This window comes from Cupriavidus sp. MEYA8 (assembly GCF_059278825.1).
This window is the reverse complement of record NZ_CM181221.1, coordinates 953484-1066046: the sequence shown is the minus strand read 5'-3', so window position 1 is coordinate 1066046 and position 112563 is coordinate 953484. Positions and strand designations below refer to the sequence as shown.

Here is a 112563-nt window from a genome sequence, read left to right as displayed (position 1 = left end):
AGGAAGTGCATCCGGCACGCCTGCCCCGCCGCGCCCTGCAGGCGGAAATGGAACCACTGCCGGAAGTCGGCGTGCGAATCGGCGCGGATGCGCAGGCGGATATCGTCGGCACGGTCGAGCGCCTCGACCTCGATGGCACCCGAATCGAAATGCGAGGAAATATGCAGGGCGGAAGGCATGGCTGGCGGTCTCGTTTCGTTAGGGTTCGGTCTTCCGGGGTTCAGTCTTCCAGGCGGCGGCGGAACACCCAGCGGCCGGCGTCGGAAGCGGAGGCGTCGAAGGCATAGCCGTCCCCGGCGAAGCGCTTGAGCTTTTCCGGCTCGGTGATGCGGTGCGTGACCGCGTAGCGCGCCATCGTGCCGCGCGCGCGCTTGGCGTGGAACGAGATGATCTTGTAGCGCCCGCCCTTCCAGTCCTCGAACACCGGCGTGACGATGCGTGCCTGCAGCACCTTGGGCCGCACCACCTTGAAATACTCTTCCGAGGCCAGGTTGACCAGCACTGGCGAGCCTTCCTGCTTCAGCGCAGCCATGTCGCCGTTGATCGTCTGCGTGACCTCGTCGCCCCAGAATGCATACAGGTCCTTGCCGGCTGCGTTGTCGAGGCGCGTCCCCATTTCCAGCCGGTAGGGCTGCATCCAGTCCAGCGGACGCAGCACGCCGTACAGGCCGGACAGGATGCGCAGGTGCTTCTGCGCGAAGCCGAGGTCCTCGGCGCTCAGCGTCTTCGCGTCGAGACCGTCGTAGACGTCGCCGTTGAAGGCCAGCACCGCCTGCTTGCTGTTGGCGGCGGTGAACTCGGGCGACCACTCGGCATAGCGCGTGACGTTGAGCACGGCAAGCTTGTCGGAGATGTCCATCAGCGTGCCCACGTCCTGCGGCGCGAGCTTGCGCAGGCGCTCGATCAGCGTGGCGGAACGGTCGATGAAACGCGGCAGCGTATGGGTCTTGATGCGCGGGGGTGTCTCGTAGTCCAGGGACTTGGCGGGAGACAAAACGATGAGCATGGCAAAATCGCGGCTATAGCCAAGGACAAACCAGCCAAGATTGTAGCGAATGCGCCTCGACAGTACCGGAACCGACCATCCCGCCAGCCCCGCCGGCATCACATCCGCGCCAGCGGGCGCACCCTGCGTGGTGCTCGACTCCAATATCTGGGTCGACCTGCTGGTGTTTCGCGACCCGCATGTCGAGCCGATCCGGCACGCGCTCGAAGCCGGCGCCATCGCCCCGGTGATCCGCGCCGATTGCCGTGAAGAACTGCGCCGGGTGCTGGCTTATCCGCAATTTGCCCGCTTCGAGGTGGATATCGACGCCGCGCTGGCCACCGTCGACCGCCTGGCCCGCCTCGAACCGCTGCCGCCGCAGGACGAGGCCGACGCCATCAGGCTGCCCCGCTGCAAGGACACCGACGACCAGAAGTTTGTCGAACTGGCCCACTTTGCCGGCGCGGCGTGCCTGGTGTCGAAGGACAAGGCGGTGCTCAAGCTGCGCAGCCGGCTGCGCCGCTCCAGCGGCGTCGAGGTGCTGACGCCGCCGGGCTTCGGCGCCTGGCTGGCCGCGCGGGTCGACACCGCCGCCAGCACCGCCGACATCACAGCCAACACCACGGCCGATCCGCTTTAGAATTGCCGGATCGCGCGCGCGGCCGGTCCGGCACGCGCGCCCTCCCCTTACCGCATCGATACGCCCGCAACATGTCCGCAGACACCACGCTCGCCCCGCTGACCCCGCCACCCTCGCGCCTGCCCGGCGTCGGCACCACCATCTTTACCGTGATGTCGGCCCTGGCCATCGAGAAGAACGCCGTCAACCTGGGCCAGGGTTTCCCGGACTTTGATTGCGACCCGAAGATCGTCGATGCCGTCGCAGGGGCCATGCGCGCCGGTCATAACCAGTACCCGCCGATGGCGGGCGTGCCGCGCCTGCGCCAGGCCATCGCCGACAAGATCGCCGCGCTGTACGGCCACCAGTACAGCTGGGAGTCGGAAATCACCGTCACCGCCGGCGCCACGCAGGGCATCCTGACCGCGATCCTGTGCGCCGTGCACCCGGGCGACGAAGTGATCGTGCTCGAGCCCTGCTACGACAGCTACCTGCCCGCGATCGAACTGGCCGGCGCCACCGCCGTGCCGGTCACGCTGGAGGCGCCCGAGTTCCGCGTGCCCTTCGACAAGCTCGCCGCCGCGATCACGCCGCGCACGCGCATGATCCTCATCAACACGCCGCACAACCCCACCGGCACGATCTGGCGCGCGGGCGACATGGACAAGCTGGCGCAGATCCTGGCCGGCACCGACATCCTGCTGCTCTCCGACGAGGTTTACGAGCACATGGTCTACGACGGCCAGCGGCATGAATCGGTCTCGCGCCATCCCGAGCTGGCGCGGCGCAGCTTCGTGATCTCGAGCTTTGGCAAGACTTATCACGTGACGGGCTGGAAGGTCGGCTACGTGGCCGCGCCGGCCGCGCTGATGGCCGAGTTCCGCAAGGTGCACCAGTTCAACGTCTTCACCGTCAATACGCCGGTGCAGCATGGCCTGGCCGACTATATGGCCGATCCCGCGCCGTACCTGGAGCTGTCGGCCTTCTACCAGGCCAAGCGCGATTTCTTCCGGGCGGGACTGGCCGGTTCGCGCTTCAAGCTGCTGCCCTCGGATGGCACCTACTTCCAGTGCGTCGACTACTCGGCCATTTCCGACCTGAGCGAGGCGGACTTCGCCATGTGGCTGACGCGCGAGATCGGCGTGGCGGCGATTCCGGTGTCGGCGTTCTATACGCAGCCGCGCGAGTCGGGCGTGGTGCGATTCTGTTTTGCCAAGAAGGAAGAGACGCTGGCGCTGGCGCTGGAACGGCTCGCCAGGCTCTGAGCAGGCCCGCGGACCCTGCCCCCAAAACATAAACGCCCACGATGTCATCGCGGGCGTTTTGCTTTGTCGCGAGGATGCGCCGACGCTTACTTGCTCCGGCTCATCATCAGTTCCGTATTCGCCTTCCGGTCCGCATTGACCTTCTGCACCGACTCGCGCTGCGACAGCGTCTTCAGGTAATCCTTGACCGGCAGGTCAGCCAGCATGTCCGTGCCATAGATGATCTTGGTGCACGACGACACCAGCGGCAGGTGCACCGCCGCCGCGCAATCGGCCAGCGTGAAGCTCTCGCCCGCGATATACGGCGAGAATTTCGCCAGCCTGGCAAACGCCGGGATATAGCGCGTCAGCAGCTTGTGCTGGCGCTCCTTGACGTTGTCGCTGACCTTGCCGCCGAAGAACGCTTCCGGATACAGCTCGCGCGCCGTCAGCTCCAGGTACAGCTCCAGGAAGGTGACGATCTCGCGCACCTTGCCGGCCTGCAGCGGGTCCTTCGGCAGCAGCGGCGTCTGCGGGAAAGCCGCCTCCAGGTATTCGACGATGACTTCCGACTCGCACAGCGAGCCGGATTCGGTGATCATGTAGGGCACCTTGCCTGCGGGCGAAGCAGCCGGGTCGATCTCGCCGATCCAGGCGAGCACCTCTTCGAACGGCACGTTCTTTTCCAGCAGCGCCAGCTTCACTTTGTTGTAGTAGTTGCTGGCGGCAAAACCGCAGAGCTTCAGCATGCGTCTCTCTCCATTGTTGGAATGATCGCCCGCGCGAGCACGGGTCTGAGGGGGATTGTGGACCATCCGTAGCCTGCCGTGTCCGGCCTGGCCGATCAGCGCACGCCGCCTGCCCTTCCGGTCTGTTCGGAAAGATGCAAAAAACGTACGATCGTGCTAATTTAACCACAACTTTTGGGACGAATGATGAGCACTTTCACCATCGACACGCTGGGTGTCGTCGGCACCGGCGCCATGGGACGCGGCATTGCGCAGATCGCCGCCCAGGCTGGCCTGACCGTGAACCTGTACGACGCCAACCCGCAAGCTGTGGCCGCCGCCCGCCAGTACCTGCAGGACACGCTGGCCAAGCTCGCCGACAAGGGCAAGATCAGCGCCGCCGACGCCCAGGCCACGCTGGCCCGCGTCAAGCCCTGCGGCGCGCTGGAAGACCTGGCCGGCTGCGACATGGTGCTGGAAGCCATTGTCGAGAAGCTCGAAGTCAAGCGCGACCTGATCGCCAGGCTGGAAGCGATCCTGCGCGAGGACGCCATCATCGCCTCTAACACCTCGTCGCTGTCGATCACCGCGATTGCCGTCGGCGCGAAGCACCCGGGCCGCATCGCCGGCTACCACTTCTTCAACCCGGTGCCGCTGATGAAGGTGGTCGAAGTCATCGACGGCCTGTCGGGCGACCCCGCGGTGGGCGACGCGCTGATGGCGCTGTCGCGCCGCATGGGCCATACGCCGGTGCGCTGCAAGGACATGCCGGGCTTCATCGTCAACCATGCCGGCCGCGGCATGAACATCGAAGGCCTGAAGGTCGCGCAGGAAGGCGTGGCCGAGTTTGCCGACATCGACAACATCATGCGCGAGCAGGCCGGCTTCCGCATGGGCCCCTTCGAGCTGATGGACCTGACCGGGCTGGACGTGTCGCACCCGGTGATGGAGTCGATCTACAACCAGTTCTACCAGGAGCCGCGCTACCGTCCGTCGCCGATCACCGCGATCCGCGCGGTCGGCGGGCTGATCGGCCGCAAGGCCGGCGCCGGCTTCTACCGCTACGCCGATGGCCAGAAGCAGGTGCCGGCGGCCGCCGCTGTGCCGGGCGCGCGCCCGTCGAGCGTCTGGGTCAGCCATGACAGCGAGCGCGGCCACGCCATGGTGACCAAGCTGCTGGGCGCGCTGGGCGTGACCCCGGAAGGCGGCAACAAGCCGTCGGCCGACGCGCTGATCATCGTCACGCCGCTGGGCCTGGATGCCACCACCAGCGCGCTGCAGCAGGGCCTGGACCCGGCCCGCACCGTCGCCATCGACACGCTGCTGCCGTTCGAGGCCACCAAGCGCCGCACGCTGATGACCACGCCCGCCACCAGCGCCGCCGCGCGTGACGCCGCGCATGGCCTTTTTGGCAGCGACGGCGTGCCGGTCACGCTGATCCGCGATTCTGCCGGCTTTGTTGCCCAGCGCGTGCTCTGCTGCATCATCAATATCGCCAGCGATATCGCGCAGCAGCGCATCGCCACGCCGGCGGACATCGACCTTGCCGTGAACCTCGGCCTCGGCTACCCGAAGGGCCCGCTGGCCCTGGGCGACGCGGTCGGCCCGCAACTGGTGCTCGAGACGCTGCGCAACATGGAAGCGCTGACCGGCGACATGCGTTACCGCCCGAGCCCGTGGCTGTGGCGCCGTGCCGGCCTCGGCCTGTCGCTGCTGGCCGAAGAGCAGTAAGCCCGTTCCTTATCGTTTTAAGAGCCCGGTTTTCCAGAGTCCGCCCCCATGCCCGCACAACTGCTATCCGAACGCGTCGACTCGACGCTGGTCCTGACCATCTCGAACCCGGAGGCGCGCAACGCGCTGCACCCGGACATTTATGCGGGCTCCAAGGCGGCGCTGGACGCGGCCGCCGCCGACGATACGATCCGCGCGGTGATCTTCACCGGCGCCGACGGCATGTTCTGCGCCGGCGGCAACCTGAACCGGCTGCTGGGCAACCGCAGCCAGCCGCCCGAGGTGCAGGCCGCCAGCATCGAGGTGCTGAACGGCTTTATCCGCTCGCTGCACGCCTTTCCCAAGCCGATCATCGCGGCGGTGGAAGGCGCGGCCGCGGGCGCGGGCCTGTCGCTGGTGCTGGCGTGCGACTTCGTGGTCGCGGCCAGCGACGCCAAGTTCGTGATGGCCTACGTCTCGGTCGGCCTCACGCCCGACGGCGGCGGCTCGTACGAACTGGCGCGCGCCCTGCCGCGCCAGCTCGCCAGCGAGATGATGATGGAAGGCAAGCCCGTCAGCGGCGAGCGGCTGGCCCAGTTCGGTCTCGTCAACCGCGTCACGCCGCCGGGCGAGGCGCTGGCCGAGTCGCTGCGCCTTGCCGCAGGGCTGGCCAGGCAATCGCCACATGCGGTCGGCCGCATCAAGGGCCTGATCAACTATGCGGCCACGGCTTCGCTCGACGAACACTTGCTGGCCGAGCGCGACAACTTTGTAGCCGCGCTGCATCACCCGGATGGCGGCGAAGGCATCAGCGCCTTCCTTGAAAAGCGCAAGCCGCAGTACCGCTGACGGACCCGGACGGGCGGCTGCCCGTCTTCATGGCAATCCCGCGGCAGACGGGCAGGCCAGCTACAACACAAGGAGACAACGCATGGAATTGCCGCCGTCCTCGCGTCGCCGCATCTACCTGATGCGGCACGGTGCCGTCTCGTATTTCGATGAAGCCGGGCGCCCTGCCCTGCCGGAGATGGTGCCGCTCAACGAAACCGGCCGCATGCAGGCCACGGCCGCCGGACGCGCCTTTGCCGCGGAGCACATCCGCTTCGACCGCGTCATCGTCAGCGGCCTGCCGCGCACCGTGGAGACCGCCGAGCGCGTGCTGGCCGAACTGCCCGACATGGACGGCGTGGTGCCCGAAGTCTGGCCCGAATTCCAGGAGATCCGCGGCGGCGATCTGTCCGCGATCGCCGACGCCGACCTGCGCGACGCCTTCGTCGGCGCCTTCGAAGGCGAAGTGCCGGAAGACAAGCGCTTCCTCAACGGCGAGACCATCGGCGCCTTTCTCGACCGCGTGCTGCCCGGGCTGGATCGCCTGCGCGAAGACCCGGAATGGGATACCGTGCTGATGGTGCTGCACGGCGGCACCAACCGCGCCATCCTGTCGCAGGCCATCACCTGCGGGCGGCGCGTGCTGTTCGGCTCGCTGCTGCAGACGGCGGGCTGCATCAATGTGCTCGACATGGGCGACGGCCCGCTCGACTGGGTGGTCCGCATGACCAACTACTCGCCGCCCACGCCCGTCCACAGCGGCTCGCGCCACACCACCATGGAAGTGCTGCTGCACCAGTATTTGCGCGGACGCCAGCCGGCCGCCTGAGTCACCCCAGCCATCCAACCGAACCCGAACACAAAACCAACGGAGACAGCATGACGAGCAACGTATCGCACTTCGAGGGCACGCGCCCGGTGGCAGACCAGCAACGCTTCGACACCGGCGCGCTGGAAGCCTGGATGCGCCAGCACGTGGAGGGCTTTGCCGGCCCGCTGACCGTCGAGCAATTCAAGGGCGGACAGTCCAACCCGACCTTCAAGCTGGTCACGCCGGGCCAGACCTATGTGATGCGCGCCAAGCCCGGCCCCAAGAGCAAGCTGCTGCCGTCAGCGCATGCCATCGAGCGCGAATACCGCGTGATGGCCGCCCTCGCCGGCACCGACGTGCCGGTGGCGCGCATGTACGCGCTGTGCGAAGACGAATCGGTAATTGGCCGGGCCTTCTACATCATGGAATTCGTCGCCGGCCGGGTGCTGTGGGACCAGTCGTTGCCCGGCATGGACAATGCCGAGCGCAGTGCCATCTATGACGAGATGAATCGCGTCATCGCCGCGCTGCATACCGTCGACTACAACGCCATCGGGTTGGGGGACTACGGCAAGCCCGGCAACTACTTCCAGCGCCAGATCGAGCGCTGGACCAAGCAATACAAGCTGTCGGAGACCGAGTCGATCCCGGCCATGGATGCGCTGATGGACTGGCTGCCGCAGCATATTCCCCAGGAAGACGCGGACCTGACGTCGATCGTGCATGGCGACTACCGGCTCGACAACCTGATGTTCCACCCCACCGAGCCGCGCGTGCTGGCGGTGCTGGATTGGGAACTGTCCACGCTGGGGCATCCGATGGCGGATTTCAGCTACCACTGCATGAGCTGGCATATCGCACCGGGGCAGTTCCGCGGGATTGCGGGGCTGGACTATGCGGGGCTGGGGATTCCTGACGAGGCGACGTATCGCCGCATGTACGAGCAGCGCACCGGGCGTGCGATCACTGGTGACTGGAATTTCTATCTTGCCTTCAGCATGTTCCGTATTGCCGGGATTCTGCAGGGGATCATGAAGCGCGTGGTGGATGGAACGGCTTCGTCGGCGCAGGCTACAGATGCGGGTAAGCGGGCGCGGCCGATGGCGGAGATGGGGTGGGAGTATGCGAGGAAGGCTGGGGGGTAAGGAAATAGCTATGCTCGGGCATCTTGGTCGCTAGCCGTTGAACCGCTGTTGTCGCTGATGGTGACATGTTATCGGCCGTTGCTGCGTCGCTGTCGCTGTTGGTGACATGCTGTCGGCCGTTGATGCGTCGCTGTCGCTGATGGTGACATGTTATCGGCCGTTGCTGCGTCGCTGTCGCTGTTGGTGACATGCTGTCGGCCGTTGAACCGCCTGGTTCCGCCCTCCTGGGCGGGTCACTTTTTGGCCGAGCGCCAAAAAGTAACCAAAAAACGCGTCGCCTGAGCGGCTGGCTATCAAGTTGGCGGCGTGGGTGGTTCGGCCGGCGGTGATTTCCGTTTGGGCTTCGTCGCCGTTCGAGCCTGCTAACGCCAGGTGAGTTAGGGATAGTGCCTGGCGTTAATCGACTATTGAACGATCCCCATGCCGGGCGTAGGCAACCTGCTGCATGCCATATCGGTGGGACGCCTTCGGCTGCGCTGCGCGCGGACCCTAATGTGGCAGAGCGCCGATCTCGCCCTGGCCATTGCCGTCGCCGCCCAGCGAGCGCAGCGATGCGGGTTCGGGCCAGGACACCTCACCCGCGAGACTGAGCCGCGCGCAGCGCAGCCGTAGGCGATGATGCGATACCGCAGGGAGCAGGCGGCCTACACCCGTCCTGGGGATAGTTCAAAAGTGGGGATTCGTCAGGCACCCACACTCACTCACCTGGCGTAGCAGGCGGGCATCGCGACCACGCTTCACTGAGACCAACGCCGCCCATATAGCCAGAAGCGCCAAATTGGCTCAGCCAGCCGCAGGCGACGCGCTTTTTGGTTACTTTTTGGCGCTCGGCCAAAAAGTGACCCGCCCAGGAGGGCGGAACCAGGCGGTTCAACGGCCGACAGCATGTCACCAACAGCGACCACGATAGCACGCTGAAAACCGCCCCCTTAATCCCCCACCGCCACCCCCTCCCTCCGCGGATCCGCCCCACCCGCCCAAACGACCTTCCCATCTGGCCCCTGCCGACGCACGATAGCCTGCGTGCCGCTGGTCATCTCAATCTCGGCAACCTGATGCCCGCGCTGCTGCAGCGCCTGCACCAGCCCCGGCGACACCAGCCCCTTCTCCACTTCAGTAGGCCCATTGCGGCTGCCGAAGTTACCCATGCCGATCGCAGCCTGCGGATCCATATTCCAGTCCAGCATCCCGACCAGCGTCTTGGACACATACTCGATGATCTGTGAGCCGCCGGGCGAACCCACCGTGGCCACGAGCTGCCCGGTCTGGCGGTCAAACACCAGCGTTGGCGCCATCGACGAACGCGGCCGCTTGCCCGGCTCGACACGGTTGGCCACCGGCTTGCCATTCTCGCTCGGCAAGAACGAGAAGTCGGTCAGCTGGTTGTTCAGCATGAACCCACGCACCATCAGATGCGAGCCGAAGTACGACTCGATCGTAGTGGTCATCGAGATCGCGCCGCCGCGGTCATCGACCGCGACGATCTGCGAGGTGGACATGCGCGGCGGCGAGCGGTCCGGGGCATACGCCACCGCAGGGCCCGGCGGCACGCCCGGCTGCGCCTTGCCCATGCTCTTGTCGCCGATCAGCTCGGCGCGCGACGCGAGGTAGTTCGGGTTGACCAGGCCGGCCACGTCGATCTGCACGAAATCGGCATCCGCCACGTAGAGGCCGCGGTCGGCATAGGCCAGGCGGTCGGCTTCGGAAATAGCGTGGACCGCGTCCGGATTGGCTTCCACCTGCGCGGGCGTGTTGACGTTTTGCGGCTTGAGCGCTGCCAGCGCGTACTTGGGATTCTTGGTCTCCAGCGCCTGCAGCGTGCCCAGGATCTGCGCAATCGCGATACCGCCCGATGACGGCGGCGGCATGCCGCAGATCTTCCAGCGCTTGTAGTCGGTGCAGACCGGCACGCGCTGCTTGGCCCGGTAATCGCGCAGGTCAGCCATCGACAGCGAGCCCCGGTTGGCGCTGCCGTTGACCTTGGCGACGATGTCCTGCGCGATCGGGCCACCGTACAGCACGCCCGCGCCGCGCCGAGCGATATCGCGCAGCGTCTGTGCGAGCCTGGGGTTCTTCAGCACCGTGCCGGCCGGCTTGGGCTTGCCCTGCGCATCGAGGAAATACGCGGCCATCTCCGGCGAGTTGGCCAGGAACTTGTCGGCCGCCACCTGCGTGTACAGGCGCTGCGAGATCGGAAAGCCCTTCTCCGCCAGCGAGATCGCCGGCTCGAACAGCTTGGCCCAAGGCAGGCGCCCGTGCTGCCGGTGCGCCATCTCCAGCGCGCGCATCACGCCCGGCGTGCCGACCGAACGCCCGCCGATCTGTGCCTCGCTGAATTCCATCGGCTTGCCGTCGGTGCGCATGAACAGGTTTTCGGTGGCACCCGCGGGTGCGGTCTCGCGGCCGTCAAAAGCCTGCACGCGCTTGCCGTCCCAGTACATGATGAAGGCGCCGCCACCGATGCCGGTGGCTTGCGGCTCGACCAGCGTCAGCACGGCCTGCATGGCGATGGCGGCATCGATCGCCGAGCCGCCCTGGCGCAGCATGGCGCGCCCGGCCTCGCTGGCCAGCGGATTGGCCGCTGCCGCCATATGGCGCTGCGCATAGACCGTCGACATGCCGGCGCGGTAGCCGGAAGCAACCTCCGGGGCAGGCGGCATGGGTGCCGCGGGCGCCGCCGCGGCCGGCGCGGCAGCTGGCTCAGCCGTTGCGGCGGGCGTCCCTGTCCCTCCGCCCTGCGTTCCACACGCGCCAAGCAGCGCGGCCGTAGTCAGGGCCAGCGTGCTGCGCCACACCATCGAACCGAGGTCAAAGCGGGCCATGCGATGTCTCCTGGGGAAGGAATCAGGCGATTGTAGTGGCGATCGCCGCATGCGGGGGTGGGGCGAAGTCTGATTTCCGTCACCTGACAGAGCGTGCAGCGAAAAAAACCGGAGGGTTTAACCCCGCCGGCTACCGTGCGCCGTTTCATGGACAGGCCTCCACGGCGTCCCGCCAGCGGCCCACCAGGAGAACAACATGCAACTTCACGCTCCGGTCGTGACCACCGTTGGCGCCCGGCGGACCCGGGCCGCAGCTGCCTGCTGCGCAACCGCGCTGGCACTGGCGCTGTCGGCCTGCGGCGGGCATTCGCCTGCGCTGACGCAGGCGCCGCAATCCGCTCCGCCGGTCCCGACCCCGGCCCCGGCGCCCGCGCCGGTCCTGGACCACGCCGCCGAAGTGGCCAAGGCCGCAAATGCCGCGCCCGCGGCCGAAATGCGCGCCGTCGCACCCCATGCACCGCTGGCCATGCCGCGACCCTACCACCTGCCGCCACCCCAGGCCGCGGACCGCGAGCGCTACGGCCAGATCGAAGAGAACGGCGTCAAACTGGTCGCGCAGGCCCCGGTATCCACCTTCAGCATCGATGTCGACACCGGCAGCTACAGCAATATGCGCCGCCTGCTCAATGCCGGCCGCCTGCCTCCCGCCGATGCCGTGCGCGTGGAGGAATTGCTGAACTACTTCCCGTACGACTACGCCCAGCCCGCCGACGGCCGGCCCTTCGCCGTGCATACCGCGCTCGCGCCCGCGCCCTGGCATCCGTCCAACGTGCTGCTGCGCATCGGCATCAAGGGCAAGGACATCGCCAGCGGCGCGCTGCCGCCGGCCAACCTGGTATTCCTGGTCGACGTGTCGGGGTCGATGGACTCGCCCGACAAGCTGCCGCTGCTCAAGTCGTCGCTGAAGCTGCTGGTGAACAAGCTGCGCGCGCAGGACCGCATCACGCTGGTCACCTATGCCAGCGGCACCCGCGTGGCGCTGCCGCCTACGCCGGGCAGCGACAAGGCCGCAATCAGCGCCGCCATCGACCAGTTGGTGGCCGGCGGCAGCACCGCTGGCGCCAGCGGCATCGCGCTGGCCTACCAGGCCGCGCAGCAGGGCTTTATTGCGGGCGGGATCAACCGGGTGCTGCTGGCCACCGACGGCGATTTCAATGTCGGCGTCACCGACTTCCGGCAGCTCAAGGGCATGGTCGAGGAAAAGCGCAAGTCCGGCGTGTCGCTGTCGACGCTGGGCTTCGGCACCGGCAACTACAACGAGCAGTTGATGGAGCAGCTGGCCGATGCCGGCGACGGTGCGTACTCGTATATCGACAACCTGATGGAAGGCAACAAGGTGCTGGCCAACGAGATGAGCTCGACACTGGCCACCATCGCGCGCGACGTGAAGATCCAGGTGGAATTCAACCCGGCGACGGTGAAGGAATACCGGCTGATCGGCTACGAAAACCGCATGCTGGCGCGCGAGGATTTCAACAACGACAAGGTCGACGCCGGCGACATCGGCGCGGGCCATACGGTGACCGCGCTGTACGAGCTGACGCTGGCCGGCCAGCCCGGGCTGGTCGATCCGCTGCGCTACCAGCCCACCGCGCCCACCACGCCCACCGGGCCCGCATCCGGCCGCGACGGCGAACTGGCGCATGTGAAGCTGCGCTACAAGCTGCCTGCGGCCAGCACCAGCCAGCTGATGGATATCGCCGTGGCGCGGCAGGCGATCCGGCCCCTGGCCCAGGGCGACGACGACTTCCGCTTCGCCGCCGCCGTCGCCGGCTTCGGCCAGGCGCTGCGCGGCGGCAAGCACACCGGCCACTGGGGCTACGCCGAGGCGCACGCGCTGGCGCAGGGCGCGCGCGGCGCCGACCGCTTCGGCTACCGCGGCGAATTCCTCAAGCTGGTCGACCTGGCGCAAAGCCTGGCCACCAGCAAGCCGGGAGATGCGGCTGGCGCGGTTCCCGAGCGTGCGGCGCGCTGACAACGTCCCGGCGCAGGGCAGCGCAGCGCTTGGCTGCCCCGCCCTGCGTTCTCCTATACTCGGGCGCATGCAGGCTCCAGACCCCGTCCCCCCTCGCCCAGTGGCCTCATTGGCCCCGTTGGCCCCGTTGGCCCCGTTGGCCGCGCTGCCGGACCAAGACCTGATGCTGCTGGTCGCTTCGGGCATCATCGAGCAACCCATCGCTGAACTGTTCCGCCGCCATAATGCCGGCCTCTACAACTACGTGGCGTGGCTGTGCCAGGGCAACACCGGCGAGGCCGAGGACATCGCGCAGAAGGCCTGGATCAAGCTGATGACGCGCTGCGGCGACTACCAGCCAGCCGCGGCGTTCCGCACCTTCCTGTACCAGATCGCGCGCAATGCCTGGCTCGACCAGATGCGCAGCGCGGATGTGCGCCAGCGCCACGACACGGACGACGGCGAGCCGCCGGAGCTGCCCGCCGATGACCTGTCGCCGGAAGCCGAGCTGCAGTTGCGGCAGCATGCGCACCACGTCCACCGCGCACTGCTGCAACTGCCGGCGGCACAGCGCGAGGTGGTGGTGCTGCGCTTCTTCAGCGACATGAGCGTCGAGGATATCGCGCAGATGCTGGGCGAGAAGTTCGAAACGGTGAAGAGCCGGCTGCGCTACGCCTTCGCGCGGTTGCGTGCCGAGCTGGCGGGCGGCGTCCCGGGCGCGCGGGAGCGTGGGCCATGAGCGCCGCCGACCGCTTCATCGACGGGCAGGACCGGCTTGCCGCGTTGCTGAAGGAATTGCCCGCCTACATGCCACCGGAGCGGCTGGCCGCCGCCGTGCAAGCGGCGGCGCACGCGGCCCAGCAGGAAGCGGACGCGCGCCGCGCCGGCACCCTGCCATTCGGCCTGCCATTTGCCGCGCCGCCGGGGCTGGCGTCCGCGGTGCTGGAAGAAGCCGCGCGGCTGCAGGCAGCGCAGGCGGGCCGGCGCGATGCGGTGCTGGCCGGCATCGCTGCGGGCCAGCCGGCGGCGCAGGCGCTGGGTGCGCCTGTCAGCGATGCCACGCGCGACTGGCTGGCGGCGCAGGCGCGCAGCGCTGCCGCCGCGCAGGCAGTCGAAGGGGCGAAGCACGCCGGACGAACAGAACAGGCACGAACGGCACGCGCACGCCGCTGGTGGCGCTCACTCGGTGCGGTAGCCAGCGTAGCGGCCGTGGCCGGGCTGACCACCAGCATCGTGCTGCGGCAGATCGACGAAGGCGCCTTGCAACCGGCCACCGGCGTCGCAGTCGGCGAGGCTGCGGCACCGGCGGGCGGGGACGCTCCTGCGTCAACGCATGAAGCACCCGTCGCCGCTCCGGCGAACCCCGCCCCGCCAGTGCCCAAGGCCTCTTCGTCGGTATCGCGGGAGCAACGGCAGGAACGCGAAGCCACCCCGCGCCAGCGCGCGCAGCCGCCCGCCGAGCGCAAGGCGACGCCACGCGGCGAAACGCGGGCCATGCCCGCCCCAGCCCCAGCCCCAGCCCCAGCCCCAGCCCCAGCCACCGACAGCTTGCCGCCACAGGCTCCCGCCGTCGCAGCGGCTCCGCCAATGCCCGCGTACTCCGCCATGGCGGAATCCGCGCCTGCTCCGGCGGCACCACCCTCACCGCCCTCACCGCCGGCGGCAGCCGCCCCGCGTGCCGATTTCGCGCGCAAAGCCGCCCCGCCGCTGGCAGCGGCGCGCGCACCCGCTGCCGCCGCGGCGATGGTCGTGTCGGTACAGGAGGATCCCGCGGCGATCGCGGCGCGCATGCAGGCAACCATGCCGCTCGGCGTATGGGCAGCGGAACCGGACAACGCGGAAATCAGGGAATGGGTGGAACGGCTGTGGCAGTCGCTGCCGGCGGGGCAGCGCCCACCGTTGCCGTACGCGGTGCAGCCTGACCGCACGCTGGCGCCGGGCCAGGTACGCATCGGGCTGCAGCACCGCGCGCCGCAGTGAGCGCGGCGGTGCCTGGTTGGTCGGGGAAGATCAGCGCGTGGTGAACGACCAGGCCAGGTCCACCGGCTGCGAACCCAGCCGGCCGGTCACGCGCACGTTGTAGCGCTGGCCGCTCGCCAGCGGTGCCACCGGCGTGCAGATCGCCAACCCGCGCGCGGCGCTGGACAGGCCCGACGAACGGCTGTCGACCTTCAGGCAATTGACGCTGGCGCCTTGCGCGTCGGTGATGGCGAAGTTGTCGGCATCGAACTGCAGCGAGGTGTTGATCGCCTGCAGCGAGACCGGGTAGCCCACGGTCTTGCCTTCGTAGCCCGGCGCCGGGTTGGGGCTTTCGGAGTTGACCCAGCTCGCCGGCACATCGGCCTGGCCGTTGAACGGGTAAGCCACCATCTGGTTGTCGCTGCCGCCCTTGGACGCATCCGCCAGGTCGATGGTCTGGTAGTAGCTCGCCGAGGTGCCGCTGCCGTTCGGGCCCACGCTTTCGGCAAAGCCGCTGCCGGCCGAGCCGTAGCTGCCGAGCAGCGCGGCGCGATGGAACGGTGCGTTGATCAGGTCGGAGACAAGCGCATCCTTGGGCGTCATCGACAGGTTGGCGTTGGCCACCGAGGTCCAGCGATTGGCACCGGCCACCACTTCCGCGGTGGCATTGGTCGGATAGGCAGCCTGGATGCGCTCGTTCGGCGTGGCACCGGTATAGCCAGGCTTGCCGCTGACTTCGTCGTGCGTCAGCGTGGCGTTGGCCAGCATGTATGCCGTGTGGTTCTGCGCCACGGTGTTGAGCGGGTCGCGCGCGGCCAGCGGCGGCAGGCCGACCTGCTCGCGGCGGTAGTTGGCGTAGCACAGGCCCGCACTGCGCGGTTCGTCGAGCACGCGGTAGTTGCTGACCGCGCTGCCGCGCGGCGGCAACAGCGTGATGCCGCTGCCTGCCGCGGGCGCCGGTGCCGCACCGCTGACGGTGTAGCAGCCGCCGGCCGTGGTCGGCGTGGAAGACGTCGAGCCAGGCGTCGAGCCAGGGCTCGTGCTGGACTGGGTGCCGGATTGCGAGGAGCCCTGCGGCGTGCCGGCGGACGTGCCGCCGCTGCCGCCGTCCCCACCGCCGCCACAAGCGGACAGGGCCAGCACGGCAGCGGCGCAGAGGCCGGTCAGGGTGAACGTGGTGTGCCGCGCGCGTCGCGGCAGCGTCGGTTGGCAATCAGCAAGCAAGCGTGTCCCGGTCATCGGTCTGGATGTGTCGTAGTCGTGGAATAAGGCATCTGCCTGAGGGATCCGCACGCGCGGACGACCGACGCGTGAGGCGCCGGAGGCAGAAAGACCGGTCGATGGTATGAGCGTGACCCGGCAGGGTCTAGCGTGCGAACAAATGCTTACGTGTGAACCGCGCGCGGAGCACGGGGGCGGCGTCCGGCGCACGTTGAGGCAACCGGCATGCGGCGCGCACTCCGCTTAGTCAGCAGGCGTCACATCGGCAGTACCGCCACCGAGCGATGTCATCACCGCCATCAATTGCTCGCGCAGCCACCTGTTGGCGCCATCGTTCTCGCCGCCCGCGTGCCAGTACAGGTGCAGTTCCAGCGTCGGCACCTTGAACGGCAGGGACAGCAACCGGTTGGCGTAAGGCTCGTTAGCGATGCGCGCATAGCGCAGCGGCAGCGTGGCCAGCAGATCGGTGCAGCTGACCACGCGGCATGCGGCGGCATAGTGCTGGCAGCGCAGCCTCACGCGCCGCGTCAAACCCATGCGGTGCAGCGCCTGGTCTTCCAGCCCCGCGCCGCGGCGGCGCGATGACACGTGCACGTGCTCGGCCGCCAGGTAGCGCTCCAGCGTCAGCTCCTTCTTCACCAGCGGATGATCGCGGCGTGCCAGCACCACCATCGGGTCGTTCATGAACGGCGCGTGGTGGATGGCCGGCGACACCGGCAGCAGGATATCGATCGCGGTGTCGATGGTCCCCGCCAGCAGCTCGGACTCCATCTCGCGCCGGTCAAAGCGGATCGCGGCGATTTCCACGTGTGGCGCCATCGCCGTCACCCGCGCCATCAGCGGCGGCAGCAGCGTCGATTCGAGCGCGTCGCGCATGCCGATGGTGAAGCGCCGCACCGTATTGGTGGGATCGAAGTGCGGCGTATCCTGCAGCGTCCGGGCAAACGACTGCAGCGCGCCGCGCACCTCGCCGGCCAGCGAACGGGCCAGCGGCGTGGGCGCCATGCCCTGCCCGCGCCGCTCGAACAGCGGGTCGTCGAACAGCGTGCGCAGCCGCCCCAGCGCATGGCTGACAGCCGGCTGCGTCAGATTGAGCTGGCGCGCGGCCGCGGTGATGCTGCCTTCGCTGTAGATGGCGTCGAACACCACGAAGAGATTGAGGTCGATGCGGGAGAGCTGCATGGCAGCGATTCTGTCATGGAATGCAGGGAATTGATACTGCCAAATCCAGAAAATTCATTTTTCTAATTACCAGCTTTCAGATAGAGTGCATTGCATCGGCGAAGTCTGCCCGAACGACGAAGCCAACCAGCGCCGTTGCCCGCCGTTGCCAATGCGCGGCGCCCATCGATCCGTAGCGAGGAGACCACATGGATTTCGAGTACAGCCCGAAGGTCAAGGAAATGCAGGCCAAGCTGCTGGCCTTCTTCGACAAGCACATCTATCCGAACGAGAAGCGCTTCGCCGAGGAGATCGACGCGAACCGCCGCGCCGGCAACGCCTGGGTCCCGACCAAGGTGATCGAGGAGCTCAAGCCGCTGGCGCGCGAAGCCGGCCTGTGGAACCTGTTCCTGCCGCGCTCGCCGCGTGCGCCGCAGGGCCTGTCCAACCTGGAATACGCCACGCTGTGCGAGATCATGGGCCGGGTGCCCTGGTCCGCCGAGGTCTTCAACTGCGCCGCGCCCGACACCGGCAACATGGAGACGCTGGAGCGCTATGCCTCCGAGGAACTGAAGGACAAGTGGCTGGAGCCGCTGCTCGCCGGCGAGATCCGCTCGGCCTTCCTGATGACCGAGCCGGCGGTGGCCTCGTCGGACGCCACCAACATCGAATGCCGCATCGAGCGCGATGGCGACCACTACGTCATCAACGGCACCAAGTGGTGGTCCTCGGGCGCCGGCGACCCGCGCTGCAAGGTCTACATCGTGATGGGCAAGACCAATCCCGACGCCGGCCGCCATGAGCAGCAGTCGATGGTCGTGGTGCCGGCCGACACCCCGGGCATCACCATCAAGCGCTTCCTGCCGGTGTTCGGCTACGACGACGCGCCGCACGGCCACATGGAGATCGAGCTGAAGAACGTGCGCGTGCCGGTCTCGAACATCCTGCTGGGCGAAGGCCGCGGCTTCGAGATCGCGCAGGGCCGCCTCGGCCCGGGCCGCATCCACCACTGCATGCGCAGCATCGGCGTCGCCGAGCGCGCGCTGGAACTGCTGTGCAAGCGTGCGCTGTCGCGCGTGGCGTTCGGCAAGCCGGTGGCCAGCCAGGGCGTGACCCAGGAACGCATCGCCGAAGCGCGCTGCGAGATCGAGATGGCGCGCCTGCTGACGCTCAAGGCCGCGTACATGATGGACACTGTCGGCAACAAGGTGGCCAAGGCCGAGATCGCGATGATCAAGGTGGTGGCACCGAACGTGGCGCTGAAGGTAATCGACTGGGCCATCCAGGTGCATGGCGCCGCCGGTGTTTCCAGCGACTTCCCGCTGGCCAACTGGTGGGCGCACCAGCGCACGCTGCGCCTGGCCGACGGCCCGGACGAGGTGCACCGCAACGCCATCGCCAAGCTGGAACTGGCCAAGCACATGAACGTGAACCCGGACAGCATCAAGATGCCGGTGGCGCGCGGCTTCTGAGCGCCCGGCCGGGCGCTGGCGCTTCGTGCGCCGGCCCCGGGAATGCTCGCCCCTGACGCCAGTATGGAAACGCGCAGCCAGCCTGCGCGTTTTTTTCTTCTGTGCTTAAATCGCCCGGTTCGCCACGTCAGTGGTTGGCGTGGCAGTCACCACGATCGCAGCCAGGGGAGCCATTGCGATGATCGACGTCTATACCTGGGCAACGCCCAACGGCCACAAAGTCCACATCATGCTTGAGGAATGCGGCCTGGAATACAAGGTCCATCCGATCAACATCGGCGCCGGCGACCAGTTCGGCGACGACTTCCTGAAGATCAGCCCCAACAACAAGATTCCCGCCATCGTCGATCCCGTCGGTCCGGACGGCAAGCCGATCTCGCTGTTCGAATCGGGCGCGATCCTGCTGTACCTGGCCGGCAAGACCGGCAAGTTCCTGCCCGAGGACGTGCGCGGCAAGTACGACGCGCTGCAGTGGCTGATGTTCCAGATGGGCGGCGTCGGCCCGATGCTGGGCCAGGCGCACCACTTCCGCATCTACGCGCCGGAGCAGATCGAATACGCGGTCAACCGCTACACCAACGAAGCCAGGCGCCTGTACGGGGTGATCGACACGCAGCTGTCGAAGCACGAATGGCTGGCCGGAGACCAGTACACCATCGCCGACATCGCCACCTTCCCGTGGCTGCGCAGCTGGCAGAACCAGGGCGTCGAGCTGGACGAATACCCGAACCTGAAGCGCTGGTTCAACGAGATCGCCGAGCGTCCCGCGGTCAAGCGCGGGGTCGAGGTGCTGGCCAGCGCGCGCAGGGCGCTGCAGGACGACAAGGCGCGCGAGGTCCTGTTCGGCGCCACTCAGTACAAGCGGCACTGAGTGCCGGCCCGGGCATGGCCCCGGGCCGCCGCGGTGTTCAGGCCGCCACCAGTGCCGGCATGCTGGCATGCCCCCTGGCCAGCCCGCCGGTGCACCGCGCGGCCTGGCCGTTCCCGTCTTCGGTTTCGTTTCCGCCTGCGCGGTCGTTCCCGCCTTCGCTCTGGTTCCCGCGCCCGGCCGGCGGTCCAAAGCAGCACAGCAGGCCAGTGCCAGGCATGAGCACGTGGAGACGACAGGTTTCATTCGCATCCGGCGCGTAAAGCGCGCCGGGCTGCAGGAACGCCGCCTCGTCCGCCTCGTCCGCCGCCGCAGACTCCGTCCCGCGCCAGTACAACCCCGCAGCACCGCGATAGCACAGCGCCCAGCGCAAGCCGCTCGCGCGCAGCCGCTGCGCCCAGTCGCCACTCGTGTCATCGAGCTGGACGAACCCAGGCCGCATGCCTGACGGGCCTTGCAGCGCGCCTCCGCCCCGGGCTGCGCCGGCCATGCCGTCAGGGTCGTCCGCACCCACCTCCCCCAGCTTGCAGCCACGCGCGCCAGCGGACAGCGACACCGGCGCCGCGGCGGCGTCCTGCGCCACCGCGCGCACCAGGATCGTATCGACCGTCGCGCGGACCTGCATCGGCACGCCGGTGGCAGGCGCGAACAACTCGCCGCCGCCCGTCAGCAGGCTGCCGCGCCCGGGCGCCGACACGCGCAGCCCGCCGCGCAGGCAGGCCCACCACTCGGGCCGCTGCGCTATGAATTCGGGCTGGGCCTCTCCAGCGCGGAGAAAGACGTAGTCGCAGGTTTCGCCAAGCCCCGCCGTGGCAGGCAGCAAGCGCGACTGGAAACCGATGGTCAGGTCCGCCACCGCATGGTGGCCGGATGGGAAGGCGCGCATCCGCGCCTCGAACAGCATGAAGATCTGCATGGTAATTCCCTGAGCGGGGCGACAGGATGCGGTCATCCTGTCCGCGCAATGCGGCGCCCGCGCGAAAGCGTCGCGCCGGCATCGCACATTGGTCCCGTCTGGCACGGCCATGCAAGCCGCCCGGTGTCATGCCATCGTGCCGCGCCATATGCACTGGCGCATCCCTTATTCCGCGGATCGGGCATCGATAGTGAGGGGGAGAATAAGTTGTCGTGGCCTCAAGGTCAAACCCTTAGCCTCAGAACACTCTGAACTTCCTACGATCCCATGACTACTCGAAATCTCAGACTTTTCGGATTGCATCTCGCCTGGCTGCGCAAGCAGCGCGGCTGGTCCCAGGAAACGCTGTCGCTCGAAAGCGGTCTGGCGCGCTCCTACCTGAGCGGCATCGAAGGGGGCAAGCGCAACCTGGCGCTGATCAACATCTGCACGCTGGCCGAGACCCTTGCGGTCCCGCCATCCGAAATGCTGGACTTCGCCCGCCACGATGTCAGCGAGTTGCAGGTGGAGCAGCCGCCGATGCCCTACGGCAACCGGCAGCAGGCAGCCATCGAAGCCACCGTCCGCCATATGGCCGAACTCAACGAGCCCGAGTTGAACCTGGTGGCGGCGGTTGCGCGGGCGCTGGCGGGCAAGGGCAGCTTCCGCCCGCCGGTGAGCTATGTCAAACCCGGCGCCAGGGCCGCCGCGGGCGACGTCGAGTCCTAGACGCCGAGCATGCCCTGCCGTTCGATGAAGCGGATCACTTCGTCCAGGCCCTGTCCGGACTTGACGCTGCCCATCACGAATGGCCGGGCGCCGCGCATCTTGCGGGCATCGCTCTCCATCACTTCCAGGGACGCGCCGACGTACGGCGCGAGGTCTGTCTTGTTGATCACCAGCAGGTCGGACTTGGTAATGCCAGGGCCGCCCTTTCTCGGAATTTTCTCACCGCCGGCTACGTCGATCACGTAGATCGTCAGATCAGAAAGTTCTGGGCTGAAAGTTGCTGCGAGGTTGTCGCCGCCGGACTCGATGAACACCACGTCGGCATCCGGGAATCTCGCCAGCATGCGGTCCACCGCTTCCAGGTTGATCGACGCATCCTCGCGGATGGCGGTGTGCGGGCAGCCGCCGGTTTCCACGCCCATGATGCGTTCGGCTGGCAACGCGCCGGAGATCGTCAGCAGGCGCTGGTCTTCCTTGGTGTAGATGTCGTTGGTGATCGCGACCAGGTCATAGCGGTCGCGCATGGCCTTGCACAGCATCTCCAGCAGCGTGGTCTTGCCGGAGCCAACCGGGCCGCCGACGCCGACGCGCAGCGGAGGGTTCTTCTTGGTACGGGCCTGGGTCATGGTGGTTGTGGAATCAGGAACGGAACAGCCGGGAGTACTGCGTTTCGTGTCGTGCGGAAAGCAGGCCCAGCATCGGGGAAAAGGTCGACAGTTGCGGTGGCGTGGAATCGGCACGGCGCGTCGCTTCGTCCACGGTTTCCAGCACCGCCGCGTGAAGACGGCGCAGCATGTGTTGCCCCGCGACCTGGCCGAGCGGCACCGCCTTGATCGCGGCGGCAACCTGGTTCTCGGCCCAGTTGAAGCAATAGGCTGCCAGGCCGTCGCGGGCGTCGACGTCCAGTGCAACGCACGCTGCCGTGAAGGCGGTTGGCAGGCAGACCGGCGATAGCGATGCCAGCGCCTCGCGCAATGCTGGCGTGCCCCACTCCATCTGGCCGATCAGCTTCGACAGCGACCAGCCCATCTGCTCGGTCTCGAGGCGAAGCTCCGAGGTTTCACGGGTGGCGTGGAACCAGTCGTTCCAGGCCTGCACCGCAGCCGTGTCGCCGGCACGCCAGCAGCGATGCAACAACAGCCACAGCGGCGCTTCGCATTGGGCCTGGACGTGCAGCAGGTTGTCGCGGACCCAGCGCTCGGCCGTCCGGGCATCGTGGATGCTGCCGGCTTCAATCGCGGCTTCAAGGCCTTGCGAATAGCTGAAGCCGCCGATGGGCAAGGCAGGCGATGCGAGATGCAGCAGGGAGATGAGTTGGTGGAGGTTGGTCATCACCGGATCACTGGCTTACCGCCCTACGTCTCAATGCTTATGCCTGCAATTCGCATCGTGAACATGATCCGCCTCGCCATGCTCGTGATCATGACCATGTCCGTGCGAGTGCGAGTGCGAGTGCGAGTGCGAGTGCGAGTGCGAGTGCGAGTGCCCATGATGCTCATGAAACACCGCCTGCGCCGCCGCATAGTCCTCGGCAAACGTAGCATCGTGCCCATGCTTGTGCCCGCCGCCATACGCCCCGGCTTCCGGCTCGAACGGCAGTTGCGCGCGCCCGGCGCGCACGCCCAGTCGCTGCAGCATGTCGGCCAGCACCGGGTCGTACTCGAGCCGCAGATAGTCGCGCCCGATCTCCACCGGCGTGTGCCGGTTGCCAAGATGATACGCCGCGCGCATCAGCGCGTGCGGATCCTCCGAACGCACATCCAGCACGGCCTCCGCCGCGGCCTGCACTTCGACAAAGCTGCCATCCTCGGCCACCAGCAGATCGCCACCCCGCAGCACCGTGCCGCGCGGCAGGAACAGCGCGGCCTCGGTGCCGTTGTCGAGCATCGCGCGCAGGCGGCTCTTGCTTCGTTCGTTGAAAGGCAGGACCAGCTTGGGAGCGCGGCGCACCAGCACCGGCGCGATGCCGTGCGGGGCGCTCAGGAACTTGTCGATCTTCAGCATGCGCGATGCGGGGCGCGGGCCCCGGCGGTTCAGAACAGGAAATAGCGCTGCGCCATGGGCAGCTCGGTGGCGGGCTCGCAGGTCAGCAACTGGCCGTCGGCGACGACCTGGTAGGTCTCCGGATCGACCGTGACATGCGGTTGCCAGTCATTGTGCACCATGTCGCGCTTGCTGACCGTGCGCGTGCCGCGCACCGCCGACAGCGTCTTGGCGAGCCCATAGCGCTCGCCGATATCGGCCGCCAGTGCCGCCTGCGAGACAAAGGTCAGCGAAGACCGGTGCAGCGCCCCGCCCGCCGACGCGAACATCGGCCGGTAATGCACCGGCTGCGGTGTCGGGATCGACGCATTGGGATCGCCCATCGCCGCGGCGGCGATCATGCCGCCCTTCAGGATCAGGCTCGGCTTGACGCCAAAGAACGCCGGACGCCACAGCACCAGGTCGGCCCATTTGCCGACCTCGACCGAGCCAACCTCATGCGCGATGCCATGCGTCAGCGCCGGGTTGATGGTGTACTTGGCGACATAGCGCTTGACGCGGAAGTTGTCGTGCCCGCCGCGCGCATCGTGCGGGTCGCCGGGCAGCTTGCCGCGCTGCAGCGCCATCTTGTGCGCGGTCTGCCAGGTGCGGATGATGACCTCGCCGACGCGGCCCATGGCCTGCGAGTCGCTGGAGATCATCGAGAACGCGCCGAGGTCGTGCAGGATATCCTCCGCGGCGATGGTTTCGCGGCGGATGCGGCTTTCGGCGAAGGCGATATCCTCGGCGATCGACGGATCGAGGTGGTGGCACACCATCAGCATGTCGAGGTGCTCGTCCAGCGTGTTCACCGTGTAGGGCCGCGTCGGGTTGGTCGACGACGGCAGCACGTTGGCCTCGCCGCACACCTTGATGATGTCCGGCGCATGGCCGCCGCCGGCGCCTTCGGTGTGGTACGTATGGATGGTACGGCCCTTGAATGCGGCGATGGTGGCCTCGACAAAGCCGGCCTCGTTCAGCGTATCGGTGTGGATCGCCACCTGCGTATCGGTCGCGTCCGCCACCGACAGGCAGGTGTCGATCGCCGCCGGCGTGGTGCCCCAGTCCTCATGCAGCTTCAGCCCGATCGCACCAGCCTCGACCTGCTCCAGGAGCGGCGCCTGCTGGCTGGCGTTGCCCTTGCCGAGCAGGCCGATATTCATCGGGTAGGCGTCCGCCGCCTGCAGCATCCGTTCCATGAACCACGGCCCCGGCGTCACGGTGGTGGCGAAGGTGCCCGTCGCCGGGCCGGTGCCGCCGCCGATCATGGTGGTGACGCCGCTCATCAGCGCCTCTTCGATCTGCTGCGGGCAGATGAAGTGGATATGGCTGTCGATGCCGCCCGCCGTGACGATCATGCCCTCGCCGGCGATCACCTCCGTACCAGACCCCACCACGATGGTCACGCCCGGCTGGATATCCGGGTTGCCGGCCTTGCCGATCGACGCGATGCGCCCGTCCTTCAGCCCGATGTCGGCCTTGACGATACCCCAGTGGTCGACGATCAATGCATTGGTGATGACCGTGTCGACGCAGTCCTTCGCCATGCGCTGGCTCTGGCCCATGCCGTCGCGGATCACCTTGCCGCCGCCGAACTTCACTTCCTCGCCGTAGATGGTGAAGTCCTTTTCGACTTCGACGATGAGCCCGGTATCGGCCAGCCGCACGCGGTCGCCGGTGGTGGGTCCGAACATCTCGGCATAGGCCTGCCTGGAGATCCTTGCCATCACAGCGCTCCCATGATCTTGCCGTTGAAGCCGTAGACGATGCGGTCGCCGTCCAGCGCCACCAGTTCGACGGTGCGGGTCTGGCCGGGCTCGAAACGCACCGCCGTACCGGCCGCGATATTCAGCCGGAAGCCGCGCGTGGCTTCGCGGTCGAACGACAGCGCGGTATTGGTCTCGTAGAAATGGAAGTGCGAGCCGACCTGGATCGGCCGGTCGCCGGTATTGGCCACCGTCACGCTGACCGTGGCGCGGCCGGCGTTGAGTTCGATCTCGCCATCGGCGGGTATCAGTTCACCGGGGATCATGGTGTGTCTCCTCAGGCCACCAGCAGGCCGGCGCCGTACAGCGCCACGCCGGCACCGGCCAGGCGGGCGAGCCAGCTGGCATGGCGGCGCAGCAGCATGCCGGCGCCGATGCCGAGCAGGTGCAGCGCCATGGTCGCGACGGCAAATCCGCCGACATAGGCCAGCACCGCGGGCAGCGCCTCGGCAGTGGCCGGCAGCTCCGCGCCATGCGCATAACCGTGGAACACCGCAAAGCCGCCAACCAGCAACGCGCTGGCCCAGGCCGGCAGTTTGGCGCGCAGCGCCAGCAGCAGACCGACCACCAGCAACGACACGGCAATCATCGGTTCCACCGCGGGCAGCGCCATGCCGGCCAACCCAAGCGCGGCACCGGCCAGCATCAGCGCGACGAAGACCAGCGGCAGGCGCAGCGTATCGGCGGCCGAGCGGGCCACCAGCGCGCTCCATACGCCCACCGCCGCCATCGCCAGCAGGTGGTCGGCACCGGTGAACGGGTGCGCCAGGCCGGCCCACAGGCTGGCGCCGACGGTGGCGGCGTCATGGCCGGGGTGCGCCAGCGCGGCGGTGGCGGCAACGGTCAGGGTGGTGCCCAGGGCAAGGCGCAGGCAGGCGGAACGGTTCATGTCGGCTCTCGGTTTGATTTGTTGTTCGAAGCGGTCGAAATCGGACGTCAAGGCGAAGGCTCAGACGATGGGGTGGTGCACGGTCACCAGCTTGGTGCCGTCCGGGAACGTCGCCTCGACCTGAATCTCGGGGATCATCTCGGCGATGCCATCCATCACGTCGTCGCGCGTCAGCACGGTGGTGCCTTCGTGCATCAGCTCGGCCACGGTGCGGCCGTCGCGCGCGCCTTCCATGATGGCGGCGCTGATCAGCGCCACCGCTTCCGGATAGTTGAGCTTGAGCCCGCGCGCCTTGCGCCGTTCGGCCAGCAGCGCGGCGGTGAAGATCAGCAGCTTGTCCTTCTCTCTCGGCGTCAGTTCCATCTCTTGTTCCTTGTCTGTCTTGTTGTCCGGTCGTGGCCTAAGTTGCCCACAGCCGCAGCGGCCGCGCCGCCACGCCGTGCATCGGCTCGCGCAGCGCGCTCCAGCCGTCGACCATCACGTGGCGCACGGCTTCCATCTGCCGGCCGAGCACGCGCACCAGCAGCATCGACTGGCCATGGGCTGCCAGGCAGGTCACGCCTGCGCGCAGTTCCGGGCCATAGGGCAACTGCTCCGCCAACGCTTCCGCCAGTTGCTGCGTGGCGCCCTCGCCCACCGCCCACAGCGTGCCCTGCACATTGAGTCCGTCGAGTCCCGCCACCGCGGTGCGCAGCGGCGAACCCGCATCGAGATGCGACTGTTCGATCCACAACGCGCGCTCGCCGGCGCCGACGCGGGTATCGAGCCACAGCGCGCCACGCGCCCATTGCTCGCCCGATGCCTGCCGGCCCAGCACCACGGCATCCCAGCCGATCGCGCTGCCGCCCGGCGCAACGTCGAGCACTGTCGAGATACGTGCGCGCGCATCGTCGAACACGATGTTCTCCTGCGGCAGCCAGTCCAGCCGCGCCCCCGCGCCGACCGACAGCCGCACCTGCTGCGCCGCGTCGCGGCCGAGCGACTTGTACCACTTGGTGGCGCCGGGCGTGGCCAGCACCGCGTGGGCACCGGCCTCGACCGTCACCTCGATATCCAGGCTGTCGCCGCCCGCCACGCCGGCCGGCGGATGCAGCATGACGGCATGGCAGATGCCGCCTTCGGGATACAGCGGTTTCTGCACCAGCAGCGGCCCCTGGTGGCGGCGCTCGACCAGCGCGGTGCGTTCGCCGCGTTGCGCAAAGCGCAGCCGCAGGCTGGCCTGCCATGCGGCGGGCACGGCGAGTGATGAAGGAAAATCGGGATGACGCATGGCGTGGCAAAGCCGGCGGCGGGCGCGCGATGGCGGGGTTGCAGATAATCATAGCGCGCCGCCTGCCTGGGCGGAAAGCGGCGTGCGATGCGCATTCCCCGTTCCACGCCTACACGGCAATCAGCTCCCGTACGCCGTCCTGCTCCATGCTGGCCCCGGCACCCCGCGCGACCACCTCGCCCCGGCTCATCACCACATAGTGGTCGGCGATATGGCGCGCGAATTCGTAGTACTGCTCGACCAGCAGCACCGTCATGCCGAACTCGTCCACCAGCAGCCGCAGCGCGCGGCCAATGTCCTGGATGATCGATGGCTGGATGCCCTCGGTCGGCTCGTCGAGGATCAGCAGCTGCGGTTCGCTCATCAGCGCCCGGCCGATCGCCAGTTGCTGCTGCTGGCCGCCGGACAGGTCGCCGCCGCGGCGCTGGCGCATGGTGCGCAGTACCGGGAACAGCTGATAGATGCGATCCGGCACACCCGCTGGACGCGCGCGGCTGGCGGCACCGATCAGCAGGTTCTCCTCGACCGTCAGCCGCGGAAAAATTTCGCGCCCCTGCGGCACATAGGCCAGCCCGGCGGAAACGCGCTCGTACGGCGCCTTCTTCTCCAGCGGCTTGCCGTCCCAGTGGATGCTGCCGCTGCGCGTCGGCACCACGCCCATCAGGCATTTCAGGAGCGTGCTCTTGCCCACGCCGTTGCGGCCGAGCAGCGTGGTCAGCCTGCCCGCCGGCACGTCGAAGGAGACGTTGCGCAGGATATGGCTGCCGCCGTAGAACTGGTTCAGTGCGTTGACCTGCAGCATGCCTATCTCCCCAGGTAGGATTCGATCACGCGTTCGTCGCGCTTGACGCTGTCGAGCGTGCCTTCTGCCAGCACGCTGCCTTCGGCCAGCACCGTGACCTTGCCGGCAGCGCCGGCCAGCGCGGCGACGAACTCCATGTCGTGTTCCACCACCATCATCGAGCAGCTGCCGCGCAGGCCGTTGAGCAGGCTGGCCAGCTGCATGGTCTCTTCATCGGTCATGCCGGCCACGGGCTCGTCGAGCAGCAACAGCTGCGGCTGCTGCATCAGCAGCATGCCGATCTCCAGCCGCTGCTTCTGCCCGTGCGACAGCAGGCCCGCGGGCCGGTAAGCCTCGTCCTCCAGGCCGGTCAGCGCCAGCGTCTCCTCGATGCGGCGATGCCCCTCGCCGGTCAGCCGCGCGCGCAGCGACGACCACCAGCGCTTGTCGGCCTTCATCGCCAGCTCCAGGTTCTCCCACACCGCGTGCTGCTCGAACACGGTCGGCTTCTGGAACTTGCGGCCGATGCCGACCTGCGCGATGCGCGGCTCGGTCATCCGCATCAGGTCGATGGTCTGGCCCAGGAACACGCGCCCGCTGACATTGGCATTGCGCGGCCCGGTCTTGCCGGTGATGACATCCATCATCGTGGTCTTGCCCGCGCCGTTGGGACCGATCACGCAGCGCAGTTCGCCATGGTCGATCGACAGGTTCAGCTTGTTGAGCGCGCGGAAGCCGTCGAACCGCACGGTGACGTCGTCCAGGTACAGGATCGGGCCGTGCGACACATCGATGGTGCCCGGCTCCAGCACGCGGCCCAGCCCGGTGGCATCGCCGCTTTCGGCCTGGCCGTGTTCGAGTGCGGCGTTCATGCTTCACCTCCGGTGCGGCCCGCCACCGCGGGCGTGGAAACGGGCTCAGGCTCGGACGGCACCGCGGCGGCAGCGCGGCGCTCGCGCAGGCGCTTCCACAGGCCAATCACGCCATCGGGCAGGTACAGCGTCACCAGCACGAACATCGCGCCCAGCAGGAACAGCCAGTATTCGGCGAAGTGGGCGGTGAAGAGCGTCTTGGCACCGTTGACCAGGAACGCGCCGATGACCGGCCCGATCAGCGTGCCGCGCCCGCCCACGGCAACCCACACCGCCATTTCGATCGAGTTGCCGGGCGACATCTCGCCCGGGTTGATGATGCCGACCTGCGGCACGTACAGCGCGCCGGCGATGCCGCACAGCACGGCCGAGAAGGTCCACACGAACAGCTTGTAGCCGAGCGGGTTGTAGCCGGAGAACATGACGCGCATCTCCGCATCGCGCACGGCCGTGACCACGCGGCCCAGCTTGGACGTGACAATGTAGCGGCAGGCAACGAAGCCCCCGAGCAGCGCCACGAAGGTCAGCACAAAAAGCGCCGTGCGCGTCTGCGGCGCGGCGATGGCGAACCCCGCGATGCGCTTGAAATCCGTGAAGCCGTTGTTGCCGCCGAAGCCGGTCTCGTTGCGGAAGAACAGCAGCATTGCCGCATACGTCATCGCCTGCGTGATGATGGACAGGTACACGCCCTTGATGCGCGAGCGGAAGGCAAAGAAGCCGAACAGCCATGCCAGCACGCCCGGCACCAGCACCACCAGCAGCAGCGCATAGCCAAGATGGTCCGTGCCGTGCCAGAACCACGGCAGCTCCTTCCAGTCGAGGAACACCATGAAATCCGGCAGGTCGCTCTTGTACACGCCTTCGCGCCCGATCGAACGCATCAGGTACATGCCCATGGCATAGCCGCCCAGCGCGAAGAACAGGCCATGGCCGAGGCTCAGGATGCCGCAGTAGCCCCACACCAGGTCGAGCGCGATCGCCGCCAGCGCAAAGCACATGATCTTGCCGACCAGCGTCAGCGCATATGCCGACAGGTGCAGCGGATGGCCTTCCGGCACCAGCAGCGCGCACACCGGCACGCCGATGCCGACGACCACGGTCAGTACCGCCAGCGCCATCCAGCCGCGCGGCGAGAACAGCGACTGGCGTTCCGGCACGGCAAGCCGGAAAGGTGCCGCGGAAGAATCAGGTTGGAATCGCTGCATCATGCCTCCGCGCTGCGCCCCTTGAGCGCGAAAAGTCCCTGCGGCCGTTTCTGGATGAAGAGCACGATCAGCACCAGGACAAAGATCTTGGCCAGCACCGCGCCATAGAACGGCTCGATGAACTTGTTGATGATGCCCAGCCCGAATGCGCCCACGATGGTGCCGGCCAGCTGCCCCACCCCGCCCAGCACCACCACCATGAACGAATCGATGATGTAGGCCTGGCCCAGGTCGGGACCGACATTGCCGATCTGCGACAGCGCACATCCGCCGAGCCCGGCGATGCCGGCACCGAAGGCGAAGGCGTAGCTGTCGACCTTCCACGTGCGCACGCCCACGCACGCCGCCATGGTGCGGTTCTGCGTGGTGGCACGCACGAACAGCCCCAGCCGCGTGCGGTTGAGCACCGCCCACGCCACCGCCACCACCGCCAGCGCGAACAGGATGATGACCACGCGGTTGTACGGGATCACCAGTCCCGGCATCCATTCGAAGCCGCCGCTCATCCAGCCGGGATTGGCCACTTCCACGTTCTGCGCGCCGAACAGCGTTCGCACCGCCTGCATCAGCAGCAGGCTGATGCCGAAGGTGGCCAGCAGCGTTTCGAGCGGGCGGCCGTACAGGTGGCGCAGCACCAGCCGCTCCAGCACGAAGCCGACTGCCGCCGCCGCCAGGAACGATGCCGGCAGCGCCGCGGGCAGGTACCACGCGAACGCATCCGGCGCATAGGCGCGGAACAGCGACTGCACCACGTAGGTCGCGTAGGCGCCGATCATCAGGAACTCGCCGTGCGCCATGTTGATGACGCCGATCAGGCCATAGGTGATGGCGAGGCCCAGCGCTGCCAGCAGCAGCACGCTGCCCAGGCTCAGGCCGGCGAACAGGTTGCCGATCAGCTCGGCGCGGCGCTGGTCGCTGCGCAGCTGGTCCAGCGCCTGCTGCGCGGCCAGGCGCACGTCCGCATCCGCTTCGCGGTAGTTGCCGGCGCTGTCGCGCTCGACCAGCGGCGCAAGCTTCTGGCGGCTCTGCGGGTTGCTGTCCGTGGCGAGGATGCGGATCGCTTCGAGCCGCGCATCGTGCGCGCCTGGATCCGCGGGCTCTGCCAGCACCAGGTTGGCCCAGATCACGTCCAGGCTGGCGCGCAGGCCGGCATCGGCCTCGGCCTTGCGCGCGGCTTCCACGGCGGCAAGCGACGCGCTTTCCGGCTGTTCGCGCAAGGTGCCGATTGCCTGCGCGCGCACCGCGATGTCGGGCGATTGCAGCAGCAGGCTGCTGGCGGCGCTGTCGACCAGTGCGCGCAGGCTGTTGTTCAGGGTCAGGGATTCAAGTTCGTCCGGCTTGACCGTGACGGACTTGCCGGTAATGGCATCGACCACCTTGTCGCCGTCCTGGCGCACCATGCCGATCGACGGCGCATATTGCAGGGTGTCCTCCTGCAGGGCTTTCAGGATCGGTGCAGCTTCAGCGGGCGATGCCTTGGCCAGCGCGGACAGCGCGGCGGTCTTGGCGTCGAAGTCGTCTTCGGCCAGCGGCTTCAGGTCGGCCTGCGTCAGCGCGGCGGCCCACGGCGCCGAGGCCAGCAGCAGCGCTGCCAGCAGGGCGCGCAGCCAGGGCACGACTCGAACGGATAAGGGATTGCGCATAGGAGCTTGCGATTGGCAGGAATGAAGCGAGCTGTTTGTTTGCTCCCCTCTCCCGCGCGCGGGAGAGGGGTCGGGGGAGGGGGCCGGCATCTATGACGAAGTGAGCGCCGTCGCATTTGCCAGCGCCCGCCCTCTCCCCCAGCCCCTCTCCCGCAAGCGGGAGAGGGGAGCCGGATGGTGGCAAGCAAACGAGGCTTACATCACCTTGTCCGGCTTCCCTTCATTCCCGGCGATAAACGGGCTCCACGGCTGCGCGCGCACCGCCTTCGGCGTCTTCCACACCACCGAGAACTGGCCATCGCCCTTCACCTCGCCGATCATCACCGGCTTGTACAGGTGGTGGTTCTCGCCCATGGTCAGCGTGAAGCCGTCCGGCGCCTTGAAGGTCTGGCCGTACATCGCCGCGCGCACCTTGTCGGTATCGGTGGTGCCGGCCTTCTTCACGGCCTGCGCCCACATATGGATGCCGACGTAGGTGGCTTCCATCGGGTCGTTGGTCACGCGCTTGTCGCCGCCCGGCAGGTTGTTGGCCTTGACCCAGGCCGCCCACTGCTTCTTGAAGGCGTCGTTCTGTGCGTTCTTGACCGACATGAAGTAGTTCCACGCCGCCAGGTGGCCGACCAGCGGCTTGGTGTCGATGCCGCGCAGTTCTTCCTCGCCCACCGAGAACGCCACCACCGGCACGTCCTTGGCCTTCAGGCCGGCGTTGCCCAGTTCCTTGTAGAAGGGCACGTTGGAATCGCCGTTGATGGTCGAGATCACCGCGGTCTTGCCACCCTGGGCGAACTTCTTGATGTTGGCGACGATGGTCTGGTAGTCGCTGTGGCCGAACGGGGTGTAGACCTCTTCGATGTCCTTGTCGGCAACGCCCTTGCTCTTCAGGAAGGCGCGCAGGATCTTGTTGGTGGTGCGCGGGTAGACGTAGTCGGTGCCGAGCAGGAAGAAGCGCTTGGCGCCGCCGCCCTCCTTGCTCATCAGGTATTCCACCGCCGGGATCGCCTGCTGGTTGGGCGCGGCGCCGGTGTAGAAGACGTTCTTGGACATCTCCTCGCCTTCGTATTGCACCGGGTAAAACAGCAGCGAATTCAGCTCTTCATAGACCGGCAGCACCGACTTGCGCGACACCGAGGTCCAGCAGCCGAAGGTCACCGCGACCTTGTCCTTGCTGACCAGCTGGCGCGCCTTCTCGGCGAACAGCGGCCAGTTGGAGGCCGGGTCCACCACCACCGGCTCCAGCTTGCGGCCGAGCACGCCGCCGCTCTTGTTGATCTCGTCGATGGTCATCAGGGCAACGTCCTTCAGCGACGTTTCCGAGATGGCCATGGTGCCGGACAGCGAGTGCAGGATTCCGACCTTGATCGGTTCCTTGGACTGCGCCATGGCCAGCGGGCTGGCACCGATCATTGCCGCGGCGGCGATGGCCGACAGCTTCAGCATGTCACGTCGTTGCATTTGCAGCTCCCGTTTGTGGTGTTGGTTAGGGACTACGCTCCCCGGGGTGATGCATCTGCAACTAACGTGCCACTGCGATAAACGAGCTGGTGCCCACCGTGCCGGCGGCAGACGGCGTACTGGCGCGCCCCGCGGGTGGTGCCGCGATCCGTGGCCGCCCCCGTGCACCAGAGCTGTGCGGGCGGCGCACGCACCACTCCCGTGCAGCGACGCAATTCTGTGCGGACCGCTTGCAGAAGACGCCAGCCGGTGCGCACCGCCGCACCAGGGCCGGGCACCACGCCGACGGCCGGCGGCGCAAATAAAAACGGGGCCCCTCGCGGGGCCCCGTTTTCCGATGCCAGGACGCCAGTCCTTACATCACCATCATGTTGGTGTTCAGGTTGTGCATGATCCACAGCGAACCCGCCACGACGATCACCAGGATCAGCGCCGTGAACAGCAGCGCGATCACGTTGCTGCGCTGGTCGGACGACGTGTCCAGGTGCAGGAAGTACTTCAGGTGGACCAGGATCTGGACCGCGGCCATGCCGAGGATGATCCACAGGATCGTGCCCTTGTCCATGCTGCCGTCCATCACCAGCTTGAACGGGATCACGGTCAGGATCACCGCGAGGATGAAGCCGATCGCGTAGCCCTTGAAGCTGGCGTGGGTGCTGTGCGAGTCGTGCGCGGCATGCGCGCCATGCGAATCACGAGTGGCGTGCGCCGCCGGTGCGTTGTGTTGTGCCATCACAGATGTCCCATCAGGTAGACCACGGTAAACACGCCGATCCAGACCACGTCCAGAAAGTGCCAGAACAGCGACAGGCACATCAGGCGCTTGCTGAGCGTCGGGGTGATGCCCTTCTTGCCCAGCTGCCACATCAGCACGATCATCCACAGCATGCCGCTGGCGACGTGCAGGCCGTGGGTGCCGACCAGCGTGAAGAACGACGACAGGAACGCGCTGCGGCCCGGGCCGGCGCCTTCGGCGATCAGGTGGTGGAACTCGTTGATTTCCATCGCCATGAACGCCGCGCCCAGCAGGAACGTCACGCCGAGCCAGGTCTGCACGTGCTTGAGGCTGCGGTTCTGCAGCGAGATCATCGCCATGCCGTACGTGATCGAGGAGAACAGCAGGATGAAGGTCTCCACCAGCACGTAGTTGAGCTCGAACAGCTCCTTCGCCGACGGCCCGCCCGCCAGCTCGCCGCGCAGCACGGCGAAGGTGGCGAACAGCCCGGCGAAGATGATGCAGTCGCTCATCAGGTAGATCCAGAAGCCATACACCGTATTGGCACTGGTATCGTGGTGCGCATGGTCATGCGCGTCGGCGTGGGCCGAGGCTCCGGCCTGCGCGGGGATGCGGTCTAGGACTTGAGTCGACATGGTTCTTAGGCCTGCGAAGCAATGCGCTGCAGATGGCGCGTTTCGATCTGCTCGACCTCGGTGGCCGGCACGTAGTAGTCGATATGGTCGTCGTTGCTGCGGTGGATAAACGCCCACACCATGCCCACCAGGCCAACGATGGCCATCCACCAGATATGCCAGGTCAGGGCAAAGCCGAACACCAGGCTGAAGGCGCCGATGATGAAGCCCGCGCCCGTGTTCTTGGGCATGTGGATCTTCTCGTAGCCTTCGGTCGGCAGGGTCTCGCCGCGGGCCTTCATGTCGGCGAACGCGTCCAGGTCACGCACCACCGGTGTGTGCGCGAAGTTGTAGAACGGCGGCGGCGACGAAGTGGCCCACTCCAGGGTACGGCCGCCCCACGGATCGCCGGTCACGTCTGCCAGCTTCTTGCGGTCGCGGATCGACACGACGATCTGCAGCACCTGGAAGAAGATGCCCAGCGCCACGAACACCACGCCCACCACGGCCAGGTACAGCCACGGCGTCCAGGCCGGGTTGTCGGTGTGGTTCAGTCGGCGGGTCATGCCCATCAGGCCCAGCACGTACAGCGGCATGAAGGCGAAGTAGAAGCCGACCAGCCAGCACCAGAAGGCGCACTTGCCCAGGCGCTCGTTCAGCGTGAAGCCGAACGCCTTCGGCCACCAGTAGGTGATGCCGGCCAGGTAGCCGAACAGCACGCCGCCGATGATCACGTTGTGGAAGTGGGCGATCAGGAACAGGCTGTTGTGCAGCACGAAGTCTGCAGCCGGCACGGCCATCAGCACGCCGGTCATGCCACCGATCACGAAGGTGATCATGAAGCCCAGCGTCCACAGCACCGGCGAGGTCATCTGGACCCGGCCGCGGTACATGGTGAACAGCCAGTTGAAGATCTTCACCCCGGTCGGGATGGAGATGATCATGGTCGTGATGCCGAAGAACGCGTTGACGTTGGCGCCCGAGCCCATCGTGAAGAAGTGGTGCAGCCACACGATGAACGACAGCACCATGATCGCGGCGGTCGCGTACACCATGCCCTTGTAGCCGAACAGCTTCTTGCCCGAGAACGTGGAGATGACTTCAGAGAAGATACCGAACGCCGGCAGGATCAGGATGTACACCTCGGGGTGGCCCCAGATCCAGATCAGGTTCACGTACATCATGGCGTTGCCGCCACCGTCGTTCGTGAAGAAGTGGGTGCCGATGTAGCGGTCCAGGCCCAGCAGCGCCAGCGTCACGGTCAGCACCGGGAAGGCGGCCACGATCAGCACGTTGGTGCACAGCGCGGTCCAGGTGAACACCGGCATGCGCATCAGGGTCATGCCCGGGGCGCGCATGCGCAGGATCGTCACCAGGAAGTTCACGCCGGTCAGCAGCGTGCCCAGGCCCGAGATCTGCAAGCTCCAGAGGTAATAGTCCACCCCCACGCCAGGGCTGTAATCCAGGCCCGACAGCGGCGGGTAGGCCAGCCAGCCGGTCTTGGCGAATTCACCGACGCCCAGCGAGACGTTGACCAGCATGGCGCCCGCCACGAACAGCCAGAACGACAGCGTGTTCAGGAACGGGAAGGCCACGTCGCGCGCGCCGATCTGCAGCGGCACGACCAGGTTCATCAGGCCGGTCATCAGCGGCATGGCCACGAAGAAGATCATGATCACGCCGTGGGCGGTGAAGATCTGGTCGTAGTGCTCGGGCGGCAGCACGCCGGTGGCGCCATTGGTGGCGAGCGCCAGCTGGGTACGCATCATGACCGCGTCGGCAAAGCCGCGCAGCAGCATGATCAGGGCGACCAGGCAGTACATCACGCCGATCTTCTTGTGATCGACTGACGTGAACCACTCGTTCCAGAGATAGCCCCACTTCTTGAAATATGTGATCGCGCCTAGCAGCGCGGCACCGCCCAGGGCGACGCCGGCCAGCACGACCATGATGATCGGCTCATGAAACGGAATCGCCGACAAACTCAACTTGCCAAACATCATTGCTCCCAGGATTACGCGCCCGCCGGCAGCTTGGCCGGCGTGGTCATCGACAGCTGCTCTTCACCGAGGGTATTGCGCGACGTGCAGATCGGGCCGCCCTTGAAACCCTTGTCGGCAACCGCAGTGCCGCTGTGGTCCATGTACTTGTGCAGGATGTTGTGGAAGAGCTGGTCTTCCACCTTGCCGTAGTACGTGACCGGCTCCCTCTCGCTGGGTTGTGCCAGCGTCTTGTAGCCTTCAACGCCCAGTTCGGTCGACGAGGCGCGGACCTTGGCGACCCACTCGTCGAACTCGTAGTTCGACATGGCGACCGCCTTGAACTTCATGCCCGAGAAGCCGCCGCCGCTGTAGTTGGCGGACACGCCGTCATACGAGCCGGCATGGTTGGCGATCAGGTGCAGCTTGGTCTCCATCCCTGCCATGGCATACACCTGGCTGCCCAGTTGCGGGATGAAGAACGAATTCATGATCGAATCCGAGGTGATCTTGAAGTTCACCGGGGTGTCGACCGGGAACGCGATCTGGTTGACGGTCGCGATCTTCAGTTCCGGATAGATGAACAGCCACTTCCAGTTCAGCGCCACCACCTCGACGGTGACCGGCTTCTTGTTCGATTCCAGCGGCTTGTACGGGTCCAGGTCGTGCGAGGACTTCCAGGTGATGATGCCCAGCGCGATGATGATCAGGCACGGGATCAGCCACACCACCACTTCGATCGCGGTCGAGTGCGACCAGTCCGGCTCGTAGCGCGCCTTGGTATTGGACGCGCGGTACTTCCAGGCGAACACCAGCGTGAGCACGATCACCGGCACCACCACCAGCAGCATGAGCCAGGTGGCGATCAGGATGATGTTCTTGATATCGACGCCAACCTGCCCTTTCGGGTCGAGCAGCGTCATGTTGCAGCCGGCCAGCAGGAGCAGGCCGAGGCAGGGCAGGAACCGCGTCCAACGCGGCAGTATTGGTTTCTTCATGTCACGACTGGTTTGGTTACACCGCGCTTTGGGCAAAAGCGTGGCTAAACCGCCTGATGCTCGCGCAAGAGGCGTGGGGCTATGGGAAAACCGGAAGGACGTGTCCTTAGCTGGCGTTGCGGTCGGGCGGCGAATCTAACGCCGGAGGACCATGCGGCCTTGCAACGCCATGAACACGGAAGGACAACTGACTGCGCGCGCTGCAGGCCCTGTGGACCTTGCCGGCGCTGCGGCACCTGGTGGCCGAAACCGCGAACGGTCCCGGCTCAGTACAGCGGCCGGGTAGCGTTGGAATACGAGGTTTTTGCACTTCCCGACGGACTTGCCTTCAGCAACCTGGTGGCAAGCGCGGTTTTCGGCCGGGGAGCGCAACACGTAAAACATCGTGGGCGCGAATGTACCGCAACGCAACATTGAGGGTAAACCCAACGCCACAGAACACAGAGTTCAGATAAACGGACAATCATGTGCTGTCGCCGCATCGCAGCATTTGATTGCCGTCAAGATCACAATTTCGCCTATAAATATGCACAAAGCCGCGCATTGGCGCGGCTTTGTGGGTGCGACGTTTTCGTGTGGCATATTGTCGCAGTGCGTCAGAACCTTTGTCGCAGCTCAACGCCACGCGGCCGTTTGCCGATCATCCGTAGCGGCGGGAAATCGACTCCGCGACACATACCGGACGCTCGCTGCCCTCGCGCTCTATCGTCACCTCCCAGGTGGACTGGGCACCCGCCAGCTCCGGCGACTTGGGCAGCGGATCGAGCCGTTCGACCTTCAGCAGCTTGATTCGTGCCCGCAATTTGCTGCCCACCGGCACGGGCGCGGTGAAGCGCACGCGGTTCAGGCCATAGTTGACGCCGATCTTCGACGGCATGTGCAGCGCGTTGTGCATGAACTTGGGCAGCAGCGACAGCGTCAGGAAGCCATGGGCGATCGGGGCGCCATAGGGCGACTCCTTCTTGGCGCGCTCCACGTCGACGTGGATCCACTGGTGGTCGCCGGTAGCCTCGGCAAACTGGTTGACCTGCTGCTGGGTCACCTCCATCCAGTCGCTGACCGCGACTTCCTGCCCTTGCAGGCCTTCCAGCTCTTCCAGCGTTGCGATGGTACGCATTTCGGTTGTCTCCTCGATGGGTGGGTGGATGTGTCGTTATGCGGGGCGGCGGCCGTACATGCCCATGCCCTTGACGGTGCAGACCAGTTCGCCGCGCTGGTTGGTGGCTTCCCACTGGGTATGCACGATGCCGCGGTCCGGCTTCGATTGCGAGGCTCGCGTGTCCAGCACGTTGAGCACCACGGTCAGCGTGTCGCCGGCATAGACCGGCTTGATCCAGCGGATCTCGTCCACGCCGGGCGAGCCCATGCTGGCCGACTTGCCGGTGGTGCTCAGCACCAGCAGGCGCATCATGATCGAGCAGGTCATCCAGCCGCTCGAGATCAGCCCCCCGTAGATGCTCTTGGCAGCCGCTTCCTTGTCGATATGGAACGGCTGCGGGTCGTATTGGCGGGCAAAGGCGAGGAGTTCTTCCTCGGTGACGACGTAGGAGCCCAGTTCGCGGCGGCTGCCGACCTCAAAGTCCTCGAAATACAGCATTGCTTGTCTCTCCGTAATTGTTAGCCTGGGATGGCGACGGCCTTGTCCCGACGATGATCGCATGCATGCCAGGGCTCAGCGTCCGTATTTGCCGAACCCGTCCCTAACAGCGCGCAAAGAAAAAAACCGCGCCTGGGAATACGGCGCGGTTTTGACTGGCATGGCAGACGAGAGGATCAGGCTGCTTCCTGGAACCCCGGCTGGGCGGCAAACCGGCCCAGGTGGTGATCCACGTCACCGAAGGTGGTGTTGATCAGCGTCAGGCGCTTGAACATGTGCGCGGCCGGCAGTTCGTTGGTCACGCCCATGCCCCCGTGGATCTGCACCGCTTCCTGGCCGACCGTGCGCGCTGCCTGCCCCACGCGCGCCTTGGCGGCGGAAACGTAGCGGCGGCGCTCTTCCGGCGTGGCCTCTTCAAAACGGGCAGCGGCCAGCAGCGTGATCGAACGCGACTGCTCGGCATGGATGAACATCTCGACCATGCGATGCTGCAGCGCCTGGAAGCGTGCGATCGGCTGGCCGAACTGCTGGCGCGTCTTGGCGTATTCCAGCGTGGCTGCGTTGAGCGTGTCCATCACGCCCACGGCCTCGGCGCACAGCAGCACCGCGGCATAGTCGGCCACCTGCTCGACCAGCGCGAAGCCCTTGCCGGCCTCGCCCAGCAGTTGCGCCGGCGCGTCCTGGAACGTGATGTCGGCCGCGCGCAGGTTGTCGATGGTGCGATAGTCCTTGATGCTGACACCGGCGCCCTTGGCATCCACCAGGAACAGCGAGATGCCATCCTGGTCGGCATCGCCGCCGCTGCTGCGCGCCGACACGATCAGCTTGTCGGCCTGGCCGCCGTGCAGCACCACGGTCTTGCGGCCGTTGAGCTTGCCGTCGCGGGCTGTAACGCGCACGTTGTTCAGCTCATAGCGCGCCTGCGGCTCGTTGAAGGCCACGGCCAGCTTCAGCTCGCCGCCGGCGACCTGCTCCAGCAGCGCGTCCTGGCCGCCGGCCAGGCCCAGTGCGTAGGCACCCACCACGGTGGCCAGGTACGGCTCGACCACCAGGCCACGGCCCAGCTCCTGCTGCACCACCATCATGTCGAGCGCCTTGCCCGAGAAGCCACCCTGCGCTTCCGGCACCGGCAGCGCGGTCAGGCCGAGCTCGACCAGCGAGCCCCACGCGGATTCGCCATAGCCGGCGGCGCTTTCGTAGTTCTTCTTGCGGTCCTCGAAACCGTAGTCTTTCTCGACAAAACGGCGGACGGCGTCGGCCAGTTGCTTCTGTTCGTCGCTGAGATTGAAGTTCATGTTACCTATCTCCTTCCTGTCCTCACAGCCCCAGAATCATCTGGCTGATGATGTTCTTCTGAATTTCGTTGGACCCGCCGTAGATGGAGGTCTTGCGATAGTTGAAGTAGTACGCGGACAGCGGCGCGGCGTCGTCGTAGCCGGTCACCGCATGCTCGGTCTCGCACTCCAGGTAGGCCGTGTCGAACGGCTGGGCGTACGGGCCGACGGCCTCGACCATCAACTCGGTCAGCAGCTGCTGGATCTCGGTGCCCTTGATCTTGAGCATCGACGCCTCGGGACCGGGGCCCTTGCCGGCGGCTTCGCTCGACACCACGCGCAGCACCGTGATCTCCAGCGCCATCAGTTCGATTTCCAGCGCGGCCACCTTGGCGCCGAACACCGGATCCTCCAGCAGCGGCTTGCCGTTCTTCTGCTGCTGGCGCGCCACGCGCTTCAGGAAGCCCAGCTCGCGCTTGGAGTTGCCCACGCGGGCAATGCCGGTACGCTCGTGGCCGAGCAGGTACTTGGCGTAGGTCCAGCCCTTGTTCTCTTCGCCGACGCGGTTCTCGACCGGCACCTTGACGTTGTCGAAGAAGACCTCGTTCACTTCATGCTCTTCGTCCAGCATGATGATCGGGCGCACGGTGATGCCCGGGGTCTTCATGTCGATCAGCAGGAACGAGATGCCTTCCTGCTTCTTGGCTTCCGGATCGGTGCGGACCAGGCAGAAGATCATGTCGGCGTGCTGGCCGAGCGTGGTCCAGGTCTTCTGGCCGTTGACGATGTAGTGCTTGCCGTCCGAAGTCAGCTCGGCGCGGGTCTTCAGCGAGGCCAGGTCCGAACCCGAGCCCGGCTCCGAATAGCCCTGGCACCACCAGTCGGTGCAGTCCAGGATGCGCGGCAGGTAGTACGACTTCTGCTGCTCGTTGCCGTACTTCATGATCACGGGCGCAACCATGGCCACGCCGAACGGCAGCACGCCGGGCGCGCCGACGCGGGCATTCTCTTCGTCCCAGATATGGCGCTGGGTGGCGTTCCAGCCGGTGCCGCCGAATTGGACGGGCCAGTGCGGCGCCGACCAGCCCTTGCCGGCGAGGATCTTGTGCCAGCGCACCAGGTCGTCGCGGTTCGGACGGCGGTGGTTGAGAATCTTGCTGCGGATGTCCGCCGGCAAGTTGGCTTCGAGCCAGCTACGCACTTCCTCGCGGAAGGCGTTGTCGGACGCCGAGTAGTTGAGATCCATGCCCGTCTCCATGATGGTGCCGGCATCGTCTCAGGCTGCCGGCGGTTTGTTCTGCCTTGCGCGTCATGCGCCGACAGCAACGGGCACAGGACGCAATTCAGTGAGCCGTCTGCTTCAGCGCATCCGGCACGATAAGCGGGAAAGTCTCGATGCCCTCCTCGGCCAGCGCCTGCACTTCCTCCGGCGAAGCCGAGCCGCGGATTCCGCGTTCCGGCGCTTCATCGTAGTGCATGCGCCTCGCCTCCTCGGCAAAGCGGTCGCCAACGTCCTCGGTCTGGGCCAGCACCTGCTTCACTGCCTTCATGTACAGCGCTTGCAGTGCCGCCGGTGCCGCGGCGGTTGCCGCTGGCTGCGCCGGCTTGCCAGCCGCCTTCGGCGCGGTCGCGCCTGACAGGTTCAGGCGCGGCGCGCTGGGCAGCCGCGTCACGGCATGGTCGCCACAGACCGGGCATTGGACGAGGTCGCGCGCGATTTGCGACTGCGCTTCTTCCTCCGAGGCAAACCAGCCCTCGAAACGATGGTCATGCGCGCAGCGCAGGTCGAGCACCTTCATGATCTTTCCAGCCCGTCAAAAGCTATATTATCCGCGAATCGAAATTTTGTGAACGGTCGTGCTAAATTTTTTCGAACGACCGTTCGTAGAACGAACATGCGGTGTTCAGCACATACGTTTATCGCCCCACAACCAGCTTAGCGCAGTGCGCGCCCCGCTGCCGGAGCGAGTCAGCCCGGCACCGTTTGCTCGCCCGGCTGCCACGCGCCGGAAACGATTTTCTCCAGCCAGAACGCGCCGATGATGGTCTTCACATCGCTGATGCGGCCGCTGCGCACCCAGTCGATCACCTGCCCCACCGGCGCGATGAACGTCTCCAGGAACTCGCCATCGTCCAGCTGCGCCTCGCCGTGCGTCAGGTCGCGCGCCAGGAAGACGTCGATGAATTCGGTCGAGTAGGAGATGACCGGGTGGATGCGAGTCAGGTAGTCCCAGCGCCGGGCCGTATAGCCGGTCTCTTCCTGCAGCTCGCGCTCGCCGCAGCGTTGCGCGCCCTCTTGCGGGTCGAGCTTGCCGGCCGGGAATTCCAGCATGACTTCGCCGACCGGATAGCGGAACTGCCGTTCCATCAGGACGGTGCCATCGTCGAACAACGGGATCATCATCACCGCGCCCGGATGCACGATGTACTCGCGCCCGGTCTGCTTGCCATCGGGCAGGCGGACGATGTCTTGCTTCAGGGTGAGGAATTTGCCGCGATGGACCGTGGCCGAGGCGACGCAGACTTCCTTCAGTGCGTCGTCGTTCGCGGTGTGGCCGGCGGGGTCGGCGAGAGACTGGGTGCCGCGTTGGATCTTGTCGGTCATGAACGCTCCGGATCAGGCAGGCCCGGCGCCGACAAGACCGGCTTCAGGCCGTGCGGTGTTTGACGAGGTATTGCCAGGTGAAGCCCGGGAAGGCGAACACCAGCATCATGCAGGCGGTGATGGCGTAGAACTGCCAGCCCTGCGGGAAGGCATTGCCGAGGCTGGCCTCGACCGCGAAACCGGCGGCACCGGCCACCGCGTACCAGACGATCAGCTCCAGCAGGCGCAGCCACAGCGGCTTGCGCGCCCACCGGAGCGGGATCGCCATGAACAGGCGCTGGTTCACAAACGGCAGGTTTGCACTGATCAGTGCCAGCAGTATGACAAACCAGCCGCTTGCGGATGCGCTCATGGACGTTGGCCGATCAGGAGCCCAGGGTCGAGCGGATGGCCTGGTAGCACAGGTTCATCAGCGCGGCCGGGAAGAAGCCCAGCACGATCACGGCGGCGCCGTTCAGCGTCAGCATCGAGCGCAGGCCGGCGGTCGCTTCCAGCTGCTCTTCGCCAGCCGGCTCATCGAAGTACATCAGCTTGACGATGCGCAGGTAGTAGAACGCGCCGATCAGCGAGAACATCACCGCCACCACGGCCAGCCAGCTCATGCCAGCCTTGATTACCGCGTCCAGCACGGCCAGCTTGGCGTAGAAGCCCACGGTCGGCGGGATGCCGGCCAGCGAGAACATCATCACCAGCATCAGGAAGGCGAACCACGGGTTGCGGCGCGACATGCCCTTCAGGTCTTCCAGCGTCTCGGCCTCGAAGCCCTTGGTGGTGCGCAGCAGGATGATGCCGAAGGTGCCCAGCGTGGTCAGCAGGTAGGTCACCGAATAGAACATCGCCGAGCTGTACGCATCGGCGGCGCCGTCAGCCTTGTTGGCCACCACGCCCGACAGCAGGCCCAGCAGCACGAAGCCCATGTGCGAAATGGTCGAGTACGCCAGCATCCGCTTCAGGTTAGACTGGACGATGGCGGTCAGGTTGCCGATCGCCAGCGACACGATCGACAGCACCACCAGCATCATCTGCCAGTCATTGGCCAGCGGCAGCAGGCCTTCCACCAGCACGCGGATAAACAGCGCGAACGCGGCAACCTTCGGGCCGCCCGCGATCAGCAGCGTCACCGCGGTCGGCGAACCCTGGTAGATATCCGGGATCCACATGTGGAACGGCGCGGCGCCCAGCTTGAACGACAGGCCGGCGACGATGAACACCACGCCAAAGGCCAGCATCGTGGTATTGACGCGGCCCGACTCGACCACGCGGAACACCTCGCCCAGGTTCAGCGAACCGGTGGCGCCGTACATCATCGAGATGCCGTACAGCAGGAAGCCCGAAGCCAGCGCGCCCAGCACGAAATACTTCATGGCCGATTCCGAGGTCACGCGCGATTCACGGCGCAGCGCCACCAGCGCGTACGACGACAGCGACAGCAGTTCCAGGCCCAGGTACAGGGTCAGGAAGTTGTTGCCGGTGATCATCACGATCTGGCCGCCGAGCGTGAACAGCGCGAGCTGGTAGAACTCGCCGGCGAACATGTTGCGATCGGCCAGGTAGCTGCGCGTATAGACCAGCGTGACAAACAGGCCGGCGGCGCAGAACGCCGACAGCACGTTGGCCATCGGGTCGATCACCACCAGGTTGGAGAACGCGTAGTGCGTCTCGCCGCTGGCGGCGTTCAGGCCGAACCATACGGTCAGCACCAGGGTGGTCAGCAGCGACAGCGGATAGGCCACGCTCTGCTTGCCCCTGCCGCGTGCAAGGTCGATCCAGTTGACCGCGCCAATGGCGATCGCCAGGAAAATAATCGGCGCCACGGGGGCGAGTGTCGAGGACGGTTGCATAATGATTTCTCTCCCCGCTTACAGCTTGGACTGCGCCGCGTGCTGCAGCAGGTTGACCACGGACGGGTGCATCGCGTCGGTAAAGGGCTTCGGGTGCAGGCCCATATACAGCGTCATGATGGCCAGCAGGCCGAGCATGACGAACTCACGCTTGTTCAGGTCGACCAGCTCGCGCACGTGCTGGTGCACGACGTCGCCGAAGATCACGCGCTTGACCATCCACAGCGAATAGGCAGCGCCGAAGATCAGGGCGGTGGCAGCCAGCAGGCCGATCCAGAAGTTGAACTTGACGGCGCCCAGGATCACCATGAATTCACCGACGAAGCCCGAGGTAGCCGGCAGGCCGCAGTTGGCCATCGCGAAGAACACAGACAGCGCGGCGAACTTCGGCATGGTGTTCACCACGCCGCCGTAGTCGGCGATCTGGCGGGAGTGCACGCGGTCATACAGCACGCCGATGCAAAGGAACATGGCGCCCGAGATAAAGCCGTGCGAGATCATCTGGATGATGCCGCCTTCGACGCCGATATCGCTGAAGATGAAGAAGCCCAGCGTGACGAAGCCCATGTGGGCGATCGACGAGTACGCCACCAGTTTCTTCATGTCGGCCTGCACCAGCGCCACCAGGCCAATGTAGATCACGGCGATCAGCGAGATCGTGATGATGAACGGAGCCAGGTAGTGGCTCGCGTCAGGCGCGATCGGCAGCGAGAACCGCAGGAAGCCGTAGGCGCCCAGCTTCAGCATGATGGCGGCCAGCACCACCGAACCGCCGGTCGGCGCTTCCACGTGGGCGTCGGGCAGCCAGGTGTGCACCGGCCACATCGGCACCTTGACCGCGAAGGCGACGAAGAAGGCAATGAAGATCGCGATCTGCTCGTTCATCGACAGCTTGGCCTGGTGCCATTGCAGGATGTCGAACGTGCCGGTCTTGTTGTACAGGTACAGCAGCGCGACCAGGGTCAGCAGCGAGCCCAGCAGCGTGTACAGGAAGAACTTGAAGGCCGCGTACACACGGTTCGCGCCGCCCCAGACGCCGATGATGATGTACATCGGGATCAGCGTGGCTTCGAAGAACACGTAGAAGAGCATGCCGTCGAGCGCGCAGAACACGCCGACCATCAAGCCGGACAGGATCAGGAACGAGGCCATGTACTCGGCCACGCGCTCGGTGATCACTTCCCAGGCCGAGATCACCACGATCACCGTGATGAATGCGGTCAGCACCACGAACCACATCGAGATACCGTCGACGCCCAGCAGGTAATGGATGTTGAAGCGCTCGATCCAGTTCGCCTTTTCGATGAACTGCATCGCCGCGCTGGCGCGGTCGAAGTGGAATACCAGCGGCAGCGTCACGACGAAGCTGGCGATCGAGCCGAACAGCGACATCCACCGCACGAAGCCCGGGCTGCGGTCCGAGCCGAAGGCCAGGATCAGCAGGCCGAAAAAGACAGGCAGCCAGATTGAGAAAGACAGAACCATTTCTATGTTTTCCTTACTTGGTGCCTATCACTTGGTGCCGATCACACCGGTGACCGTCAGCGTCAGCAGCACCAGCATGCCGACGATCATCGCAAATGCGTAGTGGTAGATATAGCCCGACTGCAGGTAGCGGCTGGCCGAAGCGAACGAAGCCACCACACGCGCCGCGCCGTTGACGAACAGGCCGTCGATCACGCTCTGGTCGCCGCCCTTCCACAGGCCGGTACCGAGCAGGCGTGCGCCGCGGGCGAACACGGCCTGGTTGATGGCGTCCATGTAGTACTTGTTGTCGAGCAGCTTGTACAGGCCCGAGAAGCGGTTCGCGATAGCCTCGGGGATATCCGGGCGCTTCATGTAGAAGAACCACGACAGCACGACACCGGCAATGGCCAGCCACAGCACGGGCGTGGTCAGCGAGTGCAGCGCCATCGGCACCCAGCCGTGGAAGGCTTCCTTCAGCTCGGCCATGGCGTGGTGGTTCTCGCCGACGAAGATCACGTCCTTGAACGCGACGCCCATCTTGAAGAAGTTGCCGAACAGCATCGGCTCGATCGCGATGGCGCCGATGATCACCGACGGAATCGCCAGCAGCACCAGCGGCAGCGTCACCACCCACGGCGACTCGTGCGGCTTCTCGCCGGCGGACAGGCCATGGTGGTGGTCGAGCGAGACTTCCTCGTCCTCGTGGTCGCCCTCATGGTGCTGGTGCGCATGGTTCTGGCCCCAGCGCTCCTTGCCGTGGAAGACCAGGAAGTACATGCGGAACGAGTAGAACGCGGTCACAAACACGCCAGCCAGCACGGCGTAGTAGGCAAAGCCCGAACCGGCGATATGCGACTCGGCCACGGCCTCGATGATCGAGTCCTTGGAGTAGAAGCCCGCGAAGAACGGCGTGCCGATCAGCGCCAGCGAACCCACCAGCGAGGTGATCCAGGTGATCGGCATGTACTTGCGCAGGCCGCCCATGTTGCGGATGTCCTGGTCGTGGTGCATGCCGATGATGACCGAGCCCGCGCCCAGGAACAGCAGCGCCTTGAAGAAGGCGTGGGTCATCAGGTGGAACACGGCCACCGAATAGGCCGACGCACCCAGCGCCACGGTCATGTAGCCCAGCTGCGACAGCGTCGAGTAAGCGACCACGCGCTTGATGTCGTTCTGGATGATGCCCAGGAAGCCCATGAACAGCGCGGTGATGGCGCCGATCACCAGCACGAACGACAGCGCGGCGTCCGACAGCTCGAACAGCGGCGACATGCGCGCGACCATGAAGATGCCGGCCGTCACCATCGTTGCCGCGTGGATCAGTGCGGAAATCGGGGTCGGGCCTTCCATCGAGTCAGGCAGCCAGACGTGCAGCGGGAACTGCGCCGACTTGCCCATCGCGCCGATGAACAGGCAGATGCACGCGACGGTGATCATCATCCAGTCGGTGCCCGGGAAAACCACGGTAGCCAGCTGGTCACGCGCGGCGAATACTTCGGTGTAGTTCATGCTGCCGCTGTAGGCCAGCAGCAGGCCGATGCCCAGGATAAAGCCGAAGTCACCGACACGGTTGACCAGGAACGCCTTCAGGTTGGCGAAGATCGCGGTCGGGCGCGTGTACCAGAAGCCGATCAGCAGGTACGACACCAGGCCCACCGCTTCCCAGCCGAAGAACAGCTGCAGGAAGTTGTTGCTCATCACCAGCATCAGCATCGAGAAGGTGAAGAGCGAGATGTAGGCAAAGAAGCGGTTGTAGCCGGGGTCTCCGTCCATGTAGCCGACGGTGTAGATATGCACCATCAGCGAGACGAAGGTCACCACGACCATCATCATCGCGGTCAGCGAGTCGACCAGGAAGCCGACCTCCATCTTCAGGTCGCCGATGGCCATCCACTCGTACACGGTGCCGTTGTAGCCGGCGCCGTTCATCACGTCGAGCAGCACCATCACCGACAGCACGAAGGAAATGGCCACGCCCAGGATGGTCGAGGTGTGGGCCACGATCCGGCCGCCGCGCGACTCCGAGGAAAACAGGCCAAAGAACTTGGTACCGAACAGGCCGGCGATCGCTGAGCCGGCTAGCGGCGCCAGCGCGATCGCGAGCAGCAGGTTGGGGTTGAGCGTGGTTGCCATAGGACGCTTATTGGTGTGCGGTCGGTGAGTCTTGGTTATCTGCGTAGTGCGGCACGGATCAGTACTTCAGGGTGTCCATGTCGTCCACGTTGATCGTATCCAGGTTGCGGAACAGCACGACCAGGATTGCCAGACCGATTGCCGACTCGGCGGCGGCCACCGTAAGGATGAAGAAAACGAAAACCTGACCAGCCAGGTCGCCCAGGTAATGCGAGAAGGCGACGAAGTTGATGTTCACCGCAAGCAGCATCAGTTCGATCGCCATCAGCAGCACGATCACGTTCTTGCGGTTCAGGAAGATGCCGACGATGCTGATCGCAAACAGGATCGCACCGAGCACGAGGAAGTGGGCGAGAGAGAGCACAGCGTTTCTCCGGGCTTTAGTTCTTATTGGCGGCAGCCGCGGCTTCCGTCTGCGGGTTCTGGACATCGGCCTGCATCGGCACCAGGCGCACGCGCTCGTCGCGGCGGGTACGCAGCTGCGCCGATACGTCCTGGGCCTTGGTGTCCTTGCGGCGGCGCAGGGTCAGCGCCACGGCGGCGATGATGGCCACCAGCAGGATGATGCCGGCCACTTCGAAGGCGTAGATGTAGTCGGTGTAGATCAGCTTGCCGAGCGCGGCGCTGTTCGAGTAGCCCGGCTCCTGCGAACCGCTGGCGGCCACCGGCGTGGTGGTGCCGATGAAGTTGCGCACCAGCACGATCGCCATCTCGGCGATGATCAGCGCGCCCACCACCGAGGCCATCGGCACGTAGGTCCAGAAATCGCGGCGCAGGTGCTCGATGTCGATATCGATCATCATCACCACGAACAGGAACAGCACCATCACCGCGCCGACATAGACCAGCACCAGCAGGATGGCGAGGAATTCCGCCTTGAGCAGCATCCAGATCGCGGCTGCCGTGAAGAACGACAGCACGAGGAACAGTGCGGAATGCACCGGGTTCTTCGCAGTGATGACTTTCAGTGCGGAGAGCACCAGCACCAGCGCAAAGACATAGAAGATGGTGGTCGTGAGTTCCATGGTTCCTATCGGATCCTCTCAGGGCCGTCCGGCACAAGCCTTCCCCTTCGGGTGGCCCGCTCCTGCGGCATCCTTGCTTTGGCCCCTCGCATTGAAGGGACCGTATTCAAATTCGGTGGCAGAAGCAGCCAGGTCTGTTACTGGTGGCCGCCCTGCCGTTTGGCGCATGCGCCGGTCAGCGATACTTGGCGTCGGCAGCCTTGGCCGCCGCGATCTGCGGCTCGTAGCGGTCGCCCACTGCCAGCAGCATGTCCTTGGTGAAGTACAGGTCGCCGCGCTTCTCGCCGTGGTACTCCAGGATCTGCGTTTCCACGATGGCGTCGACCGGGCAGGCCTCTTCGCAGAAACCGCAGAAGATGCACTTGGTCAGGTCGATGTCGTAGCGGGTGGTGCGGCGCGTGCCATCGTTGCGCACGTCCGACTCGATGGTGATGGCCAGCGCCGGGCACACCGCTTCACACAGCTTGCAGGCAATGCAGCGCTCTTCGCCGTTCGGATAGCGGCGCAGCGCGTGCAGGCCACGGAAGCGCGGCGAGATCGGCGTTTTCTCTTCCGGGAACTGGACAGTGATCTTGCGCGCGAAGAGATAGCGGCCGGTCACGGCCATGCCCTTGAAGAGTTCCTTCAGGAGCAGGCTGTTGAAGAAGTCCTTGATGGCGAGCAGCATGACGATTGCTTCCTAGTATTTCCAAACGGTGCGTGCCGCGGCACGCACTGTCCTTTGGCCGTTCAATGCCAGATGTTCCAGGGCGACTTGATCCAGATCGCCACGATGATCAGCCACGCCACGGTCAGCGGAATGAACACCTTCCAGCCCAGGCGCATGATCTGGTCATAGCGGTAGCGCGGGAACGAGGCGCGGAGCCAGATAAAGACCGACAGCAGCAGGAAAACCTTGATCAACAGCCAGAAGAAGCCGGGGACCGCGTTGGTGATCACGCTCGAGAACGGAGGTGCCCAGCCGCCCAGGAACATCAACGAGGTCATCGCCGAGATGATGATCATGTTGATGTATTCGGCCAGGAAGAACAGCGCGAAGCCCATGCCCGAATATTCGATCATGTGGCCGGCCACGATCTCCGACTCGCCTTCCACCACGTCGAACGGGTGGCGGTTGGTTTCGGCCACGCCCGAGATGAAGTAGACACCGAACATCGGCAGCAGCGGCAGCCAGTTCCACGACAGGATGTTGATGCCCATGTCGGCGAAGTAGCCGGTGTTCTGGCCGTTGACGATGGCCGACAGGTTCAGGCTGCCGGCAACCATCAGCACCGTCACCAGCGCGAAGCCCATGGCGATTTCATACGACACCATCTGTGCCGCGGCACGCATGGCGCCGATAAAGGCGTACTTGGAGTTCGAGGCCCAGCCGGCCAGGATCACGCCGTAGACGCCGACCGAGCTGATCGCCATCACGTACAGCAGGCCGGCGTTGACGTCCGCCATCACCACATCGGCCTGGAACGGAATCACGGCCCAGACCGCGACGGCAGGCATCAGCACCATCAGCGGCGCGATCAGGTACATGCCGCGGCTGACCTGCGTCGGCATCATGACTTCCTTGAGCAGCAGCTTCAGCACGTCGGCGATCGGCTGCAGCAGGCCGAGCGGGCCGACGCGGTTCGGGCCCAGACGCACGTGCATCCAGCCGATCAGCTTGCGCTCCCACAGGATCAGGTAAGCCACGCACAGCAGCAGGGGCACCACGATCAGCACGGCGCGGATCAGGATCCACAGCGGCGTCCAGTACGCGCCCAGTACGCCCTGCCCTTGCGAGGTAATCCAGTCAATCATGTCTTCTTCTCGCTCTTGTTCTTACGCCGTGGCCACGGCGCCGGCTTTGGCCGGTGCCAGGTCGATGGCCTTCTCTACGGTGACCGTGCCGAACATGCCGCCCAGGCCCATGGCCGCCGGCGTTGCCGCCGGCACGCGCACGGTGTTAGCCGGCAGCGTGGCTTCGAGCACGGCCGGCAGCACCACGCTGCCCTGCCCTTGCGTGACGCGGACCGGGTCGCCCGACTGGATGCCCAGGCGCGCAAACAGGTCGGCCGGCAGCGCGATCTGCATGGCGCGGCGCGCGGCAGCGGTCAGCTGCAGCGAGTCGGCGCGGCGCACGATCGGGTCGGCGTGGTAGATCGGCACGTCGGCGATGCGTTCGATGCCGTTGGCGGCAGCGGCGGCAACGCGGATCGGCGCGTCGGTGGCATTGTCCAGCTGTGCCTCGACCGGGGCCGACAGCACTTCGGCACGGACCGACTCGGCGGTTTCGTAGTCGAAGCCGGCAACGTCCAGCAGGTTGCCCAGCACGCGCAGCACCTTCCAGCCCGGACGCGACTCGCCCAGTGCGCGAACCACGCCGTTGAAACTCTGTGCCTTGCCTTCGCAGTTGACGAAGGTGCCCGAAGTTTCGGTGAACGGCGCTACCGGCAGGATCACGTCGGCGTACTGCATGGCAGCTTCCGAACGGAACGGCGACAGCACCACCACCGTGTTGGCCTGCGACAGTGCAGCCAGGGCCTTGCCCGGATCGGCGGTGTCGAATTCCGGCTCGGTGTTCAGCAAGATGTAGGCCTTGCGCGGCGTGTCCAGCATTGCCTGCGCGTTGGCGCCGCCTTGCTTCGGCAGCGCGCCGGCGATGTAGCCGCCGACGGTGTTGGCCGCTTCGGTCAGGAAGCCCAGCGTCGCGCCGGTCTCGGTGGCGATCCACTGTGCCAGCGCATGCAGCGCCGAGAACTGCGGATGACGCGCGGCCTCGTTGCCGAGGAACACGGCACGGCGCTCGCCCTGCAGCAGCGCTTCCGCCACCTTGGCGGCGGTGTCGCCACCATCGAAACCATCGGTGCCGGCCGGGGCGGCGACGCCCTTGGCGGCGGCCACGGCACGGGCCACGCCGGCGAGCGCGGCAGTCCAGCCGGACGGCGCCACGTCGATGCGGGTCGCCGGCATCAGCAGGTCTTCACCGCCGGCACCCAGCACGGCCACGCGGGCGCCCTTCTTGGTCGCCTGGCGCAGGCGCGAAGCCAGCAGCGGATGATCCTTGCGCAGCGACGAGCCGATTACCAGCACGCGTTGCAGCGCGGTGACGTCGGCCACCGGCAGGCCGAGCCACGGCGCGCCCTTCAGCGCGGCCGAGAAGTCGGACTGGCGCAGGCGGAAGTCGACGTTGTCGCTGCCCAGGCCACGCACCAGCTTGCCCAGCAGGAACAGTTCTTCCAGCGTGCTGTGCGGGCTGGCCAGCGCGGCGATCTGGTCGGCGCCATGCTCGCGCTTGATGCCAGCCAGGCCATTGGCCACGTATTCCAGCGCGGTCTGCCAGTCGGTTTCCATCCATTCGCCGCCCTGCTTCAGCAGCGGGCGGGTCAGGCGGTCGGCACTGTTCAGGCCTTCATACGAGAAGCGGTCCTTGTCGGAGATCCAGCACTCGTTGATGTCTTCGTTTTCCAGCGGCAGCACGCGCATCACGCGCTGGTTCTTGGTCTGCACCACCAGGTTCGCGCCCAGGCCGTCGTGCGGCGAAACCGACTTGCGGCGGGCCAGTTCCCAGGTGCGGGCCGAGTAGCGGAACGGCTTGCTGGTCAGCGCGCCGACCGGGCACAGGTCGATCATGTTGCCCGACAGTTCCGAGTCAACCGTCTTGCCGACGAAGGTGGTGATCTCCGAGTGCTCGCCGCGGTTGAGCATGCCCAGTTCCATCACGCCGGCCACTTCCTGGCCGAAGCGCACGCAGCGGGTGCAGTGGATGCAGCGGGTCATCTCCTCCATGGAGATCAGCGGGCCCACGTTCTTGTGGAACACCACGCGCTTCTCTTCCTTGTAGCGCGACTCCGAGGCACCGTAGCCCACGGCCAGGTCCTGCAGCTGGCACTCGCCGCCCTGATCGCAGATCGGGCAATCCAGCGGGTGGTTGATCAGCAGGAATTCCATCACGGACTTCTGCGCCTTGACTGCCTTCTCCGAATTGGTGAAGACCTTCATGCCGGGGGTCACCGGCGTGGCGCAGGCAGGCAGCGCCTTCGGGGCCTTCTCGACCTCGACCAGGCACATGCGGCAGTTGGCCGCGATGGACAGTTTGCGGTGGTAGCAGAAGTGCGGGATGTAGGTGCCCAGCTTGCGGGCCGCTTCCATCACCAGGCTGCCCTCAGCAACCTCAACCTTCTTGCCGTCGATCTCTAGTTCAACCATGTTCTGCCACGCTTAGATGTAGGCCGGAACCATGCACTGCTTGTGTTCGACGTGATATTCGAACTCTTTCCAGTAGTGCTTGAGCATGCCGCGGACCGGCATCGCCGCGGCATCGCCGAGCGCGCAGATGGTGCGGCCCATGATGTTTTCCGCGACGTTGTTGAGCAGGTCCAGGTCTTCCTGGCGCCCTTCTCCGTGTTCGATGCGATTGACCATGCGATACAGCCAGCCGGTGCCTTCGCGGCACGGCGTGCACTGCCCGCACGATTCCTCAAAATAGAAGTACGACAGGCGCAGCAGCGAGCGGACCATGCAGCGCGTCTCGTCCATCACGATCACCGCGCCCGAGCCCAGCATCGAGCCGGCCTTGGCGATCGAGTCGTAGTCCATGTCGGACGCCATCATCAGGTCGCCCGGCACCACCGGCGCGGACGAACCGCCCGGGATCACCGCCTTGATGCGCTTGCCGCCGCGCATGCCGCCGGCCAGTTCCAGCAGCTTGGCGAACGGCGTGCCCAGCGGGATCTCGTAGTTGCCGGGACGCTCGACATCGCCGGAGACCGAGAAGATCTTGGTGCCGCCGTTGTTCGGCTTGCCCAGCTTCAGGTAGTTCTCGGGACCGACGGCCAGCAGGAACGGCACCGCGGCGAAGGTCTCAGTGTTGTTGATGGTGGTCGGCTTGCCATACAGGCCGAAGCTGGCCGGGAACGGCGGCTTGAAGCGCGGCTGGCCCTTCTTGCCTTCCAGCGATTCCAGCAGCGCGGTTTCCTCGCCGCAGATGTAGGCGCCATAGCCGTGGTGGGCGTGCAGCTGGAAGCTGAAGCCCGAGCCCAGGATGTTGTCGCCCAGGAAGCCGGCAGCACGCGCCTCTTCGAGGGCTTCCTCGAAGATCTTGTACTCGTTCCAGATCTCGCCGTGGATGTAGTTGTAGCCCACGGTGATGCCCATCGCGTACGCGCCGATGGCCATGCCCTCGATCAGCGAATGCGGGTTGTAGCGGATGATGTCGCGATCCTTGAACGTGCCAGGCTCGCCTTCATCGGTGTTGCAGACCAGGTACTTCTGGCCCGGGAACGTGCGCGGCATGAAGCTCCACTTCAGGCCGGTCGGGAAGCCCGCGCCGCCGCGGCCACGCAGGCCCGAGACCTTGACGTCGGCGATCACCTGCTCGGGCGGGATCTTTTCGGTCAGGATGCGCTTCAGTTGCTGGTAGCCGCCACGCTTGACGTAGTCTTCCAGGTGCCAATTCTTGCCGTCCAGGCCGGCCAGGATCAGCGGCTGGATATGGCGGTCGTGCAGACTGGTCATGTTACTTGCCCCCCTTGGCGGCTTCAGCCTTCAGCTCGTCGACAAGCGCGTCGAGCTTGTTGTCGCTCATGAAGCTGCACATGCGGGTGTTGTTGACGATCATCACCGGCGCGTCGCCGCAAGCGCCCATGCACTCGCCCTCTTTCAGGGTGAAGCAGCCGTCAGCGGTGGTCTCGTTGTAGTCGATCCCGAGCTTGCGCTTCAGGTACTCGCCAGCCCGCTCGCCACCCGACAGGGCGCACGGCAGGTTGGTGCAGACGGCGAGCTTGAATTTGCCCACCGGCTTGGTGTCGTACATGTTGTAGAAGGTCGCCACCTCTTCCACCCACACGGGCGGCATCTCGAGGTAGTTGGCGACGAACTGCATGACTTCGGGGGAAACCCAGCCCACCTCGCCCTGTGCCACGGCAAGCGCCGCCATCACGGCCGACTGCTTCTGGTCGGCCGGATACTTCGCGATCGCGCGATCGATTTCCTTGAGAGCTTCTGCTGATAGCATGGTCATTGCAGTAAAACGGCGGAGGCAGCGCCACTGGGCGTCCATCCGCAGGTTTGCAGCCGTCGCTGCCGTTCCGCCGGCGGGCCTTAGGCCTTGCCGGTCCGCCGCGGGTCTTCCGGGCCGCTCCGCTCGGCGGAGCACCTCGGAAAGCGCCCGGATCGTCGTCCGGGCCGGCGGTCCGTGATTAGCGGTCGATCTCGCCGAAGACGATGTCTTGCGTGCCGATGATCGTTACCGCGTCAGCAATCATGTGTCCCTTGGCCATTTCGTCCAGCGCGGCCAGGTGCGGGAAGCCAGGCGCACGGATCTTCAGGCGGTACGGCTTGTTCGCGCCGTCCGAGATCGCGTAGATGCCGAACTCGCCCTTCGGGTGCTCCACCGCTGCATACGCTTCGCCTTCGGGCACGTGGATGCCTTCAGTGAACAGCTTGAAGTGGTGGATCAGTTCTTCCATGTTGGACTTCATGTCCACGCGCGAGGGCGGCGCCACCTTGTGGTTATCGGTGATCACCGGGCCCGGGTTGCGGCGCAGCCATTCGATGCACTGCCTGATGATGCGGTTGGACTGGCGCATCTCTTCCACGCGCACCAGGTAGCGCGCGTAGCAGTCGCCGCCCACGCCCACCGGCACGTCGAAGTCCATCTTGTCGTAGACCTCGTACGGCTGCTTCTTGCGCAGGTCCCACTCGATGCCCGAGCCGCGCAGCATCGGGCCGGTAAAGCCCATCTGCATCGCACGTTCCGGGCTGACCACGCCGATGTTGACCAGGCGCTGCTTCCAGATCCGGTTGTCGGTCAGCAGCGTCTCGTACTCGTCGACGTACTTCGGGAAGCGGTTGGTGAAGTCCTCGATGAAGTCCAGCAGCGAGCCCGAACGCGCTTCGTTCATCGCCTTGATGGCGCGCTCATTGTGGATCTTCGAGGCACGATATTGCGGCATCGTGTCAGGCAGGTCGCGGTAGACGCCGCCCGGACGATAGTAGGCCGCGTGCATGCGCGCGCCCGACACCGCCTCGTACATGTCGAACAGGTCTTCGCGCTCGCGGAAGGCGTACAGGAACACCGCCATCGCGCCAACGTCGAGAGCGTGCGCACCGATCCACATCAGGTGGTTCATGATGCGGGTGATCTCGTCGAACATCACGCGGATGTACTGCGCGCGGACCGGTACTTCCAGGCCCAGCAGGCGCTCGATCGCCATCACGTAGGCATGCTCGTTGGACATCATCGACACGTAGTCGAGACGGTCCATGTAGGGCACGCTCTGGATCCAGGACTTCTGTTCGGCCAGCTTCTCGGTGGCACGGTGCAGCAGGCCGATGTGCGGGTCGGCGCGCTGGATGACTTCGCCATCCAGCTCCAGCACCAGGCGCAGCACGCCGTGTGCGGCCGGGTGCTGCGGGCCGAAGTTCAGGGTGTAATTCTTGATGTCTGCCATGGCGCGTTCTCAGTGCTCCAAACCGCCGTACTTGTCCTCGCGGATCACGCGCGGCGTGATTTCGCGCGGCTCGATCGTGACCGGCTGGTAGATGACCCGCTTCTGTTCGGGGTCGTAGCGCATTTCGACAAAGCCGGAGACCGGGAAATCCTTGCGGAACGGGTGGCCGACGAAACCGTAGTCGGTCAGGATGCGGCGCAGGTCCGGGTGGCCGTCGAACACGATGCCGTAGAAATCGAAGGCTTCGCGCTCGAACCAGTTCACCGAGTTCCACACGTCGATCAGGCTGGCCACCACCGGGAAATCGTCATCCGGGGCGAACACGCGCAGGCGCAGGCGCCAGTTGTGGGTGATCGACAGCAGGTGCGAGACGGCGGCAAAGCGCGGGCCGTCCCAGGCGCCGTCGCCGAAGTCGGAATAATCCACGCCGCACAGGTCGATCAGCTGCTCGAAGCGCAGCGAGGGATCGTCGCGCAGGATGCGGGCGGCTTCCAGGTAGTCGTCGGCCTTGACGATCAGCGTCAGTTCGCCGGTCGCCTCGATCAGTTTCTGCACGCGCTTGCCGAGAGCCTTCTCGAGCGCGGCCTTCAGGATGTCGAGCTTCGCCATTTCAGCCCTTGCGCGCGATGGTGTTGGTACGCTTGATCTTGTTCTGCAGCTGGATCACGCCGTAGATCAGCGCCTCGGCCGTCGGCGGGCAGCCCGGCACGTAGATATCCACCGGCACGATCCGGTCGCAGCCACGCACCACCGAGTACGAATAGTGGTAGTAGCCGCCGCCGTTGGCGCACGAGCCCATCGAGATCACCCAGCGCGGTTCCGCCATCTGGTCGTAGACCTTGCGCAGCGCGGGGGCCATCTTGTTGCACAGCGTGCCGGCCACGATCATCACGTCCGACTGGCGCGGCGACGGGCGGAACACCACGCCGAAGCGGTCCAGGTCATAGCGCGCCGCGCCGGCATGCATCATTTCCACGGCACAGCAGGCCAGGCCGAAGGTCATCGGCCACAGCGACCCGGTGCGGGTCCAATTGATCAGCTTGTCAGCGGTAGTCGTGACAAAGCCTTCGTTGAGAACGCCTTCGATTGCCATTTCACATCACTCCCAATCGAGCGCGCCCTTTTTCCAGATGTAGACGAAGCCCACGATGAATTCCAGCAGAAACACGCCCATGGCGATGAAACCCGGCCAGCCGATATCCCTCAGGGCAACACCCCAGGGAAACAGGAAGGCGGTTTCGAGATCGAACAGGATAAAAAGGATGGCGATGAGGTAGTAGCGCACGTCGAACTTCATGCGCGCATCCTCGAATGCTTCGAAGCCGCACTCGTACGGCGACAGCTTCGCGGGATCGGGCTTGTTCGGACCGAGGATCCGACCAATCGACATCAGTGCCACGCCGAGCACGACACCGAAGATGATGAAGATGAGAACGGGGAAGTAGGCTTCGAGATTCAAGGTACGGCCAGCCTTATCTGGAATGTTGTCAACAGCACCAGCTGAAGCGGCGTCCTGTTGCCCACCCCAGGCGCTAAGCCACGAGAATCATGGCGCGCCGCCTTGCGGACTGCCGGAGTCCCACGCTCGGGTGCATTGCCCGGCCAGGGACTCCGATCAAGTTGTTTGGTGCCGACGGCGAGACTCGAACTCGCACAGCTTTCGCCACTACCCCCTCAAGATAGCGTGTCTACCAATTTCACCACGTCGGCTGGGGGAGAAACAATATTGCCTGGCGCCGGGTTTTCAGGCCCTTCAGGACTCTCGCTGGGGCGTTTGCCTTCGCTTAAGCCCCATCGCTGGGGAATCGTTTCAAGCCTTGCATTCTAACCTAAATTTCTTGCTTTGTTCAACGCACAACTGCAAAAAAACTCAGGAATCCGCCGCAAGGCAATCGGATTATTTCGGTACAGCGGGACCTGCGGGCGCCGAAGCGTCAGCAGCGGCGGCCGGGGCAGCGGCCGGGGCAGCGGCCGGGGCCGATGCGCCTGCCGTGGCCGGGGCCGAGGCCGGGGCGGCACCCATCACGCCCAGCGACGCAGCGGGCTTGTAGTTGCCCAGCAGCGTCAGCGCCAGCGTGCACACGAAGAACAGCGTGGCCAGCACGGCGGTGGTGCGCGACAGGAAGTTTGCCGAGCCGGTGGCACCGAACAGGCTGCCCGAGGCGCCCGAGCCGAATGCCGCGCCCACATCGGCGCCCTTGCCATGCTGGATCAGCACCAGGCCAATCACGCCCAGGGCCGACAGCACCTGCAACACCACCAACAAAGTCTTGAAGATTGCCATTTGATTTAAATAAGCGTTACTTGCCTGGTTACTTCCTGATCGAAACGAACCGAACGATCGGAACGGCCGGCATTCAGGCGTTGCCGATCGCGAGGAAATCTTCCGACTTCAGCGAGGCGCCGCCAATCAGCCCCCCGTCGATATCGGCCATGGAAAACAGTTCGGCCGCATTGTCGGGCTTGACGCTGCCGCCGTACAGGATGGCCATGCGCTGCGCCACGCCGGCGTCGCGCGCCGCAACCTTGGCGCGCAGGAAAGCGTGCACGGCCTGCGCCTGCGCGCTGGTCGCGGTCTTGCCGGTACCGATCGCCCAGACCGGCTCGTAGGCCAGCACCACGCGGCTCAGTTGCTCCGCCGACAGCGCGTCCAGCACTGCCTGCAGCTGGCGGCCGACGACGGCCTCGGTCTGATCGGCCTCGCGCTCGGCCAGCGTTTCGCCGACACAGACCACGGGGACGATACCGAATTCCAGCGCGCGCAGCGCCTTGGCAGCCACGACCTGGTCGGTTTCGCCATGGTAGGTGCGGCGCTCCGAGTGGCCGACCAGGGCATAAGTGCAGCCGAACTCACCCAACATCGAGGCAGCAACCTCACCGGTGAAAGCGCCACGCGCTTCGGCCGAGACATCCTGTGCACCCCAGGACACTTGCGAGCCGTTCAGCAGCGCCTGGCATTGTGCAAGATAGGGGAACGGTGCGCACACCGCCAGCGACGCACGCGCCACGCCGCCCTTGATCCCCTCCAGCAGCGCCGCGTTCGCAGCCAGGCTGCCATGCATCTTCCAATTGCCGATGACGAGCTTTTGTCTCACGAGGTGCCCCTCCAAAATCAAACCCGCTATTGTAGCGTGTGGCAGGGGCGGGGGCTACCGCCGCCCGACAACGGCGGGCGGCGGCATTTTGCTGCGTGACTTCGGCGCCGTCAGGCGGCGCACGGCATCACCAGGTCAGCACGATCTTGCCGATATGCTCGCTCGACTCCATCAGGCGGTGCGCGTCGGCGGCCTGCGCGGCCGGAAAGACCTGGTGGATCACCGGCTTGATCTTGCCGCCGGCCAGCAGCGGCCACACCTGCTCGTGCAGCGCCGCGGCGATCTTGCCCTTGAACGAGGCCGGCCGCGGACGCAGCGTCGAGCCGGTCACGGTGATGCGGCGGCGCAGGATATCGCCGAGCGGGATCTCGGCCTTGGCGCCGCCTAGCAGCGCAATGATGACGATGCGGCCATCGTCGGCGATGCACTTCAGCTCGCGCGCCAGGTACGGGCCGGCAACCATGTCGAGGATCACGTCGACGCCCTTGCCGCCGGTCAGCGCGGCCACCTCGGCAACGAAGTCCTGGGTCTTGTAGTTGATCGCGCGATCGGCGCCCAGGTCCTCGCAGGCCTTGCATTTTTCATCGGTGCCGGCGGTGACGAATACCTTGAAGCCCAGCGCCTTGGCGATCTGGATCGCGGTGGTGCCGATGCCGCTGGAGCCGCCCTGGATCAGCAGCGTTTCATCCTTGCCACGCGGGCCCTGGCCCAGGTAACCGCGGTCGAACACATTGCTCCACACCGTAAAGAAGGTCTCCGGCAGCGCGGCGGCTTCGATATCGCTCAGGCCATCGGGCGCCGGCAATACCTGCGCCAGCGGCGCGGTGCACAACTGCGCGTAGCCGCCGCCCTGCACCAGCGCGCAGACGCGGTCACCCACCTTGAGGCCGAAGCGGTTGTCGGCATGCGACAGGTCGCCACCGACCACCACGCCCGCCACTTCCAGGCCAGGCAGGTCCGACGCGCCCGGCGGCACCGGATAGTTGCCGGTGCGCTGGAATACGTCCGGGCGGTTCACGCCGGCGGCGGCCACGCGGATCAGCACCTCGCCCGGGGCGGGCACCGGATCGGGCCGCTCGGTCAGCTGGAGGACTTCGGGGGCGCCGTATTCGCGGATCTCGATGGCTTGCATGCTTCTTTGCTCCTTGTCTTTGCTCGGTGTGAGCGTTGGCTCGATGGGGGCTCGATGGGTTGCCGCAGTGTAAACAAAAAAACGGCCGGGCATCGCCCGGCCGTTTTTCCGCGGCACCGCCTTGCGGCGGCACCTGTGGGACATTACTGCCCCGCTTACTGCTGCTGCTCCGAGCCGCCGGCCGGTGCTGCCGGGGCAGCGCCTTCGCCAGCGTTGATCGGGCTGATGCTGCCGCCCTCTTCGGCCAGCGCGGCCTTCAGCGACAGGCGCAGGCGGCCCTTCTCGTCGGCCTGGATCAGCTTGACGCGGACCTGCTGGCCTTCCTTCAGCCAGTCCTTGATGTCCTTCACACGCTCGTTGACGATTTCCGAGATGTGCAGCAGGCCATCCTTGCCCGGCAGGATGTTGACGATGGCGCCGAAGTCCAGCAGCTTCAGCACGGTGCCGTTGTAGATCTTGCCCACTTCGGCTTCCGCGGTGATGCCCTCGATGCGGCGCTTGGCTTCGGCCATGCCTTCGGTCGAGGTCGAGGCGATGGTGATGGTGCCGTCTTCCTGGATGTCGATGGTGGTGCCGGTTTCCTTGGTCAGCGCCTGGATGGTCGAGCCGCCCTTGCCGATCACTTCGCGGATCTTGTCCGGATGGATCTTCATGGTGATCATGCGCGGTGCGTGCTCCGACAGCTCGGTGCGGGCGTGGCCCATGGCTTGCTGCATGTTCGACAGGATGTGCAGGCGGCCTTCCTTGGCCTGCGCCAGCGCGACCTGCATGATCTCCTTGGTGATGCCCTGGACCTTGATGTCCATCTGCAGCGCGGTGATGCCGTTGTCGGTACCCGCCACCTTGAAGTCCATGTCGCCCAGGTGATCTTCATCGCCCAGGATGTCGGTCAGCACGGCGAACTTGTTGCCTTCCAGGATCAGGCCCATGGCCACGCCGGCCACGTGCGCCTTGACCGGAACGCCGGCATCCATCAGCGCCAGGCAGCCGCCGCAGACCGAAGCCATCGACGACGAACCGTTGGATTCGGTGATTTCCGAAACCAGGCGGATGGTGTACGCGAACTCATCGTCCTTCGGCAGCACCGGGATCAGTGCGCGCTTGGCCAGGCGGCCATGGCCGATTTCGCGGCGCTTCGGGCTGCCCACGCGGCCGGTTTCACCGGTGGCGAACGGGGGCATGTTGTAGTGGAGCATGAAGCGGTCGCGGTATTCGCCGGCCAGCGCGTCGATGATCTGCTCGTCGCTCTTGGTGCCCAGCGTGGCCACCACCAGCGCCTGCGTCTCGCCGCGGGTAAACAGCGCCGAGCCGTGCGCGCGCGGCAGCACCGACGAACGGATCTCGATCGGGCGCACGGTGCGGGTGTCGCGGCCGTCGATGCGCGGCTCGCCGTTCAGGATCTGGCCGCGGACGATCTTGGCTTCCAGGTCGAACATGATGTTGCCGACTTCCACCTTGTCGGCTTCCACGCCGGCTTCGGCCAGTGCGGCGGCCACGTTGGCCGTCACTTCCTTCAGCTTCTGGCTGCGGGCCGACTTCTGGCGCAGCTGGTAGGCCTCCTGCAGCAGCGGCAGCGCGACTTCGGTGACCTTGGCGATCAGCGGCTCGTTCTTGGCGGCCGCGGTCCAGTCCCACTCGGGCTTGCCGCCTTCGCGCACCAGTTCATGGATGGCGTTGATGGCGGTCTGCATCTGCTCGTGGCCATAGACCACGGCGCCCAGCATCACGTCTTCCGAAAGCTGGTTGGCTTCCGATTCGACCATCAGCACGGCGCGCTCGGTGCCGGCGACCACCAGGTCCAGGTCCGAGGTGGCGATCTGCGAGCGGGTCGGGTTCAGCAGGTACTGGCCGTCCTTGTAGCCCACGCGCGCGGCGCCCACCGGGCCGCTGAACGGGATGCCCGACACGGCCAGCGCGGCCGACGCGCCGATCAGCGCGGGGATGTCGGCCGGCACTTCCGGGTTCAGCGACACCACGTGCACCACCACCTGCACTTCGTTGTAGAAGCCTTCCGGGAACAGCGGACGCAGCGGACGATCGATCAGGCGCGAGGTCAGGGTCTCGTTTTCCGACGGACGGCCTTCACGCTTGAAGAAGCCGCCGGGGATCTTGCCGGCCGCGTAGGTCTTCTCGATGTAGTCGACGGTCAGCGGGAAGAAATCCTGGCCCGGCTTCGGGTTCTTGGCGGCGACCACGGTCGCCAGCACCACGGTGTCTTCCACATCGACCAGCACGGCACCGCCGGCCTGGCGGGCGATTTCGCCGGTTTCCATGCGGACCTTGTGCTGGCCCCACTGGAATTCCTTGACGACCTTGTTGAACATGGACATGTGCATTCCTTGTCTTGCGTGCACGCCGCGATCACTGCTTGCGATCGTTGCGCAGCGTGCCACGCCTGCGTTCTCAGCCGCAGGCTAACTGCCGGAGACAGCTGCAGTCGCAGGGAAGTGCTATGCCATTCCAGCGCGGCACTGTTGCCGATGCCGCGCTGGAATGACACAAAGCCCCGTTTCCTTGGCCGGTCCGGATACTAAAACCAGAAAAAAGAACAACTTACTCCGTTGCGCGCCTTGCCGCAACGGGGTCCGGCGAATCGAAATCCTCGCCGGAAGCAGTGAAGCGAAAATCACTCCAACCACCTGCAGCATTCCCGGCCGGCGCGGAATCGCCCGGCCAGAAAAGCAAAATGCCTGCCCCAGCAATGCTGAAGCAGGCATCCAGGCCTCACGCGAAACCGTGCAAACCCAGGAATCGCGCTGCCATCGTACGCAACCTCTTGCGCAAGCTTACTTGCGCAGGCCCAGCTTTTCGATCAGGGCGCGGTAGCGGTCGGCGTCGTTGGACTTGAGGTAGTCCAGCAGGCGGCGGCGGCGGCTCACCATGCGCAGCAGGCCGCGGCGGCTGTGGTGATCCTTCATGTTGGCCTTGAAGTGCGGGGTCAGTTCGTTGATGCGGGTGGTCAGCAGGGCCACTTGCACTTCGGGGCTGCCGGTGTCGTTGGCGCCACGGGCGAACTGCTTGATGACTTCGGACTTGTTGATATCGGCGACTGCCATGATGATTTCCTTTCACTTGCGACCGCCACAGCGCGGGATGCGCCGCATGCGTCGTGTCACGGATTTGCCGCCATCCGGCCAGGGGCCAGTCGACGACAGCCGCGCATTATAGCCGAAAAGGCGCGCGAGGAGAATCGCAACCGCGGAGCCTGCCGGGGCTCAAGGGCGCTCCATCCGGCACGTGGTCGGCAGCGTGGTCTGCGCCGCCTTCAGCTTGCGCACGGTGCGGAAGCCGTAGCCCGAGCCCTCGTTATCGAAACGCACCGCACCGCCCTGCTTGTCCATCACGGACACATAGAGCGGCTGCAGTACCTGGTGGTCCTCCGCGCGGACGGTGGCCTCATGGAAATCGTTGACGTAGCGCATGTTCTCCAGCGCCCGCGCCACCTTGACCGCATCGGTGGTGCCCGCTTTCTCGATGGCGCGCGCCAGCATTTCCACCATCATCTGCATGCGCAGATGCACGTAATCGTCCTTCGGCTCGGGGTAACGCGCGCGGAACTGCTGGTAAAACGCATCCGAGGCAGCGCCACCCACGTTCGGGTGCCATTCGGCCACGGCCAGCACGCGGCCGACGCCGGCATCGCCCATTGCCGCGGGCGCCCCCAGGCCGTTGCCGTAGAAGGTGTAGAACTTGGCCTGCAGCCCGCCCTCGCGCGCGGCCTTGACCATCAGGGTCAGGTCATTGCCCCAGTTGCCGGTGATGACCGCGTCCGCGCCGCTTGCCTTGATCTTGGCGATATAGGGGGCAAAATCCTTGATCTTGCCGATCGGATGGAATTCGTCGCCGACGATCTGGATGTCCGGTCGGCGCGCGGCCAGCATCTCGCGCGCCGAACGCGCCACCTGGTGGCCGAAGCTGTAGTCCTGGTCGATCAGGTAGACCTTGCGCACGGACTGGTCCTGCCGGATCACCTCGGTCAGCGCCTGCATGCGCATGTCGGCGCTGGCGTCGAAACGGAAATGCCAGAAGCTGCAGTTCTCGTTGGTCAGGCTGGGATCGACCGCCGAATAGTTCAGGAACAGCACGCGCGCATCGGGCTGGCGCGCATTGTGGCGGTTGATGGCAGAAACCAGTGCGCCCGCCACGGCCGAGCTGTTGCCCTGCAGGACGAAGGGAATGCGCCGGTCGGTCAGCGCGCGCAACTGGATCAGGCTTTCGTCGACATTGCCCTTGCTGTCGAATGTCACCAGCTCGAAGAGCCGCGCGCCCTCGGCGGTCTTGACGCCGCCGCGGGCATTGACGCGCTCGATCGCCAGGCGCAGGTTGCGCGCCACCGCCTCGCCCGCGTTGGCGAACGGGCCGGAAAGGCCGTCGATCATCCCCAGCCGGATCGGCTCCTGCGCGGACGCGCCTGCCGGCACAACCGCCGCCACTGCCAACAACAAGCCACCCAGCCAACCTCGCAACCGCGCCACACCCTGCATAGTCTCTCCCGGAAAGCGGTGGATGGTACGGCAGCACGCCGGTAGTGCGCAAATCACGGCCGCCTCCACTGCATCTGCCGCGATTCGCGTCGAATGCCGTCGTATTCGGCGAAGTAGCGGAGGAAAGCAGCGCCAGGACCACACAAGGCAGGCGGAGAACTACACTTTCGATATCACCCAGGCATTGACCGAGGCCGTCATGAACCCTGCAATCGCCGGCGGCGCCCGCCGGTTCTTACTGGCGCTTGCTGCCGCCCTGCTCTGCGCCTGCTCCACGCTGATGCCGGTCCAGGAAGGCACCAAGCTTGTCGGCCAGCCCAAGGCGGCGGTCCAGGCCATGTTCGGGCCGCCCACCGATATCTACAACCTGCCCGACGGGACCTCGCGCTGGATCTACTCCAAGCAGCCGCTGGGCCAGTACGCCTATGGCGCCGAGTTCGACCGCAACGGCAACCTCACCAGCTTCCGCAATATGCTGTCGACGCCGGAGCTGTACAAGGCGCAGGTCGGCACCTGGACCCGGGAGGATGTGGCGGAGCATTTCGGCGTGACGCGCCTGCCGGTCGAATATTTTCCGCGGATGCGCAATGAAGTCTGGTCCTACCGCTTCCGCCATGAAGACGTATGGCCATCGCTGTTCCACTTCTATTTCGACGATGCCGGCGTCCTGCGCCGGACCCAGATCACGCCCGACCCGCTCTACGACCCCGATGAAAGATTCCGCCGATGGTAGGGGCGATGGCAGGCGCACATGAAAAAGCCCGCCATCCCCGGGTCGGGAATGGCGGGCTTGGTCCGTACGCTCAGGCCGGGTAAGCCGTCCGCCGTCTTACGCAGAAGCCTTGGTCAGATCTGCGGATTGATCTTCTGCACGGCCTTGTCGTGCAGCTTGTTCAACGCGGCCAGGTAGGCCTTGGCCGAGGCGGCGACGATATCCGGGTCGGTCCCCACGCCGTTGACGATGCGGCCGGCCTTGGACAGGCGCACGGTCACTTCGCCCTGGGCCTCGGTGCCGCCGGTGATCGCATTCACCGAATACAGCACCATCTCGGCACCGCTGGCCACGCGCGACTCGATCGCATGCAGCGTGGCGTCGACCGGGCCGTTGCCCTCGCCTTCGCCGCTCTGCTCCTGGCCGTCCATGCTGAACACCACGCGTGCATGCGGGCGCTCACCGGTCTCGGAACGCTGCGACAGCGAGATGAAGCGGAAGTGCTCGTTCGCGTCATGCTGGGCCTCGTTAGAGACGATGGCCATGATGTCTTCATCGAAGATCTCGGCCTTCTGGTCGGCCAGCTCCTTGAAGCGGGTGAAGGCAGCATTGACTTCGCTCTCGCTGTCGAGCTCGATGCCGAGTTCCTGCAGACGCTGCTTGAAGGCATTGCGGCCCGACAGCTTGCCCAGCACGATCTTGTTGGCGGTCCAGCCCACGTCCTCCGCGCGCATGATCTCGTAGGTGTCGCGCGCCTTGAGCACGCCATCCTGGTGGATGCCCGAGGCGTGCGCGAAGGCGTTGGCGCCGACGACGGCCTTGTTCGGCTGCACCACGAAACCGGTGATCTGCGATACCAGCTTGGAGGCCGGCACGATCTGCGTGGTGTCCACGCCGACGTCCAGGTCGAAGTAGTCGCGGCGGGTCTTCACCGCCATCACCACCTCTTCCAGGCTGGTGTTGCCGGCGCGCTCGCCCAGGCCGTTGATGGTGCACTCGACCTGGCGCGCACCGCCCAGCTTGACCGCGGCGAGCGAGTTGGCCACTGCCATGCCCAGATCGTTATGGCAGTGCACCGACCAGATCGCCTTGTCCGAATTCGGGATGCGCTCGCGCACCGAGCGGATCAGCGCCGCGTAGCCCTCCGGCACGGCATAACCCACGGTGTCCGGCAGGTTGATGGTGGTCGCGCCCTCGGCGATCACGCCTTCGAGCACGCGGCACAGGAAGTCCATGTCCGAGCGGCTGCCGTCTTCCGGCGAGAACTCGATATCGTCGGTGAACTGGCGCGCAAAGCGCACTGCCAGGCGAGCCTGCTCGTACACCTGGTCCGGCGTCATGCGCAGCTTCTTCTCCATGTGCAGCGCGGACGTGGCGATAAAGGTGTGGATGCGGAACGAGTTGGCGGGCTTGAGCGCTTCGGCCGCGCGGGCGATGTCCTTGTCGTTGGCGCGGGCCAGCGAGCAGATGGTCGAATCCTTCACCACCTGGGCGATCGAGCGGATGGCTTCGAAGTCGCCGTTCGAGCTGGCCGCAAAGCCGGCCTCGATCACATCGACCTTCAGGCGTTCCAGCTGGCGCGCGATGCGGATCTTTTCCTCGCGGGTCATGGAAGCGCCGGGCGACTGCTCGCCGTCACGCAAGGTGGTGTCGAAAATGATGAGTTTGTCAGACATTTTGTGGAGCTCCTGAGTAGCTTCTGGTGTGCCGTCCCCGGCCTGCTGTGTCCGGGGCTTACCGCCTGTTCCGCGCTCCACGGCTGTGGAATGCAAAACGCCCCGGCGTGCACGAGCAGGCCGGGGCGTTGGTGTTCCTTACGGATTCCGCGCTAAGGGTAGCGTTGTCCTCAGCGCGCGCGCGTCCCGACCTGATGGCCTAGTAGGCCACCTAGGGTGGTGCGGGCGAGTAGGACTTGGCGCGAAATCATGGGAGCGACTATAGCCGGTTTGGCGCGCCCGTGCAATACAGGGTTTTGCCGCACGCGCCCGCGGATCTGTGCGCGCCTCGCCTCAACCCTTGGGCGGGATGCGCAGCTTCTGGCCGGGGTAAATCTTGTCCGGATGCGACAGCATCGGCTTGTTGGCCTCGAAGATCTTGTTGTACTCGGCACCGTTGCCATAAGCGGCCTGCGCGATCGCCCACAGCGTGTCGCCCTTGACCACGGTATGCCATTGCGACTCTGCCGACTCGACGTTCACCGACATCTTGTCCTCGACCTTGTCCACGCCCTCGACATTGCCGGCGCACAGGATGATCTTCTCGCGCGTGGCCTGGTCCGGCGCCACGCCGAACACCGTCACCAGACCCCGCGAGCCATCCACCTGCACCATCAGCCCGGTGGCATCGAGCCCCATCTTCCTGATGTACGCCTCGATCGCATCGCCCGCGGCACGGTTGGCGGCATCGACCTTCTCGGCCGACGCATCCGCCGCCGCGGCCTGCTGCGCCGCCTTGGCCTCGCCGGTGCCGAACAGCTTTTCCCCCGCTTCCTTGATGAAGTCGAACATGCCCATGACATCCTCCTGACGGTAAGTGGAAAACACTGCAGAGTGCCACGGCCAGCGGCCGCGGCGTAAAAACAATTGTGAAACCGGGAAAGCACGAAGGGCGCCTTAGCGCCCTTCCCTGCCCACAACCATCAACCGTTGCCGCCGTTTCCGCCATTGCCGCTTTCGCGCGCCTTGCGGACCCCGCCCGGCTGCCCGTGCAGGGCACGCCAGCCCCACAGCACGTAACCCGAGATCGCGTAGGCGACGAACAGCCCGAACAGCGCCACCGGCGGATCGGTCGACACCACCACGAACAACACCAGGACCAGCACCATCATGCCGAACGGCACGCGGTAGCGGACATCCAGCGCCTTGCCGCTGTAGAACGGCGCATTGGACACCATCGACAGCCCAGCGTACAGCGTGATGCCGAACGCCACCCACGGCATCCACAGTTCCTTGACCGGCAGCTTGTTGTCGATCACCAGCCAGACAAAGCCGGCGACCAGTGCCGCGGCAGCCGGGCTGGGCAGGCCCTGGAAGAAGCGCTTGTCGACCACGCCGATATTGGCGTTGAAACGCGCCAGCCGCAGCGCCGCGCAGGTGCAGTAGACGAAGGCCGCGATCCAGCCCCACTTGCCGAGGTCATGCAGGATCCATTCGTACATCACCAGCGCCGGCGCGACGCCGAACGAGGTCATGTCCGACAGCGAGTCATACTGCTCGCCGAACGCGCTCTGCGTATTGGTGATGCGCGCCACGCGCCCGTCCATGCCGTCGAGCACCATGGCCGCGAAGATCGCGATGGCGGCCACGTCAAAGCGCATGTTCATCGCCTGCACGATGGCGAAGAAGCCGGCGAACAGCGCCGCGGTGGTGAACGCATTGGGCAGCAGGTAAATGCCGCGGCGGCGCGGCCGCTGGCGCTCATAAGCGATGTCGTGGTCGTCCGCGGCATCGTCGTCATAGTCCTCGGCACCGCGCAGCTGGTTATGGCGGAACGGGCGCAGATGCGTCACGTTGCCGCTGCTGCCCCGTTTGTTACGTCGATTGAAGGCAACCATCGCAGTCCTCCTGTGTTCCTGTCGTCCTGGTCAGGCCTTCGCTCACTTCACGTCGAGTTCGGCGAGGATCGTCGACGACGCCGACACCTTCTCGCCAATGGTCACGCGCGGACGCGCGTCGAGCGGCAGGTACACGTCCACGCGCGAGCCGAAGCGGATGAAGCCATAGCGCTGGCCGCGCGCGAGCTTGTCGCCGGCCTTGGTGTAGCAGAGGATACGGCGCGCCACCAGGCCGGCCACCTGCACCAGCGTGACCACCTGGCCATCGGTCGCGCGACGGATGACCACCGCATTGCGCTCGTTCTCGACCGAGGCCTTGTCGAGGTCGGCGTTGACGAACTTGCCCGGGAAATATTCGACCTTCTCGACCGCGCCGTCGACCGACACGCGGTTCGAGTGCACGTTGAAGACGTTCATGAAGACGCTGATCTTCAGCGCCTCGCGATTGGCGTACGGATCCATGGTCTTCTCGACCACGACGATGCGGCCGTCTGCCGGCGCCAGCACCGCGTTGGGCGCCGACGGGATCGGGCGCGGCGGATCGCGGAAGAACTGCAGCACGAACACCGTGATGATCCACAGCGGCAGCGCCCACCAGAAGCCCGCGCTGGCGTGCACCAGCAGCGAAATGACAAAGGCGCCGGCCAGGAACGGCCAGCCTTCACGGGCGATCAGCGGATGAGGATAGTTCATGCAGTACGTGTTTCGGTGGAGTCAAAATCAGGGCGAGGCGGTGCGGCAGCGGCGATATCCGCCGGGGCGGCGCTGGCCGGCTCATGTCGGTTACGTGCCACGGAGCAGCATCAGGCGCACGCCTTGCCCGAAAAGTTCGACAAGGATAACAAAAAGCCGTTCAGGTCCCGGCAGTCCCCTTCCGATGATAGAAGGGCAAGGCACGGAACGCTGAACGGCTTCGGCCCGCCGCCGTGCGGCGCGGGCCATCAGGCAGCGCTACAGATCAGTTCTTCGACTGGTCGACCATCTTGTTCTTGGCGATCCACGGCATCATCGCGCGCAGCTTCTCGCCCACCACTTCGATCTCGTGCTCGGCGTTCAGGCGGCGGCGCGAGATCAGGGTCGGGGCGCCGGCCTTGTTCTCCAGCAGGAAGCTCTTGGCGTATTCGCCGGTCTGGATGTCCTTCAGGCACTGCTTCATCGCCTTCTTGGTCTCCTCGGTCACCACGCGCGGGCCGGTGACGTACTCACCATATTCCGCGTTGTTGGAGATGGAGTAGTTCATGTTGGCGATGCCGCCTTCGTAGATCAGGTCGACGATCAGCTTCAGTTCGTGCAGGCACTCGAAGTAGGCCATTTCCGGCGCGTAGCCGGCTTCCACCAGGGTCTCGAAGCCAGCCTTGATCAGCTCGACGGTACCGCCGCACAGCACGGCCTGCTCGCCGAACAGGTCGGTTTCGGTTTCTTCGCGGAAGTTGGTCTCGATGATGCCGGCACGGCCGCCGCCGTTGGCGGTGGCGTACGACAGGGCGATGTCACGGGCGGCGCCGGACTTGTTCTGGTGCACGGCGATCAGGTGCGGCACGCCGCCACCTTGCGTGTACGTGGCGCGCACGGTGTGGCCCGGGGCCTTCGGCGCGATCATGATCACGTCCAGGTCGGCGCGCGGGATCACGGCACCGTAGTGCACGTTGAAGCCGTGGGCGAAGGCCAGCGCGGCGCCTTCCTTGATGTTGGCGTGCACTTCGTTCTTGTACACGTCGGCGATCTGCTCGTCCGGCAGCAGGATCATGACCACGTCGGCGCCCTTGACGGCCTCGGCCACTTCCTTGACCTGCAGGCCGGCGTTGGCGGCCTTGTTCCACGACGCGCCGCTCTTGCGCAGGCCGACCGTCACGTTGACGCCCGAATCCTTGAGGTTCAGCGCGTGGGCGTGGCCCTGCGAGCCATAACCGATGATGGTGACGTTCTTGCCCTTGATCAGCGAGAGGTCGGCGTCCTTGTCGTAAAACACTTTCATGATAAATCCTTCAATCTCTGTCTTTTATATGAGGGGGGCGGCATCCTCGTGCGCATTGTGTGCGCACGGATCGCGCCGCCCGGGGGATACTGCTTGAACCTGTGCGATTGGCTGCGAGCGGCGCCGGATCAGACCTTCAGGATGCGCTCGCCGCGGCCGATGCCCGAGCCGCCGGTACGGACGGTCTCCAGGATGGCGGTACGGTCGATCGCGTCCAGGAACGCATCGAGCTTGACGCCGTTGCCGGTCAGCTCGATGGTGTAGGTCTTCTCGGTGACATCGATGATGCGGCCGCGGAAGATGTCGGCGGTGCGCTTCATTTCCTCGCGCTCCTTGCCCACCGCGCGCACCTTGACGAGCATCAGCTCGCGCTCGATGTGCGCGCCTTCGGTCAGGTCGACCACCTTGACCACCTCCACCAGGCGGTTCAGGTGCTTGGTGATCTGTTCGATGATGTCATCCGAACCGGTCGTGACGATCGTCATGCGCGACAGCGAGGAGTCCTCGGTCGGCGCCACGGTCAGCGTCTCGATGTTGTAGCCGCGGGCCGAGAACAGGCCCACCACGCGCGACAGCGCACCGGCTTCGTTCTCCAGCAGGACCGAAATGATGTGTCGCATTACAGGTCCTCCGCGCCGAGCAGCATTTCGGAAATGCCCTTGCCCGCCTGGACCATCGGCCAGACGTTTTCGGTGGGATCGGTCTGGAAGTCCAGGAACACGGTACGGTCCTTCAGGCGGAACGCCTCGCGCAGCGCCGGCTCGACGTCAGACGTCTTCTCGACGCGCATGCCGACATGCCCGTAGGCCTCGGCCAGCTTGACGAAATCGGGCAGCGCGTCCATGTAGGAATGCGAGTAGCGGTTGTCGTACTCGATCTCCTGCCACTGGCGCACCATGCCGAGGTAGCCGTTGTTGAGCGAGCAGATCTTCACCGGGGTGTCGTACTGCAGGCACGTCGACAGTTCCTGGATGCACATCTGGATCGAGCCTTCACCGGTGATGGTGACGACTTCCTTCTCCGGGAATGCCTTCTTGATGCCCATCGCGTACGGCAGGCCCACGCCCATCGTGCCCAGGCCGCCGGAGTTGATCCAGCGGCGCGGCTCGTCGAACTTGTAGAATTGCGCGGCCCACATCTGGTGCTGGCCGACGTCGGAGCAGATAAAGGCGTCGCCGTGGGTCAGTTCCCAGATCTTTTCCACCACGTACTGCGGCTTGATGATCTCGGAGCTGCGGTCGTACTTCAGGCAGTCCACCGAGCGCCATTGCTCGATCTGCTCCCACCACTTGGCCAGGGCTTCGCGCTTGGGCTTGACGTCGCTGGCCTTGAGTTGTGCGATCAGTTCCTGCAGCACGTCCTTGACGTTGCCGACGATGGGAATATCGACCTTGACGCGCTTCGAGATCGAAGACGGGTCGATATCGATATGGATGATCTTGCGCGCCTGCGAGGTGAAGTGCGACGGGTTGCCGATCACGCGGTCGTCGAAGCGGGCACCGATGGCGATCAGCACGTCGCAGTTCTGCATGGCCATGTTGGCTTCATACGTGCCGTGCATGCCGAGCATGCCGACGAACTGCTTGTGGGTGCCGGGGAACGCGCCCAGGCCCATCAGCGTGTTGGTCACCGGGTGGCCGGTCATCGCGGCCAGCTGGCGCAGTTCATCGCTGGCATTGGCCAGCACCACGCCGCCGCCGCTGTAGATGTACGGACGCTCGGCGTTCTGCAGCAGTGCCACCGCCTTGCGGATCTGGCCCGAGTGACCCTTGTTCACCGGGTTGTACGAGCGCATGTCGATCGACTTGGGGTACTCGTACTTGCAGGCATTGCGCGAGACATCCTTGGGGATGTCCACCACCACCGGGCCCGGACGGCCGGTGGAGGCAATGAAGAACGCCTTCTTGATGGTCGCGGCGAGGTCGCGCACGTCCTTCACCAGGAAGTTGTGCTTGACGATCGGGCGGGTGATGCCGACGGTGTCGCACTCCTGGAAGGCGTCCTGGCCAATGGCGTGGGTCGGCACGTTGCCGGTGATCACCACCATCGGGATCGAGTCGAGGTACGCGGTGGCAATGCCGGTGACGGCATTGGTCACGCCGGGACCGGAGGTCACCAGGGCGACACCCACCTTGCCGGTTGCGCGTGCATAGCCGTCTGCGGCATGGACCGCGGCCTGCTCGTGGCGCACCAGGATGTGCTCGAACTTCTTTTGCTTGTGGAGCTCGTCGTAGATATACAGCACTGCGCCGCCGGGGTAGCCCCAGACGTACTCGACGCCTTCTTCGGCAAGTGCGTGAACGAGGATTTCCGCCCCGATCATTTCGGGTGCGGCAGATGAATTGCTGTCTGCGTGGGAGAATTCCGCGCTGGGCATGTTCATTTCAGTCCTTTGCAATTTTCGGCAAAAAATTGTTTGGATGCTCTCTGCCGAACTTGTGGCTCGGGTTCAAGCGGTGCGCGTCTGCATGGAAGACCGCCTCATAAGCGGCCGGATGAGACAACCACTGATGTCGTGTGAACCGTCGATGATACTGCAATGCACCAGCGCGGTCTATGGTTGTTTTGCGCCGGTTTATAGGGTTTTACGCAGGGGCAGATGCCGATTTCCCGCTGCACATTGTCTCTCCCTCAATACAAAGTGGTACATGCGCAGGTTTTTTTGCTAGCATCGCAGCACCTTGCGCATGCTACGGGCCGTACGCAGCACATTCCACATTCGCAAGGCTGAGCAATCGACGCCGCACCAAGCTGCACACCAAGCCGCACTCTGCCTGAATGGCCACCGACCAGGAACTGACCGATTTTCTCGCCAGCGTCGAACGCCGCGCCTTCAAGCAGGCCGTGTTCGCGGTGCGCGACGACGAGGCGGCGCTGGATATCGTGCAGGACGCGATGATCAAGCTGGCCGAGAAATACGGCGACAAGGGCGCCGCCGAATTGCCGCCGCTGTTCCAGCGCATCCTGCAGAACACCATCCACGACTGGTTCCGCCGCCAGAAGGTGCGCAACACGTGGGTCACGTTGTTTTCCAGCCTGCGCGACGACCGCGACGGCGGCGACGATAGCGACCTGCTGGAAACGCTGGAGGCGCAGGCCGGCTCCGAATCGGCGGAAAGCAGCGCCGACAAGGTCGAGCGCGCGCAGGTGATGCACATCATCGAGCAGGAGATCCAGCGCCTGCCGGCGCGTCAACGCGAGGCATTCCTGATGCGTTACTGGGAAGATATGGACGTTGCCGAAACCGCAGCCGTCATGGGCTGCTCCGAGGGCAGCGTCAAGACGCACTGTTCCCGTGCCACGCATACTCTGGCGCAAGCCCTGCGCGCACGGGGGGTCCGACTATGAGCATAAACGAGAGAGATATCCGCGAACGCCGGTTCGCCCATGAGATTCGCACGGCACTCGATGCCAGTGCCGAGGCATTGCCGGCCGACATTGCCGAACGGCTCGCCGCCGCGCGCCGGATTGCGCTCGCGCGCAAGAAGGCCGAAGTGGCCGTGCCGGTGCCGCAATTCGCCATGCCGGGACCGCATGTCCCGGTGTTCGACGATGACGACTCGCCGCTGCACCGCGCCGGTGCCTGGCTGCGCCGCCTGGGCCTGATCTGGACGCTGGTGGCGCTGGCCGCCGGCCTGATGGGCATCTACCACTGGCAGCAGCAGAAACGCGTCGAAGAACTGGCCGATGTCGATGCGGCCATGCTGCTCGACGACCTGCCGCCCACGGCATACGCCGACGAGGGCTTCCACGTCTTCCTGAAACACGGGCAATAGCATGGCGCCCGCACTGCCCCGCCCCGACGCCCTGCGCCGCCGGCTGGCCGCGCTGCTGCTGGCCGTATCCGGCGCCGCGGCCGGCTGGTCCCTGCTGCCAGCCGCCGCGCACGCGCAAGGCGCCTCCGGCGCCACGCCGGCACACGCGGCAGCCAGCGCGCGCCCGGCATGGTCCGAGCTGAGCCCGGTCAATCAGCGCATCCTGGCGCCGCTGCAGCCGCTGTGGGACACCCTGCCCGAACTGAACCGCCGCAAGTGGCTGCGCATTGCCGAGCGCTACCCGAAGTTCTCGCCGGAGGAACAGGCGCGGCTGCAGGCGCGCATGGCTGAATGGATCAGGATGACGCCCCAGCAACGGCGGCTGGCGCGCGAGAACTACCAGATCACCCGCGCGCTGCCGGCCGAGAAGAAGGCCGAGGCCTGGGACAAGTACCAGCAACTGCCGGAAGAGCAGAAGAAGAAGCTGGCCGCCGCGGAGCGCGTGCCGAGCCGGCCTGGTGCCGTCAGCGCGCTGCCGAGCACCAAGCGCCTGCCGGGCGGCACCAGCCACGCGGTCCGGCACGAGCCCAGGTCCGCCGGCGCGGGCGGCAAGCCTGCCAGCGAAGCCCAGGCCGCTTCTGCCGTGGCCGCATCGCCGGCAACGGCATCCGCGCCCGCAGCGCTGCCGGCCACTCCAGCCAGCGCCGCGACCGCCGCGGCCGCCAGCACCGCTACGGCTGTACCGGAAGCCGCTACCGAGGCCGCCGCGGCCTCCGAAGGCACGGCGCGGCAGTAGTCGGCCCGCCCGATGGGTGGCCGCCGTGCCCTTTGGCATAATGGCTGTCTTGCGCGTCCCGCGCGCGCTTGCGCCGCCCTTCTTCGCCTGACATGCCCGCTGCCACCACCCTCGACCCCAAGCCCGCCGCAGCTCCCGCGCCCGTGGCACCGCCGCTGCGCCGCCGCATTGCCTGCATGCTGTACGAAGGCGTATTGCTGTTCGGCGTGATGAGTGCTTCCACTGCCTGCTACCTGCTGCTGCGTCCGCTGCTGCGGCAGGTCGGCGCGGACGGTCCGCTGGCGATCCAGCTGTGGAGCTTCGTGGTGATGGGCCTGTATTTCACCTGGTTCTGGCAGCGCAACGGCCAGACCCTGGCCATGCAGACCTGGCGCATCCGCGTCGAGAACGCCGCCGGCGCGCCTCCGCGCTGGCCGCAGGCGGCGCTGCGCTACGTGCTGGCCTGGCTGTGGCTGCCGCCGTCGGCGGCGCTCGGGCACTGGCTGGGGCTGGTCAAGGGCCCGTTCGTCGGCGTGCTGTGCGCCGGCCTGCTGGTCTGGATCCTGCTGGCCTGGCTCGACCCGCGCCGGCAGTTCCTGCATGACCGCCTCGCCGGCACGCGGCTCGCGGACCTGCGCACGCCCAGGGCATGACGTTCGGCGCCGCCGGCATCCGCCGCCTGGCGGTGACCGCGCAGGCGGCCGCGGCGCTTGGCATCGGCGCCGCCCTGGTGCGGCTGGCTGGATGGCCCTGGCCGGGCGCGCTCGCCGCCGGCGTGGCGATGATCCTCGGCGGCTTCGCCGCCGGCATCGCCTTCGCCTTCGCCTTTACCGGGCGCGGCCTGTGGGTGGCGTCAGGCCACCGCCCGCCCGCGCCGCCGCAAGAACTCGCCGCTACACGCCGCCCGTTGCGCGTGCCTGAAGCACTGCGCTGCTACCTGAACGAGATCCGCTCCGTGCTGCGCATGTTCGACTGGCTGCAGCCGTTTCGCGCCCGCGCGCCCTTTGCCCCGCCCGCCGACGCCCTGCCCGGCCGCGACGCACCGCCGGTGCTGCTGGTCCACGGCTACGCCTGCGGGCAGGCGATCTGGCTCGACATGCAGCCCGCGCTGGCGGCCGCGGGCTACCGCTGCGAAGGGATCGACCTGCTGCCGGTCTTCGGCGATATCGACGACTACGCGCACGCGCTGCTCGGCGCGATGCGGCGCGTGACCGCAGATTACGGCCGTGCGCCATTGCTGGTGTGCCACAGCATGGGCGGGCTGGTGGCGCGCGCGGCGCTGCGGCTGGCTGGCGACGAGGACCTCTGCGCCGGCATCGTGACCCTCGGCACCCCGCACCATGGCAGCGCGCTGGCGCGCTTTGGCGGGGGTCATAACGCCAGGCAGATGCGCTGCGGCAGCCTGTGGCTTTCCGCGCTTGCCAGCGCGGAAAGCCCGCGCCTGCGCGCCCGCATGGTGTCGGTGTTCAGCTGGCACGATTCAATCGCCGGGCCACCCTGCACCGGCTGGCTCGAGGGTGCCGGGCATATCGCGCTGTCAGGCATCGGCCATGTGTCGCTGCTGCGGCATCCGGCGGCGATCCGGGCGGTGCTGGATGCGCTGCGGGAACTGTCGGCACGCGGACGCTAGCCGACATCGGAAGCATCGCGGCTGTCCTGCTTGCGCCACGGTTTCCCACGCTTCACAAGTCAGTCATGTTTCCGTCACGGCGCCGTCATCGCGCGCTGGCTGAATGCAGCCATCGCCGCTACCGGGACTGCCATGGTGCAAGCACTCCGATCCGCCCGCGGATACCTGTCGAAGGCCGCGCAACTGAAGCAACGGCTGCGCCGCAGTTCCGGCGGCAGCTGGGATACCGCGGCACCGCTGAGCGCGTTCCTGCCTCCGGGCCTTGACGCCGCCGCCCTCGCGCCGCTGCGCGAGCAGCCGGACACCTATCCGGCCGAGGCGCACAAGATCCACCGCTACCGCGCCATCTGGCTGTCCGACATCCACCTGGGCACGCCCGGCTGCCAGGCCACCTACCTGCTCGACTTCCTCAAGCACAACGAATCCGACCAGCTCTACCTGGTCGGCGACATCATCGACGGCTGGCAGCTGCGCCGCGGCTGGTACTGGCCGCAGAGCCACAACGACGTGGTGCAGAAGCTGCTGCGCAAGGCGCGCAAGGGCACCGAGGTGATCTACGTGCCCGGCAACCACGACGAAGCCGCGCGGCAGTTCGACGGCATGGCATTCGGCGACATCACCGTGCGCGAAGAGGCGGTCCACGTCACCGCCACCGGGCGCCGGCTGTGGGTGGTGCACGGCGACCTGTTCGACGGCGTGGTACAGCACGCGCGCTGGCTGGCCTACCTGGGCGACTCGCTGTACACGATGATCCTGGCGCTGAACCGGCACTTCAACCGGCTGCGCGCGCGGCTGGGCTTCCCGTACTGGTCGCTGTCGCAGTTCCTGAAGCACCAGGTCAAGAACGCGGTCAACTACATCAGCGCCTTCGAGACCGCGATGGTCGACGAAGCGCGCCGGCGCGGCTGCGATGGCGTGGTCTGCGGCCACATCCACAAGGCCGAGATCCGCGAGGTCAACGGCCAGCTCTACTGCAACGACGGAGACTGGGTGGAAAGCCTGTCGGCATTGGTCGAGACCATGGAGGGCGAGCTGAAGATCGTCTACTGGACCACGCTGATGGATCCGCCCGAACCGGCCGCCCGCCGCCGGCGCCGTGCCGCGGTGGCAGGCTGATGCCGGCCCCGCATTCCTCCCGCGCCCCTGATTCCGCATTGCCCTTCCAACGCCCCCTAGGAGGCTGCATGAAGATCCTGATCGTCACCGATGCCTGGGAACCGCAGGTCAACGGCGTGGTGCGCACGCTCAAGTCCACGCGCCGCGAGCTGGAGGCACTGGGCCACACGGTCGACATGATCACGCCGCTGGAATTCCGCACGGTGCCGTGCCCGACCTACCCCGAGATCCGGCTGTCGCTGTTGCCGTCGGCGCGGGTGCAGCGGCGCATCGAAGCATTCGCTCCCGATGCCCTGCATATCGCCACCGAAGGGCCGCTCGGCCTGGCCGCGCGGCGCCACGCGCTGCGCCGGCACCTGCCCTTCACCACGGCCTACCACACGCGCTTCCCGGAGTACGTGCAGGCGCGCTTCGGCGTTCCGCTGGCCTGGACCTACCGCTTCCTGCGCTGGTTCCATGGCCCGGCGCAGGCGGTGATGGCGCCGACGCCGGTGGTGCTCGACGACCTGCACCAGCACGGCATCGACCACGGCGTGCTGTGGACGCGCGGCGTCGACCTCGACATCTTCACGCCGCAGCGCGCCAACGTGCTCAACACGGCGCACCCGATCTTCCTGTACGTGGGCCGCGTCGCGGTGGAGAAGAACGTCGAGGCCTTCCTGGCGCTGGACCTGCCCGGCTCCAAGTGGGTGGTCGGCGACGGCCCCGCGCTGTCCGCGCTGCGCGCGCGCTATCCGGGCGCCAATTACCTGGGCGTGCTGAGCCAGCCGGAACTGGCCCGGGTGTATGCTTCGGCTGATGTCTTCGTGTTCCCCAGCCGCACCGACACCTTCGGGCTGGTGCTGCTGGAGGCGCTGGCCAGCGGCCTGCCGGTGGCGGCGTACCCGGTCACCGGCCCGATCGACGTGCTGGGCGACAGCCCCGCGGGCGTGATGCACGAAGACCTGCGCGAAGCCTGCCTGGAAGCGCTGCGCATCGACCGCGCCACGGCCCGAGCCCATGCCGAACGGTTTTCATGGCGCGCCGCCTCCGAGCAGTTCCTGGCCCACTTGCGGCCGTTCGCTGCCGGAAAGCCCGGCGGCGCGGCGGCCCAACCCGCATCGCAAAGCCATGCCGAAACCCCATCCGGAGCTGCCGTCCGACCCGCCCCTGCAGAGGCCGCCGGCAGCCCAGACCGCTGACTACACGATCGAGCAGAACCCCCACAAGGGCAACCGCGGCCTGGCACGCGCCTGGCACGCCGCCATCAACTCGCTGTCCGGCCTGCGCTACGCGGTGCTGGAGGAAAGCGCGTTCCGCCAGGAGCTGACGCTGGTGGCGATCCTGGCGCCATGCGCCTTCCTGCTGCCCGTGGGGGTGGTCGAGCGCATCCTGCTGCTCGGCACGCTGCTGGTGGTGCTGATCGTGGAACTGCTCAACTCCAGCGTCGAGGCGGCCATCGACCGGATCTCGCTGGAACGCCACAGCCTGTCCAAGCGCGCCAAGGATTTCGGCAGCGCCGCGGTGCTGCTGGCGCTGGTGCTGTGCGGCGGCACCTGGCTGGCCATTGCCGGGCCCCACGTGGTGCAATGGGTGCGGGCGCTGGCGGGCTGAATCCGGGGCAAGGCGCCAGACGGGAGGTGGCCCGGGCCGATTGCTTATAATCGCAACCCTGCCACGATTCACCGATCGACCGATCGACCGACCGCCCGGACGCCCATGGAACCGAAACCGCAAACCGGCCCCCGCCGCACCAGGGACCGCATCCTCGACGTCTCGCTGCGCCTGTTCAACGAAGTCGGCGAACCGAACGTCACCACCACGACGATCGCGGAAGCGATGGAGATCAGCCCCGGCAATCTCTATTACCACTTCCGCAACAAGGACGACATCATCAACTCCATCTTCGTGCGCTTCGAGCAGGAGATGGAGCGCCGCCTGAAGATGCCGGACGACCACAAGGCGACCCTGGACGAAAGCTGGGGCTACCTGCAGTACATGTCCGAGTTCCTGTGGAACTACCGCTTCCTGTATCGCGACATCAACGACCTGCTGGCGCGCAACCGGATGCTGGAGACCAACTTCAAGCGCATCGTCGAGCAGAAGCAGCGCTTCGCGCACGAGATCTGCCGGCAGTTCCTGGAAGACGGCGAGATGGAAGCCACGCCCGAGCAGGTCGAGGCGATCTGCACCAACATGGTGGTGATTGCCACCTACTGGCTGTCGTTCCAGTTCGTGCAGCATCCGCGCCAGTACAACGATGCCGAGCAGATCCGCGGCTACCTGCACGGCTCGAGCTACCACATCTTCTCGATCCTCGCGCCCTACCTGCGCGGCCGCGCGCGCGAGGCCTTCGACCAGCTGGCCCGCGACTACGCGGCGTCCAAGGCAGCCGCCGAGGCGGCAAAGGAAAAGAAGTGAAATCCGTCTGCGTCTATTGCGGCTCCAGCCCTGGCAACCGCCCCGAATATGCCGAGGGCGCGCGCCTGCTCGGCCGCACGCTGGCCGAGCGCGGCCTGGCGCTGGTCTACGGCGGCGGCAAGGTCGGCCTGATGGGCACCGTGGCCGACGCGGTGCTGGAACACGGCGGCACCGTCATCGGCATCATCCCGGAAGCGCTGATGCAGAAGGAAGTGGGCCACCGCGGCCTGACCGAGCTGCACGTGGTGCGCAACATGCACGAGCGCAAGCAGATGATGGCCGACCGTGCCGATGCCTTCATCGCCATGCCCGGCGGCGTGGGCACCTTCGAAGAGCTGTTCGAGACCTTCACCTGGCTGCAGCTGGGCTACCACGACAAGCCGGTGGGGCTGCTTAACGTCGGTGGTTTCTACGACGACATGCTGGGTTTCCTCGGCCATGCCGTGCAGGAAGGATTCCTGAAGCAGGTGCATGCCGACCTGCTGCATGTGGCGGACCTTCCCGGCACGCTGCTGGACCAGCTGGCCGCCGCGCCGCGCGTGCGCGTGGACAAGTGGCAGCAGGCCCGCGACAAGACCTGACGCCCGGCGCGGCTCCTGCCGCGCCTAGAACGACGAGCCCGGCCGCTGCAGGAACGCCAGTTCCTCCGCCGTGCCCGGCCTGCCCAGCACCGCATTGCGGTGCGGGAAGCGGCCAAAGCGCACGATGATCTCGCGGTGCTTGTCGGCCCACTCCACCACATCCACCTTACCGCCACTGGACTCGCGCAGCTGCGTCATCAGCCGCACCGCCTCGTCCTGGTCTTCCAGCGCTTCCGAATGCTCGAACGGCATGTAGCAGAACATGCGGTGGTAGTCCGTCGGCAGCTCGCGGTCCATGCCGGTCGCGACGATGCGCCTGGCCAGCGCCAGCGCCTGCGCATCGGTGCCGAAGCTGCGCGGATCGTTGCGGAACATGTTGCGCGGGAACTGGTCCAGCAGCACCACGCGGGCACAGGCGCCTTCGGGGGTGACCGACCAGTCGTCCGGCGCGCCCTCGCTGGCGACCTGCCAGTCAGACAGGAAGTGCGTGCGGATGCGGTCGTCGAAATCATCCGACTTGGTGAACCATGCGCGGCGCTCGGTATTCCAGGCCGCCGAACCAGGCTGGTCGAACCAGAAATCGAGCACGCGGCAGGCACCTTCGGGCAGTTGCACGGACATGGGTGGAGATTCTTTCTCAGTGAGCAGGGGAAGGAAGGCGCCTCAGCGCGCCACGTTGCGCATCCAGTCGGCGGTCTGGAAGAACGCCTGCATCAGGCGCAGCTGCAGGTCCTCGGACAGGCCGATGTCCTGCATCGCCAGTGCCATGCAGCGCATCCACTGGTCGCGCTCGCTGATACCGATCTCGAACGGCATGTGGCGCGCGCGCAGGCGCGGATGGCCGAAGCGCTCGATAAAGTGGTTGGGGCCGCCCAGCCAGCCGCACAGGAACCAGAACAGCTTGTCGCGCGAGCCGTCTAGCGACGGCGGATGGATCGCGCGCAAGCCGGCAAACTGGGTTTCCAGGTCCATCAGGTCATAGAAGCGGTCGACCAGCTCGCGCACGCGCGCCTCGCCGCCGACCAGCTCGAAAGCCGTGACCTCGGGGGCGCCGTCGGCATTGCCGGATTGTTGATTGGATTCAGTACTCATCACAAACTCGAGGCGCGGCGCCGTTCAGGCGTCACGCAAGGTCGCCAGCGCCGGCTGGCGCAGCACTTCGCGCAGGCCCAGCCAGCCGCCGGCAAAAGCGCACAGCATGCCAGAAACCACGCCGACCGGCACGATCCACCCATTGAAGCGGTAGGGGAAGTCGAAAACGAACTGCGACAGCCCCCACCCCACCGCGATCGCTCCCAGGCTGGCCAGGAATCCTGCCAGGCCGCCCACCACGAGGAATTCCGCGTATTGGGTCTGCCGCACCAGCGCCGCCGACGCCCCCAGCGCCTTGAGCAGGCCGGCGTCGCGCATGCGCTCGTCGCGCGCGCCGGACAGCGCCGCGTACAGCACCGTGACCCCGGCGGCCAGCGTGAAGATAAACAGGAACTCCACCGCCGCGATCACCTGGTCCAGGATGTCCTGGATCTGGCGCAGGATCATGTCGGTGTTGACCACCGTGATGTTCGGGAAGGCCGCGATCAGCCGGTTGCCCAGCGCCGCGCTGGCAGCGGGCAGGTGGAACGAGGTGATGTAGGTCTCGGGCATGCCCTGCATCGCCGACGGCGGCAGGATCACGAAGAAATTGACCCGCATCGAGCCCCAGTCGAGCTTGCGCAGCGAGGTCACGCGCGCCTGCACCGCCTGGCCGGCCACGTCGAAGCGCAGCGTGTCGCCGAGGTGGATCCCGAGCGTCTTGGCGATGCCCTCCTCCACCGAGGCACCCGCGTCGGTGCCGGCGCTGCCATCGGACCACCGCCCGGCGATCACGCGGTTGCCCTCCGGCAGCACATCGGTATAGGACAGGTTGAATTCGCGCTCGACCAGGTTGCGCGCGCGGCCTTCCTCGAAGCTGCCGGCCTGGATCGCACGCTCGCCGATATGGGTCAGGCGCCCGCGCACCATCGGATAAAGCAGGTCGTTGATGCCGGCGCCGGCCAGCATCTTGCGCAGCGGTTCGCGCTGGTCGGGCTGGATATTGATGATGAAGCGGTTGGGCGCGTCGGCCGGCGTGGCGCTGCGCCACGAATCGACCAGGTCGTTGCGGGTCATGCCGAGCAGCAGCAGCGCCATCAGCCCCACTGCCAGCGCCACGGTCTGCAGCACGGTGACGCCGCGGCGGCGCTCCAGCACCGCCAGCGCAAAACGCCAGCCCATCGACGCGGCACCACGCAGGCGCCCGCGCAGCAGGCGCGACAGCAGCGTGAGCAGCCCCAGCGCCAGCAAGCCGAACACCACGCCGGCGCCGACGAAGCCGCCCGCGGTGGTCAGCCCGAGCCGCAGGTCGCGCGCCGCCACCAGCAGCAGCGCGACGAAGGCACCCAGGCCGAGCGCGTACGCGACCCACGCGGATACCGGAGGCAGCCCGATATCGCGGCGCAGCACCCGCAGCGGCGCCACGCGCGTCAGCGCCAGCAGCGGCGGCAGCGCAAACCCCGCCAGCAGCACCAGTCCCGCCAGCACACCCACCAGCGCCGGCAATGCCGAAGGCTGCGGCAGCGACACCTTGAGCAGCCCGCCCAGCGACAGCAGCAGCCCGTAGTGCGCCAGGTAGCCGATCAGCACGCCGGCCAGCGCGCCGCCCGCGCCGATCAGCAGGAATTCCAGCCCGAACGCGCGCAGGATCTGTCCGCGCGACAGCCCCAGGCACTTGTAGACCGCGCAGGCATCGGTATGGCGCTGCATGTAGCGGCGCGCCGACATGGCGATTGCCACCGCCGCGATCATCGACGACAGCACCGCCACCAGCGACAGGAAGCGCTCGGCCCGGTCGAGCGTGGCGCGCATCTGCGGCTGGCCGGATTCGAGCGACTCGATGCGGGTGTTGCGCAGCTTGCGGCGGTCGATCTCCGCCTGCGCCCATTTCTGGTAAGCGGCACCGGCGGCGTCGGGGCCGGCCACCAGCAGCCGGTAGGTCACGCGGCTGCCCCAGCCGATCAGGCCGGTGCCTTCCAGGTCCGACAACGGCATCAGCACGCGCGGCGCAAAGTTCATGAAGCCCGTGCCGCGGTCCATCTCCTGCGTGATGATGCGGTCGATGCGGAAGGTGCGGCTGCCAAGCTGAAGCGCGTCGCCCACGTTCAATCCGAGCGCGCCCAGCAGCGCTTCGTCGACCCATACCGTGCCCGGCGCGGGAATCCCTTCGGCGGGCGCGTCCGGCGTGCCCGGCGCGTTGGCCACCCTGAGCCTGCCGCGCAGCGGATAGCCGTCGGTCACCGCCTTGAGCGCGGCCAGCTGGCTGGGCGCGTCGGCACCGGCGGCGCGCGCCTTGCCGCTGGCCGTGGCCATGCTCGGGAAGGTCACCGTCTGCGCCACCGCCAGCCCCTGCTGCCCGGCACGCTGCGCGAAGGCGGCGTCGAAAGGCTGGTCCGAGACCAGCAGCACGTCAGACGCGATCATTTGCCGCGCATCGCGCTCCAGCCCCAGCCGCATGCGGTCGGCCATGAAGCCGACGCTGGACAGCGCCGCCACCGCGAGCACCAGCGCGAACAGCAGCAGGTAGAGCTCGCCGGCGAGCCAGTCGCGGCGTGCCATGCGCAACGCCTGGCGCCAGGCGGAAAACCTGCCCGCTTGCGCGGTGCCCGCCCCGGCGGCGGGACTGGCATTGGTGGTCGGGGCGTCGATGGCGGACTCGGAGGGCATCGGTTGTTTGGTGAATTCTTCGGTGAATTGTTCGGTGATGGCTTGGCGCCGGTGCGCCGCGGGTCAGTCGGAAAGCCAGGAAACAGGGATACGGTCCGGCGTGAACGGCAACGGAACGGCAAGCGCTACGGAGGTCCCGGCCGCCCCGGCCGCGCGCTGCCGCCGCGCAGCGTGGCATGCAGCCGGCGCACGCCGCGCCACAGCCTGGGCAGCAGCCAGATGGCGGCCACCAGGAACAGCACCAGCACCACCAGGAACACTACCGGCAGGAAGAACGCCAGCATCAGGCTGCCGGTCGCGGTCAGGTCCTCGGTGAATGAGGCCGCCCAGTTGGAAAACGGTTCCGGCGAAACGTTGATCAGCGCGCGCGTGCCGGCCTTGGCCGCATGCGCGGTGCCGGCCAGCGTGCCGCCGATCAGGCCGGCAGCCACCACCCACTGCGGGTCGAGCTGGCCGAACGCGGCGGCCGCCAGGATCGCGCCGGCCGGAATGCGCACGAAGGTATGGATGCCGTCCCAGACCGAGTCGAAGCCCGGCACCTTGTCGGCGATGAACTCGGCCACGGCCAGCACCGCGGCCACGCCGATCACCCACCAGGATTCCAGCGGCTGCAGCCCGGGGGGCAGTTCCAGCCAGCCCAGGCGTGCCAGAACGCCGGCGGCGAACACGGCGAGATAGAGGCGAAAACCGCTGGCCCAGGACATGCCCGCGGCCAGCGCGGCGGTTTCCAGCATGTTGCTCCTTGCAAGGCCGGGCGTGCGCGGGGCACGCCCTGGCAAGGAGTGTAATACGAGCGGAGCGGGCGGGCAGCGCGCCCGCCATCCAGCCCATCATCCGCTCCTGCCGCCCGGCCCGCCGCTCAGGTGCCCTCGCCGTCCGGCCCGAACCAGGGCAGCGCTTCCTGCGGCGTCAGCACCCCGGCCGGCTCGGCCATGGCGTAGCCGGGCAGCGCCTCGATGCGTTTTGCGAACGCCGGATCGGCCAGCAAGGCCAGCAGCGCCGCCATCCAGCCGGCGGTCTGGTCGTTCTTGCGCAGCGCCAGGTAGTAAGCCTCGCGCGTCAGCGGCACGAAGGCCAGGCCGTGACTTTCGGCGTTCATGCGCAGCCCGAAGCCAACCTGGGCGCGGCCGCCATGCACCGCCTCAGCCACCTTCTCGTTGCTGAACTCGGTTTCGTCATAGCCGGCGACCTGGTCCTGGTACAGGCCCTGTGCCGCCAGCAACTGGTCGAACAGCATGCGCGTGCCCGAACTGCGCTGGCGGTTGACGAAACGCGCCTGGGTGCGCACCAGGTCGCGCAGGTCGCGGATCTCGCGCGCCAGCTCCGGCGCCACGATCAGCCCCTGCTCGCGCCACGCCAGGCGCAGCAGCCGCACCGAGGCCGGCCGCAGCCACTTGCGCAGGGTCACATGCGCCACAGATCCCGCCGTCTGCACCGGCGAGACGTAGAAGCCCGCCAGCTCCGACTGCCGCTCCTGCAGGCATACCAGCCCTTCCACGCTGCCGCAGAACACCGTGTCCAGCTGCAACGGCGCGACCGCCTGGCCGAGCGCCGCAGCCAGCACTTCCACGGCCGGGTCATGGCTGCCGGTGAAATGGACGCACGATTGCGGCTGCTGGGCATCGTCGAGCTCGGCGATGAAATCCGCCATGGCCTTCTGCACCACCGGTTCGACCGACTCGCGCAGGCGCAGCTCGGCGCGCAGCAGCCGCTCGCCAAAACGCGTCAGCGATGCGCCGCGGCCCCGCTCCATGTCGAGCATGGAGCGGCCCAGCATTTCCTCCCATGTGCGCATCACCCCCCAGGCATGGCGGTAGGACAGGCCGATCTCGCGCGCGGCCCGGTGCAGCGAGCCGGTCTCGCGCACAGCCTTGAGCAACTGGAACACCTTGTCGTTGGCGCGCGGGTTGTCGTCCGGCGCAATGACCGGAAACAGGTCAAAGCGGAACGTCATATGTTCCTCGCTTCATATTTACATCTGAAATTCCGCTGGATCACAATGAACACCCCTGCTTATTGTCTTTCGCTGCATTCTCCCCGAGTCCTGTAGGGAAAGGCAATTATGTCCATCAAAACATAACTCAATGGGTCCCCATGCAGCCGCGCCACACCTCCAGCCCGTTCCGCCACCTGCGCCGCGCCACCGCCGCCGCCTGCGTGGTCCTGATGTCGGCCGCGCACGCCGGCGAACTGAAGCTCGCCACCACCACCAGCACCGACAACTCCGGCTTGTTGAAGTACCTGCTGCCCCGCTTTGAGCAGAAGTCCGGCGTCAGCGTCAAGGTGATCGCCGTCGGCTCCGGCAAGGCGATGAAAATGGGCGAGATGGGCGACGTCGACGTGCTGCTGGTCCACGCCCGCAAGATGGAAGACGCCTTCGTCGCCGCCGGCTACGGCGTCAACCGGCGCGACGTGATGTACAACGACTTCATCGTGGTCGGCCCGGCCAACGACCCGGCCGGCCTGAAGGGCGGCAAGGACGTGCTCGCCGGCTTCCGCAAGCTGTCGGGCAGCGGCAGCAAGTTCATCTCGCGCGGCGACAACTCCGGCACCGACGTGATGGAGAAGGAGTACTGGAAAGAAATCGGCATCGAGCCCAAGGGCAAGCTGTGGTACGTCAGTGCCGGCCTGGGCATGGGCGAGGTACTGACCATGGCCGCGCAGATGCCGGGCTACACGCTGTCAGACCGCGCCACCTACGGCGCCTACCGCGCCAAGACCGGCCTGGCCATCGCCATCGAGGGCGACCCGAAGATGTTCAACCCGTACGGGATCATCGCGGTCAATCCGGCCAGGCACCCGGGCACCAACTATGGGGATGCGATGAAGCTGATGGAGTGGGTCACGTCGAAGGAAGGGCAGGACGCGATCGCCAGTTACAAGGTGGAAGGGGAACAGCTGTTCTTCCCGAACTACAAGGCGCAGACCGCGCAGAAATAAATCGCCCGGGGGCAGGGGGATCAACCCGCCTCCGCCTCCAGCCGCGGCAATTGCGGCAGGTCCGCCGCCACCTCCGCGATCATGCGCCGGATCCACATGATGTCCGGCGCCGCGTGGCAGCGCTCGTGCCACAGCTGGTAGAAGCGCATGCGCGGGAACGACACCGGCGACGGCACCATGCGGATCGGCAGATATTGCGCATAGTGCGCCGCGAACTGGCGGCCGGTGGTGAAGACCATGTCAGTCTTCATCAGCACATACGGCACCAGCCCGAAGTACGGCAGCGTCACCTGGATATTGCGCTTGTAGCCCTGCTCCGCGAGCGCCTGGTCGATCATGCTGCGCTGCATCGACGCATATGGCGCCGGGGCCAGGTGCGGCATCTCCAGGTAGTGCTTGAGCGTCAGTCCCTTGCGCGCCAGCGGGTGCTGCGCGCCCAGCATGCACACCACCTCATCGTCGAACAGTGGCGAGATATGCAGGTGTTCCGGCGGCGACAGCCAGTTGCCGACCACGATATCCAGCTGCCCCTGTTCCAGGTCGTCGAGGAAGTCCGACGACGACGTCATCGGATGCACGAACAGCTTGGCGCCCGGCGCCAGCCGGCGCACGCGTTCGACGATATTGGGCAGGAAGAAGGCGTCGAGGTAGTCCGGCGCCCCCAGGTGGAAGGTGCGCGTAGTGGTGGCCGGGTCGAACTGCTGCGGCGGGCGGGCAATGCGGTCCATCGCCGCGAGGCTTTGCTCGGCCAGCGCCAGCAGTTCGCGGCCGCGCTCGGTCGGCACCATGCCGTTCTTGCCCCGCACCAGGATGGCGTCGCCGGTGATCTCGCGCAGGCGCTTCAGGGTGTTGCTGATGGCGGGCTGCGACTGGCCCAGGCGCACGGCGGTGCGGGTCACGCTCTGCTCGGTCAGCAGGGTGTGGAGCACCCGCAGCAAATATGTATCGAGATGGTCGCGTCCGTGCATGGCGATGGGCAGCCCTCCGGCGGGGGCCGGATAGGTGGCGTGGGGGATGGGAACGGCGCATAGTGTATGACAAGCACCCCACAATCGGTCAAATCCGCATACCGCTCAGTGCGGCCGGGCACCGACCGGCGTGCCCGCTGATGGCGCATATCACCTGGGTCGAATATTGCATGAAACGTAGCGATGCTATGTTTCCGCCATCCCCAAGAGAGAGAAGACCATGGAGACGCAAACCATCCGCTTTTTCCACCGCGGCCAGGTCAAGGAAGTATCCGACGCCCCCATTACCCGCACCGTGCTGCAGTACCTGCGTGAAGACGCCCGCTGCACCGGCACCAAGGAAGGCTGCGCCGAAGGCGACTGCGGCGCCTGCACCGTCGTCATTGGCGAACTGCAGGACGGCGGCGACGTCGAATTCAAGGCGGTCAATGCCTGCATCCAGTTCCTGCCCACGCTCGACGGCAAGGCCCTGATCACGGTCGAGGACCTGCGCCAGGCCGACGGCACCCTGCACCCGGTGCAGGAAGCCATGGTCGAGTGCCACGGCTCGCAGTGCGGCTTCTGCACCCCCGGCTTCGTGATGTCGCTGTGGGCGCTGTACCAGCAGCACACCCCCGGTGGCGAGGCGCCTTCGCGCCAGACCATCTGCGACGCGCTGACCGGCAACCTGTGCCGCTGCACCGGCTACCGCCCGATCATCGACGCCGGCGAGCGCATGATGGCCCTGCCCGCCCCGACCGACGGCAAGCTGGACCCGAAGCAGATCGCCGACACGCTGCGCAACCTGAAGCGCGGCGAGACCTTCCGCTACCGCGCGCAGGGCCAGGACTTCTTTGCCCCGCGCACCGCGGCCGAGTTCGGCGCGATCAAGGCGGCGCAGCCCGATATCCGCATCCTCGCCGGCAGCACCGACGTCGGCCTGTGGGTGACCAAGCAGTTCCGCGAGCTGGGCAACCTGCTCTACGTGGGCCAGGTGGAAGACCTGAACCGGATCGAGCAACGCGACGGCGTGATCGAGATCGGCGCTGCCGTCACGCTGGAGAAGGCCTATACCGCGCTGAACGCCGCGCACCCGGAACTGGAAGAGCTGTGGAAGCGCTTCGCTTCGCTGCCGATCCGCAATGCCGGCACGCTGGGCGGCAATATCGCCAACGGCTCGCCGATCGGCGACTCGATGCCGGCGCTGATTGCGCTGGGGACCGAAGTGTTGCTGCAGCTTGGCGAAACCCGCCGCACGCTGCCGCTGGAAGACCTGTACCTGGCCTACCAGAAGACCGCCATGCAGCCGGGCGAATTCGTCGCCGCGCTGCGCGTGCCGGTGGCGGGGCCGCAGCACTTCCGCACCTACAAGCTGTCCAAACGTTTTGACGAGGATATCTCGGCCGTGTGTGCCGCATTCGGCATCACCGTGCGGGACGGCATCGTCCGCGAGGCGCGCATCGCCTTCGGCGGCATGGCGGCCACGCCCAAGCGCGCGGCCGCCACGGAAGCGGCCCTCATCGGCCGGCCGTGGAACGAAACCACCGCCCGCGCCGGCATGGCCGCGCTGTCGCAGGACTACGCCCCGCTGACTGACATGCGCGCGACCGCGTCGTACCGCAGCCGCGGCGCCGCCAACCTGCTGTACCGCTTCTGGCTGGAAACCACCAGCGAAGCGCTGCCCGCGGCAGCCGTCAATGTCCGTGCGCCCGGCGCCGGCACCATCGCAATCGTCACGGCCTGAGAGAAAAAGGAAAATCGGCATGAACAAGCAAACCGAACCCTTCCTGCTCGACGCCGGCATTGCCGCCGAGGCAGTGCCGCAGGTCGGCATCTCGCGTCCGCATGAATCCGCCCACCTGCACGTGGCCGGCACCGCCACCTATACGGACGATATCCCCGAGCTGGCCGGCACGCTGCACGCCGCGCTCGGCATGAGCAGCCGCGCGCACGCCCGCATCAAGTCGATCTCGCTCGACAAGGTGCGCGCCGCTCCCGGCGTGGTGTCCGTGCTGACGGTGGACGACATCCCCGGCACCAACGACTGCGGCCCGATCATCCACGACGACCCGATCCTGGCGCGCGACGTGGTGCAGTTCATCGGCCAGCCGGTCTTTATCGTGGTGGCGACCTCGCACGACGCCGCCCGCCGCGCCGCCCGCCTGGGCGTGATCGAGTATGAAGACCTGCCGCCGGTGCTGTCGCCGGAAGCCGCGCACGAAGCCGGCAGCTATGTGCTGCCGCCGATGCACCTGAAGCGCGGCGAGGCGGTCAGCCATATCGCCGGCGCTGCCCACAAGGACGGTGGCAAGATCCACCTCGGCGGGCAGGAACAGTTCTACCTGGAAGGCCAGATTTCCTACGCCGCGCCGCGCGAGAACGACGGCATGCAGGTGTGGTGCTCGACCCAGCACCCGACCGAGATGCAGCACGCCGTGTGCCATATGCTGGGCTGGCAGGCGCACCAGGTGCTGGTCGAGTGCCGCCGCATGGGCGGCGGCTTCGGCGGCAAGGAATCGCAGTCGGCGCTGTTCGCCTGCTGCGCCGCGCTGGCCGCGTGGAAGCTGATGTGCCCGGTCAAGCTGCGTCCGGACCGCGACGACGACATGATGATCACCGGCAAGCGCCATGACTTCGTGTTCGACTACGAAGTGGGCCACGATGACGAGGGCCATATCGAGGGCGTCAAGGTCCAGATGGTGTCGCGCGCCGGCTTCTCGGCCGACCTGTCGGGCCCGGTGATGACCCGCGCCATCTGCCACTTCGACAACGCCTACTGGCTGCCGAACGTGCAGATCGACGGCTACTGCGGCAAGACCAATACCCAGAGCAATACCGCCTTCCGCGGCTTCGGCGGCCCGCAGGGCGCGTTTGCGATCGAGTACATCCTGGACAACGTGGCCCGCAACGTCGGCAAGGATTCGCTCGAAGTGCGCCGCGCCAACTTCTACGGCAAGACCGGGAACAACGTCACGCCGTACGGCCAGACCGTGGAAGACAACGTCATCCACGAGCTGATCGACGAACTGGTCGCGACCAGCGCATACCGCGCCCGCCGCGAGGCCACGCGCACCTTCAACGCGCAGAGCCCGATCCTGAAGAAGGGCATCGCCATCACCCCGGTGAAGTTCGGCATCTCGTTCAACGTGGCCCACTTCAACCAGGCCGGCGCTCTGGTGCACGTCTACAACGACGGCTCGGTGCTGGTGAACCACGGCGGCACCGAAATGGGCCAGGGCCTGAACACCAAGGTGGCGATGGTGGTGGCGCATGAGCTGGGCATCCGCATGGAACGCGTGCGCGTGACCGCCACCGATACCAGCAAGGTGGCCAACACCTCGGCTACCGCGGCATCGACCGGCGCCGACCTGAACGGCAAGGCCGCACAGGATGCCGCCCGCCAGATCCGCGAGCGCCTGGCCGCGTTTGCCGCGCGCAAGGCCGGCGTGGAGCCGTCCGAAGTGCGCTTCAACGACGACCTCGTAAGTGCCGGCGAACTGCGTGTATCGTTCGGCGAACTGGCGCGCGAGGCCTATGTGGCGCGCGTGCAGCTGTGGTCCGACGGCTTCTACACCACGCCCAAGCTGCACTGGGACCAGAGCAAGCTGCAGGGCCGCCCGTTCTACTACTACGCCTACGGCGCCGCCTGCTCCGAGGTACTGGTCGATACGCTGACCGGCGAATGGAAGCTGCTGCGTGCCGACGCGCTGCACGACGCCGGCCGCTCGCTGAACCCGGCGCTGGATATCGGCCAGGTCGAGGGCGCGTTCATCCAGGGCATGGGCTGGCTGACCACCGAGGAACTGTGGTGGAACAAGGACGGCAAGCTGATGACGCACGCCCCGTCCACGTACAAGATCCCGACGGTCAACGACTGCCCCGAGGAATTCAACGTGCGCCTGTTCCAGAACCAGAACGTCGAGGACAGCATCCACCGCTCCAAGGCGGTGGGCGAGCCGCCGCTGCTGCTGCCGTTCTCGGTGTTCTTCGCGATCCGCGACGCGATTGCGGCGGTGGGCGACTACCGCATCAACCCGCCGCTGAAGGCGCCCGCCACCAGCGAGGCGATCCTCGACGCCGTGGAAGCGGTACGCGAAGCGGCAGCGCAAGCGGCCTGAGCGCAGGCAACGAAGCGATCGCAAGGAAGCGCGCGCCCGCGGGTGCCCCGGACTTTCCCCCCGTGCCTGCCGTGACAGGCACGGGGCCGGCGGACGAAGCAGGCGCGCGCCCACCCTGCCCCAGGCAAGACCCAGTTTTCCGATAAGGCCCCCACATGCAGGACGCACCGCTCAAACCCTTCCGCTTCGCCGACGCCGCCCGCATGGTGCGCACCGGCGTGCCGGTGGCGATGGTGACCATCGTCGAGGTCAAGGGCTCGGCCCCGCGCGAGCCCGGCATCCGCATGCTGGTCAGCCCGGACGACCTGGTCGGGACCATCGGCGGCGGCCACCTGGAATGGCGCGGCATGGATATCGCGCGCGAGATGCTGGTGCGGCACGAGCAGCGCCGCATCGAGCGCATCCCGCTGGGCCCGGCGCTGGGCCAGTGCTGCGGCGGCGTGGTGCAACTGGCGTTCGAGGTGCTGGGCGAGGCCGACCTGGCATGGCTCGATGCGGTCGAACGCAATTTCGCCGCGCACCGCGCGCTGCAGCGCCACGTGCCGGCCAGCGGCGCGGTGACCTTTGCCGACAGCCGCGCCGTCCTCCCCGCCGTCGACCTGCGGCCGGACGGCAGCTGGACCGACACGGTGGTGCCCGACGCCATGCACGTGGTGCTGTTCGGCGCCGGCCACGTCGGCCACGCGCTGGTCAAGGTGCTGGCGACGCTGCCGTGCCGCGTGCACTGGGTGGACGAGCGCGACACGCTGTTCCCCGGCGGCCTGCCCGACAACGTCGAGGCCGAGGCCAGCGACACACCCGAGGCCGTGGTGACGCAGGCGCCGGCGGGCAGCTATTTCCTGGTGATGACGCACAGCCACGCGCTCGACCAGACCCTGTGCGAAGAAATCCTGAAGCGCACCGATTTCGCCTACTTCGGCCTGATCGGTTCCAAGACCAAGCGCGCCCGCTTTGAACACCGCATGGCCGAGCATGGCATCGACCCGGCCAGGTTTGCGGAAATGACATGCCCCATGGGGGTTCCCGGGATTACCGACAAAGCTCCGGCTATGATTGCGGTTGCTATCGTCGCCCAGCTGCTCCAGGTTCGCGAACAGCGCCTAGCCGCGCTGCGTGCGGGCCTGGCGGAGGCGGTGCATCCCTGAGAACCCGTGCCGCCGGCCCTGGCTGGCGGGCATAGAGAACACGAGGCCCCCATGACCATCGATGCCGCACTGGCGGACAAAATCCGCCGTACCCCCAAGGCCGAACTGCATGTGCATATCGAAGGCACGCTCGAGCCGGAACTGATCTTCCGGCTGGCCCAGCGCAACCAGGTGGCGCTGCCCTACCCCAGCGTGGAGGCGCTGCGCGCCGCCTACGCCTTTACCGACCTGCAGTCGTTCCTCGACATCTACTACGCCGGCGCCAGCGTCCTGCTGACCGAGGAAGATTTCTTCGACATGACCATGGACTACGTCAAGCGCGCCGTCGCCGACAACGTCCGCCACGCCGAGATCTTCTTCGACCCCCAGACCCATACCGCGCGCGGGGTGCCGATCGGCGTGGTGATCGACGGCATTGCCGACGCCCTGGCCCAGGCGCGTACGGAATATGACTTCTCCAGCAGCCTGATCCTGTGCTTCCTGCGCCACCTGTCGGAGGAAGACGCCTTTGCCACGCTGGAAGCCGCGCTGCCCTACCGGGACCGCTTCGTCGGCGTGGGGCTGGATTCCTCCGAGAAAGGCAACCCACCGGAAAAGTTCGAACGCGTGTTCGCCCGAGCGAAAGAGCTGGGCCTGCACCGGGTCGCGCACGCCGGCGAGGAAGGCCCGGCGCAATACGTCTCCGATGCGCTCGACATCCTCAAGGTCGAGCGCATCGACCACGGCGTGCATGCCATCGACGATGCCGCGCTGATCCAGCGCCTGGCGCGCGAGCGCGTCGCGCTGACGGTATGCCCGCTGTCCAACGTCAAACTCAAGGTCTACCCCGACCTGAGCGACCATCCGCTCAAGCGCATGCTGGATGCGGGCGTGGCCATCACGCTCCATTCGGACGATCCGGCCTACTTTGGCGGCTACATGAACGCCAACTGGGAAGCCACCTTCGACGCGCTGCCGCTGGATGCCGCCGACGCGCACAAGCTGGCGCGCAACAGCTTTGAAGCGGCCTTCCTGCCCGAGGTGCAGAAGGCCGAGTTCCTGGCCGAAGTCGACCACTTCTGGTCGGCCACGCCCAAGTCCCCGCCCGCGACGGCCCCTGCGGCCTGACCGGCGCATGCCAATAGACCGGCCCGCCGCGTGACGTAACGTCGGCACGCGCGGGCCGGCCACAAGAGACAAACGATGACGACCACCCCCACGACCGAGTCCACCACCCGTGCCATCCGCGGCCGCGTGCTGCATTTCCTGCGCGACCCGCAGTTCCATGAGGATGCGTACCAGTATTGGGACGACGGGGTGCTGATCGTCACCGACGGCCGCATTGCCGCCGCCGGCGAGTATGCAAAGCTGGCAGACCGCATCCCGGCCGGCGCCGAGATCGTCGACCACCGTGGCAAGCTGATCGTGCCGGGCTTTATCGACACCCACGTGCACTACCCGCAGACCGACATGATCGCGTCGCCGTCGCCGGGCCTGCTGCACTGGCTCGACACCTACACCTTCCCCGAAGAGCGCCGCTTCGCCGATCCCGACTACGCCCGCGGCGTGGCCGGTTTCTTCACCGAAGAACTGCTGCGCAACGGCACCACCAGCGCGGTGGTCTGGAGCACGGTGCACAAGGCCTCGGCCGACGCGCTCTTCACCGAGAGCGAGGCGCGCAACCTGCGCCTGGTCACCGGCAAGGTGATGATGGACCGCAACTGCCCCGAATTCCTGCGCGATACGGCCGAGACTGGCGCGCAGGATTCGGCCGACCTGCTGTCGCGCTGGCATAACAAGGGCCGCCTGTCGTACGCGATCACGCCGCGCTTCGCGCCGACCTCGACCGAAGCACAGCTGGCCGCCTGCGGCGAACTGGCGCGCGCCTACCCCGACGCCTTTATCCAGACCCACGTGGCCGAGAACCGCGACGAGGTCAAATGGGTAGCCGAGCTGTTCCCGGACGCGCGCAGCTACCTGGACGTCTACGACCGCTACGGCCTGCTGCGCCCCGGCGCGATGTACGGCCACGCCATCTACCTGGACCAGGACGACCGCCGCCGGCTGGCCGACAGCGGCGCCGCGGTGGCGCACTGCCCCACCTCCAACCTGTTCCTGGGCAGCGGTTTCTATGACTTCCACCAGTCCGACGCCAACCGCCTGAACGTGACGCTGGCCACCGACGTCGGCGGCGGCACCTCGTTCTCGATGTTCCGCACCATGAACGCCGCGCACAAGGTCGCGCGCATGGGCGGCTACTACCTGACCGCGCTGCGCATGTTCTACCTGGCCACGCGCGCCGCCGCCGAGGCGCTGGGCTGGACCGGCCGCGTCGGCAGCTTCAGCGAGGGCTGCGAGGCCGACTTCGTCGTGCTCGATCCCAAGGCCACGCCGCTGATCGCCCGCCGCAGCAACCGCTCGGAGACGCTGGAAGAAGAACTGTTCGCCTTTGCCATGCTGGGCGACGACCGCGTGATCGACAGCGTCTACATCATGGGCGAGCCGGTGCGCGCCGCCGCCTGATCCGTCACATCCGGCACTCCTGTCCGGTACCCAATTCCGGCACCACGGCGCCCGCCCTTCGCGGCGGGCGCGCTTTTACCGCTTAGCGCGTCCTTCCGGATTGACGCCCGTCAAGATCCCCACCGGCAAAGCCTTCTAACCTTGCGGTTTCGCCATGGCCGGCATGCGCCGGCCTCATTGGCAGCATTGGCTGCGTTGGCCAACGCCATCCGACCGCAAAACCAGAAGGTTCCGCATGACCGCAATCCCATCCACGCCCTCAGCGCATCCCGAGCATGCCCCGCATGCCCGGCAGTCCGCCAAGCCCGGCCGGCTGCCGCTGCCGGAGCCGATCGCCCCGGACGCGCCGTTCCCGTCGCGCAAGGTCATCCGCGGCTGGCTGATCCCGCTGGGGGAGCGCAGCACGCCGCGCGCGCTGGCGCTGTTCGCCTTCGACTACCTGCTGTTCGCCGCCGTGCTGGCCGGCGTGGTGCTAGCCTCGCACTGGGCCGCCAAGCTGGGGCTGGGCGTGCTGGCCGGGCTGGTGATCGCGCGCCTGTTCATCATCGGCCACGATGCCTGCCACCAGAGCCTGACGCCGCGCCGCGGCCTGAACAAATGGCTGGGCCGGCTGACTTTCCTGCCGTCGCTGACGCCGTACAGCCTGTGGGAAGTCGGCCATAACGTGGTCCACCACGGCTATACCAACCTGAAAGGCTTCGACTTCGTCTGGGCGCCCTACTCGCTGGAAGAATTCAACGCGCTGCCGCGCTGGCGGCGCGCGCTGGAGCGCATCTACCGCACCGGCTTCGGCCCGGGCCTGTACTACCTGGTAGAGATCTGGTGGAGCAAGCTGTTCTTCCCCAGCAAGCGCCAGATGGCCACCCGCCGCCCGGTCTTCGTGCGCGATTGCCTGCTGGTGGCGGCCTTCGGCGTGGCCTGGATCGGCGCGCTGGTGGCACTGGCCTTTGCCACGGGCCAGTCGGCCTGGATGCTGGTCGGCGCCGGTTTCGTGCTGCCTTTCCTGGTGTGGAACGTGACCGTGGGCTTCGTGCTGTACGTGCACCACACCCATGCCAGCGTGGCCTGGTACGACACCAAGGCCATGTGGGCCAAAGCGCAGCCGTTTGTCTCGACCACAGTGCACCTGCGCTTCCGCCATGGTATCGGCTCCGCGCTGCATCACATCATGGAGCACACCGCGCACCACGTCGACATGAGCGTGCCGCTGTATCGCCTCAAGCGCGCGCAGGCGCTGCTGGAGCACGCGCTGCCGGGCCGCATCATCATCGAGAACTTCTCCTGGCGCTGGTATTTCGACACGGCGCGCCGCTGCAAGCTGTATGACTTCAAGGCGCTGTGCTGGACCGATTTCCGCGGCCGCCAGACCAGCGAGAACGCGCCGGTGCCGGCCTGATCGCCATACCGACCGCGGCGGCGGTGGACGATCCACCGCCGCCGCGGTTATAATTGCCGCTTCCATTGGGGAGTAGCCGCCCTGCTCTCACCGCGCCGCGCAATGCGGATTCCGGGGGACAGGGGCGTACGTCAACAGACTTGACCGCTTGCGGTTATGGCGTGCGCAGCTCCGGACCCCGCCTGGCCAGACTGGCCCAGGCAGCGTCCACGCCTGGCGAGACCGATGACCATACCTTTCTGGCCGGGCCGGGAAAGGTGTGCGTCATTGGCATCTCGCGATGCATTGCGGCCTGGTTATCCCACATAACAACATGGAAGCCTTCCTCGTCTCCACAGGCATCGTCGCCCTTGCTGAAATGGGCGACAAGACGCAACTGCTGTCGCTGGTCCTGGCCGCGCGCTATCGCAAGCCCCTCCCCATCATCCTTGGCATCCTGATTGCCACGCTCGTCAACCACGGCTTTGCCGGCGCGCTTGGCGGATGGATCACGCATGTGGTCGGAGAAAACCTGCTGCGCTGGATCCTGGGCCTGGGCTTTATCGCGATGGGCGCATGGATGCTGATTCCCGACAAGCTCGACGATGCCGAGCAGGCCAAGCCGGTGAAGGGCGCGCTTGGCATCCTGGCTACCACCATCGTTGCGTTCTTCTTCGCCGAGATGGGTGACAAGACGCAGATCGCCACCGTTGCCCTGGCGGCGCGCTTCAGCGATGCGGTGGTGGCCGTGGTCGCCGGCACGACCTTCGGCATGATGATCGCCAATGCGCCTGCTGTTCTGCTGGGGGACAAGTTTGCCAACAAGATGCCGATTGGGCTGGTGCATAAGATTGCGGCCGCGATCTTCGTGGTGCTGGGCGTGCTGGCGCTGATGAATATTGGAGGTTGATTTCGGGGGTGGGTCGCTGTTGGTGACAGCAACGCATCAACAGCCGATAGCATGTCGCCAACTGCACCAGCAGTGCACACCCCCAACCCTATGATCACATCGCGGCGAAAGCAAAAAAAACGGGACACAAAGGCCCCGTTCAAACCCTCGCCGGTCCGGTACTAACGACTGCCGACAACTCAGCCCTCCAGACCGTCGATCACCGATGCTCGGATTTCGCGGGCCGGCTCGGCAAGAGCCAGCCCCAATGCTTTTCAACTCAAACCACGATCAATTCGTAGTCTTCGCCCCGCCTTCGAACCACTGCCCCAGCAGCGCACGTTCGTCGTCGGTAATCTGCGTCACGTTGCCCAGCGGCATCGCCTTCTGCTGCACGGCCTGCTGGTAGATCAGCTGGGCGTGGGCCTTGATGTCTTCTGGCGTCTCCAGCTTGATCCCCTTGGCCGCCGTCGGCATCATCTTCGGCTGCTCGGCGTGGCATTGCACGCAGCGTGCGTTCATCACTTCCTGCACCTTGGCAAAGCTGACGGTCGCTGCGGCTGCCTCGCCACCCTTGGCCACGGCGGGGCGCGGCTGCGGCGCGATCATCACGGCCACAACGCCCAGCGCGGCAACGCCGGCAGCAGGCCACAGCACGTTGATCTTGCCCTTGTGCTTCAAGATGAAGAACTGGCGGATCAGCACGCCCGACAGCATGATCAGGATCAGCACCACCCAGTTGTACTTGTGGGCGTAGGTCATGCTGTAGTGGTTTGACAGCATCGCGAACAGCACCGGCAGCGTGAAGTAGGTGTTGTGCACGCTGCGCTGCTTGCCACGCTTGCCGTGGATCGGGTCCACCGGCTGGCCGGCCTTCAGTGCTGCCACCACCTTGCGCTGGCCCGGGATGATCCATGCCAGCACGTTCGCGCTCATGATCGTCGCGATCATCGCGCCGGTCAGCAGGAACGCCGCGCGGCCCGAGAAGACGTGGCATGCGACGTAAGCGGCCGCCGCGATGTAGATCGCCACCAGGATGCCGACCAGTCGGTCATTCTTGTTGAACAGGCGGCAGATGCTGTCATAGACGATCCAGCCGATCAGCAGGTACGACACCGCGAAGCCGACCGCCGCGCCAGGCGACATGTCGAACACATTCTTGTCGATCAGGAACGTGCTGGCGTTGAACAGGTACAGCACCACCAGCAGCGCGAAGCCGCTCATCCAGGTCGAGTACGACTCCCAGTAGAACCAGTGCAGGTTCTCCGGCAGCTGCTTGGGCGCGGTCAGGTACTTCTGCGGGTTGTAGAAGCCGCCGCCGTGCACGGCCCACAGTTCGCCGTCGACGCCTTTTTCTTTCAGGTCGGGCGCGGTGGGCTTGGTCAGGCTGTTGTCCAGCCACACGAAATAGAACGAAGAGCCGATCCATGCAATGGCGGTGATGACGTGCACCCACCGCAGCAGCATATTGGCCCAGTCGAGGATATAGCCTTCCATGTCTTGTCTCCTGTTTCCCTATGCCACCGCGTCAGCTGCCGCGGTAGGTCGAGTACGACCAGGGCGAAACCAGGAGCGGCACGTGGTAGTGCGCGTTGACGTCGGCAATGCCGAAGCGCAGGGGCACCACGTCCAGGAAAGCCGGCTCGGGCAGCTTCGTGCCCTGTGCGCGGAAATAGTCGCCCGCGGCGAATTCCAGTTCGTACACGCCGGCGGCAAGGTCGGCGCCTTCCAGCAGCGGCTGGTCGCAGCGGCCGTCGTGGTTGGTGACCACGGTCTTCAGGGTTTCGCGGCGATTGTCGACAATTTTATGGAGAGTAATCGACATCCCTTGTCCGGGCGTGCCGGCAGCGGTGTCAAGAACATGGGTGGTCAAGCGTCCCATCGTATTTGTCCTTTTGCGATTGGGTTGTGAGGGGCGCCGCTGCCTTCACTAGCACCATTTGTGGGATGGTGCCCGCTCGGTACGTCTGGTAACGCATCCCGGCGCTGGGTTGGTGCGTGGCGACAATGCGCCTGCCCGACCCGGTTGACAACTCCGGGATTACCCTGAGTTGTCGAAAACCTGAGTTGGTTTTGTTGACAATATTGCCGTCCCAACCAAATAATTGTCAACAATTTTCGGATCACCGGACCCTGATACAGGGCATTACGGGGGTCCGGACCGACCTGATTGCATGACCGCTGGTGCCAAGATGTCCAAGAGCCTGAAGCTGATTGCCGGTGTCACCGGCGTTTCCGATGCCGACCCAGCCGGGTCCCTGCCCACCAGGCCGGACAAGCCCGCGCGCAAGGGCTCGGTCGAAGAGCGCATGTACCACGAGATCTACGACGCGATCATGGAGCACCGGCTGCCGCCGCGCACCAAGCTCACCGAGCATTCGCTTTGCGAGATCTATGCCACCGCGCGCCACACCGTGCGCAAGGTGCTGTCGCACCTGGCCGCCGACGGCATGGTCGACCTCGAGCCCAACCGCGGCGCCTTTATCGCCAGCCCCTCCACCGACGAAGCGCACGACATGTTCGAGCTGCGCCAGATGCTGGAGCGCGCGGTGCTGGAAAAGCTCGCCGGCATGCCCGACGTGAAGGCCGTGATCGCGCCGCTGCGCAAGATGGTCGCCAGCGAGCGCCAGGCCTTCCTGACGCACGACCGCCCCAAATGGATCCGCCTGTCCGCCGAATTCCACACGGCGCTGGCGGAGCTGTCGGGCAACGCCCTGCTGGTCAATATGATGCGCCGGCTGGTGTCGCGCACCACGCTGATGATCGCCAGCGTGGAAGCCCCGGGCAACAACGCCTGCTCGTTCGACGAACACGAGGAAATCCTCGATGCACTGGAACAGGGCGATGCCGCGCTGGCCCAGTCGCGCATGGCGCACCACCTCGGCGCCTGCGCCGACCGCGTGCAGCCGGACGAGCCGGGCAGCTTCGATCTTCGCAGCGTGCTAGGCCGCTCCACCTAGCACGGTGTTCCCGCCACGCCCCCGCAAGAAGCAGGCCGAACGCCCGCCGTCCGCACCGCGCCCAGGCAGTGCAAACGAGAGCGCAGCAGCGGCAGGCCGACAACAACGATAGCAAGGCCGGCAACACGCATTGCCGGCACAGAACTGGCACGGGCGTGGCGTTCCCATCAAACCAAAGGAGAGGAGACGCACCAATGAATTCCGCAAGCACCACGGTCCCGACGGACCTCACCAACGAGCGTTTGCCTTCAGGGCGCCTGCTCGCGCTTGGTTTGCAGCACGTTCTGGTGATGTACGCCGGCACGGTTGCCGTACCGCTGATCGTCGGCGGCGCGCTCAAGCTGCCCAAGGACCAGCTGGCCTTCCTGATCAACGCGGACCTCTTCGCCGCGGGCCTGGCCACGCTGATCCAGGCCATCGGCTTCTGGAAATTCGGCATCCGCCTGCCGGTGATGATGGGCGTGACCTTTGCCTCGGTGGCGCCGATGATCGCCATCGGCACCGATCCCAACGTCGGCCTGCTCGGCATCTACGGCGCGGTGATCGCCTCCGGGATCTTCGGCATCCTGATTTCGCCGATGATGGGGCGCATGCTCGGATTATTCCCGCCGGTGGTGACCGGCACGGTGATCACGCTGATCGGCGTGTCGCTGATGCGCGTCGGCATCAACTGGGCGGCCGGCGGCCAGCCCACCACGCGCGCGGTGATCGACGGCGTGGCCAAGGAAGTGCCCAACCTCGCCTACGGCGACCTGACCAACCTCGGCATCGCCGGGCTGACGCTGGTGACCATCCTGCTGCTGACCAAGTACGGCCGCGGCCTGGTCGCCAACTGCGCGGTGCTGCTGGGCATCATCATCGGCACGCTGGTGGCGATGGGCATGGGCAAGGTGTCGTTCGAAGGCCTGGATGAAGCCAGCTTTGTCGCCGTCATCACGCCGCTGCACTTCGGCATCCCGACCTTCGAGGTGACCGCGATCCTGTCGATGTGCATCGTCATGCTGATCACGCTGGTGGAATCGACCGGCATGTTCCTGGCGCTGTCGGACATCACCGGCAAGAAGCTGAGCAACGACGACCTGACCCGCGGCCTGCGCGCCGATGGCCTGGGCACCGTGATCGGCGGCATCTTCAACACCTTCCCGTACACCTCGTTCTCGCAGAACGTGGGCCTGGTCACCGTGACCGGCGTGCGCTCGCGCTACGTGGCGGCTGCCGGCGGCATCATCCTGATCGCCTTCGGCCTGTTTCCCAAGATGGCCCACGTGGTGGCCTCGGTGCCGCAGTTCGTGCTGGGCGGCGCCGGCATCGTGATGTTCGGCATGGTCGCCGCCACCGGCATCCGCATCCTGGGCTCGTGCGATTTCAACCGCAACCGCCACAACCTGTTCATCGTCGCCATCTCGATCGGCTTCGGCATGATCCCGACGCTGGCACCGACGTTCTTCCAGTACCTGCCCAAGTGGACCGGCCCCTTCACCCATAGCGGCATCGTGCTCGGCACGATCGTGGCCGTGGCGCTGAACCTGTTCTACAACGGCATCCAGTCGCGCGAGGAAGCGATGCGCAACGCCGCCGCCAATTCGCACGGCACCGAGTAGCGGTTATATCGAAGTACGCCACCGGGCCAGTGACTGGCACGCTCATTGCACAGTCGACGGCGCTTGCGGGCGCCGCGGCCCGGACGGTTCCCCTGAAGCAAGCAACGACCATGACAACAGAGAACTATCCACGCGATCTCATCGGTTACGGCGCCCGGCCGCCGCACGCCCGCTGGCCGGGCGGCGCGCGCATCGCCGTGCAGTTCGTGCTCAACTACGAAGAAGGCGGCGAGAACTGCGTGCTGCACGGCGACGCCGCCTCCGAGCAGTTCCTCTCCGAGATCGTCGGCGCCGCGGCCTACCCCGACCGCCACATGAGCATGGAGGGCATCTATGAATACGGCTCGCGCGCGGGCGTCTGGCGCATCCTGCGCGAGTTCGAGAAGCGGGGCCTGCCGCTGACCATCTTCGGCGTGTCGATGGCGCTGCAGCGCCATGCCGAACTGACGCGCGCCTTCGTCGAGCTGGGCCACGAGATCGCCTGCCACGGCTGGCGCTGGATCCACTACCAGAACATCGACGAGGCCACCGAGCGCGAGCACATGCGCATCGGCATGCAGATCATCAAGGAGCTGACCGGCGAGCTACCGCTGGGCTGGTACACCGGCCGCGACAGCCCCAACACGCGCCGGCTTGTAGTCGAGCACGGCGGCTTGCTGTACGACTCCGACTACTACGGCGACGACCTGCCCTTCTGGACCGAGGTGGAAGTCACCGGCGGCGAGAGGAAGCCGCACCTGGTGGTGCCGTACACGCTGGACTCGAACGACATGCGCTTTGCCACGCCGCAGGGCTTCAACACCGGCGAGCAGTTCTTCCAGTACCTGAAGGATTCGTTCGACGTCCTCTACGAGGAAGGCGATCCCGCAGGACAGGACAGCCCCAAGATGCTGTCGATCGGCATGCACTGCCGGCTGCTCGGCCGCCCCGGCCGCTTCCGCGCGCTGCAGCGCTTCCTCGACTATATGCAGGGCCATGACAAGGTGTGGATCTGCCGCCGTGTCGACATCGCCCGCCACTGGGCCGAGACCCACCCCTACACGCCCGCCAAGTAACCCGGATCCAGCATGAGCCACACCTACACCCTCGCCCAACTCAACACCATGCCTGTCGCGGAATTCGTGCAGGTGCTGGGCGGCATCTATGAACATTCGCCGTGGTTCGCCGAGGCCGCCGCCGCGCAACGCCCCTTTGCCGATGCCGCCGCGCTGGCGCAGGCGCTGCGCAGCGCCGTGGATGAAGCCGGCGAGGCCGCGCAGCTGAAGCTGGTGCGCGCCCACCCCGAGCTTGCCGGCAAGGCCGCGGTGCGCGGCGAGCTGACTGCCGAGTCCACGCGCGAGCAAAGCGGCGCCGGCCTGAACCTGTGCACGCCGGAAGAGTTCGATCGCCTGCAGGCGCTCAACGCCGCATACAACCAGAAGTTCGGCTTTCCGTTCATCCTCGCCGTGCGTGGCTACGACCGCCACGGGATCATCGCGGAGTTCGCGCGCCGCGTAGAAAACTCGCCGAAAGACGAGTTGCAAACTTGCATCAACCAGATCCATCGCATTGCGCAGTTCCGTCTTGACGACTTAGTATCCGCCTGAGAAAAAAAGCGTCACCTGTATAACAAAAAACGCTGTACCCGATGCCGCCGGTCCCCAAGCAACACCACACCACACCGAGCCAAAGCCAGGCGGCACGAATAAAAGCACAAAGACATTAAAAGAACCCGACAGGGACCCAGTACACAACGTTCCAAGCAGGATCCAGAAACCACGGAGGTCTAAACATGCAGAAGCAGTACAAGCCGGCAATGAAGCTGGCAGCGGTAGCGGCTACCCTTCTTTCCGGCACGGCCATGGCCCAGTCCAGCGTGACGCTGTACGGCCAGGCCGACATGTTCGTCGGTGCGGTCAAGAGCCCGGGTGTGGGCGAGCGCGCATGGGTCGCCAATTCGGGCGGGATGCAGACGTCTTACTGGGGTATCAAGGGCACCGAGGACCTGGGTGGCGGCACCAAGGCCATCTTCGACCTGAACGGCTTCTTCCGTACCGACAGCGGCAACAGCGGGCGCTTCAACGGCGACTCGATGTTCAGCCGCAACGCCTTTGTCGGCCTGCAGAACGACAAGGCCGGCACCATCAAGCTGGGCCGCAACACCACGCCATACTTCGTGTCGACCATCCTGTTCAACCCGCTGATCGACTCGTACGTGTTCTCGCCGACGATCTTCCACACCTACTTCGGCGCGACCAGCGGCGCGGTGGTGGATCCGGGCGTCATCGGCGACTCGGGCTGGAACAACTCAGTGCTGTACTCAACGCCGAATTTCGGCGGCCTGACCGCCAACTTCATCTATGCCTTCGGCGAGCAAGCCGGCGCCGCCGGCAAGAACAAGTGGGGCGGCAACCTGATGTACTTCAGCGGCCCGTTCGCGGCCACCGTTGCCTACCAGCAGGTGCGCTTCGACAACGTGCCGACCGACCTGTCCAATGCCGGCCTGTCGCGCCAGGACGCCGCCCAGATCGGCCTGTCCTACGACTTCAACGTGGTCAAGCTGTTCGCGCAGGGCCAGTACATCAAGACCCGCGCCACCACCGCGCCGTCGGGCGACACCAAGCACATCGACGGCCAGTTTGGTGCCTCCGTACCCATCGGCGCCGGCAGCCTGCTGGCCTCCTACGCATACGGCAAGGTCGACAACTCGCTGGGCGACTTCAAGCGCAACACCTTCGCGGTCGCCTACGACTACAACCTGTCCAAGCGTACCGACGTGTACGCCGCCTATTACTACGACAAGATCACCGGCATCGAGCACGGCGATACCTTCGGCGTGGGCGTGCGCCACAAGTTCTGATGGCGTAATCGCCGCACCGGCAGTCCTGATGCCCGCCCTTCCGGCGGGCTTTTTATTGCACCTGCACCAATCACTTCCGGCAGGAAAGCCTCACGGAATGCTGCGCTGCGCCATTAGATGCCAAGCCTGTACTCGGATCGGAAACCTTCGCTCCATAGGGGGATTCAATTGGAAGCGCCCTCTTGCGCTACCTAGATTGGTGTTCCAGGCCTCAAAACTCGATCCTAGAGAGGTGACTCATGCGGCGAAATGCGAAGACGCGATCCGAACTGATGGCCATCCTGAACCAGTGCCTCGACAACAACCCCGAGTGCGGCGAATGCGAGCTGCACGCGGTGCGAATGCACCAGCCTGACCATACCGGATGCAACTGGAGCGCCGAGGTCGATTTTCGACAGGAATACGTCGAAAACCTCGACAGCCAGCTGGCCGCGGCCAAGTCCATCATCGTGGTCATGCGCGAGCATTACAACGTGCTGCAGTAGCCACCGCACCGAATGCCTTGCCGCACGTGTCGTGCGGCAAGGCAGCATAAACAAAAAGCCGGGTCAGATGGCCCGGCTTTTTCATCCTGGCGCAACGCCAGCAGCTACCTTCTCAGCGCATCAGCGGATAGCATTGCACTCCGCCACCGCCACCGCCGTCATGTTGACGATGCGGCGCGTGGTCGCCTGCGGGTTCAGGATGTGCACCGGCTTGGCCGCGCCCAGCAGGATCGGGCCCACGGTCACGCCCTGCCCGCCCGTGATCTTGAGCAGGTTGAACGCGATATTGGCGGCGTCCAGCGTCGGCATCACCAGCAGGTTGGCGCTGCCGGCCAGCTGGGTCGACGGCAGGAAGTGGCGGCGCACGTCTTCGTCCAGGGCGGCATCGCCTTGCATCTCGCCTTCCACTTCCAGGTGCGGTGCCGCCTTGGCCAGGATCGCGGCAGCCTCGCGCATCTTGCGCGCCGACGGGCGGGTCGAAGAACCGAACATCGAGTGCGACATCAGCGCGGCCTTGGGATGCAGCCCGAAGCGCCTGATCTCCTCGGCGGCCAGCTGCGCGATCGCGGCCAGTTCCTCGGCGGTGGGATCGTCATTGACGAAGGTGTCGGTGATGAACAGCGTATGCTTTTCAAGCATCAGCGCGTTCATCGCGGCGAACACCCTGGCACCCGGCGCCAGGCCGATCACGTCGCGCACATGCTCCAGGTGCGCCTCGAAGCGGCCGACGGTGCCGCACAGCAGCGCGTCGGCGTCGCCCATGTGCATCAGCATGGTGCCGATCAGCGTGTTGGAGCGGCGCAGCGCCACCTTGGCCATGTCCGGCGTGACGCCGTCGCGGCCGCGCAGCGCGTGGTAGGCCTCGTGGTAGGCGCGGTAGCGCGGGTCTTCTTCCGGGTTGACCAGATCGAAGTCCACGCCCGGCTTCAGGCGCAGGCCGGCCTTCTCGATGCGCATCTGGATCACGTGCGGACGGCCGATCAGGGTCGGGCGTGCCAGCCCTTCGTCGACCACGCCCTGCACCGCGCGCAGCACGCGCTCCTCCTCGCCCTCGGCATAGGCGACGCGCTTGGGCGCGGCCTTGGCGGCCGAGAACACCGGCTTCATGATCAGGCCGGTGTGGTAGACGTAGGTCGACAGCTGCTGGCGATAGGCTTCCAGATCCTGGATCGGACGCGTGGCCACGCCGGACTCTTCAGCGGCCTTGGCCACCGCCGGCGCGATCTTCTCGATCAGGCGCTGGTCGAACGGCGTCGGGATGATGTAGTCGGGGCCGAACTTCAGCTCGCGGCCACCGTAGGCGGCGGCCACGGCCTCGTTCAGCTCGGCTTCGGCCAGATCGGCGATCGCCTTCACGCAGGCCAGCTTCATCGCTTCCGTGATCTTGGTCGCGCCGCAATCGAGCGCGCCGCGGAAGATATACGGGAAGCACAGCACGTTGTTGACCTGGTTCGGATAGTCCGAACGGCCGGTCGCGATGATGCAGTCCGGGCGCGCGGCCTTGGCCACTTCCGGGCGGATTTCCGGCTCGGGGTTGGCCAGCGCCAGGATGATGGGCTTGTCGGCCATGGTCTTGACCATGTCGCCGGTCAGCACGCCGGCGGTCGAGCAGCCCAGGAAGACGTCCGCGCCCTTGACGATGTCAGCCAGCGTGCGCGCCGAGGTGTCCTGCGCGTAGCGGGCCTTGTTGGCTTCCATGTTGGCGTCGCGGCCAACGTAGATCACGCCCTTGGAGTCCACCACGGAGATGTTCTCGCGCTTCACGCCAAGGCTGACCATGGTGTCAAGGCAGGCGATCGCCGCGGCGCCGGCGCCCGACACCGCCATCTTCACGGTGCCGACGTCCTTGCCCACCACCTTCAGGCCATTGAGCAGCGCCGCCGTCGAAATGATGGCCGTGCCGTGCTGGTCATCATGGAAGACGGGGATGTTCATGCGCTCGCGCAGCTTCTGCTCGATATAGAAGCATTCCGGCGCCTTGATGTCTTCCAGGTTCACGCCGCCAAGCGTGGGTTCCAGCGCGGCGACGATCTCGACGATCTTGTCCGGGTCGCGTGCATCCAGCTCGATGTCGAACACGTCGATGCCGGCGAACTTCTTGAACAGGCAGCCCTTGCCCTCCATCACCGGCTTGCCGGCCAGCGGGCCGATGTCGCCCAGGCCCAGCACGGCGGTGCCGTTGGTCACCACGGCCACCAGGTTGGCGCGCGAGGTGTATTCGGCGGCGGTAGCGGGATCCTTGGCGATTTCCTCGCAGGCGTACGCGACGCCCGGCGAGTAGGCCAGCGACAGGTCGCGCTGGTTGGACAGCGCCTTGGTCGCCGTTACCTGGATCTTTCCCTTGGTGGGACTGCGGTGGTATTCCAGTGCAGCGAGGCGCAGTTGCGCTTCAGGACTGTTCGGGGCATGTTGCGGTGCATCACCGCTGTTCTGGCTGCTCATTGGCTCGTCCGGAAAATGGCCCGGCCGGAAGCGCCCTTCTCCCGCCATGATTCGTATCGGCCGCAATCGGGAGAAGGACCGGAAGCGAAAAAACATCTGGCAGCGAAACTGACGATCCCGACCACGAAGGCTCGGAAAAATCGAGCAGTCATTCTAGCCCACGGCTTCGTGCAAAGTGCCACCAAAGCCAGTCCGGAAGCCGTTTTTTGGTCGGAATGTTCCAGTTAAACAGCTTTTACCAATGGGTATGCAATGAACGTGCAGAAGCATGCCTCTGCACGCAATTGCACGCAGCTCGGTTTTTGCGCTATTTCTGCGGCTTTTCGACTTCCAGCGTGACCCGCCGCGGCCGCCCGCTGTCCCCCGGAAAGTCCGCGAAGGCGCTGCGGATCAGGTATGGCATCGTCGCCGGCAGGCTGCCGTTCTCGGTCTGGTTCTGCGCCGTGACCTGGTAGACCCGCTTGCCGCTGGCAGCGTCCCTGAAATAGACGCGCAGGTTAGAGAACAGCACCGGCACGTCGCGCACCACCGTCTGCGGCGGCCAGTAGCCCGGTCCCCACGGGCCCCACGGCCCCCATGGACCCCACGGGCGGTAATAGCCGGGCCCCCAGTACGGCCCCCAATAGGGCCCCCACGGGCCATACCAGGGATCGGGATAGACCGTCTCGGCCACGCGCACGATGCCGGGCGCGGCGTCGTAATCCATGCTGATGCGGTAGCGCGCCTGCTTCTCCGGCACCTGTTCGTAGCCGGCGTCGTACAGCGCCTCGGCCAGCCATTGCTCGTAGGTCTGGCGGTCCAGCTGGCCCGCCTGCTCCGGCGTGCGCTCGAAGCTGTAGGTGCGCGGCGCATCGTTCTGCCAGCCGGGCTGCCGGAAAGCGGTGACATCGGTCACCACGGTACTGGCGCAGCCCGACAGCAGCAGCGCCAGTAGCGCCAGCGCCCAGAGGCCCGGGATTCCCATGGACCAGGCATTTTTTCTTTTTTCATCGCCGACACCGCCTGAGCGCCGCCACATAGCTACCTCGCTTTCCACTCTCAAAATCGTCCTGCGTGTCGCTGAGACCACGCGGCGCCGGCGGAATTCCCGCTTGCCCGGGCGCGGCTGCTGACAATGAACCCCCACCCCCTTGGCTACAATGAGGACTTCGGCGCCATGCTTCGCCCGCACGCGCATGGCACCCTCCCCAACGGTCTTCCGAAGACAGGATCCCTCCATGCTGCGCACCGACACGCCCGTTACCGTCTATCGCAAGGACTATACCGCGCCCCCGTTCGCCATCGACCATGCCGACCTGGTGCTCGATCTCGATCCCCAGCGCACCGTCGTCACCAGCACGCTGCGTTTCGCGCGCCAGCCCGGCGGGGCCGCCGACGCGCCGCTGGTGCTGTGCGGCGACGAACTCGAACTGGTCGGCGTCAGCCTGGACGGCAAGCCGGTGGCCAACGCCACCCAGGACGCCGGCACGCTGACCATCCCGGGGCTGCCCGCGCAAGGCTCGCTCGAGATCACGACCGCGTGCCAGCCCGCGGCCAATACCACGCTGTCGGGCCTGTACGTGTCCAACGGCAACTTCTTCACCCAGTGCGAGGCCGAGGGCTTCCGCCGCATCACCTACTTCCTCGACCGCCCGGACGTGATGGCGACCTTCCGCGTCACGCTGCGCGCCCGTCGCGACGCCTACCCGGTGCTGCTGTCCAACGGCAACCTGGTCAGCAAGCAGGACCTGCCCGACGGCCGCCACGAAGCCGTGTGGGAAGACCCGTTCCGCAAGCCGTCGTACCTGTTCGCGCTGGTGGCCGGCAAGCTGGAATGCATCGAGGAGCGGATCCAGTCCGCCTCCGGCAAGGACAAGCTGCTGCAGGTCTGGGTCGAGGCGCGCGACCTGGACAAGACCCGCCACGCGATGGACTCGCTGGTGCATTCGATCCGCTGGGATGAACAGCGCTTCGGGCTGGAACTCGATCTCGACCGCTTCATGATCGTCGCCGTCGGCGACTTCAACATGGGCGCGATGGAGAACAAGGGCCTGAACATCTTCAACACCAAGTACGTGCTGGCCAATGCGGAAACCGCCACCGACACGGACTTCGCCAATATCGAGGCGGTGGTCGGCCACGAATACTTCCACAACTGGACCGGCAACCGCGTGACCTGCCGCGACTGGTTCCAGCTGTCGCTGAAGGAAGGCCTGACCGTGTTCCGCGACCAGGAATTCTCCGCCGACATGATGGGCTCGGAATCGGGCCGCGCGGTCAAGCGCATCGAGGACGTGCGCGTGCTGCGCCAGGTGCAGTTCCCCGAGGACGCCGGTCCGATGGCACACCCGGTTCGCCCCGACAGCTACGAAGAGATCAACAACTTCTACACCGTCACGGTGTACGAGAAAGGCGCCGAGGTTGTGCGCATGTACCAGACCTTGCTGGGCCGCGACGGCTTCCGCAAGGGCATGGACCTGTACTTCCAGCGCCACGACGGCCAGGCCGTCACCTGCGACGACTTCCGTGCGGCGATGGCCGATGCCAATGGCCGTGACCTGGCGCAGTTCGGCCTGTGGTACAGCCAGGCCGGCACGCCGGTGGTGACCGCGCGCACCGCGTGGAACGCCGACGACGGCAGCCTGGCG

106 protein-coding genes, 1 tRNA gene and 1 riboswitch (2 of these 108 running past the window's edge) are annotated in these 112563 nt (G+C 66.2%); of the genes, 38 read left to right on the top strand and 69 right to left on the bottom strand.

The window, feature by feature from the left end; all coding sequences use genetic code 11:
* Positions 1 to 179, bottom strand: the 5' portion of a protein-coding gene (locus AC5WJ1_RS04945) for a M14 family metallopeptidase (protein ID WP_135704906.1). It extends 964 nt beyond the left edge of the window; only the first 179 of its 1143 coding nucleotides appear in the window; its start codon is at positions 177 to 179; its stop codon lies beyond the left edge, outside the window.
* Positions 180 to 220: 41 nt separating this feature from the next.
* Positions 221 to 1006: a peroxide stress protein YaaA gene (yaaA, locus tag AC5WJ1_RS04940; RefSeq protein WP_133097664.1), complete on the bottom strand. Its 786-nt coding sequence runs from the start codon at positions 1004 to 1006 to the stop codon at positions 221 to 223.
* Positions 1007 to 1055: 49 nt separating this feature from the next.
* Here yaaA and AC5WJ1_RS04935 point away from each other — a divergent pair, with 49 nt between their 5' ends.
* Positions 1056 to 1625 (top strand): PIN domain-containing protein, encoded by a 570-nt coding sequence (locus AC5WJ1_RS04935; protein ID WP_133097663.1) that lies wholly within the window; start codon positions 1056 to 1058, stop codon positions 1623 to 1625.
* Between the two features lie 71 nt (positions 1626 to 1696).
* Positions 1697 to 2869, top strand: a complete 1173-nt coding sequence (locus AC5WJ1_RS04930) for a pyridoxal phosphate-dependent aminotransferase (RefSeq protein WP_195428095.1) — start codon at positions 1697 to 1699, stop codon at positions 2867 to 2869.
* A gap of 86 nt (positions 2870 to 2955) precedes the next feature.
* On the opposite strand, the gene AC5WJ1_RS04925 is transcribed toward AC5WJ1_RS04930, so the two are convergent.
* Positions 2956 to 3597 carry a glutathione S-transferase gene (locus AC5WJ1_RS04925; RefSeq protein ID WP_195428097.1) on the bottom strand — a complete coding sequence of 214 codons (642 nt, stop codon included), beginning with the start codon at positions 3595 to 3597 and terminating at the stop codon, positions 2956 to 2958.
* 186 nt (positions 3598 to 3783) lie between these two features.
* Between AC5WJ1_RS04925 and AC5WJ1_RS04920 the strand changes: the two genes are divergently transcribed.
* The 4 genes from AC5WJ1_RS04920 to AC5WJ1_RS04905 all read left to right on the top strand — a co-directional run bounded on the left by AC5WJ1_RS04920 (position 3784) and on the right by AC5WJ1_RS04905 (position 8070).
* Entirely contained in the window at positions 3784 to 5307 is a 1524-nt protein-coding gene (locus AC5WJ1_RS04920) for a 3-hydroxyacyl-CoA dehydrogenase (RefSeq protein ID WP_135706235.1), read from the top strand.
* Positions 5308 to 5355: 48 nt separating this feature from the next.
* Entirely contained in the window at positions 5356 to 6135 is a 780-nt protein-coding gene (locus AC5WJ1_RS04915; RefSeq protein WP_133097660.1) for an oxepin-CoA hydrolase, alternative type, read from the top strand.
* Between the two features lie 82 nt (positions 6136 to 6217).
* On the top strand, positions 6218 to 6943 hold the full coding sequence (locus tag AC5WJ1_RS04910) for a histidine phosphatase family protein (protein WP_133097659.1): 726 nt from the start codon (positions 6218 to 6220) through the stop codon (positions 6941 to 6943).
* Between the two features lie 50 nt (positions 6944 to 6993).
* Positions 6994 to 8070, top strand: a complete 1077-nt coding sequence (locus AC5WJ1_RS04905) for a phosphotransferase (protein WP_133097658.1) — start codon at positions 6994 to 6996, stop codon at positions 8068 to 8070.
* 929 nt (positions 8071 to 8999) lie between these two features.
* Here the strand turns inward: AC5WJ1_RS04905 and ggt are convergent.
* Positions 9000 to 10892: a gamma-glutamyltransferase gene (gene ggt, locus AC5WJ1_RS04900; protein WP_195428100.1), complete on the bottom strand. Its 1893-nt coding sequence runs from the start codon at positions 10890 to 10892 to the stop codon at positions 9000 to 9002.
* Between the two features lie 196 nt (positions 10893 to 11088).
* On the opposite strand from ggt, the gene AC5WJ1_RS04895 reads away from it, so the two are divergent.
* From AC5WJ1_RS04895 to AC5WJ1_RS04885, 3 genes are all read left to right on the top strand, one after another.
* Positions 11089 to 12867 carry a vWA domain-containing protein gene (locus AC5WJ1_RS04895; protein ID WP_195428101.1) on the top strand — a complete coding sequence of 593 codons (1779 nt, stop codon included), beginning with the start codon at positions 11089 to 11091 and terminating at the stop codon, positions 12865 to 12867.
* Positions 12868 to 13030: 163 nt separating this feature from the next.
* The gene (locus tag AC5WJ1_RS04890) at positions 13031 to 13585 is read left to right on the top strand and encodes a sigma-70 family RNA polymerase sigma factor (protein ID WP_255519755.1); all 555 of its coding nucleotides are present in this window, start codon (positions 13031 to 13033) and stop codon (positions 13583 to 13585) included.
* Positions 13582 to 14826, top strand: a complete 1245-nt coding sequence (locus tag AC5WJ1_RS04885; RefSeq protein ID WP_494476378.1) for a hypothetical protein — start codon at positions 13582 to 13584, stop codon at positions 14824 to 14826. The genes AC5WJ1_RS04890 and AC5WJ1_RS04885 overlap by 4 nt, the downstream gene beginning before the upstream one ends.
* 30 nt (positions 14827 to 14856) lie before the next feature.
* On the opposite strand, the gene AC5WJ1_RS04880 is transcribed toward AC5WJ1_RS04885, so the two are convergent.
* Positions 14857 to 16044 carry a CAP domain-containing protein gene (locus AC5WJ1_RS04880; protein ID WP_135704899.1) on the bottom strand — a complete coding sequence of 396 codons (1188 nt, stop codon included), beginning with the start codon at positions 16042 to 16044 and terminating at the stop codon, positions 14857 to 14859.
* Between the two features lie 225 nt (positions 16045 to 16269).
* Positions 16270 to 17208, bottom strand: a complete 939-nt coding sequence (locus tag AC5WJ1_RS04875) for a LysR family transcriptional regulator (protein WP_195428108.1) — start codon at positions 17206 to 17208, stop codon at positions 16270 to 16272.
* A gap of 188 nt (positions 17209 to 17396) precedes the next feature.
* On the opposite strand from AC5WJ1_RS04875, the gene AC5WJ1_RS04870 reads away from it, so the two are divergent.
* Together AC5WJ1_RS04870 and AC5WJ1_RS04865 are read left to right on the top strand one after the other, a co-directional pair.
* Entirely contained in the window at positions 17397 to 18659 is a 1263-nt protein-coding gene (locus tag AC5WJ1_RS04870) for an acyl-CoA dehydrogenase family protein (RefSeq protein ID WP_133094192.1), read from the top strand.
* Positions 18660 to 18837: 178 nt separating this feature from the next.
* Entirely contained in the window at positions 18838 to 19530 is a 693-nt protein-coding gene (locus AC5WJ1_RS04865) for a glutathione binding-like protein (RefSeq protein WP_195428110.1), read from the top strand.
* A gap of 37 nt (positions 19531 to 19567) precedes the next feature.
* Here the strand turns inward: AC5WJ1_RS04865 and AC5WJ1_RS04860 are convergent, their stop codons facing one another.
* Complete coding sequence (locus tag AC5WJ1_RS04860) at positions 19568 to 20443, bottom strand: hypothetical protein (protein ID WP_195428119.1); 876 nt, start codon at positions 20441 to 20443, stop codon at positions 19568 to 19570.
* 267 nt (positions 20444 to 20710) lie between these two features.
* On the opposite strand from AC5WJ1_RS04860, the gene AC5WJ1_RS04855 reads away from it, so the two are divergent.
* Positions 20711 to 21151: a helix-turn-helix domain-containing protein gene (locus AC5WJ1_RS04855; protein WP_133094190.1), complete on the top strand. Its 441-nt coding sequence runs from the start codon at positions 20711 to 20713 to the stop codon at positions 21149 to 21151.
* Here the strand turns inward: AC5WJ1_RS04855 and ureG are convergent.
* The 45 genes from ureG to AC5WJ1_RS04630 form a co-directional block, all read right to left on the bottom strand.
* Positions 21148 to 21777, bottom strand: coding sequence for an urease accessory protein UreG (gene ureG, locus AC5WJ1_RS04850; RefSeq protein ID WP_013956047.1), 630 nt, complete (start codon positions 21775 to 21777; stop codon positions 21148 to 21150). The two genes, AC5WJ1_RS04855 and ureG, sit on opposite strands and share 4 nt — an antisense overlap.
* Before the next feature lie 13 nt (positions 21778 to 21790).
* Entirely contained in the window at positions 21791 to 22483 is a 693-nt protein-coding gene (locus tag AC5WJ1_RS04845) for an urease accessory protein UreF (RefSeq protein ID WP_135704897.1), read from the bottom strand.
* Between the two features lie 30 nt (positions 22484 to 22513).
* Positions 22514 to 23155: an urease accessory protein UreE gene (gene ureE / locus AC5WJ1_RS04840; RefSeq protein WP_494476377.1), complete on the bottom strand. Its 642-nt coding sequence runs from the start codon at positions 23153 to 23155 to the stop codon at positions 22514 to 22516.
* Positions 23156 to 23184: 29 nt separating this feature from the next.
* Positions 23185 to 24900: an urease subunit alpha gene (gene ureC / locus AC5WJ1_RS04835; protein ID WP_195428124.1), complete on the bottom strand. Its 1716-nt coding sequence runs from the start codon at positions 24898 to 24900 to the stop codon at positions 23185 to 23187.
* Positions 24900 to 25205, bottom strand: coding sequence for an urease subunit beta (locus AC5WJ1_RS04830; RefSeq protein ID WP_133094186.1), 306 nt, complete (start codon positions 25203 to 25205; stop codon positions 24900 to 24902). The genes ureC and AC5WJ1_RS04830 overlap by 1 nt, the downstream gene beginning before the upstream one ends.
* An 11-nt stretch (positions 25206 to 25216) precedes the next feature.
* A complete protein-coding gene (locus AC5WJ1_RS04825) occupies positions 25217 to 25828 on the bottom strand; it encodes a HupE/UreJ family protein (protein WP_133094185.1) in 612 nt (203 codons plus the stop codon).
* A 60-nt stretch (positions 25829 to 25888) separates the two neighbouring features.
* The gene (locus AC5WJ1_RS04820) at positions 25889 to 26191 is read right to left on the bottom strand and encodes an urease subunit gamma (protein ID WP_133094184.1); all 303 of its coding nucleotides are present in this window, start codon (positions 26189 to 26191) and stop codon (positions 25889 to 25891) included.
* Positions 26192 to 26228: 37 nt separating this feature from the next.
* On the bottom strand, positions 26229 to 27098 hold the full coding sequence (locus tag AC5WJ1_RS04815; protein WP_133094183.1) for an urease accessory protein UreD: 870 nt from the start codon (positions 27096 to 27098) through the stop codon (positions 26229 to 26231).
* Positions 27099 to 27207: 109 nt separating this feature from the next.
* A complete protein-coding gene (gene urtE, locus AC5WJ1_RS04810) occupies positions 27208 to 27900 on the bottom strand; it encodes an urea ABC transporter ATP-binding subunit UrtE (RefSeq protein ID WP_133094182.1) in 693 nt (230 codons plus the stop codon).
* Positions 27901 to 27902: 2 nt separating this feature from the next.
* Positions 27903 to 28751, bottom strand: coding sequence for an urea ABC transporter ATP-binding protein UrtD (urtD, locus tag AC5WJ1_RS04805; protein ID WP_195428126.1), 849 nt, complete (start codon positions 28749 to 28751; stop codon positions 27903 to 27905).
* Positions 28748 to 29956 (bottom strand): urea ABC transporter permease subunit UrtC, encoded by a 1209-nt coding sequence (gene urtC / locus AC5WJ1_RS04800; protein WP_195428328.1) that lies wholly within the window; start codon positions 29954 to 29956, stop codon positions 28748 to 28750. The genes urtD and urtC overlap by 4 nt, the downstream gene beginning before the upstream one ends.
* Positions 29956 to 31599 carry an urea ABC transporter permease subunit UrtB gene (gene urtB / locus AC5WJ1_RS04795; RefSeq protein ID WP_195428128.1) on the bottom strand — a complete coding sequence of 548 codons (1644 nt, stop codon included), beginning with the start codon at positions 31597 to 31599 and terminating at the stop codon, positions 29956 to 29958. Before urtB ends, urtC begins: the two co-directional genes overlap by 1 nt.
* A gap of 195 nt (positions 31600 to 31794) precedes the next feature.
* On the bottom strand, positions 31795 to 33051 hold the full coding sequence (gene urtA / locus AC5WJ1_RS04790; protein WP_195428130.1) for an urea ABC transporter substrate-binding protein: 1257 nt from the start codon (positions 33049 to 33051) through the stop codon (positions 31795 to 31797).
* Positions 33052 to 33406: 355 nt separating this feature from the next.
* The gene (gene cyoD, locus AC5WJ1_RS04785; RefSeq protein ID WP_135704889.1) at positions 33407 to 33784 is read right to left on the bottom strand and encodes a cytochrome o ubiquinol oxidase subunit IV; all 378 of its coding nucleotides are present in this window, start codon (positions 33782 to 33784) and stop codon (positions 33407 to 33409) included.
* Positions 33784 to 34422: a cytochrome o ubiquinol oxidase subunit III gene (gene cyoC / locus AC5WJ1_RS04780; RefSeq protein WP_063241489.1), complete on the bottom strand. Its 639-nt coding sequence runs from the start codon at positions 34420 to 34422 to the stop codon at positions 33784 to 33786. Before cyoC ends, cyoD begins: the two co-directional genes overlap by 1 nt.
* A gap of 5 nt (positions 34423 to 34427) precedes the next feature.
* The gene (gene cyoB, locus AC5WJ1_RS04775) at positions 34428 to 36401 is read right to left on the bottom strand and encodes a cytochrome o ubiquinol oxidase subunit I (RefSeq protein WP_133094248.1); all 1974 of its coding nucleotides are present in this window, start codon (positions 36399 to 36401) and stop codon (positions 34428 to 34430) included.
* A gap of 14 nt (positions 36402 to 36415) precedes the next feature.
* Positions 36416 to 37378, bottom strand: a complete 963-nt coding sequence (cyoA, locus tag AC5WJ1_RS04770; RefSeq protein WP_133094177.1) for a ubiquinol oxidase subunit II — start codon at positions 37376 to 37378, stop codon at positions 36416 to 36418.
* A gap of 640 nt (positions 37379 to 38018) precedes the next feature.
* Positions 38019 to 38495: a MaoC family dehydratase gene (locus AC5WJ1_RS04765; protein ID WP_116317541.1), complete on the bottom strand. Its 477-nt coding sequence runs from the start codon at positions 38493 to 38495 to the stop codon at positions 38019 to 38021.
* Positions 38496 to 38531: 36 nt separating this feature from the next.
* Entirely contained in the window at positions 38532 to 38975 is a 444-nt protein-coding gene (locus tag AC5WJ1_RS04760) for a MaoC family dehydratase (protein WP_133094176.1), read from the bottom strand.
* Between the two features lie 176 nt (positions 38976 to 39151).
* Positions 39152 to 40270 (bottom strand): acyl-CoA dehydrogenase family protein, encoded by a 1119-nt coding sequence (locus AC5WJ1_RS04755; RefSeq protein WP_135704886.1) that lies wholly within the window; start codon positions 40268 to 40270, stop codon positions 39152 to 39154.
* A 22-nt stretch (positions 40271 to 40292) separates the two neighbouring features.
* Complete coding sequence (locus AC5WJ1_RS04750; protein WP_135704885.1) at positions 40293 to 41495, bottom strand: acyl-CoA dehydrogenase family protein; 1203 nt, start codon at positions 41493 to 41495, stop codon at positions 40293 to 40295.
* 97 nt (positions 41496 to 41592) lie between these two features.
* Complete coding sequence (locus AC5WJ1_RS04745) at positions 41593 to 42048, bottom strand: DUF1178 family protein (protein WP_133094173.1); 456 nt, start codon at positions 42046 to 42048, stop codon at positions 41593 to 41595.
* Positions 42049 to 42218: 170 nt separating this feature from the next.
* Positions 42219 to 42854 carry an NUDIX domain-containing protein gene (locus AC5WJ1_RS04740; protein WP_195428132.1) on the bottom strand — a complete coding sequence of 212 codons (636 nt, stop codon included), beginning with the start codon at positions 42852 to 42854 and terminating at the stop codon, positions 42219 to 42221.
* A 43-nt stretch (positions 42855 to 42897) separates the two neighbouring features.
* The gene (locus AC5WJ1_RS04735; RefSeq protein WP_133094172.1) at positions 42898 to 43206 is read right to left on the bottom strand and encodes a DUF2818 family protein; all 309 of its coding nucleotides are present in this window, start codon (positions 43204 to 43206) and stop codon (positions 42898 to 42900) included.
* 13 nt (positions 43207 to 43219) lie between these two features.
* Entirely contained in the window at positions 43220 to 44695 is a 1476-nt protein-coding gene (gene nuoN / locus AC5WJ1_RS04730; protein ID WP_133094171.1) for an NADH-quinone oxidoreductase subunit NuoN, read from the bottom strand.
* Positions 44696 to 44713: 18 nt separating this feature from the next.
* Positions 44714 to 46180: an NADH-quinone oxidoreductase subunit M gene (locus AC5WJ1_RS04725; protein WP_135704884.1), complete on the bottom strand. Its 1467-nt coding sequence runs from the start codon at positions 46178 to 46180 to the stop codon at positions 44714 to 44716.
* Between the two features lie 27 nt (positions 46181 to 46207).
* Positions 46208 to 48295, bottom strand: coding sequence for an NADH-quinone oxidoreductase subunit L (nuoL, locus tag AC5WJ1_RS04720; RefSeq protein WP_133094169.1), 2088 nt, complete (start codon positions 48293 to 48295; stop codon positions 46208 to 46210).
* 58 nt (positions 48296 to 48353) lie between these two features.
* Positions 48354 to 48659, bottom strand: a complete 306-nt coding sequence (gene nuoK, locus AC5WJ1_RS04715) for an NADH-quinone oxidoreductase subunit NuoK (protein ID WP_029044763.1) — start codon at positions 48657 to 48659, stop codon at positions 48354 to 48356.
* A 16-nt stretch (positions 48660 to 48675) separates the two neighbouring features.
* Complete coding sequence (locus tag AC5WJ1_RS04710) at positions 48676 to 49320, bottom strand: NADH-quinone oxidoreductase subunit J (RefSeq protein ID WP_135704883.1); 645 nt, start codon at positions 49318 to 49320, stop codon at positions 48676 to 48678.
* A 175-nt stretch (positions 49321 to 49495) separates the two neighbouring features.
* Positions 49496 to 49987 carry an NADH-quinone oxidoreductase subunit NuoI gene (gene nuoI, locus AC5WJ1_RS04705; RefSeq protein ID WP_042884667.1) on the bottom strand — a complete coding sequence of 164 codons (492 nt, stop codon included), beginning with the start codon at positions 49985 to 49987 and terminating at the stop codon, positions 49496 to 49498.
* Positions 49988 to 50049: 62 nt separating this feature from the next.
* Entirely contained in the window at positions 50050 to 51114 is a 1065-nt protein-coding gene (nuoH, locus tag AC5WJ1_RS04700; protein ID WP_135704882.1) for an NADH-quinone oxidoreductase subunit NuoH, read from the bottom strand.
* 21 nt (positions 51115 to 51135) lie between these two features.
* Positions 51136 to 53502 carry an NADH-quinone oxidoreductase subunit NuoG gene (gene nuoG, locus AC5WJ1_RS04695; protein WP_195428133.1) on the bottom strand — a complete coding sequence of 789 codons (2367 nt, stop codon included), beginning with the start codon at positions 53500 to 53502 and terminating at the stop codon, positions 51136 to 51138.
* A 12-nt stretch (positions 53503 to 53514) separates the two neighbouring features.
* Entirely contained in the window at positions 53515 to 54810 is a 1296-nt protein-coding gene (nuoF, locus tag AC5WJ1_RS04690) for an NADH-quinone oxidoreductase subunit NuoF (RefSeq protein ID WP_133094165.1), read from the bottom strand.
* Between the two features lies 1 nt (position 54811).
* Positions 54812 to 55309, bottom strand: a complete 498-nt coding sequence (gene nuoE, locus AC5WJ1_RS04685; RefSeq protein WP_133094164.1) for an NADH-quinone oxidoreductase subunit NuoE — start codon at positions 55307 to 55309, stop codon at positions 54812 to 54814.
* A gap of 184 nt (positions 55310 to 55493) precedes the next feature.
* On the bottom strand, positions 55494 to 56747 hold the full coding sequence (locus AC5WJ1_RS04680) for an NADH-quinone oxidoreductase subunit D (protein WP_135704881.1): 1254 nt from the start codon (positions 56745 to 56747) through the stop codon (positions 55494 to 55496).
* Positions 56748 to 56756: 9 nt separating this feature from the next.
* Positions 56757 to 57356: an NADH-quinone oxidoreductase subunit C gene (locus tag AC5WJ1_RS04675; protein ID WP_133094162.1), complete on the bottom strand. Its 600-nt coding sequence runs from the start codon at positions 57354 to 57356 to the stop codon at positions 56757 to 56759.
* A gap of 1 nt (position 57357) precedes the next feature.
* Positions 57358 to 57840, bottom strand: a complete 483-nt coding sequence (locus AC5WJ1_RS04670) for a NuoB/complex I 20 kDa subunit family protein (protein ID WP_011297145.1) — start codon at positions 57838 to 57840, stop codon at positions 57358 to 57360.
* Positions 57841 to 57846: 6 nt separating this feature from the next.
* Positions 57847 to 58206, bottom strand: a complete 360-nt coding sequence (locus tag AC5WJ1_RS04665) for an NADH-quinone oxidoreductase subunit A (RefSeq protein WP_010809131.1) — start codon at positions 58204 to 58206, stop codon at positions 57847 to 57849.
* 166 nt (positions 58207 to 58372) lie between these two features.
* Positions 58373 to 58457, bottom strand: a tRNA-Leu gene (locus AC5WJ1_RS04660).
* A 187-nt stretch (positions 58458 to 58644) separates the two neighbouring features.
* The gene (gene secG / locus AC5WJ1_RS04655) at positions 58645 to 59031 is read right to left on the bottom strand and encodes a preprotein translocase subunit SecG (RefSeq protein ID WP_195428135.1); all 387 of its coding nucleotides are present in this window, start codon (positions 59029 to 59031) and stop codon (positions 58645 to 58647) included.
* A 73-nt stretch (positions 59032 to 59104) separates the two neighbouring features.
* Positions 59105 to 59809, bottom strand: coding sequence for a triose-phosphate isomerase (tpiA, locus tag AC5WJ1_RS04650; RefSeq protein ID WP_240745985.1), 705 nt, complete (start codon positions 59807 to 59809; stop codon positions 59105 to 59107).
* Between the two features lie 160 nt (positions 59810 to 59969).
* On the bottom strand, positions 59970 to 60974 hold the full coding sequence (locus AC5WJ1_RS04645) for an NAD(P)H-quinone oxidoreductase (RefSeq protein WP_195428137.1): 1005 nt from the start codon (positions 60972 to 60974) through the stop codon (positions 59970 to 59972).
* A 155-nt stretch (positions 60975 to 61129) separates the two neighbouring features.
* Positions 61130 to 63304: a polyribonucleotide nucleotidyltransferase gene (pnp, locus tag AC5WJ1_RS04640; protein ID WP_133094158.1), complete on the bottom strand. Its 2175-nt coding sequence runs from the start codon at positions 63302 to 63304 to the stop codon at positions 61130 to 61132.
* A 456-nt stretch (positions 63305 to 63760) separates the two neighbouring features.
* Positions 63761 to 64030, bottom strand: coding sequence for a 30S ribosomal protein S15 (gene rpsO, locus AC5WJ1_RS04635; protein WP_010809136.1), 270 nt, complete (start codon positions 64028 to 64030; stop codon positions 63761 to 63763).
* A gap of 159 nt (positions 64031 to 64189) precedes the next feature.
* Positions 64190 to 65458, bottom strand: coding sequence for a branched-chain amino acid ABC transporter substrate-binding protein (locus AC5WJ1_RS04630; protein WP_135704879.1), 1269 nt, complete (start codon positions 65456 to 65458; stop codon positions 64190 to 64192).
* Between the two features lie 199 nt (positions 65459 to 65657).
* Between AC5WJ1_RS04630 and AC5WJ1_RS04625 the strand changes: the two genes are divergently transcribed.
* Entirely contained in the window at positions 65658 to 66191 is a 534-nt protein-coding gene (locus AC5WJ1_RS04625) for a hypothetical protein (protein ID WP_133094156.1), read from the top strand.
* A gap of 113 nt (positions 66192 to 66304) precedes the next feature.
* Here the strand turns inward: AC5WJ1_RS04625 and AC5WJ1_RS04620 are convergent, their stop codons facing one another.
* From AC5WJ1_RS04620 to AC5WJ1_RS04590, 7 genes are all read right to left on the bottom strand, one after another.
* Complete coding sequence (locus tag AC5WJ1_RS04620) at positions 66305 to 67846, bottom strand: 2-isopropylmalate synthase (RefSeq protein ID WP_063241466.1); 1542 nt, start codon at positions 67844 to 67846, stop codon at positions 66305 to 66307.
* A 333-nt stretch (positions 67847 to 68179) separates the two neighbouring features.
* Complete coding sequence (lysM, locus tag AC5WJ1_RS04615) at positions 68180 to 68683, bottom strand: peptidoglycan-binding protein LysM (RefSeq protein ID WP_135704878.1); 504 nt, start codon at positions 68681 to 68683, stop codon at positions 68180 to 68182.
* A gap of 125 nt (positions 68684 to 68808) precedes the next feature.
* Positions 68809 to 69723, bottom strand: a complete 915-nt coding sequence (gene pssA, locus AC5WJ1_RS04610; protein WP_133094154.1) for a CDP-diacylglycerol--serine O-phosphatidyltransferase — start codon at positions 69721 to 69723, stop codon at positions 68809 to 68811.
* 42 nt (positions 69724 to 69765) lie between these two features.
* A complete protein-coding gene (locus AC5WJ1_RS04605; protein WP_133094153.1) occupies positions 69766 to 70416 on the bottom strand; it encodes a phosphatidylserine decarboxylase in 651 nt (216 codons plus the stop codon).
* Positions 70417 to 70681: 265 nt separating this feature from the next.
* Positions 70682 to 71698 (bottom strand): ketol-acid reductoisomerase, encoded by a 1017-nt coding sequence (ilvC, locus tag AC5WJ1_RS04600; protein ID WP_092314074.1) that lies wholly within the window; start codon positions 71696 to 71698, stop codon positions 70682 to 70684.
* Positions 71699 to 71826: 128 nt separating this feature from the next.
* Positions 71827 to 72318, bottom strand: a complete 492-nt coding sequence (gene ilvN, locus AC5WJ1_RS04595) for an acetolactate synthase small subunit (RefSeq protein ID WP_116308864.1) — start codon at positions 72316 to 72318, stop codon at positions 71827 to 71829.
* Positions 72318 to 74081 (bottom strand): acetolactate synthase 3 catalytic subunit, encoded by a 1764-nt coding sequence (locus tag AC5WJ1_RS04590; protein WP_133094152.1) that lies wholly within the window; start codon positions 74079 to 74081, stop codon positions 72318 to 72320. The genes ilvN and AC5WJ1_RS04590 overlap by 1 nt, the downstream gene beginning before the upstream one ends.
* A gap of 395 nt (positions 74082 to 74476) precedes the next feature.
* Between AC5WJ1_RS04590 and AC5WJ1_RS04585 the strand changes: the two genes are divergently transcribed.
* The 10 genes from AC5WJ1_RS04585 (at position 74477) to AC5WJ1_RS04540 (ending at position 81955) form a co-directional block, all read left to right on the top strand.
* A complete protein-coding gene (locus AC5WJ1_RS04585) occupies positions 74477 to 75046 on the top strand; it encodes an RNA polymerase sigma factor (protein WP_133094151.1) in 570 nt (189 codons plus the stop codon).
* Positions 75043 to 75474: a DUF3619 family protein gene (locus AC5WJ1_RS04580; protein ID WP_135704877.1), complete on the top strand. Its 432-nt coding sequence runs from the start codon at positions 75043 to 75045 to the stop codon at positions 75472 to 75474. The genes AC5WJ1_RS04585 and AC5WJ1_RS04580 overlap by 4 nt, the downstream gene beginning before the upstream one ends.
* A gap of 1 nt (position 75475) precedes the next feature.
* Positions 75476 to 76249 carry a DUF3106 domain-containing protein gene (locus tag AC5WJ1_RS04575; RefSeq protein WP_133094149.1) on the top strand — a complete coding sequence of 258 codons (774 nt, stop codon included), beginning with the start codon at positions 75476 to 75478 and terminating at the stop codon, positions 76247 to 76249.
* Between the two features lie 92 nt (positions 76250 to 76341).
* A complete protein-coding gene (locus AC5WJ1_RS04570; RefSeq protein ID WP_133094148.1) occupies positions 76342 to 76881 on the top strand; it encodes an RDD family protein in 540 nt (179 codons plus the stop codon).
* Positions 76878 to 77858 (top strand): lipase family alpha/beta hydrolase, encoded by a 981-nt coding sequence (locus AC5WJ1_RS04565; RefSeq protein WP_195428140.1) that lies wholly within the window; start codon positions 76878 to 76880, stop codon positions 77856 to 77858. Before AC5WJ1_RS04570 ends, AC5WJ1_RS04565 begins: the two co-directional genes overlap by 4 nt.
* Positions 77859 to 77990: 132 nt before the next feature.
* Positions 77991 to 78974 (top strand): UDP-2,3-diacylglucosamine diphosphatase, encoded by a 984-nt coding sequence (locus AC5WJ1_RS04560; RefSeq protein WP_195428142.1) that lies wholly within the window; start codon positions 77991 to 77993, stop codon positions 78972 to 78974.
* Between the two features lie 68 nt (positions 78975 to 79042).
* Positions 79043 to 80155: a glycosyltransferase family 4 protein gene (locus AC5WJ1_RS04555; RefSeq protein ID WP_135704873.1), complete on the top strand. Its 1113-nt coding sequence runs from the start codon at positions 79043 to 79045 to the stop codon at positions 80153 to 80155.
* Entirely contained in the window at positions 80085 to 80567 is a 483-nt protein-coding gene (locus AC5WJ1_RS04550) for a diacylglycerol kinase (RefSeq protein ID WP_195428144.1), read from the top strand. The genes AC5WJ1_RS04555 and AC5WJ1_RS04550 overlap by 71 nt, the downstream gene beginning before the upstream one ends.
* 105 nt (positions 80568 to 80672) lie before the next feature.
* Complete coding sequence (locus AC5WJ1_RS04545; protein WP_133094143.1) at positions 80673 to 81374, top strand: TetR/AcrR family transcriptional regulator; 702 nt, start codon at positions 80673 to 80675, stop codon at positions 81372 to 81374.
* Positions 81371 to 81955, top strand: coding sequence for an LOG family protein (locus AC5WJ1_RS04540; RefSeq protein ID WP_195428146.1), 585 nt, complete (start codon positions 81371 to 81373; stop codon positions 81953 to 81955). The genes AC5WJ1_RS04545 and AC5WJ1_RS04540 overlap by 4 nt, the downstream gene beginning before the upstream one ends.
* Before the next feature lie 24 nt (positions 81956 to 81979).
* Here the strand turns inward: AC5WJ1_RS04540 and AC5WJ1_RS04535 are convergent, their stop codons facing one another.
* From AC5WJ1_RS04535 to AC5WJ1_RS04515, 5 genes are all read right to left on the bottom strand, one after another.
* Positions 81980 to 82576, bottom strand: a complete 597-nt coding sequence (locus AC5WJ1_RS04535) for a DUF924 family protein (protein ID WP_133094141.1) — start codon at positions 82574 to 82576, stop codon at positions 81980 to 81982.
* A gap of 42 nt (positions 82577 to 82618) precedes the next feature.
* On the bottom strand, positions 82619 to 83047 hold the full coding sequence (locus AC5WJ1_RS04530; RefSeq protein WP_133094140.1) for a group II truncated hemoglobin: 429 nt from the start codon (positions 83045 to 83047) through the stop codon (positions 82619 to 82621).
* A 24-nt stretch (positions 83048 to 83071) separates the two neighbouring features.
* Positions 83072 to 85693, bottom strand: a complete 2622-nt coding sequence (locus tag AC5WJ1_RS04525) for an ABC transporter permease (RefSeq protein ID WP_135704871.1) — start codon at positions 85691 to 85693, stop codon at positions 83072 to 83074.
* 125 nt (positions 85694 to 85818) lie between these two features.
* Complete coding sequence (locus AC5WJ1_RS04520) at positions 85819 to 86427, bottom strand: DUF4126 domain-containing protein (RefSeq protein WP_133094138.1); 609 nt, start codon at positions 86425 to 86427, stop codon at positions 85819 to 85821.
* Between the two features lie 125 nt (positions 86428 to 86552).
* Positions 86553 to 87647 carry a substrate-binding domain-containing protein gene (locus AC5WJ1_RS04515; RefSeq protein ID WP_195428147.1) on the bottom strand — a complete coding sequence of 365 codons (1095 nt, stop codon included), beginning with the start codon at positions 87645 to 87647 and terminating at the stop codon, positions 86553 to 86555.
* 140 nt (positions 87648 to 87787) lie between these two features.
* Between AC5WJ1_RS04515 and AC5WJ1_RS04510 the strand changes: the two genes are divergently transcribed.
* Positions 87788 to 88633 (top strand): ABC transporter substrate-binding protein, encoded by an 846-nt coding sequence (locus AC5WJ1_RS04510; protein ID WP_135704869.1) that lies wholly within the window; start codon positions 87788 to 87790, stop codon positions 88631 to 88633.
* Positions 88634 to 88653: 20 nt separating this feature from the next.
* On the opposite strand, the gene AC5WJ1_RS04505 is transcribed toward AC5WJ1_RS04510, so the two are convergent.
* On the bottom strand, positions 88654 to 89601 hold the full coding sequence (locus AC5WJ1_RS04505; protein WP_063241445.1) for a LysR substrate-binding domain-containing protein: 948 nt from the start codon (positions 89599 to 89601) through the stop codon (positions 88654 to 88656).
* Between the two features lie 220 nt (positions 89602 to 89821).
* On the opposite strand from AC5WJ1_RS04505, the gene xdhA reads away from it, so the two are divergent.
* From xdhA to AC5WJ1_RS04470, 7 genes are all read left to right on the top strand, one after another.
* The gene (gene xdhA / locus AC5WJ1_RS04500; protein ID WP_195428149.1) at positions 89822 to 91324 is read left to right on the top strand and encodes a xanthine dehydrogenase small subunit; all 1503 of its coding nucleotides are present in this window, start codon (positions 89822 to 89824) and stop codon (positions 91322 to 91324) included.
* Positions 91325 to 91343: 19 nt separating this feature from the next.
* Positions 91344 to 93698 (top strand): xanthine dehydrogenase molybdopterin binding subunit, encoded by a 2355-nt coding sequence (gene xdhB, locus AC5WJ1_RS04495; RefSeq protein ID WP_135704867.1) that lies wholly within the window; start codon positions 91344 to 91346, stop codon positions 93696 to 93698.
* A gap of 155 nt (positions 93699 to 93853) precedes the next feature.
* The gene (gene xdhC, locus AC5WJ1_RS04490) at positions 93854 to 94843 is read left to right on the top strand and encodes a xanthine dehydrogenase accessory protein XdhC (RefSeq protein WP_135704866.1); all 990 of its coding nucleotides are present in this window, start codon (positions 93854 to 93856) and stop codon (positions 94841 to 94843) included.
* 51 nt (positions 94844 to 94894) lie between these two features.
* Positions 94895 to 95950 carry an adenosine deaminase gene (locus AC5WJ1_RS04485; protein ID WP_135704865.1) on the top strand — a complete coding sequence of 352 codons (1056 nt, stop codon included), beginning with the start codon at positions 94895 to 94897 and terminating at the stop codon, positions 95948 to 95950.
* A gap of 75 nt (positions 95951 to 96025) precedes the next feature.
* Positions 96026 to 97345 carry a guanine deaminase gene (guaD, locus tag AC5WJ1_RS04480; RefSeq protein ID WP_195428152.1) on the top strand — a complete coding sequence of 440 codons (1320 nt, stop codon included), beginning with the start codon at positions 96026 to 96028 and terminating at the stop codon, positions 97343 to 97345.
* 235 nt (positions 97346 to 97580) lie between these two features.
* Positions 97581 to 98741 (top strand): fatty acid desaturase, encoded by a 1161-nt coding sequence (locus AC5WJ1_RS04475; RefSeq protein ID WP_232353231.1) that lies wholly within the window; start codon positions 97581 to 97583, stop codon positions 98739 to 98741.
* Positions 98742 to 98796: 55 nt separating this feature from the next.
* Positions 98797 to 98921: riboswitch (yybP-ykoY riboswitch) on the top strand.
* 133 nt (positions 98922 to 99054) lie between these two features.
* Positions 99055 to 99630: a TMEM165/GDT1 family protein gene (locus AC5WJ1_RS04470; protein WP_133094130.1), complete on the top strand. Its 576-nt coding sequence runs from the start codon at positions 99055 to 99057 to the stop codon at positions 99628 to 99630.
* A gap of 270 nt (positions 99631 to 99900) precedes the next feature.
* On the opposite strand, the gene AC5WJ1_RS04465 is transcribed toward AC5WJ1_RS04470, so the two are convergent.
* Positions 99901 to 101106 carry a urate hydroxylase PuuD gene (locus AC5WJ1_RS04465; protein ID WP_135704863.1) on the bottom strand — a complete coding sequence of 402 codons (1206 nt, stop codon included), beginning with the start codon at positions 101104 to 101106 and terminating at the stop codon, positions 99901 to 99903.
* Positions 101107 to 101137: 31 nt separating this feature from the next.
* A complete protein-coding gene (uraH, locus tag AC5WJ1_RS04460; RefSeq protein WP_029044808.1) occupies positions 101138 to 101491 on the bottom strand; it encodes a hydroxyisourate hydrolase in 354 nt (117 codons plus the stop codon).
* A gap of 310 nt (positions 101492 to 101801) precedes the next feature.
* Between uraH and AC5WJ1_RS04455 the strand changes: the two genes are divergently transcribed.
* The 6 genes from AC5WJ1_RS04455 to AC5WJ1_RS04430 all read left to right on the top strand — a co-directional run bounded on the left by AC5WJ1_RS04455 (position 101802) and on the right by AC5WJ1_RS04430 (position 107494).
* Positions 101802 to 102569 (top strand): GntR family transcriptional regulator, encoded by a 768-nt coding sequence (locus AC5WJ1_RS04455; protein WP_133094127.1) that lies wholly within the window; start codon positions 101802 to 101804, stop codon positions 102567 to 102569.
* 194 nt (positions 102570 to 102763) lie between these two features.
* Positions 102764 to 104170: a nucleobase:cation symporter-2 family protein gene (locus tag AC5WJ1_RS04450; RefSeq protein WP_133094126.1), complete on the top strand. Its 1407-nt coding sequence runs from the start codon at positions 102764 to 102766 to the stop codon at positions 104168 to 104170.
* Between the two features lie 110 nt (positions 104171 to 104280).
* Positions 104281 to 105225, top strand: coding sequence for an allantoinase PuuE (gene puuE, locus AC5WJ1_RS04445; protein WP_195428154.1), 945 nt, complete (start codon positions 104281 to 104283; stop codon positions 105223 to 105225).
* Positions 105226 to 105237: 12 nt separating this feature from the next.
* Entirely contained in the window at positions 105238 to 105756 is a 519-nt protein-coding gene (gene uraD, locus AC5WJ1_RS04440) for a 2-oxo-4-hydroxy-4-carboxy-5-ureidoimidazoline decarboxylase (protein ID WP_135704861.1), read from the top strand.
* Positions 105757 to 105941: 185 nt separating this feature from the next.
* Positions 105942 to 107009, top strand: a complete 1068-nt coding sequence (locus tag AC5WJ1_RS04435) for a porin (protein WP_133094123.1) — start codon at positions 105942 to 105944, stop codon at positions 107007 to 107009.
* Positions 107010 to 107248: 239 nt separating this feature from the next.
* Positions 107249 to 107494, top strand: a complete 246-nt coding sequence (locus tag AC5WJ1_RS04430; protein ID WP_135704860.1) for a hypothetical protein — start codon at positions 107249 to 107251, stop codon at positions 107492 to 107494.
* Positions 107495 to 107614: 120 nt separating this feature from the next.
* Here AC5WJ1_RS04430 and AC5WJ1_RS04425 read toward each other — a convergent pair whose 3' ends face one another.
* Entirely contained in the window at positions 107615 to 109936 is a 2322-nt protein-coding gene (locus AC5WJ1_RS04425; RefSeq protein WP_133094121.1) for an NADP-dependent malic enzyme, read from the bottom strand.
* A 307-nt stretch (positions 109937 to 110243) separates the two neighbouring features.
* A complete protein-coding gene (locus tag AC5WJ1_RS04420) occupies positions 110244 to 110900 on the bottom strand; it encodes a DUF4136 domain-containing protein (protein WP_255519756.1) in 657 nt (218 codons plus the stop codon).
* A 253-nt stretch (positions 110901 to 111153) separates the two neighbouring features.
* Here AC5WJ1_RS04420 and pepN point away from each other — a divergent pair, with 253 nt between their 5' ends.
* A protein-coding gene (gene pepN / locus AC5WJ1_RS04415; protein ID WP_135704859.1) for an aminopeptidase N crosses the window boundary here: on the top strand, positions 111154 to 112563 show its 5' portion. Its footprint extends 1305 nt past the window's final position; 1410 of the gene's 2715 nt are visible here — the first part of the coding sequence; the start codon lies at positions 111154 to 111156; its stop codon lies beyond the right edge, outside the window.

Excerpts from the sequence above, each read along its gene's own strand:
- AC5WJ1_RS04450 (WP_133094126.1), top strand. The coding sequence starts at position 102,764 with ATGAATTCCGCAAGCACCACGGTCCCGACGGACCTCACCAACGAGCGT.
- AC5WJ1_RS04755 (WP_135704886.1), bottom strand. The coding sequence starts at position 40,270 with ATGAACTTCAATCTCAGCGACGAACAGAAGCAACTGGCCGACGCCGTC.
- AC5WJ1_RS04625 (WP_133094156.1), top strand. The coding sequence starts at position 65,658 with ATGAACCCTGCAATCGCCGGCGGCGCCCGCCGGTTCTTACTGGCGCTT.
- AC5WJ1_RS04475 (WP_232353231.1), top strand. The coding sequence starts at position 97,581 with ATGACCGCAATCCCATCCACGCCCTCAGCGCATCCCGAGCATGCCCCG.
- cyoA (WP_133094177.1), bottom strand. The coding sequence starts at position 37,378 with ATGAAGAAACCAATACTGCCGCGTTGGACGCGGTTCCTGCCCTGCCTC.
- AC5WJ1_RS04555 (WP_135704873.1), top strand. The coding sequence starts at position 79,043 with ATGAAGATCCTGATCGTCACCGATGCCTGGGAACCGCAGGTCAACGGC.
- secG (WP_195428135.1), bottom strand. The coding sequence starts at position 59,031 with ATGGCAATCTTCAAGACTTTGTTGGTGGTGTTGCAGGTGCTGTCGGCC.
- AC5WJ1_RS04530 (WP_133094140.1), bottom strand. The coding sequence starts at position 83,047 with ATGAGTACTGAATCCAATCAACAATCCGGCAATGCCGACGGCGCCCCC.
- AC5WJ1_RS04545 (WP_133094143.1), top strand. The coding sequence starts at position 80,673 with ATGGAACCGAAACCGCAAACCGGCCCCCGCCGCACCAGGGACCGCATC.
- AC5WJ1_RS04825 (WP_133094185.1), bottom strand. The coding sequence starts at position 25,828 with ATGAACCGTTCCGCCTGCCTGCGCCTTGCCCTGGGCACCACCCTGACC.
- urtD (WP_195428126.1), bottom strand. The coding sequence starts at position 28,751 with ATGAACGCCGCACTCGAACACGGCCAGGCCGAAAGCGGCGATGCCACC.
- AC5WJ1_RS04830 (WP_133094186.1), bottom strand. The coding sequence starts at position 25,205 with ATGATCCCCGGTGAACTGATACCCGCCGATGGCGAGATCGAACTCAAC.
- AC5WJ1_RS04920 (WP_135706235.1), top strand. The coding sequence starts at position 3,784 with ATGAGCACTTTCACCATCGACACGCTGGGTGTCGTCGGCACCGGCGCC.
- AC5WJ1_RS04465 (WP_135704863.1), bottom strand. The coding sequence starts at position 101,106 with ATGGAAGGCTATATCCTCGACTGGGCCAATATGCTGCTGCGGTGGGTG.
- AC5WJ1_RS04935 (WP_133097663.1), top strand. The coding sequence starts at position 1,056 with ATGCGCCTCGACAGTACCGGAACCGACCATCCCGCCAGCCCCGCCGGC.
- ilvC (WP_092314074.1), bottom strand. The coding sequence starts at position 71,698 with ATGAAAGTGTTTTACGACAAGGACGCCGACCTCTCGCTGATCAAGGGC.
- puuE (WP_195428154.1), top strand. The coding sequence starts at position 104,281 with ATGACAACAGAGAACTATCCACGCGATCTCATCGGTTACGGCGCCCGG.
- AC5WJ1_RS04430 (WP_135704860.1), top strand. The coding sequence starts at position 107,249 with ATGCGGCGAAATGCGAAGACGCGATCCGAACTGATGGCCATCCTGAAC.
- AC5WJ1_RS04620 (WP_063241466.1), bottom strand. The coding sequence starts at position 67,846 with ATGTCTGACAAACTCATCATTTTCGACACCACCTTGCGTGACGGCGAG.
- AC5WJ1_RS04560 (WP_195428142.1), top strand. The coding sequence starts at position 77,991 with ATGGTGCAAGCACTCCGATCCGCCCGCGGATACCTGTCGAAGGCCGCG.
- xdhB (WP_135704867.1), top strand. The coding sequence starts at position 91,344 with ATGAACAAGCAAACCGAACCCTTCCTGCTCGACGCCGGCATTGCCGCC.
- AC5WJ1_RS04680 (WP_135704881.1), bottom strand. The coding sequence starts at position 56,747 with ATGGCAGACATCAAGAATTACACCCTGAACTTCGGCCCGCAGCACCCG.
- AC5WJ1_RS04645 (WP_195428137.1), bottom strand. The coding sequence starts at position 60,974 with ATGCAAGCCATCGAGATCCGCGAATACGGCGCCCCCGAAGTCCTCCAG.
- AC5WJ1_RS04905 (WP_133097658.1), top strand. The coding sequence starts at position 6,994 with ATGACGAGCAACGTATCGCACTTCGAGGGCACGCGCCCGGTGGCAGAC.
- ggt (WP_195428100.1), bottom strand. The coding sequence starts at position 10,892 with ATGGCCCGCTTTGACCTCGGTTCGATGGTGTGGCGCAGCACGCTGGCC.
- AC5WJ1_RS04820 (WP_133094184.1), bottom strand. The coding sequence starts at position 26,191 with ATGGAACTGACGCCGAGAGAGAAGGACAAGCTGCTGATCTTCACCGCC.
- AC5WJ1_RS04585 (WP_133094151.1), top strand. The coding sequence starts at position 74,477 with ATGGCCACCGACCAGGAACTGACCGATTTTCTCGCCAGCGTCGAACGC.
- nuoN (WP_133094171.1), bottom strand. The coding sequence starts at position 44,695 with ATGCAACCGTCCTCGACACTCGCCCCCGTGGCGCCGATTATTTTCCTG.
- cyoB (WP_133094248.1), bottom strand. The coding sequence starts at position 36,401 with ATGTTTGGCAAGTTGAGTTTGTCGGCGATTCCGTTTCATGAGCCGATC.
- AC5WJ1_RS04710 (WP_135704883.1), bottom strand. The coding sequence starts at position 49,320 with ATGGAACTCACGACCACCATCTTCTATGTCTTTGCGCTGGTGCTGGTG.
- AC5WJ1_RS04765 (WP_116317541.1), bottom strand. The coding sequence starts at position 38,495 with ATGCGTACCATCGCAACGCTGGAAGAGCTGGAAGGCCTGCAAGGGCAG.
- AC5WJ1_RS04910 (WP_133097659.1), top strand. The coding sequence starts at position 6,218 with ATGGAATTGCCGCCGTCCTCGCGTCGCCGCATCTACCTGATGCGGCAC.
- AC5WJ1_RS04580 (WP_135704877.1), top strand. The coding sequence starts at position 75,043 with ATGAGCATAAACGAGAGAGATATCCGCGAACGCCGGTTCGCCCATGAG.
- AC5WJ1_RS04570 (WP_133094148.1), top strand. The coding sequence starts at position 76,342 with ATGCCCGCTGCCACCACCCTCGACCCCAAGCCCGCCGCAGCTCCCGCG.
- AC5WJ1_RS04745 (WP_133094173.1), bottom strand. The coding sequence starts at position 42,048 with ATGAAGGTGCTCGACCTGCGCTGCGCGCATGACCATCGTTTCGAGGGC.
- tpiA (WP_240745985.1), bottom strand. The coding sequence starts at position 59,809 with ATGCATGGCAGCCTGGCTGCGAACGCGGCGCTGCTGGAGGGGATCAAG.
- nuoE (WP_133094164.1), bottom strand. The coding sequence starts at position 55,309 with ATGCTATCAGCAGAAGCTCTCAAGGAAATCGATCGCGCGATCGCGAAG.
- AC5WJ1_RS04890 (WP_255519755.1), top strand. The coding sequence starts at position 13,031 with ATGCTGCTGGTCGCTTCGGGCATCATCGAGCAACCCATCGCTGAACTG.
- AC5WJ1_RS04815 (WP_133094183.1), bottom strand. The coding sequence starts at position 27,098 with ATGCGTCATCCCGATTTTCCTTCATCACTCGCCGTGCCCGCCGCATGG.
- AC5WJ1_RS04870 (WP_133094192.1), top strand. The coding sequence starts at position 17,397 with ATGGATTTCGAGTACAGCCCGAAGGTCAAGGAAATGCAGGCCAAGCTG.
- nuoL (WP_133094169.1), bottom strand. The coding sequence starts at position 48,295 with ATGGCAACCACGCTCAACCCCAACCTGCTGCTCGCGATCGCGCTGGCG.
- AC5WJ1_RS04670 (WP_011297145.1), bottom strand. The coding sequence starts at position 57,840 with ATGGCAATCGAAGGCGTTCTCAACGAAGGCTTTGTCACGACTACCGCT.
- AC5WJ1_RS04485 (WP_135704865.1), top strand. The coding sequence starts at position 94,895 with ATGACCATCGATGCCGCACTGGCGGACAAAATCCGCCGTACCCCCAAG.
- AC5WJ1_RS04425 (WP_133094121.1), bottom strand. The coding sequence starts at position 109,936 with ATGAGCAGCCAGAACAGCGGTGATGCACCGCAACATGCCCCGAACAGT.
- AC5WJ1_RS04525 (WP_135704871.1), bottom strand. The coding sequence starts at position 85,693 with ATGCCCTCCGAGTCCGCCATCGACGCCCCGACCACCAATGCCAGTCCC.
- xdhA (WP_195428149.1), top strand. The coding sequence starts at position 89,822 with ATGGAGACGCAAACCATCCGCTTTTTCCACCGCGGCCAGGTCAAGGAA.
- AC5WJ1_RS04605 (WP_133094153.1), bottom strand. The coding sequence starts at position 70,416 with ATGAACTATCCTCATCCGCTGATCGCCCGTGAAGGCTGGCCGTTCCTG.
- urtB (WP_195428128.1), bottom strand. The coding sequence starts at position 31,599 with ATGCGCAATCCCTTATCCGTTCGAGTCGTGCCCTGGCTGCGCGCCCTG.
- AC5WJ1_RS04675 (WP_133094162.1), bottom strand. The coding sequence starts at position 57,356 with ATGGCGAAGCTCGACATCCTGAAGGCCGCGCTCGAGAAGGCTCTCGGC.
- AC5WJ1_RS04470 (WP_133094130.1), top strand. The coding sequence starts at position 99,055 with ATGGAAGCCTTCCTCGTCTCCACAGGCATCGTCGCCCTTGCTGAAATG.
- nuoH (WP_135704882.1), bottom strand. The coding sequence starts at position 51,114 with ATGATTGACTGGATTACCTCGCAAGGGCAGGGCGTACTGGGCGCGTAC.
- xdhC (WP_135704866.1), top strand. The coding sequence starts at position 93,854 with ATGCAGGACGCACCGCTCAAACCCTTCCGCTTCGCCGACGCCGCCCGC.
- cyoC (WP_063241489.1), bottom strand. The coding sequence starts at position 34,422 with ATGTCGACTCAAGTCCTAGACCGCATCCCCGCGCAGGCCGGAGCCTCG.
- lysM (WP_135704878.1), bottom strand. The coding sequence starts at position 68,683 with ATGGGCATGTTCGACTTCATCAAGGAAGCGGGGGAAAAGCTGTTCGGC.
- AC5WJ1_RS04880 (WP_135704899.1), bottom strand. The coding sequence starts at position 16,044 with ATGACCGGGACACGCTTGCTTGCTGATTGCCAACCGACGCTGCCGCGA.
- AC5WJ1_RS04505 (WP_063241445.1), bottom strand. The coding sequence starts at position 89,601 with ATGCACGGACGCGACCATCTCGATACATATTTGCTGCGGGTGCTCCAC.
- AC5WJ1_RS04515 (WP_195428147.1), bottom strand. The coding sequence starts at position 87,647 with ATGACGTTCCGCTTTGACCTGTTTCCGGTCATTGCGCCGGACGACAAC.
- AC5WJ1_RS04565 (WP_195428140.1), top strand. The coding sequence starts at position 76,878 with ATGACGTTCGGCGCCGCCGGCATCCGCCGCCTGGCGGTGACCGCGCAG.
- AC5WJ1_RS04740 (WP_195428132.1), bottom strand. The coding sequence starts at position 42,854 with ATGACCGACAAGATCCAACGCGGCACCCAGTCTCTCGCCGACCCCGCC.
- ureC (WP_195428124.1), bottom strand. The coding sequence starts at position 24,900 with ATGGCAAGGATCTCCAGGCAGGCCTATGCCGAGATGTTCGGACCCACC.
- AC5WJ1_RS04925 (WP_195428097.1), bottom strand. The coding sequence starts at position 3,597 with ATGCTGAAGCTCTGCGGTTTTGCCGCCAGCAACTACTACAACAAAGTG.
- AC5WJ1_RS04735 (WP_133094172.1), bottom strand. The coding sequence starts at position 43,206 with ATGAGCGCATCCGCAAGCGGCTGGTTTGTCATACTGCTGGCACTGATC.
- nuoF (WP_133094165.1), bottom strand. The coding sequence starts at position 54,810 with ATGACCAGTCTGCACGACCGCCATATCCAGCCGCTGATCCTGGCCGGC.
- urtA (WP_195428130.1), bottom strand. The coding sequence starts at position 33,051 with ATGCAACGACGTGACATGCTGAAGCTGTCGGCCATCGCCGCCGCGGCA.
- AC5WJ1_RS04630 (WP_135704879.1), bottom strand. The coding sequence starts at position 65,458 with ATGCAGGGTGTGGCGCGGTTGCGAGGTTGGCTGGGTGGCTTGTTGTTG.
- AC5WJ1_RS04575 (WP_133094149.1), top strand. The coding sequence starts at position 75,476 with ATGGCGCCCGCACTGCCCCGCCCCGACGCCCTGCGCCGCCGGCTGGCC.
- AC5WJ1_RS04760 (WP_133094176.1), bottom strand. The coding sequence starts at position 38,975 with ATGCTGTATTTCGAGGACTTTGAGGTCGGCAGCCGCCGCGAACTGGGC.
- rpsO (WP_010809136.1), bottom strand. The coding sequence starts at position 64,030 with ATGGCAGTCGCCGATATCAACAAGTCCGAAGTCATCAAGCAGTTCGCC.
- AC5WJ1_RS04860 (WP_195428119.1), bottom strand. The coding sequence starts at position 20,443 with ATGCAGATCTTCATGCTGTTCGAGGCGCGGATGCGCGCCTTCCCATCC.
- AC5WJ1_RS04420 (WP_255519756.1), bottom strand. The coding sequence starts at position 110,900 with ATGGGAATCCCGGGCCTCTGGGCGCTGGCGCTACTGGCGCTGCTGCTG.
- AC5WJ1_RS04725 (WP_135704884.1), bottom strand. The coding sequence starts at position 46,180 with ATGGTTCTGTCTTTCTCAATCTGGCTGCCTGTCTTTTTCGGCCTGCTG.
- AC5WJ1_RS04510 (WP_135704869.1), top strand. The coding sequence starts at position 87,788 with ATGCAGCCGCGCCACACCTCCAGCCCGTTCCGCCACCTGCGCCGCGCC.
- yaaA (WP_133097664.1), bottom strand. The coding sequence starts at position 1,006 with ATGCTCATCGTTTTGTCTCCCGCCAAGTCCCTGGACTACGAGACACCC.
- AC5WJ1_RS04930 (WP_195428095.1), top strand. The coding sequence starts at position 1,697 with ATGTCCGCAGACACCACGCTCGCCCCGCTGACCCCGCCACCCTCGCGC.
- pssA (WP_133094154.1), bottom strand. The coding sequence starts at position 69,723 with ATGGTTGCCTTCAATCGACGTAACAAACGGGGCAGCAGCGGCAACGTG.
- AC5WJ1_RS04455 (WP_133094127.1), top strand. The coding sequence starts at position 101,802 with ATGTCCAAGAGCCTGAAGCTGATTGCCGGTGTCACCGGCGTTTCCGAT.
- AC5WJ1_RS04520 (WP_133094138.1), bottom strand. The coding sequence starts at position 86,427 with ATGCTGGAAACCGCCGCGCTGGCCGCGGGCATGTCCTGGGCCAGCGGT.
- pnp (WP_133094158.1), bottom strand. The coding sequence starts at position 63,304 with ATGTCCATGTTCAACAAGGTCGTCAAGGAATTCCAGTGGGGCCAGCAC.
- nuoI (WP_042884667.1), bottom strand. The coding sequence starts at position 49,987 with ATGCTGCTCGCCATCAAGGACTTCTTCAACAGCCTGCTCCTGAAGGAA.
- nuoG (WP_195428133.1), bottom strand. The coding sequence starts at position 53,502 with ATGGTTGAACTAGAGATCGACGGCAAGAAGGTTGAGGTTGCTGAGGGC.
- AC5WJ1_RS04855 (WP_133094190.1), top strand. The coding sequence starts at position 20,711 with ATGACTACTCGAAATCTCAGACTTTTCGGATTGCATCTCGCCTGGCTG.
- AC5WJ1_RS04535 (WP_133094141.1), bottom strand. The coding sequence starts at position 82,576 with ATGTCCGTGCAACTGCCCGAAGGTGCCTGCCGCGTGCTCGATTTCTGG.
- urtE (WP_133094182.1), bottom strand. The coding sequence starts at position 27,900 with ATGCTGCAGGTCAACGCACTGAACCAGTTCTACGGCGGCAGCCATATC.
- AC5WJ1_RS04915 (WP_133097660.1), top strand. The coding sequence starts at position 5,356 with ATGCCCGCACAACTGCTATCCGAACGCGTCGACTCGACGCTGGTCCTG.
- AC5WJ1_RS04550 (WP_195428144.1), top strand. The coding sequence starts at position 80,085 with ATGCCGAAACCCCATCCGGAGCTGCCGTCCGACCCGCCCCTGCAGAGG.
- ureG (WP_013956047.1), bottom strand. The coding sequence starts at position 21,777 with ATGACCCAGGCCCGTACCAAGAAGAACCCTCCGCTGCGCGTCGGCGTC.
- AC5WJ1_RS04845 (WP_135704897.1), bottom strand. The coding sequence starts at position 22,483 with ATGACCAACCTCCACCAACTCATCTCCCTGCTGCATCTCGCATCGCCT.
- AC5WJ1_RS04590 (WP_133094152.1), bottom strand. The coding sequence starts at position 74,081 with ATGAACATGCCCAGCGCGGAATTCTCCCACGCAGACAGCAATTCATCT.
- cyoD (WP_135704889.1), bottom strand. The coding sequence starts at position 33,784 with ATGGCACAACACAACGCACCGGCGGCGCACGCCACTCGTGATTCGCAT.
- uraH (WP_029044808.1), bottom strand. The coding sequence starts at position 101,491 with ATGGGACGCTTGACCACCCATGTTCTTGACACCGCTGCCGGCACGCCC.
- AC5WJ1_RS04895 (WP_195428101.1), top strand. The coding sequence starts at position 11,089 with ATGCAACTTCACGCTCCGGTCGTGACCACCGTTGGCGCCCGGCGGACC.
- ureE (WP_494476377.1), bottom strand. The coding sequence starts at position 23,155 with ATGCTGAAGATCGACAAGTTCCTGAGCGCCCCGCACGGCATCGCGCCG.
- ilvN (WP_116308864.1), bottom strand. The coding sequence starts at position 72,318 with ATGCGACACATCATTTCGGTCCTGCTGGAGAACGAAGCCGGTGCGCTG.
- guaD (WP_195428152.1), top strand. The coding sequence starts at position 96,026 with ATGACGACCACCCCCACGACCGAGTCCACCACCCGTGCCATCCGCGGC.
- AC5WJ1_RS04875 (WP_195428108.1), bottom strand. The coding sequence starts at position 17,208 with ATGCAGCTCTCCCGCATCGACCTCAATCTCTTCGTGGTGTTCGACGCC.
- AC5WJ1_RS04865 (WP_195428110.1), top strand. The coding sequence starts at position 18,838 with ATGATCGACGTCTATACCTGGGCAACGCCCAACGGCCACAAAGTCCAC.
- AC5WJ1_RS04750 (WP_135704885.1), bottom strand. The coding sequence starts at position 41,495 with ATGGATCTCAACTACTCGGCGTCCGACAACGCCTTCCGCGAGGAAGTG.
- AC5WJ1_RS04435 (WP_133094123.1), top strand. The coding sequence starts at position 105,942 with ATGCAGAAGCAGTACAAGCCGGCAATGAAGCTGGCAGCGGTAGCGGCT.
- urtC (WP_195428328.1), bottom strand. The coding sequence starts at position 29,956 with ATGCAGCGATTCCAACCTGATTCTTCCGCGGCACCTTTCCGGCTTGCC.
- uraD (WP_135704861.1), top strand. The coding sequence starts at position 105,238 with ATGAGCCACACCTACACCCTCGCCCAACTCAACACCATGCCTGTCGCG.
- AC5WJ1_RS04885 (WP_494476378.1), top strand. The coding sequence starts at position 13,582 with ATGAGCGCCGCCGACCGCTTCATCGACGGGCAGGACCGGCTTGCCGCG.